Below are 114,524 nucleotides of genomic sequence, written 5' to 3'. Positions count from 1 at the left end.
GTCTGACGTACGGACCTGCGCGGCGCGGGCCGGCGAGCAGGGTCGGGGACGGTCAATAATTCCAAAAACTCATCACGTGTCAATTTAATCTCGCTTTACGCCCGGCTGCAACCATTTGAATAATGCTCCCCACGCAAGGTCAGGCGCCCGCAGGGCTGCCGGCCGACGAGTTGCCGGCACGTTTGCCGGCGGTCCCCCGAGACGAGAATCCTGATGCGCAATCCGAATATCGAGAGCTTGCTGACGAAGCTGCTGGGACAGGCGAAGACCGACGCCCTGTTCTCGACCCTGAACATGCCGGCCATCCTCGAAGAATGGGAGGACGGTATCGTGACGCGCGCGGAGATCGCGCAGGCGATGAACATGGCGCTGTTCGAAGGGCTGCTCGAGCGTTCGGCGAACGGCCGCGCGTACACGGCCGACGCGATCGAAAACGGCGGCTCGGTCTACTTCGACCACGGCGCGCTGCGCACGGTGCGCTGGCCGCACACGGGCGCGCTGCCGCCGGGCGAGGCCGCGTTCACGCGCATCCTGCGTCCGCTCGGCTTCCGCCTGAACGGCCGTTACCCGCTCGACAAGCTCGGCATGACCGGCCGCGCGTATGCGCACGAGGACGCACCGGACGAGATCGCGCAGTTCTTCGTCAGCGAACTGCATCCGGAGTGCTTCTCGAAGGAATTCCAGCAGGCCGTGACGAACGTCGTGAGCTCGTCGCGCGATCCGCTGTCGCCGGCGGCCGTCGCGCTGCTGTGGGAAGTCGAACGCGAAGGCTGGCTGTCGCTCGATGCCGCGCACGCGCTGCTGCCGGAGATCGTCGGCGCGTTCGCGCGCCAGCACGACCTGCCGAACGAACTCGACTACGAAACGCTGCTGATGGAATCGGCGGAAATGGCGTGGATCTCGACCGAAGGCAACGCGTTCAACCATGCGACCGACCGCGTCGCCGACGTGTTCACGCTGTCCGACGACGAGAAGGCGAAGGGCCGGCCGATGAAGCCGGAAGTCGAGCGCTCGCGCTCGGGCCGCGTGTTCCAGACCGCGTATCGCGCGGATACCGTCGAGCGCGAGTTCCGCACGCGCGACGGCGGCACGGTGAAGCGCAACGTACCGGGCTCGTTCTACGAGTTCATCACGCGCAAGCGCACGTTCGACCAGGCGGCGCGCCGTTGGGTGACCGACCTGCGTTTCGATGCCGGCAACGCGCAGGGCATCTTCAAGATGACGGCGAACGCGGCGAAGTGATGGCGTGAAGCGGGCGGTGATGCGGCGGCGGCATGATTGTCGCGTGCATATCGACTCGTAGCGTCGAATGCCGTGAATCGATCGGGCGGGGCGTGCAAGCGCCTCGCCCGATTGCGTTTGGCGGCGGCCGAGGTACGGCGGGTCGCCGGCCCGCCGACGCACGGGCCGCGCGTTTTACGCGCACCGGAACTTGATGACAAATCCTCACAACATAGTTCCGATAATTCGTTTGCTGCACGGGTATTGGCTACCCACAATCCTTTCACCTCTTTCGCGGTGAAAGGCTCTACGGAGAAGGAGCCGCGGTGATCGGCCGGTCGGTTCGGCGCCTTCGTCGAATGGCGCCCCGGCGGCGGACGACATCACCGGCACGCGAGAGGTCGCCGACGCGCGGCGGTCGCGCGTTGCATCCCGACCCACAGAACAAGGACTGTCATGACGTTCCGCATTCGTTCGCTTTCCGGCGTTGCATTGACCGCCGCGATCCTCGCGTTCCAGACGGGCGCGGCTCATGCGCAGGAGACGGTCGTCAAGGTCGGCGTGGCCGGCCCGCTGACGGGCGGCGGCGCCGCGTACGGCAAGGACATCGAGAACGGCGTGCGCATGGCCGTCGACGAAGCGAATGCCGCGGGTACGACGGTGGGCGGCAAGCCCGTGAAGTTCGTCGTCGCGTCGCAGGACGACCAGAGCGATCCGCGCACCGGCGTGCAGGCCGCGCAGCAGCTCGCCGACGCGCAGGTGGCGGTCGTGATCGGCCATTTCAATTCGGGCACGACGCTGCCCGCATCGAAGATTTACGCGAAGGCGGGCATTCCGATGATCACGCCGTCGGCGACCAATCCCGACATCACGCGCGCCGGGCTCGGCACCGTGTACCGCGTGATTGCGACCGACACGCAGAACGCCGGCAACGCAGGCGCGTATGCGGCGAGCGTGACCAAGGCGAAGCGCATCGCGATCATCGACGATCGCACCGCGTTCGGCCAGGGCGAAGCCGACGAATTCGAGAAGGCCGTGAAGGCGAACGGCGGCACGATCGTCGCGCGCGAATTCACGAACGACAAGGCCGTCGACTTCAGCGCGCAGCTCACGAAGATCAAGAGCACGAATGCCGATCTCGTGTTCTTCGGCGGCCTCGACGCGCAGGCCGCGATGCTGGTCAAGCGCATGCGCCAGCTCGGCATCCGCGCGCAGTTCCTCGCGGGCGGCGGCGTGATGAACGCGAACTTCATCAAGCTGGCCGGCAATGCGGCGGAAGGCGCGGCCGTGTGGGAATACGGGCAGCCGCTGTCGCGCCTGGCGAAGGGCAAGCTGTTCGAAACGAAATTCAAGCAGAAGTACGGCGTCGACATGCTCGCGTATGCGCCGTTCGCGTACGACGCGACGTGGATCGCGATCAACGCGATGCAGAAGGCGAATTCGACCAAGCCGGCCGATTTCAACGGCGCGCTGAAGGGCACGCGCTACGACGGCATCACCGGCACGATCGCGTTCACGAACACGGGCGACTTGAAGAACCCGAGCTCGACGCTGTATGAAGTGAAGAACGCCGCGTGGCAGCCCGTCACGACGAAATCGGCGGATTGAACGCAAGCGCGCGCGGACTTTCGCGGCGATGCCGGACGTGCTGAAATACCGAGAGCGATCGGTTGCGATCGCGGCGCACGCCGGGGCGATCGCCCGGGAAGCCTGCAGGCGCGGCGCCGCGCGCGACGCGGCACGAACAACCAACGGGCGCGGCCGGCTGGCCGCGTCTATTACGTGCAACTGGAGTCAGTCGTGAGTTCTCAAGTCGTCATCGTCGGCGGTGGTGTGATCGGCAGCTCGATCGCCTATTTCCTGCGCGCCACCGATCCGACGGTCGCCGTGACCGTCATCGAACGCGACCCCACCTATGCGCGATCGTCGTCGGCGCTGTCGGCCGCGTCGATCCGCCAGCAGTTCTCGACGCCGCTGTCGATCGAGATGTCGCTGTTCGGCATCGACTTCCTGCGCACGATCGGCGAGCGGCTCGAAGTGGACGGCAACCGGCCGTCGATCGATCTGCACGAAGGCGGCTACCTGTTCCTCGCGACGCCGGCCGGCGATGCGACGCTGCGCGAGAACCATGCGCTGCAGATCAGCCTCGGCGCCGATATCCGGTTGATGGATCGCGATGCGCTGCGCGCGAAGTTTCCGTGGCTGAACGTCGACGATCTCGTGTCGGGCGCGTACGGCGTGAGCGGCGAAGGCTGGTTCGACGGCTACGGGCTCGTGCAGGCGCTGCGCAAGAAAGCGCAGGCGCTCGGGGCGCGGTATGTGGCGGCCGACGTGAAGTCGGTCGAACGCGATGGACGGAAGATCACGCATGTCGTGACGGGCGACGGCGAGCGTTATGCGTGCGACACGCTGGTCAACGCGGCCGGTGCGTGGACGCGCACGCTGTCGTCGATGATGGGCATCGACATTCCCGTGTATGCGCGGCGCCGCAGCATCTTCAACGTGTCGTCGCCGGCGAAGCTCGCCGATTGTCCGCTGCTGATCGATCCGACGGGCGTGTATTTCCGGCCGGAAGGGCGCACGTATATCTGCGGCACGTCGCCGAGCCCGGATCGCGACCCGGACGATCTGCCGCTGGACGAGGTCGACCACGACCTGTTCGACGACGTGATCTGGCCGACGCTCGCGAATCGCGTGCCGGAATTCGAGGCGCTGCGCGTGGAGAACTGCTGGTCCGGGTACTACGAGTACAACGTGTTCGACCACAACGCGATCATCGGGTATCACCCGGAACTCGACAACGTCGTGTTCGCGAACGGCTATAGCGGCCACGGGCTGCAGCAAGGGCCGGCAACGGGGCGCGGCGTCAGTGAACTCATTCTGGGCGGGCGTTACGAAACGCTCGACCTGTCGTCGCTCGGCTGGGCGCGAGTGCTGGAAAACCGGCCGATCGTCGAAAAGAACGTCGTGTAGCGCGGCGTGACCGCCCGGTGTAGGCTGGGCGGTATTCTCCTTGTGTCTCAAACCTATTGGCCCGACTTTGTCGGGCTTTTTTTCGTTTATCGTGGATTTCGGTGGAGGGGAGCTTGGCGACTCGTTGCTGCCGGTCGCCCGTTCGGACATTCGAGGCCAGCTAACTGTCCATCGGACCGGAATGAGCGTGATGACTGTTCGCAGGCAGGTTTTTGGCATCCACCGTGCGCTGCCTGATCATCCGTTTCGATCGATGACGGGTCCTCCAGCGGCAGCACGGGTTGAATCCGCATCTGATACCCGCCCTTGGGATTATGATGACGCGATCGGCAGCGGTGGCTTAAGGCACGATTGCGCGGCCTGTTCCGTCAATTGGCCGGTGCTCGCTTGCCGGCGCTTTCCCGATGCATTTTCCGTAACACGAGGCGGCGATCTTTAAAGCCGCGAGTGGGGCGAACCATGGATCAAGGCGGAGACTTTATCGTGCGCACCATGTCGGCCGACGAGCTAGCCATGTCGGTCGAATGGGCGGCTGCGGAAGGGTGGAACCCTGGCTGGCATGACTCGCACTGTTTCAGGGAAGCGGACCCGGCCGGGTTCTTCGTCGGTGTTTGGCGCGGCGAGCCGGTTGCGTGCCTTTCCGCCGTCGCCTATGACGAACACTTTGGCTTCATCGGCCTCTACATCGTGAAGCCCGGGTTTCGCGGCAAAGGCTTCGGCATGCGAATCTGGCAGCACGGCATGCGTTATCTTGGCGACCGCAACATCGGTCTCGATGGTGTCGTCGCCCAGCAGGCGAACTACAGGAAGTCCGGGTTCCGGCTCGCGTACCGCAACATCCGCTATCAGGGCCGCGTGGGCGGCATCGGGTGCGCGCATGTCGCGGCAGCGGCCGATGTGCCGTTCGAGCAGTTGCTTGCCTACGATCGCCAGTGTTTCCCCGCGGCGCGCGAGCGTTTCGTCTCCGCGTGGATCGCGCAGCCGGATGCCGTTGCGCTCGCAACGGTCGACGCCGGCCGTGTCGCCGGCTACGGTGTCGTGCGCCGCTGCAACGAGGGTTGCAAGATCGGCCCGCTCTTCGCCGATGACGCAGGCGTCGCCACCGGGCTGTTTCGCGCGCTGGCGGCGAGCGTGCCCGGCGAGGTCATCGTGCTCGACGTGCCGGAAACGAATCCTGCGGCTGTCGCACTGGCGGAGCGGCACGGCATGACGAGCGTCTTCGAAACCGCGCGGATGTATACGAAAGACGCGCCCGCGATCGCGATCGATCGCGTGTTCGGGGTGACGTCGTTCGAGCTGGGGTGATGGGGCGGACGGGGCTGCCGTCGATGGCTGCATGTGGCAACATCGCGGTGATCCGTACTTCACGTCAGGGCGCGGGTAGGCCCAACTTTCCGAGAGGGAACTCATGTTTGACCACGTCAAATTCGGAGTCAGCGATTTCGCAGCGAGCAAGGCGTTTTTCCTCAAGGCACTCGAGCCGCTTGGCGTAGTGGTTGCGGGGGAGGGGGAGCCTTCGTACGGCGTCGAGCTTTGTCCGCCGGGGCCGTGGCAGCCTTCGTTGTGCCTGTTCCAGACTTCGGAGAAGCCCGCGCATCTTCACATCGCATTCAAGGCCGAGAATCGGCGGCAAGTCGACGAGTTCTATCGCGCGGCGCTGGAGGCGGGCGGGAAAGACAATGGCGCGCCGGGGTTGAGGCCGCGTTATAGCGCGAATTACTATGCGGCGTTCGTCATCGGGCCGGATGGGCACAATATCGAGGTGGTTTGTCAGCGGGCTGAGGGGTGAATTTCTGTCGAGCCGCGTTGGGCGGCGGGACTGTCTCTCGCGTCACGCTTTTATCGATAGCGGTTGACGGATGTCTTCGAAGCCACGAGTGGACATTGGCGTGACTGAGAGTGTGCGTGCGCGAATATGAGAAGCAGCCAAGATTGACCGCTCGCACTGCGAGTATGAAGTGTTCATGGCCGTGCGGCAGGTCCCTTGCCTGGGACAAACCTCATCGCCGCGCTTCCCCATAAGTCTCTTTACACACCTCGCGTAGCGCGTCGACGAGCAAATCACGCGCCGGCGAGCGCGAGTCGGCGGAGCGGGTAAACAGCGCAATCGGCGGAAGCGTCCACACCAGCGAGTAAGGCACGATCGCCACGCCGGCAATCCGCACCAGTTCCTCCGCGATATCGGCCGGCACGATCGATACGGCCTCGTCGCTCGACGCGATCATTTCGCCGATCAGCTTGGACGAGTAACTTTCGACGATCGGAACAGGTGGCGGGATGCCGGCCGACAGAAACAGGTCGGTCACCTGTTCCCGCATCGGCGTATGCGGCGCGCCGAGAATCCAGTCGAGTGCGTGCAGCTTGTTCCAGTCCAGCGTCGTGCGGGCCAGTTTCGCAGCAAGACGCCGGCTCGCGATCATGCGCGGCTGCTGCTGGTACAGCACCTCGAAGGACACCTGGCCCAGATCGATCGCCGAGGAAGCCCGCCCGATCACGATATCGACGCTGTGATCCTTGAGCTGCAGCAGCAGTTGATCGCTGGTGCCTTCGTGGATCGTCACGGTCAGGCGCCGCTCCATCCTTGCTTGCAGCCGCTTCAGCGCCGCCGACAGCATCTGGCCGGAGATGAACGGAATCACGCCGATGTGCAGGTGGGCCGCATGCCCGGCGGCGACGGCCTCCATCTCGCGGGCGAGGTGATCGAGATCCTTGATCATCGCCTTCGCCCGTTCGAGCACGACCGCGCCGAGCGCGGTCGGCCGCATGCCGCGCGACGAGCGCTCGAACAGCGGCGTGCCGAACATGCTCTCCAGCTCGGACAGCGCGTTCGTCACGGCGGGCTGGCTGCTGGCCATGTGCTCCGCGACGCGCGTCAGCGACCCGTGCTGCTGGATCTGCAGCAACAGCACCAGATGCCGAATCTTCAGACGTGCGCCCAGCCGCCTGACCACGTCGTTTGCGTCAAAAGTCATTGACTGGTCATGCATTCATCATGAAAAAGTGATGGACCGATATTAAAACAGAATCATCTCCTTATGGCGGATCCCTAGAATCACCTCCAAGGATCGCGCCGGGACTGGCCTGGCGCCCGTGCCCGGACCGAAAACATGAAACAGACAGAGACACAACAGCAGGCGGCGTTCGACTATCACGAGTTTCCGACCCCGGGGAAGATCTCGGTCGTCGCCAGCAAGCCGCTCGTGACCCAGCGCGATCTCGCGCTCGCTTACACCCCGGGCGTGGCAGGCGTGTGCGAGTCGATCGCGGCCGATCCGCTGCAGGCGCACCGCTTCACGAGCCGCGGCAACCTGGTGGGCGTGATCACGAACGGCACCGCGGTGCTCGGTCTGGGCAACATCGGCCCGCTCGCATCGAAGCCGGTCATGGAAGGCAAGGCCGTCCTGTTCAAGAAGTTCGCCGGGATCGACGTCTTCGACATCGAGATCAACGAGACCGATCCGGACAAGCTGGTCGACATCATCGCCGGCCTCGAACCCACGTTCGGCGGCATCAATCTCGAGGACATCAAGGCGCCGGAGTGCTTCACGGTCGAGCAGAAACTGCGCGAACGCATGAAGATTCCCGTCTTCCATGACGATCAGCACGGCACCGCCATCACCGTATCGGCTGCGTTCATCAACGGGCTGAAGGTCGTCGGGAAGTCGATCAAGGAGGTGAAGGTCGTGACGTCGGGCGCCGGTGCGGCCGCGCTGGCTTGCCTGGACCTGCTGGTCGACCTCGGGCTGCCGGTTGAAAACATCTGGGTGACCGACATCGAGGGCGTCGTCTATCGCGGCCGCACTACGCTGATGGACCCGGCAAAGTCGCGCTTTGCGCAGGAAACCGATGCGCGCAAGCTGTCCGAAGTCATCGGCGGCGCGGATGTATTCCTGGGCCTGTCGGTCGGCGGCATTCTGAGCGCGGAGATGCTGAAGGAGATGGCGGCGCGTCCGCTGATTCTCGCGCTGGCCAACCCGACGCCGGAAATCTTCCCGGAACTGGCGCATGCGACGCGCGACGATGTCGTCATCGCGACGGGCCGCTCCGATTACCCGAACCAGGTCAACAACGTTCTCTGCTTCCCGTACATTTTCCGCGGCGCACTGGACGTGGGCGCGACGACGATCACCCGCGAAATGGAAATCGCCGCTGTTCACGCGATCGCGGGTCTTGCCGAGGAAGAGCAGAACGAAGTCGTGGCGGCGGCCTATGGCGCGTACGACGTGGCGTTCGGTCCGCAATACCTGATTCCGAAGCCGTTCGACCCGCGCCTGATCGTGCGTATCGCGCCGGCCGTGGCCAAGGCGGCGATGGAAGGCGGCGTGGCGACGCGCCCGCTGACGGATCTCGCGGCGTATGTCGAGCAACTGCAGCAGTTCGTCTACCACTCCGGCGCGTTCATGAAGCCGCTGTTCGCGACGGCGCGTCAGCTTGTGCGTGACGGCGGCAAGGCGCGGATCGTCTTCACCGAAGGCGAGGACGAGCGCGTGCTTCGCGCCGTGCAGGTGATCGTCGACGAGAAACTGGCGCGTCCGATCCTGGTTGGGCGTCCGGAGGTGCTGCTGGCGCGGATCGAGCGGTTCGGTCTGCGTATTCGACTCGGTCAGGATGTCGAAGTGACCAATCCGGAATACGACGAGCGGTTCCCGCAGTACTGGACGACGTATTGGGAACTGCGGTGCCGGGACGGTATTTCGAAGGAGATGGCGCGCGTCGAAATGCGGCGTCGCCTGACCTTGATCGGCGCGATGATGGTGCGGCTCGGCGATGCGGACGGGATGATCTGCGGGACGGTCGGCGAATATCACAATCACCTGCGGTTCGTCGACGAAGTGATCGGCAAGAAGCCCGGTGCTTCTACGTACGCGGCGATGAATATTCTGTTGCTCGATCAGCGGACGGTGGCGCTGGTAGATACGCACGTCAACGATAATCCCGATGCCGAGCAGATCGCGGAATTCACGATTGCGGCGGCTCGGCAGATGGAGTGGTTGAATCTGACGCCGAAGGCTGCGTTGCTTTCACGGTCGAATTTTGGGTCGGGGAGTGCGGCTTCCGGGGTGAAGATGCGCCGGGCGCTGGAGATCGTCAGGGAGCAGGCGCCCGATATCGAGGCGGATGGCGAGATGCATGGCGACTGTGCGCTCGATGAAGGGCTGCGGTCGCGGCTGCTTCCGATGTCGCCGCTTAAGGGGGCTGCGAATCTGCTCGTTTGTCCGAACGTGGATGCGGGGAATATTGCGTATAACCTGCTCAAGACCGAGGCGGGCAGCAATGTGGCGGTGGGGCCGTTCCTGCTTGGTGTTAATGCGCCGGTGAACATTCTCACGTCGAGTTCGACGGTGCGGCGGATCGTGAATATGGCGGCGTTGACGGTGATTGAGGCTAATCGGGGTGTGGCTGGCTGATTGATAGAGTCTTGTAGGGGGGGGGCGCGGCCCCCCACGTTTGTCCGCACCCAGCCGAGCTGAAGCGTCATGAGTTCACGCAGGAGCGGAAAGTCTCGAAGCCATGTATCGAGTGGCTTGCCGTAAGCAGAATCGATCGTGTTCGGGTCAGGCTGCGGAAGCGGATGCATTGGGAGACGAAACAGCATCGAGCACCGGCGGATGTGTGACCATGGACTTCAGGTCGACGTCCGATGCATGCAGCTTCGCGGCATCGGGAATCGGGCGGCGTGTTTCGTCGGACGACGCGAAGAGCGTTTCGAACGCGCGGGCCGCATCGAGCAGTGCGAGATCGCCACGGAAAGCGCCGATCATCTGCAGCCCAAACGGCATGCCCCGATGATCGACTCCGCACGGCAGCGACAACGCCGGATTCGTCGCGAGCGTGACGACGTACGTGAGCGACAGCCAGCGATAGTAGTTCTCCAGTTCGACGCCATTCACCGATTTCAAATACGGCTGCGTCCACGGGAACGGCGAGACAGGTGTCGTTGGCGCAAGAATCACGTCGTAACGGTCGAACAGCGTCTGGAAGCGGCGAAACAAACGCGTCTGGTCGCCGTGCGCACGCACGCAATCCGCAAGACCCAGGCCGATACCCATTTCATAGTTCGCGCGCGGATTCGGGCCAAGCGAATCGGGGTTGGTCTCATACGCCTCTTGAAGGCCGGCGACGAAGGCCTCCGCGCGAAGTACATCGAAGCAGCGATGCGCACCCTCGAAACCCACTTCGATCGGCTCGCATACGGCCACCTCGCGACGGATAAACTCGATCTTGCGTCGGAATGTGGCACGGATGTCATCGTCCACTTCGCACACGCCGAAGTCTTCCGTGTAACCGATCCGCAGTTTCGACACGTCGGTGAGCGCGCGGCCGTCCATCGTCGGATTCATTGCGAACGGATAGCCGAGCGGATCGCTACCCGACAGGCCGACCGTCGCCGCGAGTTGCAGCCACGTGTCGTCGACGGTGCGCCCCATCGGCCCAACCACCGCAATCGGCGTCCAGCCGAGCGGCTTTCGATCGCTCGGCACGAGTCCCGGCGACGTGCGCATTCCGACCACGCCGCACTTTGCCGCGGGAATGCGCAGCGAGCCGCCGGTGTCGGAACCGCTGGCTAGCGGCACCATGTCGAGCGCGAGCGCCACCGCCGAGCCACCCGACGAACCGCCCGCATTCAGGCGCGGATCGAACGGATTGCCCGTCGCGCCCCACACGGGATTGAAGCTGTTCGCGCCCGCGCCCATTTCCGGCACGTTGGTCTTGCCGACGACAATCGCACCCGCCGCGCGTAGCCGACGCACCAGCGTGTTGTCGTGGGCGGGTACGTTCGCGCGGTAGAGCGGCGAGCCATAAGTGGTCAGAAGACCTTCGGTCTCTTCGAGATCCTTGATACCGATCGGCAAGCCGTGCAAGGAATCGACGGCATCGCCGCGTGCGAGCGCGATATCGGCCGCACCGGCTTCGATGCGCGCGCGTTCGAAGCTCGTCGCCGTGATGGCGTTGACATACGGGTTGAGCCTTTCGATTCGCGCGATGCAGGCTTCGAGCAATTCGGCGGCGGAGATTTCGCGTGCCTGCAATAGCGCGCGCAGCGCAACGGCACTATGACGTGTGAGTTCGTAACGGTCGTTCACCGGACAGTCCTTCAAGCGACAATGCATGAGTCCGCTCAATGTAGACGACGTGAAAAACGATCGCTAGTGATGTTTATCGAACGGTCAGTTCACTTTTGCTCAACGCGTGGGGGCGGAGACAGTTCGCCGCTGAGCCGCTCGATAAACGATTGCAGCAGAGGCGGCAACGCGCGCCGCGCGAGGGTTTGAATTTCGATCGCGCGTTCGCCGGTGGCGAGTTCCGGAACGGGCAACGCAACGAGTTCTCCGGACGCCAGGCGCGGGCGCACGAAGAGTTCGCCGCTGAACGTAATGGCGTCGCTCGCGAGCGTGAACCCCAGGAGCGTTTCGAGCGTCGCGCTGCGGAGCACGCTCGGGCATGCGACGCCTTCGCGGCTGCAATAGATATCGATCAGCTTGTGCAGCGTCGAATGCACACCCGGCAATGCGAGCGGATACGCAAGCAACTCACGAAACGAAACCTGTGCAGACCGCGCGAGCGGATGAGATGACGCGACGATCGCGAACACGGGAGAGGGCGCTGAAAACGCGACCTGAATATCTTTCGCCGGGCCGAAGCTGAACGTGAGGCCGACATCGCATTCGGCTTCGCGCACGCGCTGCGTGACGTCGGCGGCCGCATCGACGACGACTTCGAACGATGCGGGCGCGACTGTGCGACGGAAGTCCGCCATCGCGCGCGGCAGGAAGGTGGAGGCGAATCCTTCCGTGCAGGCGATGCGGATCGTGCGTTCGGTTTCGCCGCGAAGCGCGTCGATTTCCAGCGAAATCTGTTCGGCGTCGAGTTGCGAGCGACGCGCGTAGGCGGCGAGCATTTCACCCGCTTTGCTCGGGACCATGCCGCGCGATTGCCGTACAAAAAGCTGCGCGCCGAGTTCGCTTTCGAGCCGCGCGATCTGGCGGCTCACGGCGGATGGCACGACGTTCAGCCGGTTGGCGGCATCGGCGATGGAGCCGGTGTTGACGACTTCGAGGAAGTAACGGACGGCGGCTTCCTGAAGAATGCGGGCGCTCATGATGGATCGACTGGACGCGGAGTTTCCCATGATAGCGCCTGTCCGGCCGGCAAAGCGATCAGGCCTCCTCGGCGGTGACAAGGCGTGCACCGGCTTCGGGCGACAGTCGTATCGACAGACTGGTGATGACCGCGAACGCCGTCGCCACGATCAGGAAGCCGAATACCGTGTCGTAGTTGCCCGTGATCGAAACCAGCAGGCCAATGACGGCGGGCGCGACGAATCCTGCCACCTGTCCGCCGAAATTGACCATGCCCGCACCTGTACCGATGAGCCGTTGCGGCAGAAATTTGACCGGAAGCGCGAAGACACCCGCGAACACGAACGACTTGAAGAAGTAAACGATCGACTGATATGCGATCACGCCCGTCACCGTTTCCGCGGTGTACATCTCGTAGAGAAAGAAGCCGGAGATCGCGCAGCACGCGGCCATCAGCCACTTCTCGCGGCCGTCGAACCAGCGTGTGAGAATCCAGCCGCCCAGCGCCGTCGATACGCTCGCTGCGACGAAGGGCAGCGGCGTGAGCATGCCGACTGCCTTGAGGTCGAGATGGCGCTCGGTCAGAAGATACGCGGGCATCCATGCATCGAGTCCCTTGTTGACGATGCCCATGCAGAACCATGTGAGCAGAATCTTCCACATGAGCGGCATCTTGAGGAGCGTGCGCGTTGCCGCGCCGTCGATGCGTGCGGAACGGCCAGCCGAATCGCGTTTCCGATGCGTGTCCTTCACCGCGATCAGATAGAAGAGCGCGAACACGAGACCCGCGCCGCCAGCGACGAAGAACGCATGACGCCAGCCGAGATAGAGGATGAGCGGCGCGATAGTCAGTGGTGCGATGAAGCTGCCGACATAGTTGGACGACATCAGGAGCGCCGACATCTTCGGGCGATCCTCCCGCGCACACGATTCGGTCACGCCCTTCACTGCAGCTCCGGGATAACCGCCCTCGCCGAGACCGAAGATGAAGCGGATCGCGATCAGCGAAGCAAGCGACCACGCGAGACCGGTCATCAAGGTGAACAAGGACCAGAACGCAACGGACACGACGATGACCTTTTTGCTCCCCCAGCGATCCGCTATCCATCCGCCGGGAATCTGCATGGCCGCGTAGCCGATATAGAACGTGCTCATGACGACACCCTGCACCGCAGTGCCGACATGGAACTCCTTGCCGATGGCCACGAGCGAAAGCGCGATCGCCGAGCGATCGATGTAGGAGATGCAAAAGCCGAGGTAGAGCAGCGCGAATACCGCAAGGCTGGCACGTCTGCCTTTATTGGGGTCGATCATGGTGGACATCTGCCGATAGAGGGAAGATCGGGCCCGCGTCGGTGATGCCGAGCAGTCCCACCGCGACTAGTCGAATTGATCGTAAGTAGCCGCAAATGGGTCGACAAGTGACATATTCAGATCTCTCCGTTCGCGAAAACGCACCTGAGAAGCGCGGCGACGGAGAGCTTCTTTAGCACTCTGAAAACGGAGTGGGTCAATCGAAGCGTCTATCGGACGCGGGACGCGGCACGGGCAGATGTGTTCGATGACATCGAGCGCTTCTACAATCCGCACCGGCGGCATTCAACACTGAACTTCCTTAGCCCGGTTCAGTTCGAGCGGCGCATTACGGGCTAGCGAACCCGCCCGGGAGAACGATTGATGGCCACCAGGAAGATCGCGATCTCGCCGGACTACAGCCAGTGTGCGCCGAGAGAGCAGCCGTACCACGACCCTGAACCGTAAGACATGACAAACAGGGGCCGCTCGATGCGGCTCTTGCCGGTGGGCGCAAGCTTTGAGCGAACGCGACTGACCGCCGGGGGGCTACCGCCCCGGCCATCGCCGCGGGAGTCGCGATGCGTGTCGACGGGCACCTTCGACAACTGTCACGCCCGCACGGGGTTGGTCGACGAAGTGATCCGCAAGAAGCTTGGTGTTTCCACCTATCCGGCAATGAGCATTCTGTTGCTCGACCAGCGGACGGTGGCGTTGGCGAATACTCACATCAACGCTGATCCCAGCGCCGAACAGGCTGCGGAATTCACGGCTGCCGCGCTCGCGCCTTCTTCCGATGTCGCCACTCGAGAGCGCTGCCAACCCGCTCGTCTCTCCGAACGTCGACGCAAAAAAAAACGCGGACAACCAGCTCAAGACCAGAGCGGGCAGCAATGTGCCAATGGAGCCGTTCCTGCCGAGCGTAAACGCGCAAGTGATTACCCTCTCCTTGAGCTTGCCGGTGCGACGGATTGTGACTATGGCCGCGTTGACGGCGATTGAATCCAACCGCAATACGTCCGCCTGACCGACCGTCGAAAGCACCGCGTCGACGGCTCCGCAACGCATCGCGCAGCCGGCTCCCGATGGTGACGGGTTTCACTATTCGACCGCGTTGTGACGCAATGTTGCCGGATAGTCGTTTAGGGATGCTGGACATATCTCCCTGCGGCATCGCGTCGCAACTTCCCCTGCGCGATGCGCCGTCCCACAATGTTCCGGAGCCATTTCTGTCGATATCGTCCGATAATTATGTTTTATTTTCGTCTAAAATCGCGCTTCTTCTTACTTTAGGACGGAAGGACGTTTTGAAAAAACTGACGAAAAACATCTCGCGCACGGCCGTTGCCGCGTGCTTTGCCTATGCAGGGCTCTTGCCCTTGTCCCAGTCGGCCCAAGCCCAGGTCGAACCCCTGAAGAATCCGGTCTACGGCGTCACGCTCGACGATCTGACGAAGCTCGATGCCATCATCGCGTCGCTGCAGAACCTGCCGTACCGGCCGACCGTGCGCGTCGTGTTCGATCCGGGTACGTCGGCCGCGGACTACTACGCACCGCTGCTGCGCCTGCACTCGGTCGCGTACGTGATGGGCGAGGTCTACGATTCTTACTATTTCCCGACGGATCTCGCCACGTATAAAGCGAGAACGCAGGAATTGGTGTCGCAACTGAAGAACACCGTCGACGTGTGGGAGATCGCCAACGAAATCAACGGCGAATGGCTGCGCAACGACCCGAGCGGTACGAACTCGGTGGTCAATTCGGAAGAACAGCAGATCGGCCAGATGGTCGCCGCGGCCAACACGATCGTGAAATCGAACGGCGGCAAGACTGCGATCACGCTGTACTACAACGACGACAGCAAGGGTACCAACTGCTGGGAGAAACCCCAGGATTACTGGAAGACCTGGCCGACGACGTTCCTGTCCTCGACGGTTCGCCAGCAGGCCGACTACGCGCTGTTCAGCTACTACCCGTACCAGGATTGCCCGGGGCTGAGCCCGTCGTGGAAGAACGATTTCGCGGCGCTGGAAAGCATCTTCCCGAACGCGAAGGTCGGCTTCGGCGAAATCGGTACGTCGGATATCTCCGCGCCGGCGTCGGTACAGCAGAACCTGATCAAAACCTACTACCCGATGGTCAACAGCATGACCGACCCGCGTTTCATCGGCGGTTTCTTCTGGTGGAACTACGTCGAACAAATGCTCCCGTACTCGACGAGCTCCTACTTCCAGTTGCTGCGTCAGACGATCATCAACCTTAAATCACCCAACTGATTGCGCGATCCGCGCGTAAGCGTCAGCGTCGAAGGTTAGAACCACAATGTTGCGCGTACCACGAGACCACGTGCGCGTACCGCTGACGTCAACGGAAACCTGTATTGCACGGTGACATCCAGATAGCTTGCCGGCGCGCTATACCTGCCTTCGCGAAACCAGTATCGAAACTGGATGCCGGGCCCCACACCGATTGCAGTCTTGTCCGGCTGGCGGTTGTCGTGATCGCCGGCCACCGCGGCATGCGGGTAGACGGTCAGCCGATCGCTGAGCGCCGTCAAACGCCAGGTGTGCCCGTAACGCAACTCCGAATAGATGATGTATCGGCCTGCCTTGATGAAGTACGCACCTTCGACATAGGCCTGCCAGCTGCGCCAGCTCGGTTCGGTGACCCGCAGGTCGGTACCCGCTTCCGACGAATAGCCCAGGCGCATCAGCCAATCCGTCATCGACAGGCTGCCGACGTGGAACAGCCGCTCGGCGGTCATCACGACGTTCTGGTCGGGTATCGGCTTGTAGCGCACCCCCACCGAACCCTGCACGGTCGGCATGCCGGTCACGTTGCCGCTTCCGTCGTATGCCGTGCCGTATCCGCGCACGAAGAACTGGAGAATGCGCCCGTTCTGGTAGCCGATCTTCGGTGGCTGCCAGTACGCCTCGATACCCGGCTGCAACACGCTGATGGTGCCTTGCGGGCCGAACGCGGCCGACTGGTAGGGCGCGCTCAGCACGAAGCCCCAGGTGCGCTGAAGTTGCTCGACTTCTCGCCGATAGCCGAACTTGTGCTGCGCATCGAACTTGTGTTCGTTTTCATCGGCGTCGAGACTGTGCTCGAACAACTCGACAGACTGCTCGTTCAGGCCGATACGCTTGGCGGCATAGCCTGCGTCCGCGTAGTTCATCGCGTTGCCGGCTCCGCCGTCGAAACCCTCCTGGAACGCGTCGAGCGCCTCGCGATCCTTGTGTTCCCGCAGGAGGTCATAGGCCTCCTGCAACTTCTGTGTCGCGGTATTGTCCACCGGTACCTGCGGCGCCTGCTCGGGTTGCTGAGCCTGCGTCACGATCGCCGCGGCCATCTTCCGCTCGGCGTCCGTCGACGCGTCGCGGGCTGCGAGGTCCGCCACGCGGATGGCGCTTTCGCGATCGCCCGACCTCAAGCTCAACTGCGCGATACGCAACTGAATCACGGCTGATTTTTCATCCGCCAGCGGCGCCAGCGCAACGCCGGCTTCATGCAGGCGATTCGCCGCGAGCGCACTGTCGAACCACGCAAGACGCAGGTTGCGCTGCTGCTCCTTGCTCCATTTTCCCGTCTCGACGGCGGCCGAGAAATCGCTGCACGCCACGTCGTAGCGCTCCTGGCGCTGCGCCAGGTAGCCATGCTCCGCCCGTACCGCGGCACTTTTCGGAAAACGAACGCTTAACGATTCCATCATGGCGTCCGCTTCGTCGATTTTTCCCTCTCGTTTGAATACGTCGAGGAGCAGCAACCCGAGCTGTTCGCTTCCGGGCTGAATCTTGAGGGCGCGCTGCGCATACTCTTCCGCGCGGGGCAGGTCGCCGGCACTGATCGCCTTGTATGCGCCATCGGCGAGCCGATAGGCTTTGGGCACGAGCGGCTGCGTGGCGTACGCCGGGGCCTGCCAGGCCAGCGACACGGCGATCGCCAGTGCGCTCAACCGGGCGCAGCGCTTGATGCCAGCCGCGATCGGGATTCTGGAGCGTTTCATGCCTGTTCTCCTGACGGCTTTTGCACCGGAGAAACCTGCGGCGTTGCGCCGTCGCCGTCGCGCGCTCGCGCGAGTTCGACGAAGCGCGAGTGCCGGGCGAGTTCGGCTGCAATCTCCGTATCGCAGGCGATGAAATACGCAACGTTCGTCTTGGCGCCGCGCCGCACGACATCCTGTTCGTCTTGCGTGAGCGGCCGCCCGACCGCCACGTTCAACGTTCCGTCGTCTGCGGTCGAAAACGGGATAGCCAGATACGCATACTGCAGCTCGAATGCCAGCGAGTCCGCGAAGTGGCCCACCGCCACGTTGCCCAGGCTGACCCGGGGGAGATCCGCTTGCTCCGCGATCGCATCCGCCAGCGATTCGGTGGATATCGCGCTGCCTTCGATCAACAGTTCGCCCAGCCGCCTGCCGCATGTCAGTTGTTTTTCCAGGCTTGCCTGCAATTGCTCCAGTGAAACCACGCCCCAGCCGACCAGGATCTCGCCAATCTTGAGGCGTGCTTTCCCGAGCTCCGCGTTCGACAGGTAGGTATGGCTGGTTTTGTCCCACGCGATGGGCTTGCCGCTTACGAGGTGGCCGAGATAGATGCGCCATGCCCGGCAAACCGCGTAGAAATTGATCAGGTTATTGACGAACATCCTCGGAATCGAGAGCAGCCCCTGGACCGGACCGTTCAGCTTGCTGACGAAGTAGTAGCGCTGCGCGGCGCGGGCAAACAGCATGACGGTGTTCACCCAGAGCAGCGGCGCCATCCAGGCGCTCGCCGTGACGAGAGGGGCGCTGACGGGAATGACATGACCGAATTTCTGAAGGGCCGCAATTGTCACGAAATTGATTAGTACAACGTAAGCAATCACTGAAAAAAGTGAGGTGACGATGCCCTTGCGGTCGTGGAAGAACATGTAGCGGGTGAGGAGATTGCCCTTCCAGCCGAGCTGCTCCCAGCCCTGAAAGGCGATGCCGAGGATCCAGCGCGCACGCTGCCGATATGCGGTACGAAATGTCTTTGGAAAATACTCGCGCGTGGCCAATATGTTTCGATTGGCGGCACCGCTATTTGCACGCTTGGCCCCGGCATTCTGCGTGATATCCGAAAGCGGAAAGCGGGCAAAGGTTTCCTTCATCCCGAGGTCTCTCAACCGAAAGCTGAAATCGTAGTCCTCGGTCAGCGAGCTGGTATTGAACGGACAGCCGTCGCGTTCCTTCATCGCCGCTTCGATGGCGCGCCTGCTGTAGCACGATGCGACGCCCGCGCCGGGGACGACGCCGGTGAGACGGGCGCGCGCCGGCACGTCCTTCTGGTGCGTTTCGCTGAAGTCGTCCATATAGCATCCGGCCACGAACTCGTTCCATTTCCGCGGCAATGACAGAACGGGAAGCTGGACCAGGTCGCTATCCGCAACTGCATGGCTGAGGTATTTGAGTTCGACCGGATGAATGACATCTTCGCAGTCGTGCATCACGACGCCCGCGAACTGAATATGATGCGTTTCTTCGTAGCGCAGGATCGCTTCGATGATCCAGTTCAGGCAGTCCGCCTTGCAGGTCGGCCCATCGTTCATGACCGTTGCGCGCGTCACCCTGCCCGGGTAACGGCGGACCATCCGTTCGACCTCCGCCGTGGTTTCGGCGTCGTTGTGATAGGTGCCGACGAAGATCACATATCGCTCGTATTCCATGGTCGCCAATGTGTTTTCGATCATTTTGGCGATCACGTCATACTCTTTCCATGCCGGCACCATGAGCGCCAGATAGCGCTCTTCCTCGGCGCGCAGCATGGCAATATCGATAGTCTGCGTTTTTTCGTGACGCAGCATCCGCCAGATTTCGAATGACCAATAATAGGCGTCGAGCATAAGGTCATCCAGTGTGCTTACCAGGATGACGATCGCGGTCAAAATGGCGATAATGTTAAGTGCATATAAATATGCAATCCATATTGTGTTATCCATCATTTTCCCGAGATTTTATCTTGTTTGTAATTCTTCTCCCTTGCACCAACGAAAGACGAATATCCGTCCGTCCTCGTCGACCCCGTCACTCCCACTTCGCGGCTTGCGCCGCAAAAACTCCTGTCACTCGAAAAAGGCTCTGTCAGCCTGGAGCTTTCTCGATGCGATCACGTAATATCCTCAAAGATGAAACGTGTTCAGTGGGTGACTTTTGAAAGTTGGTATTGCCTCGCTCACTTCCGTCTCCCGCCGGGGTGGATCCTGCACCATTAATGATTGCAGCCGCTCTCGATCCAGCTTCCCGCAGCGCTCCCTGCGCACCGTCGTTTCAATACGCAGTTCATAAAGCAAGTCGCGCGCCATTGCCGTGCCACCCTTGACCGTCCGGGGGCCTGCGGGCGCCGCGCAAGATCGACCCACCGAATCCGAGCCAAACGTTTCAGTGCTGAAACGCAGGGTCGATTGATCAGATGAAAAGAAGTCTGCAGGCTCGTTACCGCCCGCCGGCTGCCGCCATCGGGAAATCGTCACGTGATTCCAGCGATCGCCGGCCGGAGAGATTGGCGGCGAACCCGAAAATCAACCTTTCCAGTCGCCATGACCTGTGCGAGTTAACCGAGTCGATTGCCGGGTCACGATCCGCGAAGCGCTGGGGGAGCTGGTTTTCCCTGAATCGTCCGAACAGGCTTCAATTGTTTGTCAGATGACAGCTTCAACAGGGGTTACGTTGCATGCCTGAAACGTTTTTTTGCAACAATTTTGGATTGTCATGACGCACCGATTTCGGTGTCTTGATCCCGTGCCCATTTGCGACCGATGGTACGGTTCTAGCTTTAAAACAAAAACATCCGGTCCTGGATTTTCGTATGAAATCAAGTGCGCAGGAAAAAATAAAGACATAACGCCCTGATTATCAATGGCACGCCGCCGTGCTCGTTTCGTTAACGAGATGAATTTATTTTGCATATCAAAGGATGAAAATCATGCTTTCTCATCGCAATCGATATTTTCGGAACGGATTGAGCACCGTTGGATCACTCGTCACATTAATCTCCGCGCTCGCCTTCGCCGTCGCTGTTCAGGATACGAGTGCGCAGCAGACAAGCAATTCATCTGCCGTGAAGATCAAGCCGCCTCCGCTGCCGAACGGGTCCGCCCAGGTCAAGGTGAAGCCGGGTATGTCCGACGAGGATTGGGAGAAGGCGTACAAGGAGACGGGGCGCCCCAAGTTCAGCAGGAATTCCGTCAAGAAAGCCGGCGGCAACGTGCAACGTGACTAGGGAGAAACCGCCATGAAAAAGATCTTGCTTGTCATAGCTCTGCTTGCCGGACTCGCGCAAATGACGTTGCCGAGCACGGCGCACGCGCAGACCACCACCGCACATACGCTCGTGCTTTACGACAACCCGGCCAACGATCCGTATTCGAAGCTCGGCCTGATGTACAGCATCATGCTGAGGAACCTGCTTGGCCATTTCAACGCGACGGTCGACCTGGTTCCGATACAGAACTACACGTCCGGGATGGTCGCGAACCACGACGTCACGTTCTACATCGGCGACTACTACAACAACCCGATTCCGACGGCGTTCATGAGCGACGTGATGACCGCCACGAAGACCGTGGTCTGGTTCAAATACAACTTGTGGCAGCTTGCATGGAACACGGCGTTTACCTTCAACCAGACCTTCGGGTTCAGCTTTCTCGGCATAGCCGGGTTGAATGCGCCACCTTCATCGAGCAATCCGAACCCCGGCTTCTACGACACGGTCACGTACAAGAACCTGCCGATGGTCAAGTACTACGCGTATGACGCGTCGACCGGCTCCATCAACGCGGACCCGGATGTCGGGCTGACCCAGATCGTCGATGCGACCAAGGCGCAGGCGCTCGTCACCATCAAGAACAGCAAGAGTGGGGCGACCACGCCATACATCATGCGCTCGGGCAAGTTCTGGTATTTCGCGGACATGCCGTTTTCGTACATCGGCCCGATGGATCGATACCTGGTGATATGCGACATCCTGCACGACATCCTGCAGACCAATGCACCGGTGAATCACCGCGCTCTCGTCCGTCTGGAAGACCTCGATGCGTATACAACGACGAGCTCGATGAAAAAGCTGACGGACTTCCTGTACTTCAAGAGGATTCCGTTCACGATGGCCACCATTCCCCTGTATACGGATCCGAACGGCTTTTACAACGGCGGTGTGCCGGAGACGATCCATCTTGCGCAGGCAACGGGCCTCAAGAGTGCGCTGAACTATGCGTTACCGCGCGGCGGCTCGATCGTGATGCACGGCTATACGCACCAGTACGATTCGACGCCGAATCTTCTGACTGCGGTCAGCGGCAGCGACTATGAGTTCTGGTATGCGGTCCAGAACCGTCCCGTCGATGAGGACTCCATTCAATGGGCGGAAGGCAGGATGGCCGATGGCCTCCTCGAGTTCACGACCAACGGCTACAAGATCGTCGGCTGGGCCGCGCCGCAGTACCAGATGTCGCCGAATGCAGCGGCGGCCACCGCCATCACGTTCCCGACGACGTTCCAGCGGGCCGTCTACTACACCGCAAACAACCCGCAAATCGGAACGGGTGCACCGAACCAGGACTTCTCGGCCGGTCAGTTCTTCCCGTACATCATCAACGCCGATTACTACGGGCAGCGGATCATTCCGGAGAACCTGGGCAGTGTCCAGTACAACATCTGCAATATCGACCCGTTCTCGTGCATCACCTACACATGGCAGCAAATCGTGACCAATGCTCAATACGGTCTGGCGGTGCGGGACGGTTTCGCGTCCTTCTTCTTCCATCCGTACTGGCTTGAACCCGATCTCGGATTGCCGGCCTACCAGGACTTCCAGAGTATGGTGAACGGCATCACGAATCTCGGCTACAAGTGGGTAGACGGCACGACCGCCAAGTGAGGCGAGCGTGACGGCAGCCCCGTGCGACCCGCATCGGAAATGCGGGTCGCACGTTTGCGTTTGATGGGCTACGATGACGCGCGAGAATGCTTCGGGGGAGCCATGACCACGTCCGCCATCCCGGCCGTGCGCAAATTTCAACAGCGTATGGGCCGGCTTCGACCGGCAGGCCGACCGCGCCGGCGCGCTGGCGAGCCGCGTTCGCACCGGGCGGCGACGCTCGCGGCGATCGGCGCATCGCTCGTCGTGGCCGCATGCAGCTGGACGGCGCACGACGTTCACGCCGACGGAATCGTCTGGCAGGTGGACAACACGACGACGAATCCCGTCGGAAACTGGCAGATGCTCGGCGTACACGATCTGTTGATCCAATGGACCGTCGTGGACGATACCGCGTTCGTTGCCAACACCCACATCCCTACCGCGGCGCACCTTCCCGACTGGGAACGCATCGGTCGTGCGCCGTGGGCCAGAAACGTGATCCTGGGCCTGGCCGGCTACCAGGACGAAAAACGTGCGCGCACCCACCTGTCGACGCTCGCGGACCAGTCCGTGGAGGTGGCGCGCGTGCATCTGCCGCTGCATGTCGCCGGCTACTACTTCCCGGTCGAAATCGATCCGACCTGGCAGGAGGCGCCCAAGCTTGCCGAGATCCTGCAGCGACTGCCTCGTCCGCTTTGGGTGAGCGTCTACGACCAGACCAATATCGGCGGAAAGACGCTGGCGGACTGGCTCGCAACGTGGCTGCCGTCGGACGTCGGGGTGTTCTTCCAGGACGGCTGCGGCGTCTATGCCCGCGAGCCGCAGGTTGCGCGCACCTACCTCGATGAGCTGGCCTCACGCCTGGGCAAACGACGCGTGCGGGTCATCGCCGAGGCCTTCCGGCCAGCCGAGCACGGCGGATTCCGTTCGGCCAGCGCCGAGGAATTGAGCAGGCAGCTCCAGGTTTATCGCGGCTATCCGGTCTATCTGTTCGATGGTCCCCACTATGTGTCGGACGACCTCATGCGCGAACTCAACAACCGGACGGCCAAGCCGCACCCGGTCGGGCCTGGCGGTACGGAGCGCTGAGTCTGCTTCACCCCGGTAAACAGCGGCAGGCGAGAGGCGCGCGCGGCGAAACAATCGGCCGGACTGGATCGCCGCGACAACTCCATTTGATGACCAAACCGCAAGACGTAGTGCATAGATATCGTTTGCCGCGGCCTTAATGACTATCGACAATCGTGGCTCGAATTCGCCGCCGTGGCGCCAGAAGCGCCCCGGTGGCCGGCACTTGGCGGCTATCCCGGCCGTCCGCGCCATCCTGCTCACGACGACATGTACGCGTTCACTCCCTCATTCCAGAATCCCGCCGGCTCGCCGATTCGCGAGTTGTTCAAGTACCTGTCCGAACCGGGCATGATTTCCTTCGCGGGCGGTTATCCGGCCAGCGACTTGTTCGACGTCGACGGCCTGAACACGGCTGCCGAACGCGCATACGCGCAGCCCGTGCGCTGCCTGCAATACGGCCCGACCGACGGCCTCGCCGAACTGAAGCAGCAACTGATCGCGCTGATGGCGCGTCGCGGCGTTGCGTGCACGCCGGCCGAACTGCTCGTCACGACCGGCTCGCAGCAGGGCCTCGACCTGCTGCTGCGCGTGATGGTGTCGCCCGGCGACGTCGTGCTGACCGAACAGCCGGCTTACCCGGCAACGCTGCAGGCGATGCGTCTGCAGCAGGCGCGCATCGTCACGATTCCGGTCGATGGCGAGGGCCTCGACGTCGATCGTCTCGCGACCCGGCTCGCATCGGGAGAGATCGCCCAGCCGAAGCTGCTCTACACCGTCCCGACCTTCGCGAACCCGACGGGCGCGACGCTCACGCGCGAACGCCGGCTGAAGCTGCTGCGTCTCGCGGTGCAATACCGTTTCCTGATCGTCGAGGACGATCCGTACGGCGACCTGCGCTTCGCGGGCGAAGCCGTGCCGTCGATGCTCGCGCTCGCCGGTGAAGTGGACGGCGCGCGCGACTGGATCGTGCATTTCGCGAGCCTGTCGAAGATCGTCGCGCCGGGGCTGCGCGTGGGCTGGACGATCGCGCCGGCCGAAATCGCGCGGCGCTGCGTGATCGCGAAGCAGACGGTCGATCTGTGCAGCTCGCCATGGACGCAGGCGGCCGCCGCCGAATATCTGGCCGACGGCGCGCTCGAACGCCATCTGCCGCGCATCACGGCCGCGTACCAGCGCAAATGCGACGCGATGTGCGACGCGCTGCGCGACGGTTTCGGCGATGCGATCGAATTCCATCGCCCCGAAGGCGGGATGTTCGTGTGGGCGCGGATCGGCGCGGTGTCGTCGGACGTGCTGCTGCAACACGCAATCGCAAACAAGATCGTGTTCGTACCCGGCAAGGCGTTCTTCGCGGACAACGTCGACGCGGCATCGCTGCGCCTGTCGTTCGCCGCGCCGGACGTCGACGCGATCCGGGAAGGCGTCGCGCGCCTCGTGCGCGCGTATGGTGCGGCGCTGGCCGCGTGAGGAGACATGAACGTGACTATCACCGTCAACGACACAGCATCGATGGGCGCGGCGCCAGGTGCTGGCGATAACCGATCGGCAAAGCATCGCTCGTCGCAGATCAGCGCGGGGCCGCAGTACGTGGCCGACGTGCTCGGCCGGTTCGGCGCGGAGCCGACGACCGATGCCGGCGATGCGGCGCCGGTCGTTCTCGGCTACAACTGAACGGCACGAAGGCGGCGGCCGCATCGCACGCGAGCCGTCACCGGAGCAAACGGTTAAGCTTGCGCGATCGAAACACGTGCGATCGCCGCCGCCCCTCATGTCCGACTCAACTTCCGAATCGCTCACGCAAACGTACGACCGCCTGTGGTCCTGCCTCGAATCCGGCGTCGGCGTGCAGCGCTCGCCGTTCACGATGCTGCAGGCGGCCACGCTCGGCCTCGACGGCGCACCGAAGGTGCGCACGATCGTATTGCGCCAGGCGAGCCGCGCCGGTCGCGTGCTGTCGTTTCATACCGATGTGCGTTCGGAGAAAGTCGCGGAGCTGCGCCGCGATCCGCGCATCGCGATCGTCGCGAGCGATCTCGATGCGCTCGTGCAGATTCGCGCGGAAGGCGTCGCATCGATCTGCGACGACGAAGCGCAGCGGCGCGCGATCTGGCAATCGAGCCGTCCGCATACGCTGCTGCTCTATCGCGCGCCGTTGCCGCCCGGCACGCCGGTCGAGTCGCCAGAAGCAGCGCATGTCTCGGCGAGGCAAGACACCGTGCCTTCCGGCGACGGCTACGAAAACTTCTGCGTGATCCACATGACGGTCACGCGCATCGACTGGCTCGAGCTCGCACGCGCGGGCCATCGTCGAGCGGTGTTCGATCTGAACGAAAGCGGCTGCGAAGGCCGCTGGATTGCCCCCTGATCCGGACGCAGGCCGCTCAAGGCCGCTCGTCCACCACCGCCTGCCCGATCATCCAGTCGCGCATCATCGCGATCGCATCGTCGTCGCTACGCTCGGCCGGATACACGAGATAGAACCCCACCGACAGCGGAAACGCGAAATCGAACGGCTTGCACAGCCGGCCTGCCGCGATATCGCGCTCGACCAAAGGATCGGTCGCGAGCGCGATGCCCTGGCCGGCAACGGCCGCATCGATCGCGAGCGACGTCTGGTTGAAGCGCAGCCCCTTGTGCGGATCGATATCGACAGGCTCGGGCATCGCTTCAAGGAACTCGGGCCACAGGTCGTGCGCATCGTGCAGCAGCACGTGGCCGGCGAGGGCGCGCGGCGACGCGGGCGCGGCCAGCAGCGCGGGGCTGCACACGGCGCACACATCGAGCGGGAACAGCGCATGCGCGGCGAGATGCTTGCCGAACGGCGGCTTGCCGTAGCGGATCGCGAGATCGACGCCGTCGTGGCGGAACGTCGCGAGCTGCTGGTCGGCGATCACGCGCACGTCGTAGTCGGGATACGCGTCGGTGAATTGAGCGAGCCGCGGGATCAGCCACTTCGACGCGAACGACGGCGTCGTGCTGATCGTCAACGCGGCGCGCCGTTTCACGAGCTTGTCGGTTGCGTCGGCGATCGCGTGCAGCGCGCGCTGCACGTCGGAGAAATACGCGGCGCCGTCGTGGGTCAGCGCGAGGCCGCGCGGCAGGCGCTCGAACAGCTTCAGGCCGAGCACGTCCTCGAGGTGGCGCACCTGCTGCGCGACCGCGCCCTGCGTGACGCCGATCTCGTCGGCCGCGGCGCGGAAATTGAGGTGCCGCGCGGACACTTCGAACGCACGAAGCGCATTCAGCGGCGGCAGGCGGGAAGGGCGAGGCGGCATCGTCAGGCTGTAGAAAAACTATCGGCTGGAGGCAGAAATACTGGTTCGACAGTCGTGTGCGATACGCCTACATTACCACCATGGCGCGCCGAATGGCGGCTGCGCGGCGGCAGGTTTCGAACGAGGAGCAGATCGTGACTGTAGAAAAAGTGGCGTTGATCACGGCGGCGGGCAAGGGCATGGGGGCGGCGATCGCGCGCGAACTGGCGGCGACGGGTTACCGCGTCGCGCTGATGTCGCCGTCGGGCAGCGCGGTGGCGCTCGGCGAGGAACTGGGCGGGTTCGGCATCCAGGGTTCGGTCACGGAAGAAGCCGATATCGACCGGCTCGTGAAGGAGACGGTCGCGCGCTACGGCAGGATCGACGCGGTCGTGAACAACACCGGGCATCCGCCGAAGGGCGAACTGCTGGCGATCACCGACGACAACTGGCACGCGGGGCTCGACCTGATCCTGCTGAACGTGGTGCGCGTGATGCGCCGCGTGACGCCGATCTTCCAGCAGCAGGGCGGCGGCGCGGTGGTCAACATCTCGAGCTTCGCGGCGGACGCGCCCGAGCAGCCGATGCCGGTATCGTCGGCGCTGCGCGCGGCGCTGAGCGCATGGACGCGCCTCTACGCGGAACGCTATGCGGCCGAGCGCATCCGGATGAACGCGGTGCTGCCGGGTTTCATCGACAGCTGGCCGGAAACGCCTGAGATCGTCGCGCGCATTCCGGCCGGCCGCTTCGGCAAGACCGGCGAGATCGCGAAGACGGTCGCGTTCCTGCTGTCCGACGGCGCGGGCTACATCACCGGGCAGAACATTCGCGTCGACGGCGCGATCGTCAACGCGCTCTGAGCGTCAGGCCGGCGAGCGGCCGCGCGGGCCGCTCGCCGCGCCGCAAATACAAACGCGTACAAATCAGACAAATCCCGGATACATCAGACCTTTCAAATGGGCGACGCCGCGTGGCCGGGGCGCGCCGGATTGAAAGCCAGGGCGCGAGCGGGCGCGCGGCATGTTCACTTTCCACTTCACGAAAGGAGATGCCGAACGATGTCTTCCACACCGTTTTCCCCGATGCGTCGCCACCTGCTGGCCACTTCCGTGGCCGCCGGGGTATCGGCGATGCTGCCCACCGCGCTGCATGCGGCGACCGGCGCCAGCGGCATACGCCCGTTCACCGCGCACATTCCCGATGAAGCCGTGGCCGACCTGCGCCGCCGCATTGCTGCGACGCGCTGGCCGGGCCGCGAGACCGTCGCCGACGAATCGCAGGGCGTGCGGCTCGCGCGCATGCAGGCGCTGCTGCGCTACTGGGGTACCGACTACGACTGGCGCAAGGGCGAGGCGCGCCTGAACGGTTTCCCGATGTTCATCACGGAAATCGACGGGCTCGACATTCATTTCATCCACGTGCGCTCGCGGCACGCGAACGCGATGCCGATGATCATGACGCACGGCTGGCCCGGTTCGATCTTCGAGCTGCTGAAGGCGATCGGCCCGCTGACCGACCCGACCGCGCACGGCGCGAGCGCGGACGACGCGTTTCACGTGGTCGTGCCGTCGTTGCCGGGTTTCGGTTTTTCCGGCCGGCCGACGCAGACGGGCTGGGGTTCCGACCACATCGCGCGAGCGTGGGGCGAGCTGATGGCGCGGCTCGGCTATACGCGCTTCGTGTCGCAGGGCGGCGACTGCGGGTCGGTGATCTCGCACCGGATGGCGATGCAGCGCGTGCAGGGCCTGGCCGGGATTCACGTGAACATGCCGGCGACGGTGCCGCCGGATATCGCTGCGCTGCTCGCGACCGATTCGCCCGCGCCGACTTCGCTGTCGCAGAAGGAGAAGGCCGCGTACGAGAAGCTCGGGACGTTCTATCGCGACAACTGCGGTTACTCGGCGATGATGGTCACGCGTCCGCAGACGGTCGGTTATGCGCTCGCCGATTCGCCGTCCGGTCAGGCCGCATGGATGTACGACAAGATTTCGCAGTGGACGTACAGCGGCGGCGTGCCCGAACGCTCGATTCCGCGCGACGAGATTCTCGACGACATCTCGCTGTACTGGCTGACGAACACCGCGACGTCGGCCGCGCAGATCTACTGGGAGGATCACTCGAACAACTTCAACGCGGTGGATATTTCGCTGCCGGCAGCGATCACGGTGTTCCCGGGCGAGATCTACCAGGCGCCGCGCAGCTGGGCCGAGCGCAGTTATCACAACCTGATCTATTTCAACGAAGTCGACAAGGGCGGGCATTTCGCGGCATGGGAGGAGCCGGAGCTGTTCGCACGCGAAGTGCGTGCCGGGTTCCGGCCGCTGCGTCGCGGGTAAGCGTGGGTTGAGCGGCGGGCGCGGGCTGGCTTGCGTGCGGCTCGCGTTTGTTTTCGTTCTGTCGACTGTGTCGAGCTGGGCCGATCAGCCGCGCGGCCCGCCCGAAAACCGCCGTTCCGCGCACGATTTTTGAATCGCTGTGTGTCGTGTTCGCACACAGATACGTTGGGATACAAAGCCTCCGGATGGTTCGGATATAAAACCGGTGAAGCGATTCACACGGCCGCGCGGCGTCATGCGCCGCCGCTGCGAACGGCGATACCGGAGCGCCTGCACGTGCCGCGGGCCCCTTCCTTAGCGATCGACAATGGAGAACGAGTCATGCCTGATACCGTGAACACCCGCCGCCGCCTGATCCTGGGCACGACGCTGGCGAGCCTGAGCCTCGCCGACCTCGGGTTCGGCAACCTGGCGCGCGCGCAGTCGGCGCCCGATGCATCGACTGCGAAGCGCGCGGCCGGCGTTGCGTCGCTGGGCACGATCCACCAGATCGACGCGGGCGTGCTCAACGTCGGGTATGCGGACCTCGGGCCGAAGAAGGGCCCCGTCGTGTTCCTGCTGCACGGCTGGCCGTACGACATCTACAGCTATGCGGAAGTCGCGCCGCTGCTGGTCGCGGCCGGCTATCGCGTGATCGTGCCGTACCTGCGCGGCTACGGGTCGACGACGTTCCGCTCGGTCGACACGGTGCGCAACGGCCAGCAGGCGGTGACGGCCGTCGACATCGTCGCGCTGATGGATGCGCTGAAGATCGACCGCGCGGTGTTCGGCGGCTACGACTGGGGCGCGCGCACGGCCGACATCATCGCGGCGCTGTGGCCGCAGCGCGTGAAGGCGCTGGTGTCGGTGAGCGGCTACCTGATCGGCAGCCAGGAGGCGAACCGCAAGCCGCTGCCGCCGCAGGCCGAATTCCAGTGGTGGTATCAGTTCTACTTCACGACCGAGCGCGGCGCGCTCGGCTACGCGGCGAACCGCGATGCGTTCAACAAGCTGATCTGGCAGCTCGCGTCGCCGAAGTGGCAGTTCTCCGACGAAACCTATGCGCGCTCAGCCGCATCGTTCCAGAACCCCGACCACGTGGCCGTCGTGATCCACAACTATCGCTGGCGCCTCGGGCTCGCGAAGGGCGAGGCGCAATACGACGACATCGAGCGGCGTCTTGCCGCCGGGCCGGCGATCACCGTGCCGACGATCACGATGGAAGGCGACGCGAACGGCGCGCCGCATCCGGACCCGGCCGCGTACGCGAAGAAGTTTACGGGCAAGTACCAGCACCGGACGATCACCGGCGGCATCGGCCACAACTTGCCGCAGGAAGCGCCGCAGGCGTTTGCCGATGCGATCCTGCAAGTGGAGCATCTGTGATGCGGGCACGCAGTGGCATCCGGCGTCGCGGCATGGGCCGCGCGCTCGTCGCGGGTGCATTGCTGGCCGGCTCGCTGTCGGCCAGCGGCCCGGCCGCGTTCGCGGAACAGCCGAAACCGGCCGCGTCGCCGATCTACGGCGTGACGATCCCGCCCGGCTACCGGAAGTGGGAAATGGTCGCGCCGGCCGAAGAGGCCGCGCCGCTCGACGAGCTGCGCGTGGTGCTCGGCAACCCGGTCGCGATCCGCGCGCTCGAGCAGGCGACGCTGCCGTTTCCGGACGGCACGATCCTCGTGAAGCTCGCGTACAAGCGCAAGCAGTCCGAAGAGTTCGCGTCGGCAACTGTGCCGGGCCAGGCGACGACCGTGCAGGTGATGGTGAAGGACTCGCGCCGTTATGCGTCGACGGGCGGCTGGGGTTTCGGGCGCTTCATCAACGGCGTGCCGGCCGATATCGGCCAGCATCAGACGTGTTTCGCGTGTCACCAGGCGCTGGTGAAGAACCATGACTACGTGTTCACGCGGCTTGCGCCATGACGTGACACGAAGCGACGGGTTTGACGAAAAGGCGTGCCGCGAGGCACGCCTTTTCTCGTGGTGCATGTGTGGTGCGTGTGTGTCGGGGACCACGTCGGCAGGCGAGTTTGTATCGCACTGTATCTGCGGCCGTTCCGGAAAAAATGGCATGCAGAAAGCACCGGTTTCGGAAACATGCCGGATACGTGAGCGGGTTCTACTGTCGACATGCAGGAAACGTTCGATGCCAGGCGTTTGCATCGGATGCCAAGTGATCGACACCCCAACTTCCGTCAAGGAGCATGTTCATGAAAACCGCCCGAATCCTCGCTGTTGCCGTCCTCGCCGGCATCCCCGCATTGTCGTTCGCCGATACCGGCCACGGCCTGACGCGTGCCGACGTGCGCGCCGAACTCATCCGGCTGGAACAAGCCGGCTACAACCCGGCCCGCAGCGATCCGCATTACCCGGAAGATGTCGCCGCCGCGCTGCAGGTCGCGCGTTCCGACCAGAACGGCCCGTCGAAGTCGCAGGACGACAACGTGGCCGACGCGTCGGCACCGGCAAGCCATCGCGACGCGGCACCGGCGCGCGCCGCGCGGAACGCTGCCGACGATTTGTACGCACATTCGTGATCCGTTGCCGCGCCTGCCGCATGCAGGCGCGGCCGTCACTGCAGCACTTCACTTCATGTCACAACACAACAGAGAAAGGAGCATGACGATGGCCGGTTCGATGAAACGGGTTCTGGTATCCGCCGCGGTGATCGGCGGACTGTTCGGTGCGGTCGCGGCGCAGGCCGCGCCGAAGGACGACCTGAAGGGCACGAATGTCGTGCTCGTGCACGGCGCGTTTGCCGACGGTTCGAGCTGGAACCGCGTGATTCCGCTGCTCGAGGCACGTGGGCTGCACGTGGTGTCGGTGCAGAATCCGCTGAGCTCGCTCGCCGACGATGCGGCCGCGACGAAGCGCACGATCGACGAGCAGAAGGGGCCGGTCGTGCTGGTCGGTCATTCGTGGGCCGGTGTCGTGATCAGCGATGCGGGTAACGACGACAAGGTGAAGTCGCTCGTCTACGTCGCGGCATTCGCGCCCGACAACGGCCAGTCGATCGCCGACGTTACGCAAGGGCTGCCGGCACCGGCATGGGCCGGTGAACTGCGCAAGGACTCAGGCGGCTTCGCGCGGCTGTCGGACAAGGCGATCGCGCAGGATTTCGCGCCGGACCTGCCGCCCGCGCAGCAGCGCATCGTTGCGGCGACCCAGGGGCCGTGGTATGGCGGCTGCATCTCGGAGAAGGTCGCGCAGGCCGCATGGCATGCGAAGCCGTCGTCGTTCGTCGTCGCGACGCAGGACCGGATGATCGATCCGAAGCTGCAGGAAACGATGGCGAAGCGGATCGGCGCGACGGTCACGCGCGTGAACGGCAGCCATGTCGCGATGCTGAGCCAGCCGAAGGCCGTGGCCGACGCGATCATCGCGGCCGCGGAACGTGCAAAGCACGACGCACAGTAAGCGGATGAGGCGCCAACGTTATCGTTGAAGCGTGGCGCCGCGAGTGATTGTGATGTCCTTCCACGAGGAGAAATCATGACGCAACTCTGCCAACTGTCCGCAACCGAACTCGCGAAACTTGTTCGGCAGCGCGAAGTGTCCGCGCGCGAAGTGGCGAGCGCCGCGCTCGATCGTCTCGACGCGGTGAATCCGGCGATCAACGCGGTGATCGAACACCGGCCCGACGACGTGCGACGGCAGGCCGACGAAGTCGACCGAGCGATCGCACGCGGCGACGATCCGGGCCCGCTCGCAGGCGTGCCCGTGACCGTGAAGATCAACATCGACCAGGCGGATTTCGCGACGACCAACGGTACGCGCCTGCAGGAGAACCTGATCGCGCGTGCCGACAGCCCGGTGGTCGGCAACATCAGGAAGGCCGGCGCGATCCTGCTCGGCCGCACCAATTCGCCGACGTTCGCGTTGCGCTGGTTCACGTCGAATCTCGTACACGGCCACACGCGCAATCCGCGCAATCCGTCGCTGACGCCGGGTGGGTCGAGCGGCGGCGCGGCAGCGGCCGTCGCCGCCGGGATCGGCCCGCTCGCACTCGGCACCGACATCGGCGGTTCGGTCCGTTACCCCGCCTATGCGTGCGGCGTGCACGGAATCCGGCCGTCGCTCGGGCGCGTGCCGGCGTTCAACGCATCGTCGCCCGAACGTGCGATCGGCGCGCAACTGATGTCATCGGCGGGGCCGATCGCACGCACGATCGACGATCTCGCGCTCGCGCTGCGTGCGTGCGCCGCGCCGGACCCGCGCGATCCGTGGCACGTACACGTGCCGTTCGACGGCCGCGAAGTGCCGAAGCGCGCGGCGCTGTGCGTGCGTCCGGGCGGCTTGCAGGTCGTGCCCGAAGTCGAGGCCGCGTTGCGCGATGCCGCGCGCCGGCTCGTCGATGCGGGCTGGACCGTCGACGAGATCGACGATACGCCGCCGATGCGCGAGGCTGCGCTGTTGCAGGAACAGCTTTGGCTCGGCGACGGTTTCGATGCATTGTCGAACGCGGCCGCGAACGACGGCGATCCGGTGCAGTGATGGACTGACGGGCAAGCGAGTGCATCGGCGATGCCGTTCGGCATCACGCCGATGCCTGTCGCCTGCCGATTGCCTTTCTTCGAATCATCCACGCATGCGCGGCGACGCATGCGTTCCATTTCGGATTCCATGACAACGCGCTGAACGCCGCATTGCTCGCTTCCCGCCGTTCCTTTCAAAGTCCTTCGATGCGTGACATCGAACGGTCGTCGTTCCGCATATCGTTCCGCATTTCCCGACCGCAAGCGAGCTCGAGCCGATAGCGCGCGTCTGCTATTGCATTTCGCGCGCCGCTGATTAGGAAATGAATTTTTATTGGTTCTGCTTGCCCGGCCGCGCTCGCATAGTGGCGCTGACGGCTATAGACAGCAAGCAAGCTGCAACGGCCGCATTCCCGGTGTTTTTGATCATACGAATCTGCGAAAACGAGGAAGTGTCATGACGGTTGCATTGGAAGAACGAACCGCTGCGCAGCAGGCGCTCGAAGACGCCCGTGCGGCGGCCGCGGCGGCCGGCACGCCTTACGCGGGTGGCGTCGCGCCGCAGGCCGCATGGGCACTGTTCTCGGCCGGCGATGCGTTGCTGGTGGACGTGCGCACCGCCGAAGAACGGAAATTCGTCGGCCACGTGCCGGAGTCGCTGCATGTGCCGTGGGCGACCGGCACGAGCCTGACGCGCAACCCGCGTTTCGTGCGCGAACTGGAAGCGAAGACCGGCAAGGACGCGGTGGTGCTGCTCCTGTGCCGCAGCGGCAACCGGTCCGCGCAGGCGGCCGAGGCTGCGACGAAGGGCGGCTTCGCGCAGGTATTCAACGTGCTCGAAGGGTTCGAAGGCGACCTCGACGAAGGGCAGCATCGCGGCGGCCGCAACGGCTGGCGTTTTCGCGGCTTGCCGTGGGCGCAGGACTGATTCACGGCCGACAAGGGGAGAAGTCAGCATGGCCGCATTCGACATCGACGATATCGTTCAATCGCTGCAGACCGTCCGCCGCGCATGGCGCGAGAAGCAGCGTCGCTCGCTCGAACCGGGCGGGCGCGACCTGCCGGCGCGCGAGGCGCTCGCGCAGATCGTTGGCGCGCTGAAGGGCGTGCTGTTCCCGATGCGGCTCGGGCCGCCCGACCTGCGCCAGGAGAGCGAGAACTTCCATGTGGCCCACGCGCTCGACGCGGCGCTGAACGCGCTGCTCGCGCAGGTAACGCTCGAATTGCGCTACGCGGCGCGGCAGCGCAACTCCGACGGGCCGGTCGACAACGTCGAAGGAGTAGCTTCGACGGCCGTGCAGGCGTTCGCGGCGCGGCTGCCCGAGATTCGCCGGCTGCTCGACAGCGACGTGCTTGCTGCCTTTCACGGCGATCCGGCGGCCGGCAGCGTCGACGAAGTGCTGCTGTGCTACCCGGGCATCCTCGCGATGATTCACCATCGGCTCGCGCATGAGCTGTGCGGGCTCGGCCTGCCGCTGCTCGCACGGATCATCGCCGAGCAGGCGCATGCGGAAACGGGCATCGACATTCATCCGGGCGCGCGCATCGGCGCGGGTTTCTTCATCGACCACGGCACGGGTGTCGTGATCGGCGAGACGGCAATCATCGGCGAGCGCGTACGCGTGTACCAGGCCGTCACGCTCGGCGCGAAGCGTTTCCCGCGCGATGCGGCCGGCCATCTGGAGAAAGGGCTCGCGCGCCATCCGATCGTCGAGGACGACGTGGTGATCTACGCGGGTGCGACGATCCTCGGCCGCGTGACGATCGGGCGCGGCGCGGTGATCGGCGGCAACGTGTGGCTCACGCAGGACGTGCCGGCAGGCGAGAACGTCACGCAGGCCGTGCTGCGCAGCGAAGCGAACGCCGCGCCGCGCGCGGCGGCGCGTGTCGCCTAGGAGGCGCGATGAGCGACCTCATCCATCACTTCGGCGCCAACGTGCGCAAGCTGCGCGAAGCGCGCACGTGGTCGCAGGAGCAGCTTGCCGAGCATGCGGGGCTGAACCGCTCGTATGTCGGCGAGATCGAGCGCGGCGAGGCGATCGCGTCGATCGTCACGGCCGACAAGATCGCGCGCGCGTTCGACGTGTCGATCTCGATGCTGCTGCCGGGCGCGTACGTCACCTGAGGCCGCCCCGTTTCGTTTCCCTTTCGGTTGCACGACATGACGGCTATAGCATGTTGAGCCGGCAGGGGCGTGCTTCCGATAATCCCCTCGCGTCATAAGCAATCCCGTTTTTCATCTTAAGAACCCGGAGCCACACATGTCGACCGTTGCAAGCGGCACGGCCGCGCTGAGCGATCACGCCGCCCGCCAACTAGCGAACGCTACCAAGACCGTCCCCCAGCTTTCCACGATCACGCCGCGCTGGCTGACCCATCTGCTGCAGTGGGTGCCGGTCGAGGCCGGCATCTACCGCCTGAACCAGGTGAAGAACCCGGAAGCCGTGCGTGCCGCATGCACGCAGCTCGAGGACGAAAGCGTGCTGCCGCAGACCTTCGTGCCTTACGAAGAGCAACCGCGCGAATACTTCCTGAACGCGGTGAGCACGGTGCTCGACGTGCATACGCGGATCTCCGATCTTTACAGCAGTCCTCACGACCAGATCAAGGAACAGCTGCGCCTGACGATCGAGACGATCAAGGAGCTGCAGGAAAGCCAGCTGATCAACAACCCCGACTACGGGCTGCTCGCGAACGTGACCGACGAACAGCGGATCTTCCCGCTGACGGGCGCGCCGACGCCGGACGATCTCGACGAACTGCTGACGAAGGTGTGGAAGGAGCCCGCGTTTTTCCTCACGCACCCGCTCGCGATCGCCGCGTTCGGCCGCGAATGCACGCGGCGCGGCGTGCCGCCGCCGACGGTCAGCCTGTTCGGCTCGCAGTTCCTCACGTGGCGCGGTATTCCGCTGATTCCGTCGGACAAGGTGCCCGTTGCGGACGGCAAGACCAAGATCCTGCTGCTGCGCGTCGGCGACAAGCGCCAGGGCGTGGTCGGCCTCTATCAGCCGGGCGTCGCGGGCGAACAGGGCCCGGGCCTGTCGGTGCGCTTCATGGGGATCAACAACCAGGCGATCGCGTCGTACCTGATCTCGCTGTACTGCTCGCTCGCGGTCCATTCGCCGGATGCGCTGGCTGTCCTCGATGACGTCGAAATCGCCAAGTTCCATGACTATCCCGACACCTACCGTTAATCCCGGCCTGGCCGGCGGCGACGCGCATGCGTTGCCGCACGCGCCGCTGCCGGCGGGCTTGCCCGACCCCGCGACGCTCGCGCGGCTCGCTTCCGAGTTCTTCGCGACGCCGCCCGGGCAGGCTACCGCGCCCGGGCTGTCGGCGGGCAGCGGCGCGGTCGGCGGCGTGCCGTCGGCGTTGCCGGCTGCCGCGCCGATCCTCGCGTCGGTGAGCAACCCGGCGCCCGGCGGCTCGCCGCTCGCGGGGCCGGGCGGCACCGGCACCGGCGTGCCGGGTCTTGCGTTGCCGCAGGGCAAGGCGCCCGGCACGAACCTCGCGCCGTCGGCGCCGACGCACGTGCTGTCGCTCGGCAATCGCGCGCCCGCGCTCGCGCCGCATGCGGCCGCGCAGAACGGGCTGCCCGACAACGTCGTGTCGATCGCGCCCGCGCTCGAGCCGCGCATCGGCGGCGCGGCGCTCGGTGTGCCGCAGGGGAATGCGGCTGCATCGGAAGGCGCGGTGAAGGCGGCGCCGGCTGCGTCGCCGTACTACTTCACCGACGGTTCGCTGCAGGGCTGGCAGGCGACACCGCAGGACATTGTCGTGCCGTCGAACGGTCTCGCGTCGCCGGAAGCGTTCGGGCTGCCGGGCGACGATGCGCTGCGCGATCTGCTCGCCGTGCATCGCGACGTGCCGGTGTCGCGCGCATCGGGCACGGAGGTGCCTCGCTACTTCATCGACGATACGCACGCAGCCGAGCCTCAAGGCCAGTTGCATCGCGGTGCACATCCGCCGTTCGACGTGAACGCGATCCGCCGCGATTTCCCGATCCTGCAGGAGCGCGTGAATGGCAAGCAGTTGATCTGGTTCGACAACGCGGCGACCACGCACAAGCCGCAGGCCGTGATCGACCGCCTCGCGTATTTCTACGCACACGAGAACTCGAACATCCACCGTGCCGCGCATGCGCTGGCAGGCCGCGCGACGGATGCGTACGAGCATGCGAGGGACACCGTGCGGCGCTTCATCGGCGCATCGTCGCCCGACGAGATCGTGTTCGTGCGCGGCACGACCGAGGCGATCAACCTGATCGCGAAGACTTGGGGCGTGCAGAACGTCGGCGAAGGCGACGAGATCGTCGTGTCGCATCTCGAGCATCACGCGAACATCGTGCCGTGGCAGCAGCTTGCCGCGCAAAAGGGCGCGAAACTGCGCGTGATTCCGGTGGACGATTCGGGGCAGGTGCTGCTCGACGAATACCGGAAGCTGCTCAACGACCGCACGAAGATCGTGTCCGTCACGCAGGTGTCGAATGCGCTCGGCACGGTCGTGCCGGTGAAGGAGATCGTCGAGCTCGCGCATCGCGCGGGCGCGAAGGCGCTCGTCGACGGTGCGCAGTCGATCTCGCACATGCGCGTCGACGTGCAGGCGCTCGATGCGGATTTCTTCGTGTTCTCCGGGCACAAGATCTACGGGCCGACCGGGATCGGCGTCGTGTACGGCAAGCGCGCGATCCTCGACGACATGCCGCCGTGGCAGGGCGGCGGCAACATGATCGCGGACGTGACGTTCGAGCGTACGGTGTTCCAGCCGCCGCCGAACCGCTTCGAGGCCGGCACCGGCAACATCGCGGATGCGGTCGGGCTCGGCGCGGCGCTCGACTACGTGAACCGTGTCGGCATCGAGAACATCGCTCGCTACGAGCACGACCTGCTCGCGTATGCGACGAGCGTGCTCGCGCCGGTGCCGGGCGTGCGGCTCGTCGGCACCGCGCGCGACAAGGCGAGCGTGCTGTCGTTCGTGCTGAAGGGCTATGAGACCGAGGAAGTCGGGCAGGCGCTGAACGAAGAGGGCATCGCGGTGCGCTCGGGACATCACTGCGCACAGCCGATCCTGCGGCGTTTCGGGCTCGAGGCAACGGTGCGGCCGTCGCTCGCGTTCTACAACACGTGCGACGAGGTTGACGCGCTCGTTCGTGTGGTGCGGCGGCTTGCGACGCGGCGTTGACCGCTGACGCTGCTCGCTTGCGGCGGCCCTCGCGGGTTGCCGCAAGCGATTTCCTGATACCCGATCAGAACCGCACGACCTGCTTCTGCTCGACGCTGAAGCCGTCGCGCAGCACGCACGCGGAATCCGCGAAGTAGCGGCGCGTTTCCGACAGCAGGTCGGTATTGCCGCGACGGCAGAACACCACGCCCGACCCTTCCTCGGTCAGCAGTTCGTCGATCAGCGATTCGGGTTGCCCGATATCGGCGAGATGGACGTTCTGCACGCCATGTGCGAGCGCGTCGAGCGCTTCCCGCACGCAGGGCGCGACATCGGCGGCCGGATGCTCGGCGAGTCATTGCTCGAGTTCCGTGATGCCGTACAGCCCCGCGAGTTCGCCGAGTTCGCGCAGCAGCGCGCTTTCGACCATCATCACCAGCGTGACGGCGCCGGTGCGTTGCGCGAAGAGGCTGCCGACCCGTTCGGGGCGCAGCAGGCGATCCTGGCCTGCGTCGTCCGGCGCGACGGGCATCACGACGGGCACCAGCCCGTTCCCGAGAAGCGCGTTCAACGCGGTGCCGTCGAATTGCGCGACCGGGTTCGTGTTCGCGCGATCGGATTCGGCGCCGGCGACCAGCAGGCCGCCGTCGTGACCGTCGATGCCGATCGCCTTGACGCCGTGGCTGCCGATCGCGCGCACCAGCTCGTGGTTGATGTCGGCCATCGCGGCACGTGCGGCCTGGACGGACTGCGCGCCGGACGCGGCCGGGCCGCCCTGGACGACGACCGGACGAATGCCGGTGAGCGCGAGCAGCGCGACGTCCTGAGCGAACGCGTGGCGAGCGTGTGTATCGCTCGCGGCGCCGTTATCGACGATGACGACGGTCTGCCCGTGCAGGGCCTGCATGAACGGCAGCGAGCGAGCCAGTCCGGCCACGCGCCGTGACGTAAGAGTGGGACTTTCAGGGTCTGGGAACATGGGAATCCGAAAGAATGAGGGAAGTGCCTGTCGCCGCACGACGCGGCGTCAGTGCGTGCGCTGCATGAGCCGGTGAATCTCGTCGGGCGTTTGCGCATCGCGCGACGCCTGCCGGAACGAGCGTTCGCTGAAGCACCGCGCCGCGTCGGCGAGCAATTCGAGGTGCGCGCGGTCGTCCTCTTTCGGCAGGGCCAGCACGACGAATTCGCGCACGGGCTTGCGGTCCGGCGCGTTGAACGCGAACGGGTAGAGCGCGCGAACGAACAGCGCGACGGCCGAGCCGAGCCCGTCGACACGCGCATGCGGAATCGCGACGCCCTGGCCGAGGCCGGTCGAACCGAGCTGTTCGCGCGTCGCCAGTTCGTTCGCGATCCGTTCCGCGCAAACCCCGCTGCTGCGCGCGATGAATCGCGCGGCGAGGTCGAACAACTGGATCGCGCTGTCGACCGGTACGTCGAGCAGGATGTTGTCAGGCGGACAGGCATCCGCCAGCCGGGTCGCGAGCGGCAAGCCGCCGCGTCGGTGGGGAAGGTCGGGTTGGCCGCCGATAGCGGCCTGCTGCGTTTGCATGCGGATCTCTCCGTGTCGTGATGACACGGAAATCCTAGACACATCCGCGTAAAGACGGTGTCAGATACGCGGGGGCCCGGTATTAAAATTTCGTATCGATTGCGGCGCGGCGCTCATCGCGCGCCCGATACGGATGTCTTCACGTGCCCGACAGCACGAACGGCAGCGTCGTCAACAGAAAGACCGAAATGCCGACGACGGGTGCGCCGAACGCGATCGCCGCGAAGGCCACGGCGGCGCTGGTCAGCACGAGCGTTCTCGACCGGCGGCGGTGCCGGTCGTGCGCCGTTGCCTTGTCTTCGCGGATGGCATCGGCCTGCGCGCCGATCACGTGTTTCCAGAACGTCAAGCCAAGCATGATTGCTCCTGTATGAAAGACGACCGAGACACGGCGCGCGATGCGCCGTGCACGCGTGTCAGCAGCGCTTGAGCTTCAGCACGCGCGAGATCTGCCCGGACGTGAAGCCGCTGTAGCGCACGTAAGGCGCGCAGTCGAGCGGCGCCGTGAGCGATTCGCCGACGACGTACTGGCCGACGAAGCGGAACGCATCCGTTTCCATCTTGATGAACACCGGAATCGCATCGCGTTGCGCGGCGAGCGTCCTGCCGGCCGCACGCGCGGATGCGCTGCCGTCGCAGAGGATCACGTCGGGCGCGTGCGGGTTGAGGTCCGTGCGCAGGCACGCGGCCACGACCTTGCCGTTCTTCGTCGGCAGGAATGCCTGTTTGCTGCCGCCGCATGCGGTGTGGATGAATTCGCGGGTGTAATGCTTGTCGATCTCGAACATGGCCGGGCTCCGGTATCGGAAATTTGCGTGAATGAAATCAGGTATGCACAGCAATCTGACCGGATCGGCATGCGGGATGCGGGCAAGCGATCGATCATTGCCGGTACGGCGGATCGATGGCGCGTCGTTGCACGGGATTTGCAGCGCGCACACGCTTGACAACACGATGCGCGATTACCGCATCGACGTCGTATTCAAGCGTGCACGGGTGTGACTACGGCGCGCACCGTCCGCCTGTCGGCAGGACGGTGGCTCGGGAAAGAGAGACGCAGGCGTCCTGCCTGTCAGGCAGAAAAGCAACTCGGGGGACGAGGACTTCGGATGCGCATGTCGCGTGCTCGGTGGTGGATTGCGAACACATTCTAGTGAACGCACGCGCGGCCGCAAGTAAAAAGGTCGTAAAGGCGCCCTCTGCGTGCATTGCCGGAGGTGCGCACCGGTGCGGCACGGCGCACACCGGAACGTGTCGATCGCGCCGCCGCCGCCCCACAGCCATTCGCCGCCGTCCGCTTGCGGCAGGCCGGAATCGAGCTGCATCACGAAGCGTATCTTGCAGCCGCAATCCGATGCGGACTCAACCGGTCGATGCAACACGATGGAAGCCGCGCGGCCGCGACCGCCATTGTTGACGATATTGGAAAGGTCCAATCCAGAACCGGCAATAGGTTCCGGGAAAATGACCGATTATTCTCCCGATCGCGGTGCCGGCCTCCGGATGCGAGTGCTATCGGACTGCTTACAAAATCAATCGCTCAGGGGAGGCCTTTCATGAAACGCATCGTCGTATCCGGTGGTATCGGCGCGGTGTTCGCCGTAACAGCAACGTCGTCGGCATTTGCCCAGAGTTCCGTCACTTTGTATGGCCTCGTCGATACGGCGATCCGGTATCAGACCAATGCCGGCCCGGACGGCGAGGACCTGATCGGGATGACGGTCGGCCCGGAAACGCACAGCCGCTGGGGCTTGCGCGGCAGCGAGGATCTCGGCGGCGGGCTGTCGGCGATCTTCCGCCTCGAGAACGGCTTCGAGCTAGGCGACGGCAAGCTGCACGTCGCGAACACGCTGTTCAGCCGCCAGGCGTACGTCGGCCTGTCGAGCAACCGCTACGGCTCGCTGACGTTCGGCAACCAGTACGCGCCGCTGTACGACACGATGGGCGACATCTTCGACCCGATGACCGTCGGCGACTACTGGCAGGACAGCTGGGCGTACAACGGCATCGGCAACTACCTGACGGTGCCGAACTCGGTGAAGTACCAGTTCTCGTACAACGGGCTGAGCGTCGACGCGATCTACGGCTTCGGCAACCATGCCGGTGCGATGGGCCTCGACAGCACATACGGCGTGGAACTGACCTATGCACGGGGGCCGGCGTCGATCAACGCGGGCTATCAGCAGACTTCCGTGTCGTCCGTGAACGGCAGTTCGGTCAACGGCGCGAAGGTGAGCTTCGTGCACGTGAGCGGCGCGTATCAGGTCACGCCGACCGTGCGGCTGCTGGCCGGCTGGCTGCACGGCCAGGACAAGACAGGCACGACGGACTTCAACATGCAGCAGGCCGGTGCGCCGACGCTGGGCGGCGGCAGCCCGAACCGCATCGACGATACGTTCTACGTCGGCGCGAACTGGCAGGCCACCGCGCCGCTGCTGATCACGGTGGCAGGCTACTACGGCCACGCGCGCAACGCGGCGCGGCTCGACGGCACGCTCGGCTCGGGGATCAACTACTCGGCGACCGTGCTGGCCGAATATGCGCTGTCGAAGCACACCGAGGTTTACGGCACGGTGGACTTCGCGCGCGGCAACGGCGCGTTCGCTGCCGACTATCCGGGCGCCACCAACCGACTCACGGGCAAGGTCGACCAGATCGGCCGGACCAACAACGTCGGCGCGGCGATCGGCCTGCGCCAGATGTTCTGAAGAAGGTTCGCACGTTGCGGCGCGGCCGGAGGCGGCGTCGCGTCCGCAACCGCGGTGCGCAAAAAAAACGCGTGGCGACCGAGGTCGCCACGCGTTGCATGCCCGAGCGTATTGCCGCCCGGTTCGGGCGGCACGCCGCGTCTATCGTCAGAAGTCGAACCCCGGCCCGCCCGCGCCCGGGCCGCCCGGCACCGCGGCCGGCACCGCATCCTTCGGTGCTTCGAACACGGTTGCATCGGTCGTCAGCAGCAGCCCGGCGACCGACGCCGCGTTCTGCAGCGCCGTGCGCGTGACCTTGGTCGGATCGAGCACGCCCGATTCGACGAGATCGCCGTACTCGCCCGTCTGCGCGTTGTACCCGAAGTTGCCCGAGCCTTCCGCGACCTTCGCGACGACGACGCTCGCTTCCTCGCCCGCGTTCGCGACGATCTGGCGCAGCGGTTCCTCGAGCGCGCGCAGCACGATCTTGATGCCCGCATCCTGGTCGGCGTTCCCGCCCTTCAGCTCGCGGATCGCCTGACGCACGCGGATCAGCGCGACACCGCCGCCGGGCACGATGCCTTCCTCGACGGCCGCACGCGTCGCGTGCAGCGCGTCGTCGACGCGATCCTTCTTCTCCTTCACCTCGATCTCGGTCGCACCGCCGACCTTGATTACCGCAACCCCGCCCGCGAGCTTCGCGACCCGTTCTTGCAGCTTCTCGCGGTCGTAGTCCGACGTCGCTTCTTCGATCTGCACGCGGATCTGCTTCACGCGCGCTTCGATGTTCTTCGCATCGCCCGCACCGTCGATCACGGTCGTGTTTTCCTTGCCGACCTCGATGCGCTTTGCCTGGCCGAGTTCGGCGAGCGTCGCCTTCTCGAGCGTCAGGCCCGTTTCCTCGGCGATGACCTGCCCGCCGGTAAGGATCGCGATGTCCTCGAGCAGCGCCTTGCGGCGATCGCCGAAGCCCGGCGCCTTGACCGCGACCGTCTTCAGGATCCCGCGGATGTTGTTCACGACGAGCGTCGCAAGCGCTTCGCCTTCGACGTCCTCCGCGATGATCAGCAGCGGCCGGCCCGATTTCGCGACCTGTTCGAGCACCGGCAGCAGGTCGCGGATGTTCGAGATCTTCTTGTCGTGCAGCAGGATGTACGGGTTCTCGATCTCGGCGATCTGCTTGTCGGGATTGTTGATGAAGTACGGCGACAGGTAGCCTCGATCGAACTGCAGCCCTTCAACGACGTCGAGCTCGTCGGCGAGCGACTTGCCGTCCTCGACGGTGATCACGCCTTCCTTGCCGACGCGGTCGATCGCCTCGGCGATGCGCTGGCCGATCGATTCCTCGCCGTTCGCCGAGATCGTCGCGACCTGCGCGATTTCCTTGCTCGTGGTGGTCGGCCTGCTGATCTTCTTCAGCTCATCGACGGCCGATGCGACGGCCTTGTCGATGCCGCGCTTCAGGTCGAGCGGGTTGAGCCCGGCCGCGACGTATTTCTGGCCTTCGCGCACGATCGCCTGCGCGAGCACGGTGGCGGTTGTCGTGCCGTCGCCGGCCGCGTCGCTGGTGCGCGACGCGACTTCCTTCACGAGCTGCGCGCCGATGTTCTGCAGCTTGTCCGCGAGTTCGATTTCCTTCGCGACCGACACGCCGTCCTTCGTGACGACGGGCGCGCCGAAGCTGCGTTCGAGCACGACGTTGCGGCCTTTCGGCCCGAGCGTGACCTTCACAGCGTTCGCGAGAATGTTCACGCCTTCGGTTAGCTTCGACCGTGCGACGTCGCTGAAAATGATTTCCTTGGCTGCCATGATTGCGCTCCGTTATTGATTGACGACCGCGACGATGTCTTCCTCGCGCAGCACGAGAAACTCGTTGCCGCCCACCTTGACGGCTTGCCCCGCGTACTTGCCGAACAGCACGCGTTCGCCCACCTGCAGGTCGGGCACGATGCGCTGGCCGTCCGTGTCCTTGCGGCCGGGGCCGACGGCGATCACTTCGCCCTGGTCGGGCTTCTCCGCGGCGCTGTCGGGGATCACGATGCCCGACGCGGTGGTGGTTTCCTGATCGAGTCGCTTCACGATCACGCGATCGTGCAAGGGGCGTAGGCTCATTTTTTCGTCCTGTGCTGTTCTGTCGAAATTGGTCGGCACTCTTCATCAGAGAGTGCTGACGAGTATAGAAACGCACGACGACGCGATCCAATAACGGATTCGGAAAAGCATTTGCGCGGATGCGCTATGGACGGGAGACGGGCAGGGCGGAGGTCAGATCAGCAGCGATACCGTCCTGAACAGCGCAAGATCTTCCTTGCGCGCGGATCGCGCATGCTTGCGGATCACGTACAGCAGGCAGTCGATGAAGCAGCGTGCGGCGGCGCTCAGCGTGCTGCTGCGGCGCGTGACGATCCCGAGGTCGCGCGGCTCGAACGTCTCCTTCAGCGGCAACGGCCGCATCCGTTCGCCGAACGGCGGCACGGCCGCGAGTATCGTCGGGCACCACGTGCACATGTCGGCCTGCTCGAGCATCGTCTGCAGCATCGCGACCGACTGCGCCCGCACGATGCGCCGTTCGTCGATCCGTGCGCCGTGGCGCGTGAACAGGTAGTCGACGAGCGCGGCCTGGCCGTCGGCCGCGAAATTCAGCACCCAGTCGGTGTCGAGCAGGTCGTGGATCGATCGTGCGCGTTCGCGTGGATGGCCGGCGCGCACCATGACCGAGGTCTCGTAGCGCAGCATCGGTTCGAACGCGAATTCCTGCGTGCCGCCTGGTTGCACGTGTCCGAGCGCGAAGTCCATGCTGCCGTCGCGCAGCAGCGGCTGCGCGACGGCCATCAGCGCTTCGTAGAGTTCGAGGCGCACGTCGGGCATCCGCTCGCGAAAACGCAGCACGGCTTCCGCGAGGAACGTCATCGTGAGCCACGGCGTGACGCCGATGCTCAGCCGGCCCTCGACGCGGCCGCGCATGCGTTCGAGATCGCTCTGCGCGTGCTCGAGCTGCTTCAGCACGAGCTTCGCGTGCGTGAGCAGCGTCTTGCCGTATTCGGTGAAACCGATGCCTTCCGGCGCACGCACGAGCAACGGCAGGCGCTCGCTCGCCTCCAGCTCGCGCAGCGCGCGCGTGACGGCCGCCTGCGACAGACCGAGCGTGCGCGCCGCGCCGCGGATGCTGCCGGCCTCCGCGCTCGCGACGAGCGCCTGCAACTGATGCAGCTTGATGTTGCTCATGGTGCGATACCCGACAACGAAAGGTTGTCATCATAACGAAACAGCGGCTGGTCGCAGGGATTTTCGCTGCATACGATTCGGCCACGATCGGTCATCCGGGCGATCGACAACCGGAACGTATCCAGGAGAATCGGGGTTGGACCAGAAACATATTCATCCGGAAATAGCGGCCATCGAGACGGAGATGATTGCGCTGCGCCACCGGTTGCACGCGCATCCCGAACTCGGCTTCGAGGAACACGCGACCAGTGATCTCGTCGCCGACTGCCTGACAACGTGGGGTTATCGGGTGACGCGCGGGCTCGGCGGCACGGGCGTGGTCGGCACGCTGACGCGCGGCGCCGGGAAACGGCTCGGGTTGCGCGCGGACATGGATGCTCTGCCGATCCGCGAGACGACCGGGCTGCCGCATGCGAGCCGGCGCGACGGCGTGATGCACGCGTGCGGCCACGATGGCCACACGGCAATGCTGCTTGCGGCGGCGCGCTGTCTTGCCGGGCGTGCGCGCTTCGCAGGTACGTTGAACCTGATTTTCCAGCCGGCCGAGGAAGGGCTCGGCGGCGCGAAGCGGATGCTCGACGACGGCTTGTTCACGCAGTTTCCGTGCGATGCGGTGTTCGCGATGCATAACGTGCCGGGCCTGCCGGCCGGCGTGCTCGGCTTCTGCGACGGCGCGGCGATGGCGTCGGCCGACGAGGTGCGCGTGCGCGTGATCGGGCGCGGCGGGCACGGCGCCGCGCCGCACACGACGATCGATCCGGTGGTCGTGTGCGCGTCGATCGTGATGGCGCTGCAGACGGTCGTGTCGCGCAACGTGAATCCGCAGGAACTGGCGATCGTCACGGCCGGCTCGATTCATGCGGGCACCGCATCGAACGTGATCCCGCCGCATGCGGACCTCGAGCTCAGCGTGCGCGCACTGTCGCCGGACGTGCGCGCGCTGCTGGAGCGACGCATCCGCGAGATCGTGGATGGGCAGGCCGCGAGTTTTGGCGCGACGGCCGAGATCGACTATCGATACGGCTATCCGGTGCTCGTCAATCACGCGGCGGAAACGGCGTTCGCGCGCGACGTGGCCCGCGAATGGGGTGGTGACGCGGCGCTGATTCCGAATCTGCCGCCGATCGCGGCGAGCGAGGATTTTGCATTCATGCTCGAGGCGTGTCCGGGCAGCTACCTGTCGATCGGCAACGGCGACGGTGCGGCCGGATGCGGGCTGCACAACCCCGGCTACGACTTCAACGATGCTTGCCTGGCGACGGGGGCGAGCTACTGGACCGCACTCGCGGAGCGTTACCTCGCGTGACGGGGCGGCACGATTTCGATTCACGATTTACACAAGGAGACTGTCAATGAAACAGTGGATGGCGGCGCTCGCGGTAGCGCTGGCGGCAGGATCGGCGCATGCCGGCGACTGGACGGGCAAGGAGATCCGGCTCGCGGTCGATCCGACTTACCCGCCGCTCGAATACAAGCTTCCCGACGGCACGTTGACGGGCTTCGGGATCGACATCACGAACGCGTTGTGCGCGGAGCTGCACGCGCGCTGCGTGTGGGTCGAGTCGAGCTTCGACGGGATGATTCCGGGGCTGCTTGCGCGCAAGTTCGACGTGATTGCGTCGTCGATGACGATCACGCCGAAGCGGATGCAGCAGATCGCATTCACGAACCGCATCTCGAACGCGCCGGCTCGGCTGATCGCGCACAAGGGCTCGCCGCTACTGCCGACGCCTGAATCGCTGAGGGGAAAACGCGTGGGCGTCGAGCAGGGCTCCGCGCAGGCCGACTACGCAGTTGCGAACTGGCAGCCGGCCGGCGTGCAGATCGTGTCGTACCAGAACCAGGATCAGGTGTACGCCGATCTCGTGACGGGGCGGCTAGACGCGGCGTTCCAGGCTTCGATCGCGGCCAGCGACGGTTTCCTGAAGAAACCGCAGGGCAAGGACTTCATGTTCGCCGGCGCGCCGATCGACGACGCGAAGTACTTCGGGCAGGGCGACGGCCTCGGGTTGCGCAAGCAGGACAACGACCTGCGCGACGCGTTCAACCGCGCGCTCACAGCGATTCTCGCGAACGGCACGTATCAGCGGATCAACCGCAAGTATTTCGACTTCGACATCTACGGCGCGAAGTAAGCGGCAGCGCACGGAACGTGCGCGATCGACCATAAATAAATAAGGATTACGGATGAACTGGAGATCGATTCTTGTCGCGATTCCGGCGCTGTGCGCAGCGCCCGCGTTCGCGCAAGGCAGCGTGACGTTATATGGCCTCGTCGACGCGGGCATCGACTATACGAACAACGTCGGCGGCCATGGTGCGTGGCAGATGGCGAGCGGCTTCGCGCAGGGCAGCCGCTGGGGGCTGAAGGGCACGGAGGATCTCGGCGGCGGCTACAGCGCGCTGTTCCAGATCGAGAGCGGCTTCAACGTGAACAGCGGCACGCTTGCGCAGGGTGGCCGCATGTTCGGGCGTCAGGCCTACGTTGGGCTCGGCAGCACGCGCTTCGGCACGCTGACGCTCGGCCGGCAATACGATTCGGTCGTCGACTATCTCGCGCCGACGACCGCGAACGGGAGCTGGGGCGTCTATCCGTTCTCGCACCCGCTCGATAACGACAACACCGGCAACACGTTCCGCACGAACAATACCGTGAAGTACGCGAGCCCGGATTTCTCCGGCTTCTCGTTCGGCGGCACCTACAGCTTCAGCAACGACACGGGTTTCGCGAACAACCGGGTATGGAGCGTCGGCGCGCAGTACGAGCTGGGCGGCTTGCTCGTCGGCGCGGCATTCCTGAACGCGGACAACTCGGGCGCGACGTCGGGCGGCGCGATCGCGGGTTCGGGGTCGGTCGGCGCCGATGCGAACTTCGCATCCGCACGGCAGCGAATCTTCGGGGCGGGCATCAACTACACAGCAGGGCCCGCGACGGTCGGATTCGCATACACGAACAGCAACGTCACGCGGCCGACCGCGAACGTCGGTTACCTGTTCGGCGACGAGACGATCGAGCCCGTGACGGGGCCGCTTGCGGGCGGCGCGGTGACGTCGATCAAGTATCGGAACTTCGAAGTGAACGGCAAGTACCAGTTCACGCCGGCGTTGTTCGTCGGCGCGCAATACGTGTACACGACGGTGCGCTACGACGCGACGACGGGCGCCGCGAAGCCGAAGATCCATTCGATCGGGCTGATGGCCGACTACAATCTGTCGAAGCGCACGGATGTGTATCTGATGGGTGCGTACCAGCGGATCGCAGGAGACGCGACCGGCTCGTCGCTCGATCAGGCGTATATCCCGGGCGCGGCCGATCTGTCGTCGACGTCGAAGCAGTTGATGGTGCACGCGGGGATCCGGCACAGGTTCTGATGGAACCTGCCGGAAAGAAGGCGGCGGCTCGCCGCCTTCATCCATCACGAAGCGACGCGAATCACGACCTTGCCGAAATGCTGCCCCGACTGCAGGTACGCATACGCTTGCGGCGCTTCGTCGAAGCCGAACACGCGATCGACTACCGGCTTGATCCGCTTCGCATCGACGAACCGCACGACGTCGTCGAGCACCGCGCGGCTGCCGACCATGATCCCGTGCAGCCGGCGGATCCCTCCGATCAGCGACAACGGCGCGAGCTTCGGCCCGTCGAAGCCGCTGACGCCGCCGATCACCGACACGAGCCCGCCCAGCTTCGTCGCGGCGACCGAGCGCGGCAGCGTGTCGTGTCCGCCGACTTCCAGGACGAGATCCGCGCCCGCGCCGCCGGTGAGCCGCAGCACTTCGTGCTCCCACTCGGGCGTCGCGCGATAGTTGATCGTTGCGTCCGCACCGAGTGCGCGGGCGCGTTCGAGCTTCGCGTCGCTCGACGACGTGACGATCGTGCGCAGCCCGGCGGCCTGCGCGAGTTGCAGCGCGATGATCGATACGCCGCCCGTGCCGAGCAGCACGACGGTCGCGCCCGGCCCCAGTCCGCCATCGACGAACAGCGCGTTCCACGCTGTGACGCCCGCGCACGACAGCGTCGCCGCTTCGTCGTAGTCGAGATGCGCGGGAATCGCGACCAGCGCGGCTTCGTCGGACACGAAGTGTTCGGCCAGCACGCCGTCGAATTGTGCGCCGGGCGAACCCGAGACTTTGTGCGGCGTCGGCGGCCCGTCGATCCAGCGCGGGAAATACGTGTTGATCACGCGATCGCCCGGCTTGAAGCGCGTGACGTCGCGGCCGGTTTCGACCACTTCGCCGGCGCCGTCGGCGACCGGGATCAGCGCGTCGGTGCCGATACCGAGATAGTCGCCGCGCGCGAACATCAGGTCGCGATAGTTCAGCGCGGCCGAATGGATCTTGACGACGACATCGGTCGGCCCGACCGGCCGCAGCGTCGCGTCGATGCGCCGGAGCCCGGCAATGCCGTCGCCCGGTTTGATTTGCCATGCATGCATGTCGACTCCTTTTTCGAGATGGTCCGGACTATCATAGTGTTGCGCGGGCGGACGCATTGGCGAGAATTCGGCCAACGATTGTCGCCAGCACGGACACAACCCTGTCATCGCATCGGAGCGGAACGGCATGGATGAACGGTTGAGAGGCGTCGCCGAATTTGTCGACGTGGTGGAATCGGGCAGCTTCGCGGCAGCGGCGCTACGCCTCGGCATGACGCGCTCGGCCGTCGCGAAGATCGTCGCGCGGCTCGAACTCCGTCTCGGCGCGCGGCTGCTGCAGCGCACGACTCGCCAGCTCGGCCTGACCGACGAAGGGCTCGTCTATTACGAGCAATGCAGGCGGCTGCTCGCCGAACTCGGCGAGACGGAGGCCGCGCTCGACGCGGGCCGCCGCGAACCGGCCGGGCGCGTGCGCGTCAGCGTGCCCGTGCTGTTCGGGCGGCAGTGCGTGGCGCCCGTCGTGCGGCGCCTCGTCGAGCGCCACCCGCGGCTCGAAATCGACATGTCGTTCAGCGATCGCGTGGCCGACCTCGTCAACGACGGTTTCGACCTGGCGGTGCGCATCGGCGAGCTGGCCGATACGAACGCGCTGGTCGGCCGGAAGCTCGGCGTGCAGCGCATGGGCATCTGCGCGTCGCCCGCGTATCTCGCGCGGCATGGCTGGCCGTCAGGGCTCGACGAGCTTGCGTCGCACGTTGGCATCGCGTATTCGCGCGGCGGACAGCCGACGCCGTGGCGGATCATCGGCGCCGACGGCGCGGTGCACGACCATCGCGCGGCCGGCCGGCTGCGGTTAGACGACCTGCAGGCGATCGCCGACGCGGCTGCCGCCGGCGCGGGCCTTGCGTGGCTGCCGTGCTGGCTGATGGCGCCGTACGTGCGTGACGGCCGCCTCGCGCTCGTGATGGACAGCAACAGCGTGTCGGGCGCCGAGGTGTTCGCGGTGCGGCCGGCGGCGCGTCACGTGCCGTCGAAGGTGCGCGTCGTCGTCGATGCGCTGGTCGACGAGATTCCGCACATGCTGGCGTCCGACGACGCGAACGGCGAGCACGGATGACGGCGACCGATCGTCCGACGGCGACCGCACGCATTTCTCATTGCTGCTGCACAATCGGCCGGAGCACGCGCACGCCGGGTGACCACAGGCGTGTCGCGCCGTTTCCTCCGGATTCCTCGTCAAGGGCACACCCCATGTCATCCCGCACTTATCTCGTCACCGGCGCGTCGCGCGGCATCGGCCTCGCGATCAGCACCATGCTCGTCCGGCGCGGCCATCGCGTCGTCGGCCTCGCACGGCATGTGCAGGGCATCGACTTTCCCGGCGAATTGCTGGCGTGCGATCTCGCCGATATCGACCAGACCGCCGCGACGCTCGCGCGGATCGGCGAGCGCCACGACGTCGACGGCATCGTCAACAATGCGGGCATCGCACTGCCGCAACCGCTCGGAAAGATCGATTTCCAGTCGCTGCAAACCGTGTTCGATCTCAACGTGCGGGCCGCGATCCAGGTCACGCAGCACTTTGCCGACGCGATGAAGGCGCGCGGCCACGGACGCATCGTCAACATCTGCAGCCGCGCGATTTTCGGCAGCCTCGACCGCACCGCGTATTCCGCCGCGAAGAGTGCGCTCGTCGGCTGCACGCGTACGTGGGCGCTCGAACTGGCCGAACACGGCGTGACCGTCAACGCGGTGGCGCCCGGCCCGATCGAGACGGAACTGTTCCGCCAGACGCGGCCGGTCGGCAGCGAAGCCGAGCGCAAGGTGCTCGCGACGATTCCGGCGCGACGGCTCGGCACGGCCGACGATGTCGCGGCCGCGACCGTGTTCTTTCTATCCGACGAAGCCGGTTTCGTCACCGGGCAGGTGCTGTCGGTGGACGGCGGCGGCAGCCTCGGCGGGCGCAGTTGACACATCGCGGCGCGGCCCGCGCCAAACGGCCTGCATCGGGCCCGCATCGCATATTCCCGCACCCCGTTAGCATGTGACGAATCCGACTTTGGGCGCCGCGCGCGCGACGCTAAGATCGCCGATCCCGTAGATCGAGCGTCAACAAGAATGAAAAAGTCCGCGTCGCCGTTGCATGCTTTCCGTTTCCGTGTCGTCTGCGCCGCGATCGCCGGCGCGTTGTCGCTCGCATCGTGCGGCGGCGTCGACAGCGCTTCGCCGCCTCCGCAGGCCAATACAACACCGCCGCAGGCCGCGAAACGCCCGAACATCCTGTACATCATGGCCGACGATCTCGGCTATTCCGACATCCATGCATTCGGCGGCGAGATCAACACGCCGAACCTCGACGCGCTCGTCGCGTCGGGCCGCATCCTGTCGAACCATCACACCGGCACCGTCTGCGCGATCACGCGTGCGATGCTGGTGTCCGGCACCGATCACCATCTCGTCGGCGAAGGCACGATGGGCGTGCCGACCGACGAGCGGCGCGGACTGCCCGGCTACGAGGGCTACCTGAACGACCGCGCGCTGTCGTTCGCACAACTGCTGAAAGACGCCGGCTACCACACGTATATCGCGGGCAAATGGCACATCGGCTCGGGGATCGTCGGCAGTGCGACGGGCAGCGGGCAGACGCCCGACCAGTGGGGCTTCGAGCGCAGCTACGTGCTGCTCGGCGGCGCGGCGACCAACCACTTCGCGCACGAGGCGGCCGGCTCGTCGAACTACACGGAGGACGGCCGCTACGTGCAGCCTGGCCAGCCCGGGCAGCCGGGCGGCACGGGCGGCAGCCCGGCCGTGTTCTATTCGACCGATTTCTATACGCAGAAGCTGATCTCGTACATCGATGCGAACAAGCAGGACGGCAAGCCGTTCTTCGCGTACGCAGCCTACACGTCGCCGCACTGGCCGCTGCAGGTGCCCGAACCGTGGCTGCACAAGTACGCGGGCGTCTACGACGCCGGCTACGACGCGATCCGCAACGCGCGGATCGCGCGGCAGAAAGCGCTCGGCCTGATTCCCGCCGACTTCAAGCCGTTCGACGGCGTGCCTGAAACGACGGCGGCGTCGCCCGCGACCGCGAACAACGGCACCGCGAGCGCGAAATACATCAGCGCGGTGCATTCGGCCGCGGACGGCTACAGCGACTACGGCACCGGCAAGGTCGACAAGCTGTGGTCGAGCCTGTCGCCGGCCGAGCGCCGTGCGCAGGCGCGCTACATGGAGATCTACGCGGGGATGGTCGAGAACCTCGACTACAACATCGGCCTGCTGATCCAGCACTTGAAGGACATCGGCGAATACGACAACACGTTCATCATGTTCCAGTCGGACAACGGCGCGGAAGGCTGGCCGATCGATTCCGGGGCGGACCCGACGGCGACCGACACCGCGAATGCGCAGGAGCCGACCTATTCGGCGCTCGGCACCGACAACGGCAAGCAGAACGCGCAGCGCCTGCAGTACGGGCTGCGCTGGGCCGAAGTGAGCGCGTCGCCGTTCCGGCTCACGAAGGGCTATTCGGCCGAAGGCGGCGTATCGACGCCGACGATCGTGCGCCTGCCCGGCCAGTCGCAGCAGTTGCCGACGCTGCGCGCGTTCACGCACGTGACCGACAACACGGCGACCTTCCTCGCGATCGCGGGCGTCACGCCGCCGTCGCAGCCGGCGCCGCCGCTCGTCAACACGCTGACGGGCGTCGACCAGAACAAGGACAAGGTGATCTACAACAACCGCTACGTGTATCCGGTCACGGGCCGGTCGCTGCTGCCGGTGCTCACCGGCTCGGCGACGGGCGAGGTGCATACGGCGCCGTTCGGCGACGAAGCGTACGGCCGCGCGTACCTGCGCAGCGCCGACGGTCGCTGGAAGGCGCTGTGGACCGAGCCGCCGCTCGGGCCGCTCGACGGTCACTGGCAGCTGTACGACCTCGCGTCGGATCGAGGCGAGACGACCGACGTGTCGGCGCAGAACCCGTCGGTGATCGGCACGCTCGTCGAGCAGTGGAAGACCTACATGAGCAACGTCGGCGGCGTCGAGCCGCTGCGTCCGCGCGGTTATTACTGAGCGGCCCAGACCTGTCGCTTCGTTCCAGGCCCGCCAGCAGATTTCCTTCGGCGCGGAAAACCTGGAGCGGGCGGGCGTTTTCTTGAAAGGACGACACGATGCGGTTCCGGTTTCGGTTCTGGACGATCGGCACGGCGCTCGTCGCCACACTGTTCGCCACTGCATTCGCGGCGGGCTATGCGAATCCGGTAGCACCGGCAGGCGGCGCATTCGACGACGCGAATCGCGGCCGCGCGCTCGCGCCGCTCGGCTCGGAGCGACAGTGCGAGCGCTATTCGGGGCTGCCGGCCAAGTGGCGCGACGACCCCAAGGCCGGGATGGTGCATCTGCGCGGCGGCGCGTTCGTGTTCGGCAGCACGCGCGGTTATGCGGACGAGCGTCCGGCCGGCGATGGCCGCACGCGCGTCGGCGGCTTCTGGATCGACCAGACCGACGTGACGATCGCGCAGTTCGCCGCCTTCGTGCGGGCGACCGGCTACGTGACCGAGGCCGAGCAGCAGGGCGGCGCGGCGGTGTTCCATGTGCCGACGCGCGACGAGATGAATGCGCGCGACCTCGCATGGTGGTCGTGGGTGAAGGGTGCGTCGTGGCGTCATCCGCGCGGGCCCGGCAGCGGCGTCGACGGGCTCGGCAACCTGCCCGTCACGCTCGTCACGCAGCGCGATGCGCTCGCCTATGCGCGCTGGCTCGGCCGCGATCTGCCGACCGAGGCCGAATGGGAATACGCGGGCAAGGCCGGCCGTGACGACGCGTCGCTCGACGCGTCGCCGCGCGATGCGCAGGGCAAGCCGGCCGCGAACTACTGGCAGGGCGCGTTCCCGGTGCTCGATACGGCCGAGGACGGTCACGCGGGTCTCGCGCCCGTCGGTTGTTATGCGGCGAACGGCTTCCGCCTCTACGACATGATCGGCAACGCCTGGGAATGGACGAAGGACGCGTACACGGGCCCGCACCAGCCGCACACCAACGGCGACACGGCGGCCGTCGCGCCGTCGACGCGCCGGCACGATACGCCGATGGTCATCAAGGGCGGGTCGTTCCTGTGTTCGCGCGATTACTGCGTGCGCTATCGCGCGTCGTCGCGCGAACAGCAGGAAGCCGATCTCGGTGCGTCGCACATCGGCTTTCGCACGATCCTGAGGGATGCGTCATGAGGAAGGCTATCGTGCGATCCGCCTCCGTATGGCTGCTGGCCGCGTGCGGTCTCGTGCATCAGGGATCGGCCGTCGCGGCCGAATCGGCTGCCCCGGCCGTGCGCGTCGGCGTGACGCGCGGCGTGCATGCGCAGATCCTGGACGAAGTGAAGCGGGTCGCCGCTGCACGTGGGTTGGGCGTCGACGTCGTCGAATTCGACGACGCGTCGCGCATCGACGTGGCGCTCGCCGACGGCCGGATCGACGCGGCCAGCTTCGAGGATGCGCAACAGCTTGCCGCGACACGCGCGCGGAAACGCTACGCGCTGACCGAAGTCGCGCCGACCGTCACGCTGCCGATGGCGCTTTATTCGCGCAAGCTGCAAAACCTGAACGAATTGCAGCCCGGCGCGACGGTCGCGATTCCCGCCGATCCGCGCGGGATGGCGCGCGCGCTCGTGCTGCTGCAGAACGACACGCTGGTGACGCTGCGCGAGCAGGCCGGCCTGCATGCGACGCTGCGCGACGTGACCGGTAACCGGCTCGGTCTGAAACTCGTCGCGCTGCGCCGCGATCGCCTTTACGCCGCGCTCGACACGGCCGCGTTCGTTGCAATCGACAGCGACGATGCCGCCCGCGTCGGGCTGCAGCCCGCACGCGACAGCATCAGCCTCGAGGATGCGCGTTCGCCGTATGCGAACGTGCTGACGGTGCGCAACGCGGATCGCGCGAAACCGTGGGTCGCGCAACTCGTTGCCGCGTATCACTCGGACGACGTGGCGCGCTTCATCCTCACGCGCTATCAGGATTCGGTGCGGCGGCCGTGGTAGACACGTACCTGCTCGCGTGCAATGCATGCGGACGCTGCTGCAACAGCGCGCCGACGCTGTCGCTGCGCGAACTGTTCCGGCATCGGCACCGCTTCGTCGGCGCGCTGACGATCCGTCGCGTGCCTAAGCCGCGAATCGGCGAGCGCTGGCGTGCGGGCGGGCGCGAGCATGCATTCGACGCGGACGATGTTGCGGCCTCCGAAGTGCTGGCGGAGCGGTTGTTCCATCGCATCGGCGGTGCGAATGGCGAATGGGTCGTGCTGACGCTGCAGGGTTACGACTATCCGTCGCTTGGCCGCTGCGCGGCGCTCGCCGACGACGGCCGCTGCGGCGTGCACGCGGAGAAGCCGTCGATCTGCGGCGCGGTACCGCTCGATCCGATGTTGCCTGACCGGTTGCAGTCGCGCGTGCTTGCTGCACGGCGCGACGATACGGCATGGCTTGGCGCGAACTGCATTGTCGAGGCGGGCGACGAACGGCCTGCCGTCGAACCCTTGTTTCCGGTTCCACTGGTGACGGCCGGGCAAGTCGCGGATCGCGTGGCCCTCGACGCATATCGCGACGCACTCGCGTTCGAGCGTGCGGTGTGGCGCGATGCCGTGTTCACGTCGCTGGTCGGTGGCGGGCAGCACGTACGCGATGCGTTGTCGCGGGTCGCGACGGGCGGCTACCTGACCGTGTCGATCGTGCCCGTCCTGTTGGCCGTCGCGTCGGTCTCCGCGCATTGCCGCGCGCTGTGCCTCGACTTCATCGACGCGCAACTCGCATTGATCGGCGCGAACGTCGAAGCGGCGCTCGCGCGCCGGCGTGCCGACGACCGGCCCGCGACACGCGAGTTGCGCGGCTTTGCACAGGCGCTGGAACGTGCGCGGCATGCGCTTGCGGCGATGCCGGAGCCCGCGGCCGGAACGCGTGAAGACGCGCCACGCATCGACGCATGGCTCGACGACCGGCTCGACGCCGATCCGCTCGCCGCGTAACGATCGCGGCGCCGCCGCGCGCGCCTTACACTTGGCGCTCTTTCAATCGTTTCCGACGGAGCGGGCATGTACGCGTCGACCTTCATTTTTCGTGCCGGGCAATACGACGACGAATTCCACCGGCTCGACCGGCAGATCGCCGACATGGCGCGCGCGACACCCGGCTATCTCGGCGAGGAGGCGTGGGAGAACACCGAAGCGGGGCTGATCCAGAACGTCTACTACTGGGAATCGGAAGCGGCGCTGCAGCAATTGATGCAGCATCCGGCGCATCTCGAAGCGAAGGCGAAGCAGGCGCGCTGGCTCGACGGCTATCGCGTCGTGATCTCGAAGGTGCTCCGCGAGTACGGCGACGGCAAGCTGACGCAGCCGCATGCGGGGCAATCCGCGTGACTGGCCGCCAGATCAATTTATTTCGTATTAGGAATAAATAACAAAGAAGCCGCGCGCGGCGGCCTGCATGCGCGTGCGGGCTTCCGCGGCATCGCGTGCTATCAATTCTTCATCAAGCATGGCCGAGATGGCGGGGCTTCGCGTCGTCAGTCTGTCCACAAAGGAGGCGCGATCGCCAGGTTCGGCGGCCATGCCTTCGAACGTTGCCGCGGCACACGTTCAGTCGGTTCGTTGCGTTTCGCCGCCTTTCGGCGCAGCTTGCGCCGAGCGTTTCCGGATCGGGAACATTGCATTCCGGATCGACGCCTGCGCGTCGATGACCTCGCGGCGACCGGCCGTGCCGGTCCGCACCGCCTAAAGCGCCTCAACCAACCGCCGCGTACTCTTCTCGCAGTACTCATGACACGCAGCCCGCGCTGCAATCGACGCGCCGTGCACGAACCGCGGCGCGTCCGCGCGCCGCGACATCGACACGACGATCGACGGCGGCGACGGCTGCAGCGGCAGCTCGACAACCTCACCACTCTCGATCAACGCATCCACGAACAGTACCGGAATCGCGGCGACGCCGAAGCCGTCGCGCACGAGCTGCACGATCACCGAGATCGACGGCGACCCGGTGATGCGCGTGTCCGACAGCGGCACGCCATGCGCATGCGCAAGGGTACGGACAATGTCCTCGAGCGCGCGGTGGGGCGCGGTGCCGCGCCCGTAGGTCAGGATCGGCTGGCGCAGCACCTGCCGCGCGAGGCCCGTGCGCGTGTTCGGCAACAGCCCGGCGCGCGCGATCCAGCGCACCGGATAGTTCGCGAGCGCGTCGCAGACGACCGACGCCTCGTCGCTGCCCTCGACGCGGATGATCAGGTCGAGCTCGCCGGCCATCAGCCGGCGCTGCAGCACGACGCTCACGTCGACGGTCAGGTCGATCTCGAGCTGCGGATAGTCGGCCGCGAGGCGGCGCATATAGTGCGGCAGCCAGCTATGCACGACCGTCTCGATCACGCCGAGCCGCAGCTTGCCGCGCAGCGCGCTCTCGCCGGACGCGGCGGCCTGCAGCTCCTGCGTCGCCTCGACCACGGCTTTCGCATAGCCGAGCAGGTACTCGCCGTTCGGCGTGAGCCGGAATTCGCGGCTGTCGCGGTCGACGAGCACGGTCTGCAATTCGTCCTCGAGCGCCTTCAGGCGCTGCGAGATCGCGGCCGGCGTCGCGTGCAGCGCGGCGGCGGTCGTGCGGAAGTTGCGCAGCTTCGCGAGCGTGACGAAGGTTTCGAGAAAACGCGTGTTCATGGCGGTCGGCAAGACATTGGGCGCGCAGCTTGCCCCGCTGAAAAAATGAACGGGACCGGGGGAAACCCGAAGATACGTTAAGAAATTCTATACACGCGGCGCAAAAAAACTCGTTGGCGACAAAATTTTTTCTTTCCTATTCTTCGCCGTATCCGATGACGCGACACCGTCATCCCGACGACATCCCGATCTGCCATTGAATCTCATGACGCCTTCCGAATTTCGCCAGTCCGTACGCCGCGGCGCGTTCCGCGGCCCGACCGCAGGCCACTGCGGCCCGTTCGCGCAAGCCAATCTCGCGATCCTGCCCGATGCGTACGCGCACGATTTCCTGCGCTTTTGTCAGGCGAACCCGAAAGCGTGCCCGCTGCTCGGCGTCGGCGAACCGGGCGCGTTCCGGCTCGACGCGCTCGGCGAGGATCTCGACATCCGCACCGACGTGCCGAGCTACAACGTGTATCGCGACGGCCGCCTGACCGAACGCGTCGAGTCGCTGGAAGCGCTGTGGCGCGACGATTTCGTCGTGTTCGCGATCGGCTGCTCGTTCTCGTTCGAGGAGATGCTCGCCCGCGAAGGGATCGGGCTGCGCCACGTCGAGGAGGGCCGCAACGTGCCGATGTACCGCACGTCGATTCCGAACCGGCGCGCAGGCATCTTCGGCGGCCGGCTCGTCGTGTCGATGCGGCCGATGCGCGGCGCCGACGCGATCCGCGCGGTGCAGATCACGAGCCGGTTCCCGGGCGTGCACGGCGCGCCGATCCATATCGGCCACCCGCAGGAACTGGGCATCGCGGATCTGAACGCACCCGAATTCGGCGACGCGGTGACGATCCGCGACGGCGAGCTGCCGGTGTTCTGGGCGTGCGGCGTGACGCCGCAAACCGCGCTGATGGACGCGAAGCTGCCGATCGCGATCGCGCATACGCCCGGTCACATGCTGATGACCGACATCACGAACGCGTCGCTGGCCGTGTTCTGATCCGGCATCGCGGCGACGTGCCCGAAACCCGCACGAAACGCGGCACACGACACACGCACACACGCACACATTTGACGGCGCATAACGACAGGAGCACCACCATGGAAAGCAAGACCCTCGCGGCACCCGCCGCCGAGCCCGCGAGCCACGAGCGCAGCGGCCTGTTATCGTGGTACGCGGACGCACAGCCGCGCGAGCGCCGCGCTTTCTGGAGCTGCAAGGTCGGCTACATGCTCGACGGGATGGACACGCAGATGCTGTCGTTCGTGATCCCGACGCTCGTCGCGACCTGGGGCATCTCGCTCGCGGATGCCGGTTTCATCGGCACGGTCACGCTGCTCGCGTCGGCACTCGGCGGCTGGATCGCGGGCATCCTGTCCGACCGGATCGGCCGCGTGCGCACGCTGCAGCTCACGGTGCTGTGGTTCGCGGTGTTCACCGCGCTGTGCGGGCTCGCGCAGAACTATCACCAGTTGCTCGCGGCGCGCGCGCTGATGGGTTTCGGCTTCGGCGGCGAATGGACGGCCGGCGCGGTGCTGATCGGCGAGGTGATCCGTGCGCGCGATCGCGGCAAGGCGGTCGGCCTCGTGCAGTCGGGCTGGGCGATCGGCTGGGGGCTGTGCGCGCTGCTGTATGCGCTGCTGTTCTCGGTGCTGCCGGCCGAGCAGGCGTGGCGCGCGCTGTTCCTCGTCGGGCTGGCGCCCGCGCTGCTGGTCGTCGCGATCCGCCGTTACGTGAAGGAGCCGGAAGTCTACGAGAAGGAGAAGGCCGCGCAGGCGACGGTGGCCGATGCGCCGCGCCTTACCGAGATCTTCGCGCCGAAGCTGATCACCACGACGCTGCGCGCGGCGCTGCTGACGACCGGCGCGCAGGGCGGCTACTACGCGATCACGACGTGGCTGCCGACCTTCCTGAAGACGGAGCGGCACCTGACGGTGATGGGCACCGGCGGTTATCTCGCGATGATCATCTTCGGCTCGTGGGTCGGCTACCTGACGAGCGCATACCTGACCGACCGCCTCGGCCGCAAGCCGAACTTCATCCTGTTCGCGGTCGGCTCGATGGTGATCGCGTTCGCGTACACGTCGCTGAACCTGACCAACGCGTCGATGCTGTGGCTCGGCTTCCCGCTCGGTTTCTTCGCATCGGGCATCTTCTCGGGGATGGGCGCGTTCCTCACCGAACTGTTTCCGACTCGCGTGCGCGGCTCGGGCCAAGGCTTCTGCTACAACGTGGGCCGCGCGATCGGCGCATTGTTCCCGTTCCTGATCGGCGCGCTGTCGAAGCAGTACGGGCTCGGCACGAGCATCGGTATCTTTGCGGTCGCCGCGTACGGCGTGGTGATCGTCGCCGCGCTGACGCTGCCCGAGACGCGCGGCCGCGAACTCGACGCCGCGTAAGCGGCAGCGGCCCGCGCGGCTCTTTCACCCCTTTTCCCCTTTTTAGCGGCACCACCACGCGGCGCGCGACGCGCGCCGTGCGGCGGCGCTCGTCCCGAGATTTCACGACGCATCGACCATCATGACCGACCGACACCTTTCTCCCGTTCCCTCCGACGCCGCACGCTGGCAATTCTGGATCGACCGCGGCGGCACGTTCACCGATATCGTCGCGCGCCGGCCCGACGGCACGCTCGTCACGCACAAGCTGCTGTCGGAGAACCCCGAGCAATACCGCGACGCGGCCGTGGCCGGCATCCGCCACCTGCTAGGCCTCGCCGACGGCGAGCCGATCACGCCCGAGCGCGTCGACATGGTGAAGATGGGCACGACGGTCGCGACCAACGCGCTGCTCGAACGCAAGGGAGAACGCACCGCGCTCGCGACGACGCGCGGCTTTCGCGACGTGCTGCGTATCGCGTACCAGAACCGGCCGCGGCTGTTCGATCTCGACATCGTGCTGCCCGATGCGCTGTACGAGAGCGTCGTCGAGATCGACGAGCGCATCGGCGCGCATGGCGACGTCGTCGTGCCGCTCGATGCACAGGATGCCGAAGCGTCGCTGCGCCGCGTGTTCGACTCGGGCGTGCGCGCGCTCGCGATCGTGCTGATCCACGGCTACCGCCACACCGCGCATGAACGCACGCTCGCGGAACTCGCGCGCCGCATCGGCTTCACGCAGGTATCGGTGTCGCACGAGGTGTCGCCGCTGATGAAGATGGTGTCGCGCGGCGATACGACCGTCGTCGACGCATACCTGTCGCCGATCCTGCGTCGCTACGTCGAGCAGGTCGCGCGCGAGATGCCGGGCGTGAACCTGCAGTTCATGCAAAGCAGCGGCGGGCTGACGCGCGCCGATGCGTTCCAGGGCAAGGACGCGATCCTGTCGGGCCCGGCGGGCGGCATCGTCGGGATGGTGCGCGCAGCGCGCGCGGCCGGCTTCGGCCAGGTGATCGGCTTCGACATGGGCGGCACGTCGACCGATGTGTCGCACTACAACGGCGAATTCGAGCGCGTGTTCGAGACGCAGGTGGCCGGCGTGCGGATGCGCGCGCCGATGATGAGTATCCACACGGTCGCCGCGGGCGGCGGCTCGGTGCTCGGCTTCGACGGCGCGCGGCTGCGCGTCGGGCCCGAATCGGCCGGCGCGAACCCGGGGCCGGCCGCGTACCGGCGCGGCGGCCCGCTGACGGTGACCGACTGCAACGTGATGCTCGGCAAGATCCAGCCCGATCATTTCCCGCGCGTGTTCGGCCCGCACGCGGACGAGCCGCTCGACCGCGACGGTGTGGTCGCGAAGTTCGAAGCGCTCGCCGATGAAATCCATGCGGCGACGGGGCGGCGCGAAACGCCGGAGGCGCTCGCCGAAGGTTTCCTGGAAATCGCGATCGGCAGCATGGCGAACGCGATCAAGAAGATCTCCGTGCAGCGCGGCCACGACGTGTCGTGCTACGTGCTGACGACGTTCGGCGGCGCGGGCGGCCAGCACGCGTGCGGCGTGGCCGATGCGCTCGGGATGACGCAGGTGTTCGCGCATCCGCTCGCGGGCGTGCTGTCCGCATACGGGATGGGCTTGGCCGACCAGACCGCGATGCGCGAGCGCGCGGTCGAGGCCGTGCTGTCCGATGCGTCGCTGCCGGCCTTGAACGCCGCGCTCGACCGGCTGGCCGACGAGGCCGTCGGCGCGCTGCTCGAACAGGGCGTGCCGCCGGAGCGGATCGCAACCGAGCGGCGCGTGCACCTGCGCTACCAGGGCACCGATTCGGCGCTCGACGTGCCGGCCGGCAGCGTCGACGCGATGCGGCAGGCGTTCGAGGCCGCGTACCGGCAGCGCTACGCGTTCCTGATGCCCGGCACGCCGCTCGTCGCCGAGCTGGCGTCGGTGGAAGCGATCGGCCGCTCCGACGCGCCGGTGGACATCGCGCCGCTGGCGCCGCGCGGGGAAGGCGCTGCGCCGCGTGCCGATTCCGCCGTGCGCTTCTATTCCGGCGGCAAGTGGCACGACGCGTCGCTGTACGTGCGCGACACGCTGCTCGCTGGCGACGCGATCGACGGCCCCGCGATCGTTGCGGAGAAGAACGGCACCACCGTCGTCGAGCCCGGCTGGCGCGCGCGGATGACCGCGCAGGGCAACCTCGTGCTGACGCGCACGACGCCGCTGCCGACGCGCCGCTCGCTCGGCACCGATGCCGATCCGGTGCGGCTCGAGATCTTCAACAACCTGTTCATGTCGATCGCCGAGCAGATGGGGCTGCGGCTGCAGAACACCGCGTACTCGGTGAACATCAAGGAGCGGCTCGACTTCTCGTGCGCGATCTTCGACGGCGACGGCAACCTGATCGCGAACGCGCCGCACATGCCCGTGCATCTCGGCTCGATGGGCGAGAGCATCCGCACGGTGATCGAGCGCAACCGCGGCCGCATGCACGACGGCGACGTGTTCATGCTGAACGACCCGTATCACGGCGGCACGCACCTGCCGGACGTGACGGTCATCACGCCGGTGTTCGCGGACGGCTCGGACGCGCCGCTGTTCTATGTCGGCTCGCGCGGCCACCATGCGGACATCGGCGGCACGACACCTGGCTCGATGCCGCCCGATTCGACGCATATCGACGAGGAAGGCGTGCTGATCGACAACTGGCAGCTCGTGTCGGCCGGCGTGCTGCGCGACGCCGACACGCGCGCGCTGCTCGCATCGGGCCGCTACCCGGCGCGCAACGTCGAGCAGAACATGGCCGACCTGCGCGCGCAGGTCGCCGCGAACCAGAAGGGTGTCGACGAGTTGCGCCGGATGGTCGCGCAGTTCGGCCGCGACGTCGTGCTCGCGTTCATGGGGCACGTGCAGGACAACGCGGAAGAGGCGGTGCGGCGCGTGATCGGCGCGCTGCAGGACGGCGCGTACCGTTACCCGCTCGACAACGGCGCGGAGATTCGCGTCGCGATCCGCGTCGACCGCGCGGCGCGGTGCGCGGAGATCGATTTCACCGGCACGTCCGCGCAGCTCGACAACAACTTCAACGCGCCGAAGGCGGTGTGCATGGCCGCCGTGCTATACGTATTCCGCACGCTGGTCGGCGACGACATCCCGCTGAACGCCGGCTGCCTGAAGCCGCTCACGGTAATCGTGCCGGCGCGCTCGATGCTGAACCCCGAGTATCCGGCGGCGGTCGTGTCGGGCAACGTCGAGACGTCGTCGGCGATCACCAACGCGCTGTACGGCGCGCTCGGCTGCGTCGCGTCGAGCCAGGGGACGATGAATAACTTCACATTCGGCAACGATCGCTACCAGTACTACGAGACGATCGCGGGCGGCAGCGGCGCGGGCGACGGCTTCGCGGGCGTCGGCGCGGTGCAGACCCACATGACGAACTCGCGGCTCACCGATCCGGAGGTGCTCGAATGGCGCTACCCGGTGCGGCTCGATTCGCACCGGATTCGCGCCGGCTCGGGCGGCGGCGGGCGCTGGCGTGGCGGCGACGGCGCGGTGCGGCGGATCTGTTTCCTCGAGCCGATGACCGCATCGATCCTGTCGAACAACCGGATCCACGCGCCGTTCGGCGCGGCGGGCGGCGCGGCCGGCGCGCTCGGCCGCAATACGATCGAGCGCGCGGACGGCACGGTCGAGACGCTCGACCATATCGGCCGCGCGCAGATGGCGCCGGGCGACGTGTTCGTCGTCGAAACGCCGGGCGGCGGCGGATACGGCGTGGCCGGCTGAGCCGCGACCCACGCGCGACAGCGGCGACGGCGGGCGTTCGTGCGCAACGACGGACGCCCGCCGCGCGCCTCGCGCGCCGGTCGGGACGGCGGCCGTACCGGTTCCACCCGCGCTGCCGTCCGGCTGCGGGATTCGACGACGCTACTGGATCAGATAAAACACGTCGCATCGGCAGCGTCGCGATATTGCAACCGACTGTGGAATAAAGCGGCGCATTCACACCGGAACAGAAACAAATTGGCCGGATTTCGCGTCGCCGGAACACGATCCGACCCTGCCGCCGTGGTGCTGAATTTTATCGGTCCCCATATTTTTATATTTCAATAAATCCCTTGTGGATCAAGTGGTTATGACCCTCGCGCCGACTCCGCGGCGCATTGCTTCACCCGCTCTTGAGCATGCCGCCAATCATGAAAAATCCGGCTTGCCAATCGAGTCCCGATTCCTTGACACTCAGCTCTAAATGTGAGTGCCAATCCTCTTCGTCATTTGATAAGATGGCTCTCATCATTCGTTAGGCAGAACCTGCGCGCTTCACGCGCGAACGCCGGGTCGCATTAGTTGGAAACAAGTACGGATCGAGGGCCATTGTCACGGCATCACGGCTGCCCTGCCGGGAACGCGCGCTGCGCGGCCCGGGAAGGCGGTCGGCCAACTCTCCTCCGTCTACACTGTGCGTTTTTTTCTGGATCGGGGCGTGTCCATGGATGACGAAAACGATAGCGCGGTGCTCGAGGCGCATGTCGGTACGCGCAGCCCCTGCTGGCGTCTCGGCAGCGACAGCAATGCGCTCGAACTGGCCGCCGTCCGCGGCCTGACCAACGTCGCCATTTCGCTGACGGTCGAGCAGGCCGCGCGCATTCGCGAGTTGACGGGCGTCACGTCGCACCTCGTGCTCGACATCGCACTGTTCGGCGAGCCGGTCAGCCTCCATCTCGTCGGCAGGAAGGTCAACACGACCGACTGGGCCGGCACGGCCTCCGCCTATTCCGATGCCGTGTCCGTCGCGGCAGATCTCTCGCACGGGCTCGCGTTCGCCGAGCAGGTCGTGTCCGAAGTGAATTCGCTGGTCGTGATCCTCGACCGCAACGGGATGGTGCAGCGCTTCAACCGCCTGTGCGAGGAAGTGACGGGCAAGCGCGAGGTCGACGTGATCGGTCGCAGCGCGTTCGAACTGTTCATGAGCCCTGAGCAGGGCGCGCAGTCGCGCAGCAACATCACCGGCTTTTTCGCGAGCAACCATTCGTTCGCGGTCGAGCGCTACATCAATACGGTCAACGGGCCGCGCCTGTTCCAGTTCCGCAACAAGTTCGTGCAGAGCGGCAGCGGCGTCGAAGAACAGTTCCTGATCTGCTCGGGCATCGACATCACCGAGGAGCGCAACGCGCAGCATCGGCTCATCGAACTCGCGAACACCGACGTGCTCACCGGGCTGCCGAACCGTCATGCGATCAGCGAGCGCATCCATGTGGCGATCGCCGACGAGAACGCCGCGTCACGCGGCCAGGTCGGCATCCTGTTCCTCGATCTCGACAACTTCAAGCGCGTCAACGATCACTACGGGCACATCACCGGCGACCGCCTGCTGCAGGACGTGTCGAAGGTCATCAGCGGCTGCCTGCCGGCCGGCGCGACGCTCGCGCGGCTCGGCGGCGACGAATTCCTCGTGCTGTTCGAGCACGGCACGCGGCCGCTGCTTGAAGCGACTGCGCAGATCATCCTCGAACGGATGCGCACGCCGATCCACCTCGGGCTGATGGAGGTCTACACGAGCTGCTCGATCGGCATCGCGATGCATCCGCAGCACGGCGATTCCCTCGAGACGCTGGTCCGCAGCGCGGACACCGCGATGTATGTCGCGAAGGAAGAAGGCAAGCATACGTACCGCGTGTTCTCGCTGGAGATGAACCAGAAGGTCGCGAAGTACATGTGGCTCGACACGAACCTGCGCAAGGCGCTCGAGGAAGAGCAGTTCGTGCTGCACTACCAGCCGGTCGTCGATATCGCGACCGGCGAAGTGCATGGCGCCGAGGCGCTGATCCGCTGGCAGTCGCCCGATCGCGGGCTCGTCGCGCCGATCGAGTTCATCCGCTTCGCGGAAGAGTCGGGGCTGATCGCACCGCTCGGGCGCTGGGTGATGCGCACCGCGGCCGCGCAGGCCGCCGCGTGGAAGGCGAAGGGGTTCGGCATCCGGATCGCGGTGAACGTGTCCGCGCGGCAGTTGCAGGACATGAACATCGTGCACCAGTTCTCGTCGATTCTCGACGGCGCGGGGCTCAAGCCCGGCCTGCTCGACATCGAACTGACCGAGAGCTGCTTCATCGAGGACGAGAATTCCGCCATCGGGCTGATGCGGCAGTTCCGCCAGCTCGGCGCGGAGATTCATCTCGACGATTTCGGCACCGGCTATTCGTCGCTGTCGCAGTTGTCGCGCCTGCCGCTCGACGCGATCAAGCTCGATCGCACCTTCATCACGGGCATCGACCGCAATCCGCGCTCGCAGGCGCTGGTGCGCTCGGTCGTGTCGCTCGCGAAGGCGCTGAATTTCGCGGTGGTCGCCGAAGGCGTCGAGACGCATGCGGAAGCCGACTTCCTCAAGCAGCTCGACGTCGATCACGCGCAGGGCTACTACTACGCCCGGCCGATGCCGGCGCAGGCATTCGAGGCGTGGCTCGCCGAGACGAGAAAGCTCAGGCTGATCGCCTGAGCTTCGTTCCGCGAAGCGGGGCGCCGCCGGCAATCGGCGGCGCCCCGCCGCCTTACATGCCTTACACCGTGCGCAGCTTCGACACGCGCCGGTTCTGCAGCATCACCAGGCGTTCCATGTACGCGAGGTCCTTCGGCTCGATCGTGAACGCCGCATGCACCCACGCTTCCGTGATGTCCATCAGCTCCGAGCGCGACAACTGGAACACGCGCTCGCGTGCGCGCAGCATCGCGCGCACGCCGTTCAGCTTCGGCTTCGTCACGTCGATGAAGGTGCGCGTCGCGAGATACGCGTCACCGGCCTCGAACGTCTGGTCGACCAGCCCGCGATCCTCGTACCACTCGGCCGCATGCGTTTCGCCGGTCGAGATCAGCGATTCCGCGATGCCGCGGTCAGCCTTGCGCGCAACGAGCGAATAGCCGCCCATGCCCGGGAACAGGTTGAACGCGATCTCGGGGAACCCGAGCTTCACGCCCTTCTGCGCGAGCACGTAGTGATGCGCGAGCGCCGCTTCGAAGCCGCCGCCGAGCGCGCTGCCCTCGACCATCGCGATCGAGATCGACCGGGTGCCGAAGCCCGTGTAGATCTCGTACACGCCGTCGATGCACGAGCGCGCATAGGCCATCAGCTGGTCGCGCCGGCCGCTGCGGATCGCGTCGACGAAGAAGCTCAGGTCGCCGCCGACGTTGAACAGCTCGGGGACGAGCGAGCCCGTCACCCAGAAGTCGAACGGCAGGCCCGAGTCGCGTGCGACGCGCGCGAGATGGATGATTTCGGTGACGAGTTGTTGGTTGAAGCACGGCCGCGGCTCCGATCGCAGCATCATCCACATGACGTTGCGTCCTTCTTCGTAAAAGGCAGTCAGTTGCGTGAGTTCGCCGGCTTCATAAAACGGGCGGCACGCCGGATGGGATTGGAGTTGCATGGTATGTCCTCGTGAGTTGTGGTTTTCGAAGACCATCGCGCCCGGCGCCATGCGGGAATCGGGTTGCCCGCCTGGCGCCGGGCGCGAGGCATCGCCATTGTTGCGCGCGCACAAATGCCGAATTGCGGGGAACAACGCACGACCGGGACGCGGGCGCGGACGCAGCGGGTGGCGACGGGCGAGGAAAGGGGGAGCGGGTGCGGAAACCTGAGCGCCGGGCGTGGCCGATGCGCGCGGGAAGGTGGGCCGCGACGCGGCCGGAGCAAGGTCGCCGCATCGCGTAATCGCACGCGGGCGACCGCTCCCGCGCACGGGCGCCGGAGTCGGTCGCTTACGCGCTGAAAGCGCCGCCGGGCCGGCGGGCGACCCCTATGGAATATGCGGACTGGCGCCGCGAGCGCGCGTCGATTAGCTTTATGGGATCGCGCCGCCGTGCCGGGTGTGCCGGGAGGGGACCATGACCACATTCCAGAAGATGTGGCAGTTGCTGGTCGGAAAACCGCTGGACCCGCTCGATCCGCGCACGCGGCATGCGATCGCCGTGACGCCGTTGCTGGCCTGGGTCGGGCTCGGCGCCGACGGGTTGTCGTCGTCGTGCTACGGCCCGGAAGAGGCGTTCCTCGCGCTGGCGCACCACACGCCGCTCGCGCTGTTTCTCGCGCTCGCGACCGCGGCCACGGTCTTCATCATCGCGCTCGGCTACAACCAGGTGATCGAACTGTTCCCGACGGGTGGCGGCGGCTACCGCGTCGCGACCGCGCTGCTCGGGGCGAAGCCGGGGCTCGTGTCGGGCGCGGCGCTACTGGTCGACTACGTGCTGACCGTCGCGACCTCGCTCGCGAGCGGCGTCGACGCGTTCTTCAGCCTGCTGCCGGTCAGCGCGCAGGCGTTCAAGCTCACGACCGAGATCGTGCTGATCCTGCTGATGACGGGGCTCAATTTCCGCGGGATGCGCGAATCGATCATGGTGCTGCTGCCGATTTTCATCGGCTTCGTCGTGCTGCACTTCGGGCTGATCGTGTATGGCGTCGCCGTGCACGGCAGCAACCTCGCGATGATCGTGCCCGATGCCGTGCACGAGGCACACGGGATGTCGCAGTCGCTCGGCGTGTTCGTGATGCTCGCGTTGCTGATGCGCGCGTTCTCGCTCGGCGGCGGCACCTATACGGGCCTCGAGGCCGTGTCGAACAACGTGAACATGCTCGCCGATCCGCGCGTGCCGAACGGCAAGGTGACGATGTGGTACATGTCGACGTCGCTTGCGTTCACGGCCGGCGGCATCATCCTGCTGTACATGCTGTGGCACGCGCGGCCCGTCGAAGGCCAGACGCTCAATGCGGTCGTGTTCGGCAGCGTGATCGACCATCTCGGGCTCGGTTCGGCGTTCGCGCGGCATGCCTTGCTCGCGGCCGTGCTCGCGTTCGAGGCCGGGCTGCTGATGGTCGGCGCGCAGACGGGCTTTCTCGACGGCCCGGCCGTGCTGTCGAACATGGCGTCGGATTCGTGGGTGCCGCGCCATTTCCGCGACCTGTCGACGCGCCTCGTGCGGCAGAACGGCATCATCGTCGTCGGCCTGTCGAGCCTGTTGATCCTGCTGTGGACGCACGGGAGCGTCGACGTGCTCGTCGTGCTGTACAGCATCAACGTGTTCCTCACGTTCAGCATGTCGCTGCTCGGGCTGTGCACATACTGGTGGCGCCATCGCAGCGAGCGCGGCTGGTTCAAGCATTTCTTCCTGTCCGCGCTCGGGCTGAGCGTGACGGCGACCGTGCTCGTCATCACGCTGGTCGAGAAGTTCACGGCGGGCGGCTGGCTCACGGTGCTTGTGACGAGCGCGGTGATCGCGCTGTGCTTCATGATCAATCGCCACTACGCGTACACGCGCGCGCAGCTCGCGAAAGAAGACGCGCTGTTCTCCGGCAAGCCGCCTGAAGTCGACGAGGCTACCGCGCCGGGCAAGCCCGATCCATCGCAACCGACGGCCGTGCTGCTGGTCGGCAAGCATCGCGGCGCGAGCATGCACGCGCTGCTGTGGGTCAACCGGCTGTTTCCCGGGCACTTCCGCAACGTGATCTTCCTCGCGGTCGGTGAGGTCGATGCGAAGGCGTACGACGGGCACGAACATCTCGAACGGCTGCGTCACTCGATCACCGAAGCGCTCGACTACTATGTCGCGCACTGCCGCCGCAACGGCATCGCGGCCGACTACCGGATCGCGTTCGGCACGAATCCGGTCGTGGAATTCATGAACCTCGCGTCGTCGACGCTCGACGAGTATCCGAATGCCGTGTGCTTCGCGAGCAAGCTGATCTTCCGGCGCGTGAATTTCCTGACCGCGTGGCTGCACAACCAGACGCCCGTCGAGCTGCAGGCGCGCCTGCATGTCGAGGGCAAGCAGATGGTGCTGCTGCCGATGAACGTCGGTTAGCGGTGGCGGGCAACGGCACCGTGACGGGCGACGTCACGCCGACGCGCTACGACCTGAAGGGGCAATTGCACGGGCAGCATGCGCAGGCCGGCGCGTACACGCTCGCGTGGACGTGGCGCGGCAAGCGCGTGGGCGACTGCCGGTAGCAGCCGTCACGGCTGATGATGCCGATGCGGGCGGTTGGGCCGCCGCAGCGGCGGATGATGGAATTTGGCCCTCAGCCGGTCGCGTCCCGGACGCTTGACGAAGAACAGCACGGCGAGCGCGACAAACGCCAGCAGCACGACGACTTCCACGATTCCGTTTTCCATGGTGCCTCCCGGTCGCGGGCGGACGATCCTTCGCCGGCGTCAGGCATTCGAGCGTATGCCGGCGGCCGCACGCGACGATGCTTCCATGTGTCATTGTAGGCCGGCGTGCATCGGCTTGACGCGTGCGTATGCGTCGCCCACACTGGCCGACACGAGAGCCGCGCGGTTGCCGCTGTCCGCTGCGCGGCCGCGCTTTCCGTGAACCGCGACGAGGTGCGATGTGGTGCGCTTTTCTGTCGGCCTGGCCGGCTGGATGCTGGCATGCGCTGCGGCGTTCGGCGCATCGAACGCCGTCGGTGCGACGCCGGGAACGAGCCCGGGCCCGAGCACGAGCACGAGCACGGCGGCGGACGGCGCGAACGGCGTTGCCGACGAAGCACCCGTCACGCTGGTCAGCGATGTCCACGAATTCGTGATCCGGCACGACGGTTCGCTCGACGAGCACGACGATTCGACGCTGCGCGCGAACAATGCGAACGGCATCGACGCGGTCGCGCAGCGCTACGTGTGGTACGACAAGAATCTCGAGCAGGTCGACCTGCTCGCGGCCGAGACGATCGGCCGCGACGGGCTCGCGCATCCGGTCGGCGCTGACGGCATCCGCGACGTGCAGGAGCCGCGCTCGGCCGGCGCGCCGACGTTCCAGGACGGGCTGTTGCGCACGGTCGTGTTTCCCGGCGTGGAAGCCAGATCGAGCACGCGCGTGGCGTTCCGCAAGACGCGCACGAAGCCCGTCAATCGCGGCTACTTCGGCTACTACGTCGAGCCGTCGCGCGAGCCCGTCGACAATCAGCGGCTGATCTTCGACGTGCCGGCCGACATGCCGCTGTATGCGGACGCGCGCGGCTACGTCGCGCTGCCGCCGGTCACGGCGAACGGCCGCACGCGCTACGAATTCGACTACCGGCACGGCCCGTACGACCGCATCGAGAACGGCGCGGTCGGCTACCCGACCTACGGCGACCGGCTCGTCGTGTCGACGCTGCCCGACTACGCGGCGTTCGCCGCGCGCTACCGCAACGCGGCCGTCGACCCGAGCGTTGGCGATCCGGCCGTCGTACAGCTGGCGCGTGCGCTCACTGCGAATGCCGCCGATCCGCGCGACAAGGCGCGCATCCTGTACGACTGGGTGCAGGCGAACGTGCGCTACGTCGGGTTGTTCCTGGGCGAAACGGCCGCCGCGCCGCATCGCGCAACGGACATCCTGCGCAACCGCTACGGCGACTGCAAGGACCATGTCGCGCTGTTCGGCGCGCTGCTCGCGGCGGTCGGCATCCGCAGCGAGCCGGTGCTGATCAATCTCGGTTCTGTGTACACGCTGCCGTCCGTGCCCGGTTACGGCGGCGGCGCGATCAATCACGCGATCACGTGGCTGCCCGATCTCGCGCTTTACGCCGATACGACGACGGCCGGTATCGCGTTCGGCTACCTGCCGCCGATCGTGATGGATCGCCCCGCGCTGCTGGTCGACACGGGCGTGCTGTCGCGCACGCCGGCCACGCAGCCGCGACGTCGCATCGCACGGCTCGAGATCGATGCCGCGCAGCCCGGCGCCGCGCGCTTTCATGCGTTCATCGACGACGAAGGCTGGACGGCCGAACTCGAACGCAACCTGTTTCGCCGCGCGACGCACGACCGCATCGAGCAGCTCGCGACCGAGCGCCTGCGGCAAAGCGGCTTGCGCGGCCGCGCGCAACTGTCGACCGGCGACCGGCGCGTGACCGACGGGCCGTTCGACGTGGCGGTGTCGGGCGCGCTCGATCATTTCGTATGGCCCGACGGCACGACCGCGTTTCCCGCGCTGTCGAGCCTCACGGGCGGCATCGCGACGCAGGTCGAGAACTGGCTGGCCGAGCCCGTGCGCACGCAGCCGTGGGGTTGCATCGGCGGCACGTTCGACGAGACCGGCCAGATCGCGCTGCCGGCCGATGTCGTCGTGACCGACCTGCCGGCCGATGCGGCCGTGCATGATCGCTTCGTCGACTTCACGTCGCATTACGTGTTCGATGCGGCCGCGCGCGTCGTGCAGGTCACGCGGCGGATGAAGGCGGAGTTCGGCCGGCAGGTGTGCACGCCTGACGAATTCACGGCGCTGCGCGCGTCGCTCGAACGGATCGAGCGTGACACGCAGGCGCAGATCGTCGTGCGCGCGAAAGGGCGTTGAACGGGCACGGGCAATGAGCGCGTCGCCGTCATCGGCCGACGCACAGGAGCGACATCATGACGGAACGGGACTACGAGATCGCCGATCTCTCGAAGGATTTGCTGGGCCGGATCGTGCAGGGCACCATCGCGAACGGTGCGGCCGTGGATGCAGAGCAGTGCGCGGCGCTTGCCGTGCAGTGCGCGACGGCGCTGGTCGACAAGCTTGGCGCGCGTAGCGGCTGAATGAGGAAGGTCGTCACGCGCGGCGGCGGTGGCGTGAGCGGCGCCGGCGAGCGCGCGACGTCGGAGCGGCGCGTAGCGGCCTCCGGTCAGCGTCGCACGTCAAGCTTCGGGCATTACGCTTCGACGCGCACCCTCGCGCGCGGCGGCGGCTTGAGCGACGCTGGCGAGCGTGCGATTTCGGCGTGAAGCGGCGCGTATCGGCCCCCGGCCGGCGTCGCACGTCAAGCGTCAGGCATTACGCTTCGACACGCGCCTCGCCGTCCGCCCGCACGGCGCCCGGCGGCTTCCCGACCACGCGCTTGAACGCGCGGCTGAACGCGGCCAGCGAACCATAGCCGAGCCGGTACGCGACGGCTTCGATCGCCTCGTGGTCGCGCGCGATCCACTGTGCGGCGAGCCGCATCCGCAACTCGGTCAGGTAGCGCACGGGCGTCATCCCGGTCGCCGCGAGAAAGCGTTCGGCGAATACCGAGCGCGACACGCCCGCTTCGGCGGCCAGCTCCGCGACGCTCCAGTTGCGGCCCGGGTCGCGATGCAGCGCGACGATCGCGCGGCCCAGCTTCGGCTCGCGCAGCGCCTGCACCCAGCCCGACGCGTCGCCGCATCCGCACTCGACCCAGCCGCGCACGATGAATGCCGCGACCACGTCCGCGAGCCGCGCGAGGATGCCCGCGAAGCCCGCGCGCGCCGAACAGGATTCGCGCTCCATCGCGTCGAGCATCGGGCGGATTTCCGGGTAGTGCGCGAGCAGCGTGCCGACGTGCATGAACTCGGGCATCGCGCCGACCAGCGGCTGCATGCCGCCGAGATCGAGCTCCATGCACGCGCTGAAGATCAGCGCATCGCCGGCGCCCGGCTCGGTCGTCGCGCAGGCCGCGGGCGAGGTGCCGGCCGACGCCACCGACGCGACCGTATCGCAGATCTTCGCGACTTCGAAGCCGTTGATCTCGCGGCACGGCGCATCCGGATCTGACACCAGTGCATGCATGCGCCCGTGCGGAAGCAGGATCGCATCGCCGGCCTCGAGCCGCATCGTTGCGCCGGACGCATCGCGCAGCAGCACGGGCCCGCGCCCGACGAAATGGAACTGCGCGCGGCCCGGCGCCTGGCCGAAATTCAGCCCGAACGGCCGCGCGACCTGGATGCGGCGGTACTGGACGCCGCTCAGGCGCATCCCCAGCAGCAGCTCGCTGACGAGGTCGTGCACGTCGGGGACGGGAGGAAGCAGCGGCTCGGACATGGCGAGATTCGGACGATCGATCAACAAGAACGGATTGTATGTCATAGACCGTCCTGCCGCCGGTCCTTACGATACGCCGTCATCAGTACTTTCCCTAGACGAAAACGGAACGCCACATGAATCCCGGAATTTCCTCGGCCGCCTCGACGGCGGCCACCCGCGAACCGGCCTGGGGCGCGGTATTCGCGATGACGCTCGGCGTCTTCGGGCTCGTCACGGCCGAATTTCTGCCCGCCAGCCTGCTCACGCCGATGGCCGACAGCCTCGGCGTGACCGAAGGCGTGGCCGGGCAGGCCGTCACGGCCACCGCGACGGTCGCGCTCGTCACGAGCCTGCTGATCTCCGCGCTGACGCGCACGATCGACCGGCGGCGCGTGCTGCTCGCGTTCTCGGTGCTGCTCGTCGCATCGAATCTGGCGGTCGCGTTCGCACCCAACCTGACGACGCTGCTGATCGGCCGCGTCGTGCTGGGCGTCGCGCTCGGCGGCTTCTGGACGATGGCGACGGCCACCGCGATGCGGCTCGTGCCGACGGCGATGGTGCCGCGCGCGCTGTCGATCATCTTCAGCGGCGTGGCGGTCGCGACGATCGCGTCCGCGCCGATGGGCAGCTATTTCGGTCACCTGATCGGCTGGCGCAACGTGTTCCTGATCGCGGCCGGGCTCGGCGGCGTCGCGTTCGTGTCGCAGGTGATGACGCTGCCGTCGATGCCGCCGAGCGGCACGACGCGGCTGCGCACGCTGATCGACGTGCTGCGCCGGCCGACCGTCGGGCTCGGGATGTTCGCGACGATCCTCGTGTTCACCGGGCATTTCGCGTTCTTCACGTATCTGCGGCCGTTCCTCGAACAGGTCGCGGGCGTCGGCGTGAACGGGCTGTCGGCGATCCTGCTCGGCTACGGCATCGCGAACTTCGTCGGCACGTCGCTCGCGGGCCGCGTGCTCGAACACCGGCTGCGGCCGATGCTGATCGGGATGCCCGCGCTGATGGTCGTGCTCGGCATCGCGCTCGTTGCGCTCGGCCGTGCGCCGATGCTCGACGCGGTCCTCGTCGCGTTGTGGGGGATGGCGTTCGGCGGCGTGCCCGTCGCGTGGTCGACGTGGGTCACGCGCACCGTGCCCGACGAGGCCGAGAGCGCGGGCGGGCTGATCGTCGCGGCGATCCAGCTCGCGATCGCGACCGGTGCGGCGGCCGGAGGCGTCGTGTTCGATGCGAACGGCGCGGCTGGCGTGTTCGTCGGCGCGGCGGTCGTGCTGGCCGTCGCGGTCGCGACGATCGTGACCGGCGTGCCGAAGCGGGTGGGTGTGGTGGTGTCCTGACCGGCCGGGCGGCCCGCGTTTCGTGGGCCCGCCCGACGCTCGCCTGTCCGTCAGGCGGCGTTCCCGATGCGGTCGAGTTCCGCGAGCGCATCGTCCGGCAGATCGAGGTCGGCCGCCGCGAGATTCTCGCGCAAATGCGCGACCGACGACGTGCCGGGGATCAGCAGGATGTTCGGCGCGCGGCGCAGCAGCCACGCCAGCGCGACCTGCATCGGCGTCGCGCCGACGCGCGCCGCGACGCCGGACAGCGTCGACGACTGCAGCGGCGAGAAGCCGCCGAGCGGAAAGTACGGCACGTATGCAATGCCGTCGCGGGCCAGCGCGTCGATCAGCGCATCGTCGCCGCGATGCGCGATGTTGTAGTGGTTCTGCACGCAGACGATGTCGCAGATCCGCCGGCCTTGCGCGACCTGCGCGGGCGTCACGTTGCTCAGGCCGACGTGGCGGACGAGCCCGCGCCGCTGCAGTTCGGCGAGTACGCTCAGCGGCGCCTCGATCGATCCTTCGGCCGGCCCGTGCGTGTCGAACATGATGCGCAGGTTGACGACGTCGAGCGCATCGAGCCCGAGGTTGCGCAGGTTGTCGTGCACGGCCCGCTCGAGTTCGTCGGGCGCGAACGCGGGCAGCCACGAGGCGTCGTCGCCGCGTCGCGCGCCGATCTTGGTGACGATCACGAGATCGTCGCGATACGGATGCAACGCCTCGCGGATCAGCCGGTTGGTCACGTGCGGGCCGTAGAAGTCGCTGGTGTCGATATGGTCGACGCCGGACGCGACAGCTTCGCGCAACACGTTCACGGCCGCGTCGCGGTCCTTCGGCGGACCGAATACGCCGGGCCCCGCGAGCTGCATCGCGCCGTAGCCGATCCGTTTGACTTTGCGATCGCCGAGCCTGAAGGCGGCGGTGTGCCGAATGTCGGACATGACTGTGCTCCTGTGGATCTGTCGATGAATGCGCCCAGCATAGGCATTGGCCGCCTGCGCGATAAGCCGTCATAATCCGCACGGGTTGTACGAAAAGGCGAACAATGCAAACCGATCTGGGCGATCTGAATGCGTTCATGGCCGTGGCGCGCGCCAGCGGATTCCGCGACGCCGCACGCATGACGGGCCTCAGCGCGTCGGGGCTGAGCGAGGCCGTGCGGCGGCTGGAGGCGCAGCTTGGCGTGCGGCTGCTGCATCGCACGACGCGCAGCGTCGTGCCCACCGAAGCGGGCGAGCGCCTGCTCGCGCGTCTCGGGCCCGCGTTGACCGAAGTGGCGGCGGCGCTCGACGGTATCGGCGAATTCCGCGACAGACCGGCCGGCACGCTGAAGCTCAACGTGCCGCTCAGCGCGGCCCGGCTCGTGTTGCCCGCGATCGTGCCGCGCTTCCTCGATGCGTACCCGGAAATACGGCTGGAAGTGATCGCCGACGAAAATTTCGTCGACGTGCTGGCGGCCGGATGCGACGCGGGCATCCGCTACGACGAACGGCTCGAACAGGACATGATCGCGGTGCCGATCGGCCCGCGCATTCAGCGGTTTGCGACCGCGGCGGCCCCCGCCTATCTCGACCGTCACGGCCGGCCGCGGCATCCGCGCGAATTGCTCGACCATCGTTGCCTGCGCGGGCGCTTCGCGAGCGGCGCGATGCCGCCGTGGGAGTTCGAGCGCGACGGCGAGGTCGTGCGGGTCGAGCCGGCCCCCGGGCCGCTGCTGGTGCAGATCGGCGGCGCGTCGGACCTGCTGGTCGACGCGGCGATCGCCGGCACGGGCATCGTGCACCTCTTCGAAGAGTGGCTGCGCCCGCAATTCGACAGCGGCGTACTCGAACGCGTGCTCGAACCGTGGTGGCGGCCGTTTTCAGGGCCCTTTCTCTATTACCCCGGGCGCCGTCTCGTGCCGCCGGCACTGCGCGCGTTCATCGATTTCATCAAGGCATCCTGAGCGTTGCGGGCCGGCGACGCGCAGGCCCGCCGCTCAGCGCACCGGCGCGTGCGCGTCGAGCAACTGCCGGTGGCGCGCTTCGGTCGCGTCGTCGGCGGGAAACATGCACTCCATGCGCAGCTCCTGCGCAGCGGCGCTTTGCGGCGTGCCGACCGTCGTGATCAACGAGAAGTAACGCAGCACGACGCCTTCGTGCACGAAGCCGATCGGGATGACCGGCAGCGCAGGCGCGGCGGCCGGCGCGGGTGGCGTTTTCCAGTCGCGCGGTGCATCGGGAAAGGCGAGTAGCTCGTCGAGCAACCGCCGCGTGTCGTCGTCGATCACGCGGCCGACCGATTCGCGATGCACGCGCTGCAGCAGGCTGCGCGACACGCTGTCCCAGTCGGCCAGGAACGGCCGCATGCCGTGCGGATCGAACATCAGGCGCAGCAGGTTGCGCGGGCCTTCGCGCGCGGCCATGTCGATGAAGCAGCCGAAAAAGCGCGGCGCCGCATCGTTGGTCATCAGCACGTTCCAGTGGCGGTCCATCGCGATCGCCGGAAACGGATCGTGCTGGCGCACGACGCGCTCGAGCGCGCGGATCACGCCGTGCATCTCCTGCGCGTCCCACGGCGCTTCCGAATACATCGGCGCATAGCCGGCCGCGAGCAGCAGCGCGTTGCGCTCGCGCAGCGGCACGTCGAGCGTCTGCGCGAGTGTCAGCAGCGTGTCGCGGCCCGGCACGCTGCGTCCGCTTTCGATGAAGCTGATCTGGCGCTGCGAGATGCCGGCGTCGAGCGACAGGCCGAGCTGGCTCGCGCCGCGCACGTCGCGCCAGTAGCGCAACAACTGTCCCAGTTCGCGTGGCGGCGCGTTCGGAGCGCGGCGGCTGGCGTTCATCGGATTTCCCTGATCGTTCCGTGATCGACGCGAACGACTATATCGGACTCACGCGGCGCTCGCATGCCATGCGAACGCGTCGAACGGTGCTTCGAGCGTGGGGTGCGCCACGCTGCCGACGTAATTCGTGATCGTCGATGCGGCGACCACCGCGATCACTTCCAGCAACTGTTCGGCGCTGAATCCGGCTTCGACGAACGACTGCCGGTCGGCTTCGGCAATGCGGCCACGGGTTTCGATCAGCAGGCGCGCGATGTTCGACAGCGCGGCAAGATTCGCGTCGCCGGGCAGGCCGCCGCGACGGATCGCGTCGACGTCGGCGTGGAGCACACCCTGCTTCAGCGCGAGCGCGGTATGGAACGCAACGGGCCATTCGCTCGCGTTCGTGACCGCGTTGGTGAGAAGCAGCGTCTGGATCTGCGGCTCCGTCAGGCTGCCGGCGTGCACGCGCTCGAACAGGCCGATGAAGCCGTTGATCAACACCGGCGACGCGGCCATCGTCGCCGCGATGTTCGGGATCAGGCCGAAGGCTTGCTGAAGCTGCCGGAGTACGGGCTTCGATTCGGCGGGCGCCGAATCGATCGTATGAAGCGGATAGGCGGACATGATGTCTCCCGGGCGACGAGCACCGCCGGAATGGTGGTGCGACACCGGAAGCGTAGGGACGGTCGTGTCACGCGCCAATTACATCGCATGTAATCGTTCGACGCGCGCCGCGGCGCCCGGCCGTCCCGTGAACCCGCTAGCCGCCTTGCTTGACCATTGCCGCAAGCGTCTGCATCGCCTGCAGATACGGATACGGCCCGTGGCTGATGCGGGCCACGCCGTATTCGGCGAGTTCGGCGAGCGTCGGCGTTTCCGCGACGCGCATCACGTTCACGGGCAGCGGCGATGCGGCCGTCAACTTGCGAATGAGCGCAGGCGACCGAAGGCCCGGCACGAAGAGACCGTCGGCGCCGGCCGCCGCATAAGCGCGTGCGCGCGTCAGCGTGGCGTCGAGCAGGCGTTCGTCGTGCGTGTCGGCCGGCGCCGCGAAGAACACGTCGGTGCGCGCATTGATGAAGTAGTCGGCGCCCGCGCGATCGGCCGCCTGCCGTGCCGCCGCGAGACGCGCTGCTGCTGCTTCGACGTCGCGCAATTCGCCTGTCGCCGGAAAACTGTCTTCGAGATTGCAGCCGACCGCACCGGCCTCGATGCTGAGCGCGATCGTCTCGGCGACATCCTCGGGCCGCTCGCCGTAGCCGCTTTCGAGATCGACGGTGACGGGCAGGTCCGTCGCGCGCGCGATCCGCGCTAGCACTTCCATCGCGAGCGCGCGCGGCATCTGCTCGCCATCGCCAAAACCATTGGCCGCGGCTACCGACCAGCTTCCGGTCGCCAGCGCGACGGCGCCCGCGTCGGCCGCAGTGCGCGCGCTGCCGGCGTCCCACACGTTGAACAGCGCCAGCGGCTGGCCCGCGCGGTGAAGCGACCGGAAATACGCGCCTTTCTCATTGCTGCTCATGCTTGTCTCTCCTTGTGAAAACCGGATCGGTGGTCGTGCCGAACGATACTGCCACCGTATCGAGCGCCGCGAGGAAATCGCGCGTGTCGAACAATTCGCCGAGGCTGCGCACGCCGCCTGAAACGACGGCGTTGCCGGTCATCAGGCGCACGGCCGCCTCGACGATGATCGGCGCGCTGACCGCGTAGATGTCGCGTCCCGACGCCGTGACGCGATGCGTCGTGCCGTCCTGCACGACGATCGCGTCCATCGCGAACTGCTGCGCCGAGCGGCCCAGCGCGTCGGTCGGTTCGGGCGGCGGCGTGGCGGCATCGCGCACGTCGCGCAGCGCGAGCGTCGCGAGCCACGACTCGATCGTATCGATGCGCAGATGACGCGACAGTGTCATCACTTCCGAAAACGGCAGCAGCGTCACGCCGACGCTGCCGATCGGCGGCGGGAACGGCCACACGCGTTCGCGTGCCGTCGACGGCACCGGCGTCGGTTTGCCATCCTTATGAACGAGCCGCACCGCGCGATTGCGTTCGCCCGTCACGCGCGTGCCGCGCGTCGGGTGCCAGCTGTCGAGGCCGGTCGCGATATCGACGCGATCGATCGGCTTGCGCTGGTCGACGACGGCCGTGACGAGCAGGTCGGCCAGGCCGCCGTAGAACGCCGCGGCGGGAACGACGGTCACGCCCGCGGCGCGCGCGCGGGCATCGGCATGTTCGGCCAGCGCCAGCACCGACGGCTGTTCGGCCGTCAGGTCGAGATAGGGGATGCCGGCCCGCAGCGCGGCGTCGGCCAGCGGCAGCGCGGTATCGAGGTACGGGCCGGCGCAGTTGATCACGGCATCCGCGTCGCGCAACGCGGCATCGAGCGCGGCCGGATCGTCGATCGCCGCGACGCGCGAACGCGTAGCGTCGCTTGTGCCGCTTTCCGCGAGCCGCGCGGCATCGCGGCCGATGCGGATCGCGCCAACGCCGCGCCGGGCCAGTTCGGCGACGACAAACCGCCCGGTGTGACCCGTGGCGCCATAGACCGCAACCGTCTTTCGATCGTCCATGATCGACTCCGATACAGAACGGTCTGTTTTATAGTACAGACCTGTAGCGTCGTCAACCCCGCGGTGCTATGATCGGCCCACTGTTGCGGTGCGGGCGGCCCTGGACGGCCGAGCTTGGATGAAAAAGGGAATAGACACACAAGGCGGCGCGATCGATACGCGCGAGCGCATTCTGCAAACGGCCAGCGAGCTGTTCTACCGGGAAGGCACGCGGGCAGTCGGCGTGGACCTGATCGTCGCGCAGGCGGGCGTCGCGAAGACGAGCCTCTATCGTCACTTCACGACGAAGGACGACCTGATCGAGGCGTTCCTGCTGCGCGAGGACGCCGATTTCTGGGCGCATTGGGATGCGGTGGCGCAGCAGTACAAACGCACGCCGCGCGAGGAGCTGGACGCGCAGCTTGAATGGATCGGCGAGCGCATTGCGCGCCCCGGTTATCGCGGCTGTCCGCAGATCAACATCGCCGCCGAATATGCGGACGACAACCATCCGGCCCGCAAGGTCGCGGTCGCGCACAAGCAGGAACTGCGGCGCCGGCTGACCGAGCTGGCGAGCGCGATGCGAGTCGACGAACCGGAAACCTTCGCGCTGCGGCTCGCGACCGTCATCGACGGCGCACTGAGCAGCGGGCGTGCGCTGCACGAGCACGGGCCCGTGCATTTCCTGCAGGAATTCGCGCAGTTGCTGCTGCCGAAGAAGGGCAGGAAGTAACGCGGCACGCGCCGCGATCCACGCGCCGGTTCAGCCGCGCGTGGCCGGCTCCGCCGACAGCGCGCGCAACTGGTCGCGCAACAGATCGACTTCCCCCGGCGCGAATTGCCGCTCGATGTCGTCATGCGTCTGCTGCCACAGCGGGAAGGCCTCGGCCAGCAGGTCGTGGCCGGCCGGCGTCAGTTCGAGCAGGCGGCTACGCCCGTCGTCCGGATCCTGCATGATCGTGACGAGCCCGCGCCGCTCGAGCGGCTTGAGCGCGGCCGTCAGCGTGGTGCGGTCCATCGCGAGCAGCGACGCGACCGATTTCATCGGGGCCGGCTGCGGCCGGTTCAGCGACATCAGCAGCGAAAACTGGCCGTTGGTCAGATCCAGCGGACGCAGCACATCGTCGAAGATGCGCGCAAGGTTGCGCGCCGCGCGCTGCATGTGCAGGCACAGGCAGCAATCGCGCACCATTAGCGTCGTTTCGAAAGGGAGCTTTTCTTTTCGTGCCATGTTGCAATTGTGTTGATATCAACCTATCTTGTCAAGGTCGAGGCGCGGCAGCCCGCCGCGCCCGTCACCGGAGGAGAAAGCATGAGTGCTCAACAGCAGTTGTATCTCGCCGTATTCCTCGGCAGCAAGGACGGCCCGCGGATGAAGGCGTGGGTCGCGCTTTCGGACCAGGAGCGGCGCGCGAAAGAGCAGGAAGGCATCGCGGCATGGAAGGCGTGGGTCGACCGCCACCGCGACGCGATCGTCGAGCTGGGCGGGCCGCTCGGCAAGACCAAGACCGTCGACGCCGGCGGCATCAAGGACACGGCCAACGCGCTGAGCGGCTTTACCGTCGTGCGGGCGGCTTCGCACGATGCGGCGGCCGCGCTGTTCGAAGGTCATCCGCATTTCACGATGTTCCCGGGCGAGAAAATCGATGTGATGCCGGTGCTGGCGATTCCCGGCGTGTGAACGATGGCGGTCGCTGCGCGTTGCTTTGCGTTGATGGGCCGTGGCCGCCATGAGGACATTTCCCCGACATTCTGGATGGAGACATGCGATGAAGCTTTACGGATTTGCCGGCACCCGCTCGCAACGCGCGCTGTGGGGGCTGAAGGAACTGGATGCGGATTTCGAATTCGTGTCGGTCAACCTGCTCGCGGGCGAGCACAAGCGGCCCGAATTCCTGCGCATCAATCCGGCCGGCAAGGTGCCCGTGCTGGTGGACGGCGATCGCGTGATTCCCGAGTCGGCCGCGATCGTGCTGTATCTCGCGGACAAGTACCCGGAGAAGGCGTTGCTGCCGGTCGATCCGGCGCTGCGCGCCCAGGCTTATCGGTGGGTCATGTTCGCGGTGACGGAGCTCGAGCAGCCGCTGTGGCGGATCACGCGGCACACGTTCCTCTATCCGCCGGAGAAGCGCTCGCCGGCCGATATCGAACTGGCGCGCGAGGATTTCGCGACGATGGCCGCGATCCTCGACAAGCATCTGGAAGGGCGCGAATTCATCGTCGGCGACACGCTGACGGTGGCTGATTGTGTCACGGCCTACCTGATCGACTGGGCCAGCGAATGCAACCTGATCGAACCGTTCCCGCAACTGCGGGCGTATCTCGAACGGCTGTATGCGCGGCCGAAGGCGCCGCAGCGGATCGCGGAGGCGCGCAAGGCGGCGTGACGGGGCGGTGGTCGGTCATGCGCCGATCGGCATGGCCGACCGCGATGCTTGGGCAACGGACAACCGGCGGTCAGCCGCGTTTTACAGCGGTGCAGCGTACAGCGTGAGCACGGCGCGCGCATGCGGTCACGATACGTTGTCGGGCCCGCCGAGCGCGCGACACAGCATCGACAGGTCGCGGAGGGTGAGGTGCGGCGTCGCGGCATGCTGCGGATCGCGTTCCACTTCCGGCTGATGGTCGCGCACCACCCACGCCGCCTGTAGCCCCGCGTTCAATGCACCGACGATATCGAGATGAAAGTCGTCCCCGACATGCAGCAATTCCGCCGGACGCACGTCGAGAGCCTCCGCCGCCGCATGGAATATTTCGGGTTCCGGCTTCGCGATCCCGAACGCACGCGCGCTGAGCGTTTCCCGAAAGAATTCGCCGCCGCCGGTCAGCCGGAGATCCGCGTTGCCGTTGGTCACTGCGATCAACGGAAACCGCGCGCTCAGCCAGGCCAGCGCCGGCAACGCGTCTTCGTAGAACTCGACCCGATTGCGCGCGGCATAGAAGACTTCGTACGCACGGTCGGTCAGCGTGACATCTTCGTTCGCGCGTTCCAGCGCAAGCCGGATCGAACCGAGTCTCAACGCACGATAGTCGTTGACGAGGTCCGGACACAAACGTTCGTATTCCTCACGTAGCTCGCTCAGCGTTTGTTGCGTGGGCAGCATGCTCGCGGTGGCGGGCGCGTGCTCGATCAGCCACGCGCGAAGCGCCGCTTCGGCGCGTTCGACGGACGGCCCGAACGGCCACAGGGTGTCGTCCAGGTCGAACGAGAGGGCGGATACGTCAGGCAGGCGCATGGCGGATGACGGCGCGGGGTGGAGGGTGTTCACCACGGCCATGGTACTGAGGTTCCTGTGCCGTTTTCAAGGGTACGCTCATACAGGAAACGCGCGACAGTCAAATCCTGGAGCGCGAGTCCGGTCATGTCGAATACGGTGATGTCGCTCGGCGAGCGGTCGATCGACGCCGTTCCGGCGAGCAGGTCGCCGATTTCGGTGCGCGGCAGATCCGGTGTCCACTGACACTCGCCGATGCTGCGCGCCTGATCGTGATCGTCGACGAAAATGCGCGCGCGTTCCAGCATGCCGGCCGGAAGTTCGCGCTTGCCCGCGGTGTCGGCGCCCACGCAAGTCAGATGGGTACCCGGCTGAACCGCATCGGCATCGAACAACGCTCCACCGCCTGGCGTTGCCGTGATGACCACATCGCTATTAGCCACCGCGTCGTTCCGGTCGAGAGCGACGCGGATCGCGCATCGTTCGCGGAATGCCGATTCGAACACCGGGTCCGGCTCGCCGCCGACGTTCACGTACTGCACCGTGCAACGTTGCGGCAGCAGCCTGAGCGCGTATTCGAGCTGGACGCGCGCCTGCACGCCGGTGCCGAACACGCAGATCCGCGTGCTGTCGCGGCGGGCCAGCAGTTGCAGCCCGAGTCCGCCAGCGGCACCGGTCCGCGCGGTGGTGATCGCGTTGCCGTCCATGATGCAGAGCGGGCGGCCCGTGGCCGGATCGAACAGCGCGACGGTTGCCTGATGCGGCTCGCCGCCGCGGGCCCGGTTGCCGGGCCAGAATCCGGCCGCCTTGAACCCGAGCAGATCCTGGCTCGCGACGTCGCCGGACTTGATGCCGAATACGCCGCCGGTGTGCAGCTTCTCGCGGACCACCGGGAACACGCGTCCGGCCCTTTGGCTGTGCAGCACGAAGGCTTCCCGCACCGCGGCCATCACTTGCTCGGCCTGAAGGGCGGGTTCGACGGCATCGCGGTCGAGAAGAAGGAGTCGGGCGTCTGTCGGCATGTCGGGTCGGGCTTTCCGCCGCAAGGCGAATCGGGAAGGTTTAAAGTGTGTCTAGGTTTAGACGAATAGTCAATTCCCGGGCAGGATGGCTTGGATGCGGGACGTCGTTCACCACCCGTAGAAGCGCGGCCATGCGTGTACGGTGCCGTCTTCGCCGATAGCCTGATATTCGGGATGTTGCGCGCCGGTGGCGCATGCGTGATTCGGCAGGATGCGCAGGCGCGTTCCGATCGGAAACCGCTGCGCAATGCCCGTGTCGGGCGAGCCCGCGCGCGACACGATGCCGTGCTCCTGGTTCGCTGCGCTCACGACGTAGTCGCCGAGCACTTCGCCGTCTTCGGTGCAGACCTGCCCGTAGCCGAAATCGCGCGCCTGTCGCTGCGTTCCTCGATCGCGGCTCATCGCCATCCAGCCCGCGTCGACGATCGCCCAGCCTTTTTCTTCCTGATGCCCGATGACGGTCGTCAGCACCGACAACGCGATGTCGGACAGCTCGCACACGCCGACGTTGTGCATGACGAGGTCGAACAGCACATACACGCCGGCGCGAACCTCGGTGACACCGTCGAGGTTTTCCGCCGACAGCGCAGTCGGCGTCGAACCGATACTGACGACCGGGCAGGGGAACCCGGCGCCCCTGAGGCGCGCCGCGGCCCGCACGGTGCGGCTGCGTTCCTGTTCGGCGATCGCCACCAGCGCGTCCCGCGAGTTGTAGTCGTAGCTGGAGCCGGCGTGAGCGAGCACCCCTCCCAGTATCATTCCGCCGTCGACCAGTGCGCGACCCACGTCGATCAGCAGATCGCCTTCGGGCGGGACGCCCGAGCGATGGCCGTCGACGTCGACCTCGATCCAGACTTCGAAGCACTCGCCGTGCTCGCGTCCGAATTCGGCGATTGCGTGCGCGGCCTGCAGGCTGTCGGCGACGATCTTCAGGTCGCAGCCCTGCCGGCGTAGCGCAAGCGCCTGGCTCAGCTTCGCGGGCACCATGCCGACCGCATAGACGATGTCCCGGACACCGCTCGCGAAGAACTGCTCGGCTTCCTTGAGCGTCGACACCGTGATGCCCTGCGCACCCGCCGCGATTTGCGCGTCGACGACTTGCCGGCATTTGGTGGTCTTGACGTGCGGCCGGAACCTGACGCCGAGTGCGTCCAGATGCGCCTGCATGCGGTCGATGTTGCGACGCATGCGGCCGACATCGATCAATGCGGCCGGGGTGTTGAGGGTTTGAATGTCCACGATGCGTTGCCTCGGAGTGTTGCCGACGCGAACACTGTAGGGCAACCGACGGTCACGATGTTTAACGCGTGACTAATCCATCATTAAGCAACGTTTAATTGAGAATGAATCTCCCGGACCGTGGCGCGGTTCATGCCTTGCCGCGCCACGGCGGCGGATCGAGGAACTGCCGCGCGGCTTCGACAAAAACCCGTTGCCGCGCGGATCGGCCGGTGCGCGACGGCAACAGCGCCGTGACAGGCGCGGGCGGCAGGCTCCAGTCGGGCAGCAACCGGACGAGCTTGCCGTTCGCCAGCAGCGGGGCGACGTCCCATTCCGAGCGTTCCACGATCCCGAGCCCGGCCAAGGCCCAATCGGTGATGACGGTGCCGTCATTGGACGACAGCGCACCCGTGACGCGGATCACGGTGGACCGCCGGAACTCGCGTCGACCGTCGCCGCTCGGCGAGAAGCGCCATCGCGGGATGTCCTCGTCGTTTTCGCGCAGGCACAGGCAGTCGTATCGCGCGAGGTCGGACGGATGATTCAGTTCCTTGATGCGACGCGCGTAGCCGGGGCTCGCGCACAGGAAGCGCTCGTTGGGCGCGAGCGGATACCCGATCCATGAAGACGACTTGAGGCGGCCGACGTGCACGACCACATCGGCCGCCGACGCGCTCGTCAACGGGCTCTCCGACAGGTGGAGCGAAATCTCGAGCTTCGGATGCGCGCGTTGCACGTCACGCACGATCCGCGCGACGTACTTGCGCCCGAAGCCGAACGGCGCGACGACGCGCAGCGTGCCTTGCACGTCGCCGTGGTCGCCCGAGATGCTGACCGGCAGCGCCTCCACGCGCTCGAGGATATCGACGGCTTCCTGGTACAGCCGTTGTCCTTCGTCGGTCAACGCGATCCCTTTCGACTGCCGCACGGCGAGCCGCGCGCTCAATCGCGCCTCCATTCGCTGCAGGCGAATCGTGACCGCGGGCGGCGTGAGATCGAGCAGGCGCGCCGCAGCGGCCAATGAGCGCGACGCGCCGATCGCGCGAACGAGTCGAAGGTCGTCGAGATCGAGCATTTCATGTCTCTTAATGCCGGTGTTGCCGAGCATTAAACCGCACATCACGCCGCGAATCCATCGATGCGGCGAAATGCCGGCGCGGATTCGGGCAACGGGGCTCGACGCCGTGATCGCGCCGCTGATGCTCACGAACGTCTATACGATGGCCGGCTCGCCGTCGGCCGCGTTGATCGTGCTGCTTGTGCTCGCGTGCCGGGGCCGGTCGCGCGGCCGGCCGGTGGTGGATCAACGGGCACGAGACGCGGCGGATTTCGCTGGAAGAGTGCAGCACGGAGGGCGGTGCGGAACCGGCAGCGGATGCGGCGGCGCGCGTCTCGTGATCTCCGGCTGCACGCCGCGTCACGCGTGCAGCCCGAAAATCAGCGACCGATGCGCGGCGATCCCCGCCGTCACGCCGGATGCCGACGCGAACGTCGCGTTGGTCATCGGTGTCGACGCGTCGCCGGCCGCGAATACCCCTGCGACGCTCGTCTGCTTCCACGTATCGACTCGGACGACCGGGCCGAGCGGCCCTTCGTCGAACTCGCAACCGAGCTGCTCCGAGAGATCGCTCGCCATCACCGTGCGCGCGCCGACGAACAGCGCATCGATCGGCACGACCTGCCCGTCGGCGAGCCGCAGCGCTTCGATACGCGGTGCGTCGCCAAGAATTTCAACGACCGGCGATCGCTCGATGCGCACGCCGCGCGCGTCGAGCAGCGCGGCTTCTTCGTCATTCGCTTCGACCACGCCTTGCGTGAACCACGTCGTCGGGCCCCAGTCCGGAATCAGGATCGCCTGATGCACGGAAAGCGGATGCGTGGCGAGCACGCCGAGCCGCTGGCCGCTCACCTCGTATCCATGGCAATACGGACAATGCAGCACGCTGACGCCCCAGCGTTCCGCGAGCCCCGGCAGCGCGGGCAGTTCGTCGCGGATGCCGGTCGCGAGAATCAGCCGGTCGGCGCTCGCGCGGCTGCCGTCCGACAGCGTCACGTGGAAGCGGCCGTCCGCATCGCGCTCGGCCGTGCTCACTTCGCCGTCGAGCCGCTGCACGGTCGGATACGCGTCGAGTTGCGCGACGGCTTCGGCAACGATCTGCGCGGGCGGCTTGCCGTCCTGCCCGAAAAAGCCGTGCGCGTGTTCGGCAAAGCGGTTGCGCGGCCGGCCCGCGTCGATCACGAGCACGCGGCGTCGCGCCCGCGCCAGCTGCATCGCGGCCGACAGCCCCGCAAAGCTGCCGCCGACCACGATCACTTCATGATGGTTATGCATGCATCCGCTCCTGTTCCTGGACCTGCGTGAATGACGGACGTGTCCCGATGGCGGCCAACTCATGAAACACGAGAAGTTGCATGATAGGGCGATGGTATCATTCATGCAACTTCAGAAGTTTCGAGAGAGTGGAGCACCGCCCGTGAGAACCGACAGCCGTTTGTCGCGCATGCTGCATGCGCTGATCCACATGGACCAGGCCGACGGCCCGCTGACGTCGGAGGCGATCGCGACGATGCTGTGCACGAATCCGGTCGTCGTGCGGCGCCTGCTCGGCGGCTTGCGCGACTGCGGCTACGTGCAGTCGGAGAAAGGGCACGGCGGCGGCTGGGTGCTGAGCGTCGCGCTCGACGACATCACGCTGCTCGACGTCTATCGCGCGGTGGGCGAGCCGCCGCTGTTCTCCGATCTGGTGCCCGAGGACGAGCCCGAATGCCTGGTCGAACAGGCCGTCAACGCGCACCTGGCGGCGACACTGAAGGACGCCGAAGCGTCGCTGCTGGCGCGCTTCGGCGAAGTCACGCTCGGCATGCTGTCGCGCGATTTCGAAGCGAAGGCCGCGCTGCGGGGCTACACGCGCTGACGCGCCGCAGCATCCCGATCGATCGCGCCTGACATGCAATCCGGCGCGATCCGACGCGGCCCAAGCCGACGTGCCGCGATGTTCTGTCCCCCAACTTCTGCCCGGTTCGCCCGCCACAGGGCAAAATACGGGTTTTCCGCACCCGCGAGGGCGCGTCCGAATCACGCGCCGGGCGGCGGTTGTGCGCATAACGCACGCCGCCACCGGGCGCCCAGGCAAGATTGCTCGCCGTGTCGCGAGCCCACAGGAGTCCAGACCCCATGCCCGAATCCAACCTGTCCTTCTTCGGCCGGCTGTCGCTTGCCGTCGGCACGTTCTTCTCCGTGCTCGGCAACCGCGAGTTCGCGGCCGGCGTGCTGCGCGTGCGCGATGGCGCCCCGGCACCGGTCGCGCCGACCCCGACCCCGGCTGCCGCGCCCGTTGCGCCGGCTCCCGCACCCGTGAAGGCGCCGGCCCCCGAACTGCGCGAAGCGAGCCCGCAGGCCGCGCTGCAACTGCTCGGCCTGCTGCAGCGCGATGCGCGCTTCATCGACTTCGTCGAGGAAGACATCGCCGGCTACGCGGATGCCGACATCGGCGCGGCCGCGCGCCTCGTGCACGACGGCTGCCGTGCGGCGCTGCGTGAGCACTTCACGATCGTGCCGGTGCGCGACGAAGCCGAAGGCAGCCGCGTGACGCTGCCGGCCGGCTTCGACGCGACGGCCGTGCGCGTGACGGGCAACGTGGTCGGCTCGGCGCCGTTCACGGGCACCGTCAGCCATCGCGGCTGGCGCGTCGCCGACGTGCGCCTGCCGAAGCTGACGGGCAGCCACGACGCATCGGTGGTCGCACCGGCGGAGGTGGAACTGTGAGCGATCCGCGCTATTCGATCGGTATCGACCTCGGTACGACCCACTGCGCGCTGTCGTACGTCGACAGCACCGCCAGCGACGGCGAAAAAATCACGCAGCAGGTGCTGCCGATCGCGCAGCTCACCGCGCCCGGCGCGCTGGAGTCGCGCGACCTGCTGCCGTCGTTCCTTTATCTGCCGCATGAAAGCGAACTGACGCAGGGCGACCTGACGCTGCCGTGGACCACGTCGCGCAACTTCGCGGTCGGCGAGATGGCGCGCACGCGCGGCGCGGGCACGCCGATCCGCCTCGTGTCGAGCGCGAAAAGCTGGCTGTGCCACCCGGGCGTCGATCGCCGCGCGGCGATCCTGCCGAGCGATGCGCCGCCCGAGGTATCGCGCGTGTCGCCGCTGGAAAGCTCGATCCGCTACCTGACGCACCTGCGCGAAGCGTGGGACCACGCGCATCCGGATGCACCGTTCGCCGACCAGGACGTGACGGTGACGATCCCCGCATCGTTCGACCCGGCCGCGCGCGAACTGACGGCCGAGGCCGCGCGCGCCGCCGGCTACACGCGGATGACGCTGCTCGAGGAGCCGCAGGCGGCGCTCTATAGCTGGATCCAGAAGAGCGAAGGCGGCTGGCGCAAGCAGGTGCAGGTCGGCGACCTGATCCTGTGCGTCGACGTCGGCGGCGGCACGACCGACCTGTCGCTGATCGCGGTGGTCGAGCGCGACGGCAATCTCGAGCTGCATCGCGTGGCGGTCGGCGAGCACATCCTGCTCGGCGGCGACAACATGGACCTCGCGCTCGCGCACGTGGTCGCGCGCAAGCTCGCGCAGCAGGGCACGCAGGCCGATCCGTGGCAACTGCGCGCGCTCACGTACGCATGCCGCGCCGCGAAGGAAACGCTGCTGTCCGACCCGACGACCGACGCGGTGCCGCTCGTCGTGCCGAGCCGCGGCTCGAAGCTGATCGGCGGTTCGATCCGCACGGAGCTCACGCGTGCGGAACTCACGCAGACGATTCTCGAAGGCTTCTTCCCGCAGGTCGATGCGGCCGCGCGCCCGGTGAGCCGCGCGCGCGTCGGCCTGACGCAGCTCGGCCTGCCGTATGCGCAGGACGCGGGCATCCCGCGCCACCTCGCGGCGTTCCTCGGCCGCCAGGTCGCGGCGCTCGACACGCTCGAAGGCGTGCAGCGCACGCTGCCGCAGGGCGCGACGTTCCTGCATCCGACGGCCGTGCTGTTCAACGGCGGCGTGTTCAAGTCGGCGCTGCTCACGCAGCGCGTGCTCGATACGCTCAACAGCTGGCTGGCCGCCGAAGGCGCGCCGCCCGCGCGCCTGCTCGAAGGCGCCGATCTCGATCTCGCGGTCGCGCGCGGCGCGGCTTATTACGGCTTCGTGAAGCGCGGCCGCGGCGTGCGCATTCGCGGCGGCACGGCGCGTGCGTACTACGTCGCGATCGAATCGGCGATGCCCGCGGTGCCGGGGCTCGAACCGCCGGTGCAGGCGCTGTGCGTCGCGCCGTTCGGGATGGAGGAAGGCTCGGACGCGGCGCTGCCGCCGCAGGAGTTCGGCCTCGTCGTCGGCGAACCGGTGCAGTTCCGCTTCTTCGGTTCGTCGGTGCGCCGCCAGGATCAGGTCGGCACGCTGCTCGACTACTGGTCGCCGGAAGAATTGCAGGAGCTCGAGGAAATCCAGGCGACGCTGCCCGCCGAAGGGCGCACGACCGGCGAGGTCGTGCCGGTGAAGCTGCATGCGCGCGTGACCGAAGCCGGCACGCTCGAACTCGAGGCGATCCCGAGCGGCACGAACGAGCGCTGGAAGGTCGAGTTCGACGTGCGCGGCGCCGCCTGAGCGCGATGAAGCGCTATACGGTCGGCATCGACCTCGGCACGAGCAATACGGTCGTCGCATACGTCGAGGCCGGCTCCGACGCGATCCGCGTGTTCGACGTCGAGCAGCTCGTCGGCCCCGGCGCGGTGGCCGCGCAGCCGCTGCTGCCGTCGGTGCGCTATCACCCGGCGGCCGGTGAACTCGCGGCGGACGCGTTGAGGTTGCCGTGGCAGGCTGCCGGCACGCGCGACGCGGCCGCCCGTTCAGGCGGCGGCGGGGCAGTCGGTCGTGACGGCGGCGCTGGTGACGCGCTGCCGCCCGTGATCGGCCGGTACGCACGCACGCTCGGCGCTCAGGTGCCGGGCCGGCTCGTGACGAGCGCGAAGAGCTGGCTGTCGCACGCATCGGTCGACCGGCTCGCGGCGATCCTGCCGTGGGGCGCGGCCGACGGCGTCGACAAGGTATCGCCGGTCGACGCGAGCGCGAGTTATCTCGCGCATGTGCGCGACGCGTGGGATGCCCGTTTTCCCGATGCGCCGCTCGCGAAGCAGGACGTGATCCTGACGGTGCCCGCGTCGTTCGACGACGGCGCGCGCGCGTTGACGGTCGAGGCCGCGCGGCGCGCGAAGCTGCCGGCGCTGCGGCTGCTGGAAGAGCCGCAGGCCGCGTTCTACGACTGGCTGTACGGCCAGCGCGAGACGTTGCGCGACACCTTCGCCAATGCGCGGCGCGTGCTGATCTGCGACGTCGGCGGCGGCACGACCGACCTCACGCTCGTCGATGTCGCACCGGGCGACGACGGCGAGCCGACCTTTACGCGCGTCGGCGTCGGCAACCACCTGATGCTCGGCGGCGACAACATGGACCTCGCGCTCGCGCGCCTGGTCGAGACGCGGCTGACCGAACCCGGCACGCGGCTGTCCGCTGCAAGCCTGTCGCAGCTCGTCGAGCGCTGCCGTGCCGCGAAGGAGCGGCTGCTCGGCGACGATGCACCGGCGTCCGTCACCGTCACGCTGCTCGGCGCGGGCAGCAAGCTCGTCGGCGGCGCGCGCTCGGCCGAGCTGACGCGGCAGGAAGTCGAACAGATCGTCGTCGACGGTTTCTTTCCGCAGGTCGAGGCCGGCGAACTGCCGCGCCGTGCGCGGGCCGCGATCGTCGAATTCGGGCTGCCGTATGCGAGCGACCCTGCCGTCACGCGGCACGTCGCCGCGTTCCTGAACCGTCATGCGGAAGGCCCGCTGCCCGACACGCTGCTGCTCAACGGCGGCGTGTTCCGCGCGGGCGCGCTTGCCGGTCGTCTCGCGCAGACGCTCGGCGCGTGGCGCGGCGCGCCGCTCGACGTGCTGCACAACGCGCATCCGGACGTGGCTGTCGCGCGCGGCGCGGCGGCCTACGGGCTCGCGCGCGCCGGGCATGCGCCGCGCATCGGCGGCGGCTCCGCGCGCAGCTATTTCCTCGTGCTCGACGACGGCGCCGGCGACGCAGCCGCGCGCGGCGTCTGCCTGCTGCCGCGTGGCGCGGAAGAGGGCCGGGAGATCCGGCTCGAGGATCGTACCTTCGCGCTGCAGCTCGGGCAGCCGGTGCGTTTCCACCTCGTGTCGACGGTGGCCGAGACCGCGTACCGGCCCGGCGATCTCGTCGAACTCGACGGCGGCGATTTCGTGCGGCTGCCGCCGATCGCGACGGTCGTCGAACGGCAGGCGAGCAGCGATGCGCGCGAAACGCCGGTGAAGCTCACCGCGTCGCTGACCGAGGTCGGCACGCTCGAAATGCATTGCATCGCGACCGACGACGCGTCACGCCGCTGGCGGCTCGAATTCCAGTTGCGCGGCGACGCGCCGGTACAAGGCGGCGACGATGCGCCCGCGCGGCATCCGCGTCTCGACCAGGCCATCGAGCTGATCGAGCGCTCGTTCGGCAGCAAGGCCGCGGATGTCACGCCGAAGGACACGCGCCGGCTGCGCGCTCAACTCGAACAGGTGCTCGGCGCGCGCGAGGAATGGGACGTCGCGCTCGCGCGCGAACTGTTCGACGCGTTGCTTGCGCGGGCGCGGCGGCGCCGGCGCTCGGCCGATCACGAACGCGCATGGCTGAACCTCGCCGGGTATTGCCTGCGTCCGGGCTTCGGCCATCCGCTCGACGCGTGGCGCATCGAGCAGCTGTGGCCGCTGTTCGACGACGGGATTCAATACGTGAACGACGGGCAGGTGTGGTCCGAGTGGTGGACGCTGTGGCGGCGCGTGGCCGGCGGCCTCGACGACGATGCGCAGACGCAGGTGCGCGACGCGATCGCGTTCCTCGAACCGTCCGACGACAAGCGGCGCAAGCTGCCGTTCGATCCGGGCAAGGTCGGCCCGGCCGACATGACGCGGCTGTCCGCTTCGCTCGAACGGTTGCCCGTCGAGCGCAAGATCGAGCTGGCCGAGCGCCTGATCGTGCAGTTGCAGAAGCCGGCCGACCGTGCGCTGTCCGCATGGGCGCTCGGGCGCATCGGGGCGCGCCGGCCGTTCTACGGCAGCGCGCACAGCGTCGTGCCGGCCGACGTCGCGAACGGCTGGCTCGACGCGCTGTTCGCGCTCGACTGGAAGCAGGTCGAGCCGGCCGCGTTCGCGGCCGCGCAGATCGCGCGGATGACCGGCGACCGTTCGCGCGACCTGCCGGACGATACGCGCGACGCGGTGATCAAGCGTCTGTCGGCCGCGAATGCGTCGGCCGCATGGATCGACATGGTGCGCGAAGCGATTGCTTTCGACGAAGCCGACACGGTACGCGTGTTCGGCGAAACTCTACCGGCCGGGTTGAAGCTGCTGGCGGGGTAAGCTGCGCGGCGGGTTCCGGTATCGTTCGGATGCCGGAGCATTCCGCGGCGTTGCCGATGCGGGCCGACGCTCGTCGATTCAATGCCCCGTCGAACAAGAAAACGGCTGCCGTTGCATCGCATCGGCTGCCGTTTGCGCTTTGTGAGCCTGCCGGTCAGATTTGCGGCGTCGTCTCGCGCGGCAATGAGGCCGATTCCGCGGCGATCGCATCCGGCGCCGTCGCCCGCCGCGCGAGATGAATCCCCGCGAGCATGCAGCGCACCGACCCGCCCGCCAGTTCGATCGTCGGCACGTCGAGCGGCAGCAGCCGCGCGGAGCGCTCGATCGTCGCGCGCTGGCCAGGTGCGAGGCAATCGAACGCACGCCGCGACAGCGCGAGCACGCGGCCGTTTGTTCCTGACAATTCCAGCGTATTGCCCGCGAAGTTCGCGATCTGCGACTGATCGAGCGCGATCACCGCGCGTCCCGTTTCGGTCAGGCGTTGCGCGATCTCGGCGCGGCGCCGGCTGTCGGCGATCAGGTCGAGGCCGACCATCGCGAACTCCGTCGCGACGCTCATCATCACGTTCGTGTGATAGATCGGGCGCCCGTCGGCATCGGCCGTATCGAAGCAGATCGGCTCGAAATTGAAGTGCGTGCAGAAGCGTTCGAGCGCGACCGGATCGGCGCGGCGCGAACGCGCGGCGTACGCGATCCGCGCGACGTGGTCGAGCACCATCGCGCCCGTGCCTTCCAGGAATACGTCGTCGTATTCGAGACCCGAATAGTCGATCATGTCCTGCACGCGATACTCGGCCTTCAGCATCTCGACGATTTCCGCGCGCCGCTCGCGGCGGCGGTTCGGGCTGTGCATCGGATACAGCGCGACGTGGCCGCCCGGATGCGTCGAGAACCAGTTGTTCGGGAACACGGAATCGGGCGTGTCGCGCTCGCCGCGATCGTCGAACACGTGCACGCGCACGCCCGCATCGGCGAGCGTTTGCGCGGCGGCCGTGACTTCGTCGCGCGCGGCGGCGGACACCGACGACGTGTCGGCCATGCCGCCGGCGGCCATGCGCTGGAACGCGTTGTCGGCCGCGGTCTGCGGGTTCGGCAGGAAGCGATGCGGCCGGATCATCACGACGGCGGCCGGCGCCTGGATCGATACGAGATTCATGGAAGGCAGGAGCGAAAGGCAGGGAACCGGGCAGCGCACAGGCCGCCCGGCGATGACGGTCAGCGCGCGAATGCGGCGACGGCTTCGGTGACGAATGCCGCGTGACCCTGCGCGATCGCAGCCGGGTCGTCGATCAGCGCGAACAGGTTCTTCGGGTCGACGGCCGGCGGAATCAGCGCGATCTCGATACCCGCGTTGTGTTGTTGCGCGAGCGCGTACAGATAGCGCAGCGCCGAGTAATCCTCGAGCGCGAAGCCGACCGAGTCGAACACCGTGACTTCGTCCGCGCGTTCGCGGCCGCTCGTCTCGCGCTGCAGCACGCGCCACAGCTCGGTGACGGGGAAGTCGGCCGGCATCTGCTGGATCTCGCCCTCGATGCGCGACTGCGGCTCGAATTCGACGAACACGCGGCCCGCGTGCAGCACGCCTGCTTCGAGCTCGGTCTTGCCGGGGCAATCGCCGCCGACCGCGTTCACGTGCATGCCGGGCTCGATCATGTCGGCCGTGACGATCGTCGCGTACGCCTTGTCGGCGGTGACGGTCGTCACGATGTCGGCGCCGCGCACGGCGTCGGCGGTCGACGCGGCGCGCACCACGCGCAATTCAGGGTATGCGGCGAGGTTCTGCACGAGCTTGTCGGTTGCGAGCGGATCGATGTCGAACACGCGGATTTCGTCGATGCCGAGCAGCGTATGGAACGCGATCGCCTGGAATTCGCTTTGCGCGCCGTTGCCGATCAGCGCCATCGTGCGCGCGTCGGGCCGTGCGAGTACCTGCGCGGCGAGCACCGACGTGGCGGCCGTGCGCAGCGCGGTCGTCAGCGTGAGTTCGGCGAGCAGCAGCGGGTAGCCGGTATCGACTTCGGCGAGCGCGCCGAATGCCATCACCGTGTGCATTCCGCGCGCCGCGTTGACGGGGTGGCCGTTTACGTACTTGAACGCGAACAGCGACGCGTTCGCGACGGGCATCAGCTCGATCACGCCGTCGCGCGAGTGGCACGCGACGCGCGGCGACTTGTCGAAATCGGCCCAGTGCAGGTAATCGGCGCGCAGCGTGTCGACGAGTTCGCGCAGGAACGTCGTGACGCCGGTCCTGGCGATCAGGCGGGCGGTGGCGGGAACGTCGAGGAAGCGAGTCATCGGTCTGTCTCCATTGTCTTTGCCGGTACGGGTGTCCTGGCATTCCGGTCGGCCGGGCGGCGCTTAGGCTCGGGCGCGGGCTTGCTGAAAAGCGGCGGCGCGGCGTATTCGGCCGGTCGATGGAGTCATTATTTCCGGGAGTCGAGCCAACAAAAAGACAGCAAAAGTGGCAGATTTATCGGTAGACTTGGCAAAATGCTAGCCATATCTGGCAGTTTGTCGGGTTTGCGCTGATCGGAATGCGCAGCCTCCGGCACGCTGGCGGCCGGCTCACGCTCAACAAGAAGGCCTCTTCATGATCACGCTCGACGACGTCGACCGGCAGCTCATCGCGCTGCTGCGCGACAACGCGCGACTGCCCGTCGTCGCGCTGGCGAAGGAATTGCGCGTCGCGCGCGCGACCGTGCAGAACCGGCTGACGCGGCTGGAGAAAAACGGCGTGATCGTCGGTTATACGGTGCGGCTCAAGCCGGCGGCCGAACGGCACCGGATCCGCGCGCTGATGTCGATCGCGGTGCAGGGCAATCGCGGCGCGGAAGTGGTGAAGGTGCTGCGCGGGCATCCGAACGTCGCGTCGATCCACAGCACCAACGGGCGCTGGGATCTCGTCGCCGAATTGCATGCCGATTCGCTCGAGCATTTCGATCGCGTGCTCGGCGCGATCCGGTTGATCGACGGGATTGCGAGTACCGAGACGAGTATTTTGTTGTCGACGCACAAGGCGTGACACGGGCCGGGCCCGCGACGGGAGGTCGGCATGAAGCGCCCTTGCGAGACTGGCCGGCGCCCGTCGATTCCCGTCAACCGAACGTGTCGACGCGCGCCCGCCAGTCGCTTCGCGAAAACGACTCCGTCAGAAACTCGACGAACGCACGCACCTTCGGTGGCGTGAGGCGCGCGTGCGCGTAGTACACGTAGATCGTGCCGCCCATCGCCGGATAGCGCGTGAGCACGCGCACGAGCCGGCCTTCGTCGAGATGCGGCAGCACATGATGCGCGCCGAGCCGCGCGAGCCCCATGCCTGCCACGGCCGCATCGCAGATGGCGTCGAGATCGGTCAGCACGACGCGTCCGTCGATCGGAACCGTCACCGTTTCGCCATTCACCGTGAACGCCCAGTCGCGCACGCGGCCCGTCGTCGCTGAGCGCAACCGGATGCAATCGTGGCGCGACAGCTCGGCGAGCGTCGCCGGTTCGCCGTGCTTCGCCAGATACGCGGGGGATGCGACCGTCAGCAACCGGATCGGCACCAGCTCGCGCGCGACGACGTTTGCGTCGTCCTCGACACCCGAGCCGATCGCGGCGTCGAAGCCTTCCTTCACCAGATCGACGTGGCGGTTCTCGAGGCTCCAGTCGAGCCGGAGATCCGGAAAGCGTTCGAGAAACGCCGGCATCAGCGGCAACACGTACTGGCGCCCGAACCCGGGCGCGATGCTGATGCGCAGCGTGCCGGCGGGGCGCGCGTCGCGCTCGGTCAGGGTCGCCATCGCCTGGCTCAGCGCGTTGGCCGCCGCCGACGTTTCGGCGTACAGCCGTTCGCCGGCCTCCGTCAGCGTGAGGCTGCGCGTCGTGCGGCGGAACAGCCGCGCGCCGAGGCTGCGCTCCAGTTTCGCGACATGCTTGCTGACGGCCGCAGGCGTGACGCCCAGCCGGCTGGCCGCCGCGGAGAAGCTGCCGGCTTCCACGGTCCGGAGAAAGCTTTCCAGCACACGCAGATCGTTCATGACGATTCGATCGAAAGCGTTGAAATTAATTCGACAGATTATGGACTATTCGGCATGAATGGGCGCGACTAGGATGATGTTCGTCGGGTCGTGTTCCGCGGACAGGCGGCGCATGTTCAGCTACCCGCGACGAACGCGAACGGGCGCGGAGCTGCTTGCGCGCCAGCACGGCAGCCATGGCGGCTTCGCATGTCGAGGCGGTCGTCGCGGTCCGGCAATACGGCGCGAATTCCATTTGCGATCAGGAGATACATCATGTCCCAGACCATTCTCGTGACCGGCGCGACCGGGAACATCGGGCGCGAACTCGTCGTGCAACTGAAGGCGGCCGGCGCGCATGTGATCGCCAGCTCGAACAGCGGCAGGGCGGTCGAAGGTGTCGAAACGCGCCGCGCGGATCTCGCCGACGCCGCGAGCCTGGCGCATGCGTTCCAGGGCATCGACACGCTGTTCCTGTTGCTGCCGCTGCAGGCCGACATGGTGACGCTGGCCGGCAATGCGGTTGCGGCGGCCAAGGCGGCCGGCGTCACGCATATCGTCCGCTCGTCCGGCGCGGGCGCCGATGCCGCGTCGCCGGTCGCGATCGGGCGCGTGCAAGGCGAGATCGACCGGCTCGTGATGGAGTCGGGCATCGCATACACGATCACGCGGCCCAACTGCTTCATGCAGAACTTCGTGACGTACTACGCGGGCATGATTCGCGACGGCGCGCTGTATCTGCCGCAGGGCGACGGGAAGGTGTCGTTCGTCGACGTGCGCGACATCGCCGCCGTCAATGCGACGATCCTGCGGCACCCGGCCGATCATGCCGGCCGGATCTACGAGCTGACGGGCGGCGAAGCATTGTCGAACGCCGATGTGGCAGCACGGATCGGCACGGTGCTCGGGCGCAAGGTCGAGTATGTGCCGGTGACGGACGATGCGGCGATCGCGTCGATGCGCGCCGCAGGTGCCGACGCGTGGTCGATCGATGTGCTGATGAGCCTGAACCGGATGATCGCGGCCGGCGAGGCGGCTGCCGTCAGCGCCGACGTGCAGGCGCTGCTCGGACGGGCGCCGATCGCGTTCGAGCGGTTCGTTGCGGATTACGCAGGAAGCTGGCGCTGAGCGGAGTCGACGCCGCGCAGGTGCGGCGGCCTCCGCGCCGGCACGCGCGATGCACGTCGGGTTCGTGCGTTGGGCGTCGTCGACGCATCGCATGATCGATGTGTCGGGCGACACCCGGGCAGCGTATGCGGTCGGGTGCGCATCGCCGTATCAGGCGTCGATTGCCGATTCCGGAAACACCGGCTCCCCCAGCGTCAGCATCAACCGGTTCGCCCACGCGAAGATCGTGATCGCGTGCGACAGATCGAGAATGTCCTCATGCGTCAGCCCTTCGGCTTCGAGCGCGGCGATGTCGTCCGCGTCGACCGTGTCGGGCCGTTCGGTCAGCGCGATCGTGTAACGCACGATCGCGCGTTCGCGTGCCGTCGTGCCGGCCGTCGCCGGATCGTCGAACACCTGCTCGATCGCATCGGTGCGTTTCGCGAGCTGTGCGAAGCGCTGCGCATGCACCGACGCGCAATACACGCAGCCGTTCACGCGCGACACGGCCGTGCTGGCGAGTTCGCGCTCCGCGCGCGACAGCCCGCCGGGGCCGTACATGATCGCGTTGAACACGCCCGAACGCTGCCGCAGGATTTCGGGCAGGTGGACGAGCAGCAGGTAGTAGTCGGACGTTTTCGCGTGCGGGTGGCTCGCTTCGAGCACCGCAAGCTGATCGGGCGTCGCGGTATCGAGCGATACCGTATCGAGCCAGGCGCGCCAGCCGAGTGTGGCGGACGTGAAGCCGTGCGCGGTTGCCGTCATGCAGCCTCCTTTGCGACGCGTGCCTGAAGCGCTTGCACGGCAACCGCGACGCGCAACTGATACGCGACGAACGCAACGAGCTGCGACAGCGCGACGATCGCGGGCGTCGTGAGTCCGGCCGACTTCAGCGCATCGAGGTCGGCAGGGCGCGCATCGGCGGGCGCGTGTGTCAGAAGCCGCGCATGAGCGAGGATCGCGCGAAGGCGCGGGGCAAGCGCATCGAACGCATCGGCGTCGGCGCGCGCGATGTCCTCGGCGGTGCCGCCCGCATCGAGCAGCCGCGTGCGATACGTCGAGGCCAGCACCTGCACGTTCGATTTCTGCGCGACGTATCGTGCCGCATGCAGTCTTTCGACCAACGAAAGATCGGGCAACGCCGGATCGAACAGCGCGGCTTCGCTCAGCCGCGTATGGAGCAGCACCTTGTCGCGCGCGCGGCGCAGTGCGGTCACGGCATCGCCGTCGCGCAGGCCGGCCACCGCGTCGATCGTATCCGGCGCAGCGGCCGGCGTGATGGATTCAGTCATCGTTTCGGGTTCCCTTCGTCGTTCATGTGATCGATGAATGCGCGCTCATGCGTCGTCGTCGCGCCATTCGTCGCCTTGCAGCTCGGCATTCGCATACGCGACGAGTGCGTCGTAGTGCCGGTCGCGGTCGGTGTCGAACAGCCGGCTTGCGATGCCGCACGCCAGCCGTTTGGCGCCCGCGCTGATGGCCGGGATATCGCCGGACAGCTTGCCGTGGCTAAGGCTCGCCGCGTGGTTGAAGCAATGGATTTGCGTGACGGCCGGGCATGCGCCGCGTTCGCGTTCCTGGAACGCGAACGCGGGGCCGAGATCGGGCGATTCGGCGAGCTCGTCGAGCCATGCACCCGGTTCCGGTCGATAGCGATCCTTCCAGCGCCGCACGTGCTGCCCGAACGACGCGAATTCCGCGCGCGTCGTCCAGTCCGAATGAAAGCCCGTCGCGAAGATCAGGAAGTCGACGGTGTAGCGCCCGCGCGGCGTCGTCACGTCGAGGCCGTCCTCACGTTCGGCGAGCGTCTCGATCGGGCTGCCCGCATGAAAATGCGCGTGCTCGTGGCGCGACACGCGCAGCACGCTGTCGCGCGGCGGCGGCGTCTGCGACGTCAATGCGTAGTGCATGAAGCGCCACTTCGTCTCGTCGTCGAGATCGGCATAGCCGTGCACGAGTCCCGGGCTGCCGATGCCCGTCAGCTTGTTGATGCGCGGAATGTCCGCGCGGCGGAAGAACAGATCGACGCGCGCGGCGCCGGCTTCGAGCGCGGTGCCCGCATTGTCGAACGCGGACGCACCCGCGCCGACCACGCCGACGCGCTTGCCCGCGAGCGCCGCGAAATCGATCGGCTCGGACGAGTGCGCCCAGCGCGTGCGCGGTGCACGTTGCGCGACGGGCGGCACGTACGGGCCGCCGAGGCCGTCGCGGCCGGTCGCGAGCACGACGTGCCGCGCGAGCAGCGTCTGCGCTTCGCCGTTGCCGTGCACGTCGAGCGCGAGCAGCCCGTCGTCGCGCGGGCGCAGCGCGACGAGCGTCGTGTCGTTGCGCACCTGCAGGTCGAGCACGCGCCGATACCAGCGCAGGTAATCCATCCATTGCGCGCGTGGAATCTTGTAGAGCGCGTCCCACGCGTCGCGGCCGTATTGCGCCTCGAACCACGCGCGGAACGTCAGCGCGGGCAGGCCGAGCGCGGGGCCCGCGAGCTGTTTCGGCGAGCGCAGCGTGTCCATCCGCGCGAACGTGACCCATGGTCCTTCGTAGCCGGCCGGTGCGCGGTCGATCACGCACTGGTTGTCGATGCCGAGCAGGCGCAGTTCGGCGGATGCCGCGAGCCCCGCCATGCCGCCGCCGACGATCGCGACGTCGAGCACGCGCGTGCCGTCGGCCTCGCGCGGCGGCACCCACGACGGCGCGGGCAGGTCGAGCCAGCGAAGGTCTTGCGCGAGCCGCGCTTCGAGTGCGTCGAGCTGCGTCGTCATGCGGCCTCCGGGCGGGTGCGGCGTGCACGTGTCGAGCGAGGCGGGTTTGGTGCGCGCTCGCTGCGCAGCCGGTCGCCCCGCAGCAGCGCGTCGTGCGCGGCGGCGTCGTGAAAGGTCACGTCGTCGAGCAGCGCGCGCGTCGTGCGGTGCAGCGCGTCGAGCAACGCATCGACGGCCGCGGTGCGCGCCTTGCCGGCCGGCGTCGCGACACCGAACGCGAACGGGATGTCGACGTCGAGCGGGCGCGCGACGACGCCGTCCACCGGCAGCGCGACGCCCGTGGCCGGATCGACGATGCCGATCCCGATGCCCGCGCGCGCGGCCATCACCGCATTCAGCGACGCATTGGTTTCGATGAACACGCGCGCATCGACGCGCGCGGCCGCGAATGCCGCATCGATCCGCTGGCGCAGCCGGTGCCGGTTCGCGACTGTCACGATGCGGCGGCGCGCGAGATCGCGCAGCGCAATGCGCGGCTTCACCGCGAGCGGATCGCCGGCGGGCAGCACGGCGACGCATGGCGTCTGCGCGATCCAGTGCACGTCGAGCCCCGCGTGCGCCATCGGCAGCGTGACGACGCCGATATCCGCCGTGCCGGCCAGCACTTCATGCACGACGTGCTCGGCCGATTCGCTGCGCAACTGGTAGTGCGGTGCATGCGCGCCGTCGGGCAGCGCGGCGAGCGCGGCCGGCACGAGCGTGGCCGCGAGCGACGGCGTCGCCGCGATGCGCACGGGCTCGGCCGTTTCGTTTCCGAGCGCGCGTGCCCGCGCCTCGATCGCGCGCAGGCCGACCAGCGAGCGCTCGACTTCCTCGTACAGCAGGAACGCGCGCCGCGTCGGCGTGACGCGCGGGCCGTGCCGGTCGAACAGCGCGTAGCCGAGATCGGCTTCGAGCTCCTGGATCTGCCGCGTGACGGCCGGCTGCGAGCGGCCGAGCAGTTCGCCCGCGCCGGTCACGCTGCCGGCCGACATGACCGCGGAAAAGGCTTCGAGTTGATGCAGCTCCATGACGCGTTCCGATGATGCGATTTGCGCATTGTAGGAGTACGAGCATGCGCGATTCATATAATGATTTTTGCTATCGACAGCGCGAAAACTGCGAAGCGTGCGATCGATGCAGCGGCCGGCTGTGCGTGCATGCGCATCGGTTGCAAACTGTGCCGCGCGGGAAACCGCAATCGAATCAACGCGATGCGATGCACGCAGATGCACAGCACGATGCGCCGCATGCGAATGGCCGCCCGCGCGTGTCATCCGCTTCGCGCCGCGCGCGATATCGATATGCGCAAAACTTCGTTGGATCGCCCTGAGCCGGATGGTTACATGCCCTCACTCTTTTCGACTGACTGAAGGTGGGGGCGGCATGAACGTTTCGGGGAACGACGCACGCGGCGCATGGCGGCGCGTGCTGGGCACGGTGGCGACGCTCGCTGCCGCATGGGGCTTGTCGACATGCGGTGCGCTCGCGGCGGGCGTGTCGGGCGAGCCGGTCGTGGTCGGCGTGAGCGGGCCGCTTACGGGCCAGGACGCGCAATACGGCGAGCAATGGAAGCGCGGCTTCGATCTCGCGCTCGACGAGATCAACGGCAGCGGCGGCATTCACGGCCGGCCGCTCGCGATCGACTTCCAGGACAGCCGCAGCGATCCGCGCCAGGCAGTGGCGATCGCGCAGAAGTTCGTCGCCGATCCGCGCATCGCGATCGAGCTCGGCGATTTCTCCAGCGCGACGTCGATGGCCGCGTCGCCGATCTACCAGCGCGGGCAACTGATCCAGTTCGGCTTCACGAACTCGCACCCGGATTTCACGAAGGGCGGCGACTACCTGTGGAGCACCGCGCTGAGCCAGGCCGAGGAGCAGCCGCTGCTCGCGCGCTACGCGGTGAAGGAGCTCGGCTTCAAGCGGATCGCGGTGCTGTACCTGAACACCGACTGGGGCCGCACCAGCAAGGACATCTTCGCGAAGGCAGTGGCCGGGCTCGGTGCGCAGGTCGTCGCGGCCGAGGGCTACCAGCCGGCGGAGAAGGATTTCCGCTCGACGCTCGTGCGGATCGGCGCATCGAAGCCCGATTCGATCGTGCTGATCTCGTACTACGCGGACGGCGCGCAGATCGTGCGGCAGGCGCGCACGTCGGGCGTCACGCTGCCGATCGCGGCGGTCGGCTCCGTGTATTCGCCGAAATTCCTCGAACTGGGCGGCGCGGCCGTCGAGGGCGTCTATACGGAATCGAACTTCTTCCCGGCCGAACCGCGCCCCGAGGTGCAGGCGTTCGTGCAGCGCTATCGCGCGAAATTCCATGCCGATCCCGATTCGTTCGTTGCGCGCGCATACGACGCGCTGATCCTGTCGGCCGAGGTGCTGCGCCGCTACGGCACGACGCGCCAGGCCGCGCACGACGGTTTCGCGAAAGTGAGCGACGTGCCGAGCGTGATCTTCGGCAAGGTGCGCTTCGATCCGCAGACGCGCCGCGTCGCGGGCGCGCGCACCGTGTATCTCGTCGTGAAGCAGGGGCAGTGGGCGCTGTGGGACGGCGCGAAGCCGCAGCTCGCCGCGCGCTGATTCCGAATCAACCGCATGCAAGTGACGGACGCATCGTGATGGCTTCCTGGCTCGACTACACGCTCAACGGCCTCATCGTCGGCAATATCTACGCGCTGCTCGCGGTCGGGCTCGCGCTGATCTTCGGCGTGTCGCACTTGATCAACTTCGCGCACGGCTCGGTCTACATGGTCGGCGCGTTCATCGGCTGGCTGTGCCTGACGCGCTTCGGGCTGCCGCTGCCGGTCGCGCTCGCGGCGGTCGTCGTCGGCTGCGGCGCGCTCGGCATCGCGATCGAGCGGATCGGGCTGCGGCCGCTGCGCCATGCGGCGCGGATCGCGCCGCTGCTCGCGACGATCGGCATCAGCTTCATTCTCGACCAGCTCGCGCAGCTCGCATTCGGCGCGGACCCGCGCGCGGTGCCGACGCCGCTGCCCGACTGGCACCTGCGGATCGCCGGCGCGACGCTCGGCTCGCTCGACCTGCTGATCGCGGGCATCGGCATCGCGGCGGCCGCGCTCGGCAGCGTGAGCGGGCTGCTGGTCGGCATGTACTACAACAGCATCGATCCGGCGATGGGCTTCCAGGCGACGCTGAAGGGCGTGGTCGCGCTGCTGATCGGCGGGCTCGGCAACGTGCCGGGCGCGATCGCGGGCAGCCTGCTGCTCGGTCTCGTCGAAAGCTACGGCGTCGCGCTGTTCGGCACGAGCTATCGCGACCTGTTCGCGTTCGGACTGCTGATCGTGTTCCTCGTCTGGCGCCCGAACGGCTTGTTCAGCGCGAACCGCGCGCTGCCGCCCGAACCGATGACGGGCACCTTCCTCGCGGCCGCGAAGGCCGTGCGCGTGCCGCGCCCGGTGCTCGTCGTGCTGATCGCGCTGGCGGCCGTGCTGCCGTGGCTCGGCGCGTCGCCGTACGTGCTGCAGACGCTGACCAACGCCTGGTTGTACGGCCTGCTTGCGCTGAGCCTCACGCTCGTCGCGGGCACGGTCGGGCAGATCTCGCTCGGCCACGCGGCGCTGCTCGTGATCGGCGCGTATGCGTCGGCGCTGCTTTCGTCGGATCTCGGCTGGTCGCCGGCCGTGACGATTCCGTGCGCGGGCGCGATCACGGCCGTGCTCGGCACGCTGCTCGTCTATCCGGCGTTCCGGCTGCGCGGGCACTACGTGTCGATCGCGACGCTCGGCATCGGCGAAGTGGTGAGTCTCGTGATCCTGAACTGGGACGGCCTCACGCGCGGCCCGCTCGGCATCACCGGCATCGCGCCGCTGCCGTGGGCAACGACCGCGCGCGCCGCGTACTGGTTCACGTTCGCGGTGCTCGTCTTGTTCGCGCTCGTGCAGGTGCGGCTGCTGCGCTCGCATCTCGGCCGCACGCTGCGCGCGGTGCGCGAGGACGACATTGCGGCACGCGCGCACGGCATCGCGCCGAATCGCTACAAGGCGATCGCGTTCGCGGTCGGCGGCGTCGCGGCAGGCGTGAGCGGCGGCATCGCCGCGCACCTGTACAGCTACATCAATCACCAGACCTTCGATTCGCAGGTGTCGATCCTCGCGCTGACGATGGTGATCCTCGGCGGGCTCGGCAACGTGCTCGGCGGCATCGCCGGCGCGGTTGCGCTGATCGGGCTGCCCGAGCTGTTCCGCTGGGCGGCCGACTACCGGATGCTGATCTACGGCGTCGTGCTGCTGCTGCTCGTCCGGTTCCGGCCGCAGGGCCTGCTCGGCACGGTGTGAGGAGGAATGCGATGACCACCACCCGACCCTTGCTCGACGTGCAGGGTTTGACGCGCCGCTTCGATGGCGTGACCGCGCTCGACGGCGCAAGCCTGACGCTTGCCGACGGCGAACTGCTGAGCGTGATCGGGCCGAACGGTGCCGGCAAGTCCACGCTGTTCAACCTGATCGCGGGCGCCGACCGGCCCGATGCCGGGCGCGTGACGTTCGACGGCCGCGACATCACGGGCACGGCGCCCGAGCGGCTCGCGGCGCTCGGCATCGCGCGCACGTTCCAGCACGGCCGCGTGTTCGGCAACCTGAGCGTGCTCGACAACGTGTTGATCGGCGCGCATGCGCGGCTGCGCGCGGCACGGCCCGGCTGGCCCGCGCTCGGCGCGGCGGCCGAAGTGCTGCGCGCGCTCGTGCGGCCCGCGTCGGTGCGGCGCGAGGAAGCGGCGCTGCGCGAAGAAGCGCGCGCGATCGTCGCCGGGTTCGGCGAACGGCTCACGCCGCGCATCGATCATCCGGCGCACAGCCTGTCGTACGCGAACCGGCGGCGCGTGGAGATCGGCCGCGCGCTCGCGCTGCATCCGCGCCTGCTGCTGCTCGACGAACCGACGGCGGGGATGAACGAGACGGAAACGGCCGAGATGCTGCAATTGATCCAGTCGCTGAAGGCGCGCGGCCTGACGATCCTGCTGATCGAGCACAAGCTCGAACTCGTGATGCGCGTGTCCGATCGCGTGATGGTGCTCGACAACGGCGTGAAGATCGCCGAAGGCGCGCCGCGCGACGTGCGGCACGATCCGCGCGTGATCGAGGCGTACCTCGGCCGGCGTCATGCGGGCGGTGCTGCCGCGGAGCGCACGACGCAGGCGGCCGCATGAACACGCTTTCCTCCGGACCGGATACGACCATGACCGACGCGCTGCTGAAACTGGAACACCTCGACACGTTCTACGGGCCGGTGCAGGTGCATTTCGACGTGAACTTCGAAGTCGGCCGCGGGCAGATCGTCAGCCTGCTCGGCGGCAATGCGAGCGGCAAGTCGACGACGATGAAGCTGATTCTCGGGCTGATGCGGCCGCGCCGCGGTGTCGTGCGTTTCGACGGCGACGACGTGACGGCGCTCGCGACGCCGCAGCGCGTGCGGCGAGGGATCGCGGCCGTGCCCGAGGCGCGGCGGCTGTTCGGCGACATGAGCGTGCGCGAGAACCTGCTGATGGGGGCGTATACGCGCGGCGACCGCACGGCGGTGGCGGAGGATTACGTGCGCGTGCTCGACCTGTTTCCGCGCGTGAGGGAGCGGCTCGCGCAGCGCGCGGGCACGCTGTCGGGCGGCGAGCAGCAGATGCTCGCGATGGCGCGTGCGCTGATGGCGCGGCCGAAACTGATCTGCATGGACGAACCGACGATGGGGCTGTCGCCGCTTTACGTCGACAAGGTGCTCGAACTGATCGACGCGATCAACCGGCAGGGCGTGACGGTGTTCATGGTCGAGCAGAACGCGAGCCTCGCACTGGAGATCGCGCATTACGGGTATGTGCTGCAGACCGGGCGCGTCGTGCTCGAAGGGCCCGCGAAGGCGCTGCTCGACGATGAGCGCGTGCGCGATGCGTATCTGGGCGGCGAGGCGGTGGCGATGTAGTCGACGTGGCTCATGGCGCCACCGGTGTGCATCGCTAAAAATTGCGATGCATTCCGAAATGTCGGGCAGATTGTCGCTCAGTCGCCATCACCGCGATGGAAGCGCAGCGCCGCTGATGCCGCCGACGATAGCGACGATTGACGGCTGCGGCTCACCCGCATTTGATTGACCACACGCCCGATTCCACTGGCCTACGCTTCATCCGCACCCCTCCCCGCCGCCCGCGGAAACGTCAGCACCACCGCGAACCCGCCCGCGTCGGGAAACGCGAACCCGACGCGCCCGCCGTGCGCCTTCATCACTTCCTGCACGATCGCGAGCCCGAGGCCCGACCCGGTGCGCCGCTCGCTGCCGTCCGGTGCGATTCGCACGAACGGCTGCAAGGCGGCGTCCCAGTGCTCGCGCGGAATTCCGCGGCCGTTGTCGGTGACGGTCAGCGTGACCGCGCCGTCGACGTTGCCCGTGGTCGCGACCGATACGACGATGTCGTCCGCATGACCGTGCAGCAGCGCGTTGTGCAGCACGTTCGACAGCGCTTCCTGCAGGCTGATCGCATCGCCGTCGATCCAAGCGAGCGGCGCGTCGCTCGCGAACGCGACGGCCACGTCGCGCTCGCCCGCGAGCGGAATCGCGCGGCCGAGCACGCCCTTCGCGAGCGCGACGAGTTCGACGGGTTGCAGCGGCACGGCCTCGGTGCGATGGATCACCATCGCGTGATTGAGCAGCTGGCCGGTCAGGCGGCCGACATCCGCGGAAGTCGCGCGCAGCGCGTCGAGGCGTGCCGCGTGGCGCGCGGGATCGGCTTCGCCGTCGAGCAGTTCGATCTGCGCATCGAGCCGCGCGAGCGGCGTGCGCATCTGGTGCGCGGCATCGGCGATGAAGCGCTGCATCGCGTTGATGCGTTCGGCGAGGCGGCGTATCAACCCGTTGATCGACCCGATGATCGCGTCGATTTCGCTCGGCGTGTCGACGGCCACCGGCCGCAGGTCGGCCGGGTCGCGCGCGGCGATGATCGTGCCGATCTGCGCGAGCGGGCGCAGGCCGCGCCGGATCGCGAGGCCGCTCGCGCCGATCGCGAGCACGCTCATCAGCAGGATCAGCGTCCACACCTTGATGCTCATGTCGTTCGCGAGCTGCTGGCGCGCGTTGGTGGTTTGCGCAACGGTCACGAGCGCCCAGCCCGGCGTGCTTTCCTCGGGCATGTAGCGCGCAATGGTCGCGGTGCGGATCCGGTGCCCCTGGTAGACGGCATTCGCGAACGCGGGGCCCTGTTTCGCGGCGGCGAGTGTCGCGGGGCTCGCGAGATCGTTGTAGCCGGCCACGACGATGCCGCGCGAATCGACGACCTTGTAGTAGACGAGGTCGTAGCGCGACAGCGTCGACAGCGCAGCCACCGGCGGATTCAGTGCAAGCACGCCGCCTTGCACGTAGAGGTTCTCAGCGACCTGGATCGACGCGCCGGCGAGCAACTGGTCGTACGCGCGTTCGGCCGCGACACCCGCGTAGTAGCGCGCGATCGCCGCGAGTGCGAGTGCGCCGGTCGCGACGACGAGCGCGATGAACAGCAGCGTGCGTCCGAACAGCGTCTTCGGGAACCAGTCAATGCGCGGCAATCTGATACCCCATCCCGCGCGCGGTGCGAATCTCGACCGAGCTGCCCTGCAGCTTCCTGCGCACCCGCGTCACGTACTGCTCGACCGCGTTCGCGGTCGGCTCGTTGCCGAAGCTGAACAACTGGTTCAGCAGTTCTTCCTTCGAGAAGATGCGCTGCGGTCGGCTCGCGAGGATTTCGAGCAGCGCGAATTCCTGGCGCGACAGCGACAGCGGCTGGCCGTCGAGTTCCGCGAGGCGGCTGCTGCGATCGATCACGAGGCCGCCGAGCGTCAGCACGTCGTTCGCATGGCCGCTGTTGCGGCGCAGGAGCGCCTGCACGCGCGCATCGAGTTCGCGGTAGTCGAACGGCTTCACCAGATAGTCGTCGGCGCCGAGGCCGAGGCCGCTCACGCGGTCGTCGATCGCCGAGCGCGCGGTGACGAGCAGCACGGGCGTCGTGCTGCCCGACGCGCGCAGGTGGCGCAATACCGCGAAACCGTCCATGCCGGGCAGGTTCGCGTCGAGCACGACGAGGTCGAAGCGCTCGACGCGCAGCAGCCCGTTCGCGGTCGCGCCGTCGGTTTCGAGATCGACCGCGTGGCCGAGCCGCGCCAGGCGGCTGTGGATCGCCGCGCCGATTTCGGCATCGTCCTCCACGACGAGAATGCGCATGGTGCCGTTTTGCAGGTGGATGGATTAGGGGTTTTCCCGAGGCCGGGATGTCAGCATTTTCTCAGACTCGGTCGATAACCTGTGTCGAGCCGGAAGAAGCACGCAAGGACGGCATTAATACCAGAAATATTCAAGGAGACGGCAACATGCAGCAAGTCACGGGCACGACGCACGCGCGGCGCAGCGCGCCGCCGACCCTCGCGTGGCCGTTTGCCGACCGTCGCACGGCGGCGCGCGCATGACCACGTCGCCGCGCCGCCGCGCATTGATCGCCGCCGGGCTCGGCGTGCTCGCCGCGCCGTCGCTCGTGCGCGCGAAGCCGCGCACCGTGCGGATCTCGAAAGGTTATGGCGTGCTGTACCTGCCGCTGCTCGTGATGGAGAAGCAGCGGTTGTTCGAGCGGCACGCGGCACGGCACGGCGTGCGCGACGTCGCGGTCGACTGGGTGCTGCTCGACGGCGGCAATTCCGTCAACGACGCGATGATGGCCGGCACGCTCGATTTCGCGGGCGCCGGCGCGCCGGGCTTCATCGAGCTGTGGGCGCGGGCGCGCGGCATTCCGAACGTCGAGGTGATCGGCATCAGCGGGCTGTCGACCACGTCGCTGTCGCTGAACGCGAACCGTCCGGGCCTCATGTCGCTGCGCGACTTCACGTCGTCCGACCGCATTGCGGTGCCCGGCATCCGCACGTCGTTGTCGGCCGTCGTGCTGCAGATGGTCGCGAGCCGGCAGCTCGGTCCGAAGCATTTCGCGCAGCTCGATTCGATCACCGTGAACTTGCCGCATCCGCAGGCGATGCAGGCGCTGATCCGCCGCGAGAACGGCGTCACCGCGCACTTCACGTCGCCGCCGTTCTCGACGCTCGAGTTGCGGCAGGCGGGCATCCACTGCGTCGTGAGCTCGGTCGACGTGCTCGGCCCGCTGACGCTCGACGTCGTGTTCGCGCCGAAGCGGCTCGTCGATACGGAGCCCGCGCTGGCCGTCGCGTTTATCGGCGCGCTCGACGAGGCGAACCGCCTGATCGCGCAGGACCCGCGCGCCGCGGCCGCGCTTTATGCGGCGTCGTCGGGCGTCGGCGTGTCGCACGACGACGTGATGCGGATGCTCGCCGCGCCGGACACGCGCTTCTCGGTGCGACCGAACCAGCTGATGGACTACGTCGAATTCCTGTACCTGGCCGGCACGATCAAGGCGAAGCCGCGCGCATGGCACGAGATGTTCGCGCCGATGCTCGACGACTACCGGTCGGGCTGAGCGCCGGCGACGGCCGACAGGCGACATACACCGAAACACCCCCGCGCCCGCGCCGTCGTTGCGCGCGGCGCCGATTCAACCGACACGCAACCGATTCACGCAAGGAGCCCGTAGTGAACGCTACCGAAACCCTGGACCCCGCGTCCGCCGAAGAACAGCGCATCATGTCGAAGGTGGCGCGGCGCCTGCTGCCCATCCTCGTCGTGATGTTCCTGATCGCGTTCATCGACCGGCAGAACGTCGGCTTCGCGAAACTGCAGATGGTGCACAGCCTCGGGATGACGGAGGCCGCGTTCGGGCTCGCGTCGTCGCTGTTCTTCATCGGCTACCTGCTGTTCGAGGTGCCGAGCACGCTCGCGCTGCATCGCTACGGCGCACGCGTATGGCTCGCGCGGATCATGCTGACGTGGGGCCTCATCACCGTGCTGATGGGCTTCACGACGTCGATGCCCGCATTCTGCTCGCTGCGCTTCCTGCTCGGCATCGCCGAGGCCGGTTTCTATCCGGGCGTGATCTACTACCTGACGCTGTGGTTTCCGCAGAGCTACCGCGCGAAGGTGCTCGGCATCTTCACGCTCGGCAGCGCGCTCGCGAACATGCTCGGCTCGCTGGTCGGCGGCGTGCTGCTGAGCCTGAACGGCGTGTGGGGGCTGGCGGGCTGGCAGTGGGTGTTCGTTGCAACCGGCATTCCGGCCGTGATCGTCGCGATCGTCGTGTTCCGCGTGCTGCCCGCGTCGTTCCGCGAGGCGCCGTTCCTCGACGAGCGCGAGAAGCAGATCGTCGCGGCCGCGCTGGAGCGCGAGAAACCCGCGCAGGCCGAGCACGGCCAGCCGTGGAAGGCGCTGCTCGATCCGCGCGTGATGCTGTTCGCGGCGACCTACATGCTGATGTCGACGTCGCTGTACGGCGTCACGTACTGGCTGCCGACGCTCGTGAAATCGTTCGGCGTGTCGAGCACTACGAACGGTTTCCTGAGCATGCTGCCGTGGGCGCTCGCGGTGGTGCTGCTGGTGTGGCTGCCGGCGAAGCTGCGCCGCGCGAAGAGCATCCTGCGCACGATCGCGATCGTCGCGGCGCTCGGCGCACTCGGCTTCCTGCTGAGCCTCGTGCTGCCGTCGACGCCGTTGCGCTTCATCGCGCTCGTGCTCGGCGGCGCATGCATCCCGCTGCTGTATCCGTGCTTCTGGTCGATGCCGCCGCGTTATTTCACCGGCGCGCGGGCGGCGGCGAGCGTCGCGGCGATCAACTCGATCGGCAACCTCGGCGGCTTCTTCAGCCAGAACCTGATGCCGTTCGCGGGCAAGGTGACGGGCACCGCGTTCGG

General features: G+C 66.9%; 103 protein-coding genes and 3 pseudogenes (1 of these 106 only partly in view). 64 read left to right on the top strand and 42 right to left on the bottom strand.

Annotated elements, in window-relative coordinates:
• Positions 1-213: 213 nt before the first annotated feature.
• From GD429_RS09780 to GD429_RS09760, 5 genes are all read left to right on the top strand, one after another.
• A complete protein-coding gene (locus GD429_RS09780) occupies positions 214-1,242 on the top strand; it encodes a DUF1338 domain-containing protein (RefSeq protein WP_152856742.1) in 1,029 nt (342 codons plus the stop codon).
• Positions 1,243-1,677: 435 nt separating this feature from the next.
• On the top strand, positions 1,678-2,829 hold the full coding sequence (locus GD429_RS09775) for a branched-chain amino acid ABC transporter substrate-binding protein (RefSeq protein WP_152856741.1): 1,152 nt from the start codon (positions 1,678-1,680) through the stop codon (positions 2,827-2,829).
• Positions 2,830-3,021: 192 nt separating this feature from the next.
• On the top strand, positions 3,022-4,194 hold the full coding sequence (locus tag GD429_RS09770) for an FAD-binding oxidoreductase (protein ID WP_321574502.1): 1,173 nt from the start codon (positions 3,022-3,024) through the stop codon (positions 4,192-4,194).
• Between the two features lie 459 nt (positions 4,195-4,653).
• The gene (locus GD429_RS09765; RefSeq protein WP_152856762.1) at positions 4,654-5,499 is read left to right on the top strand and encodes a GNAT family N-acetyltransferase; all 846 of its coding nucleotides are present in this window, start codon (positions 4,654-4,656) and stop codon (positions 5,497-5,499) included.
• 103 nt (positions 5,500-5,602) lie between these two features.
• Entirely contained in the window at positions 5,603-5,983 is a 381-nt protein-coding gene (locus GD429_RS09760; RefSeq protein ID WP_152856740.1) for a VOC family protein, read from the top strand.
• 211 nt (positions 5,984-6,194) lie between these two features.
• On the opposite strand, the gene GD429_RS09755 is transcribed toward GD429_RS09760, so the two are convergent.
• A complete protein-coding gene (locus GD429_RS09755) occupies positions 6,195-7,166 on the bottom strand; it encodes a LysR substrate-binding domain-containing protein (protein WP_152856739.1) in 972 nt (323 codons plus the stop codon).
• Between the two features lie 135 nt (positions 7,167-7,301).
• Between GD429_RS09755 and GD429_RS09750 the strand changes: the two genes are divergently transcribed.
• Positions 7,302-9,602, top strand: a complete 2,301-nt coding sequence (locus tag GD429_RS09750) for an NADP-dependent malic enzyme (RefSeq protein WP_152856738.1) — start codon at positions 7,302-7,304, stop codon at positions 9,600-9,602.
• 147 nt (positions 9,603-9,749) lie between these two features.
• Here GD429_RS09750 and GD429_RS09745 read toward each other — a convergent pair whose 3' ends face one another.
• The 3 genes from GD429_RS09745 to GD429_RS09735 form a co-directional block, all read right to left on the bottom strand.
• The gene (locus tag GD429_RS09745; protein ID WP_321574501.1) at positions 9,750-11,279 is read right to left on the bottom strand and encodes an amidase; all 1,530 of its coding nucleotides are present in this window, start codon (positions 11,277-11,279) and stop codon (positions 9,750-9,752) included.
• 89 nt (positions 11,280-11,368) lie between these two features.
• The gene (locus tag GD429_RS09740) at positions 11,369-12,295 is read right to left on the bottom strand and encodes a LysR family transcriptional regulator (RefSeq protein WP_152856736.1); all 927 of its coding nucleotides are present in this window, start codon (positions 12,293-12,295) and stop codon (positions 11,369-11,371) included.
• 58 nt (positions 12,296-12,353) lie between these two features.
• Positions 12,354-13,589: an MFS transporter gene (locus GD429_RS09735; protein WP_152856735.1), complete on the bottom strand. Its 1,236-nt coding sequence runs from the start codon at positions 13,587-13,589 to the stop codon at positions 12,354-12,356.
• 150 nt (positions 13,590-13,739) lie between these two features.
• On the opposite strand from GD429_RS09735, the pseudogene GD429_RS09730 reads away from it, so the two are divergent.
• From GD429_RS09730 to GD429_RS09720, 3 genes and pseudogenes are all read left to right on the top strand, one after another.
• Positions 13,740-13,928 (top strand): annotated as a pseudogene (locus GD429_RS09730) (IS3 family transposase); the annotation flags it as partial.
• Positions 13,929-14,162: 234 nt separating this feature from the next.
• Positions 14,163-14,595, top strand: a pseudogene (locus GD429_RS09725) (NADP-dependent malic enzyme); the annotation flags it as partial.
• Between the two features lie 280 nt (positions 14,596-14,875).
• Positions 14,876-15,844: a hypothetical protein gene (locus tag GD429_RS09720; protein ID WP_152856734.1), complete on the top strand. Its 969-nt coding sequence runs from the start codon at positions 14,876-14,878 to the stop codon at positions 15,842-15,844.
• Between the two features lie 35 nt (positions 15,845-15,879).
• Here GD429_RS09720 and GD429_RS09715 read toward each other — a convergent pair whose 3' ends face one another.
• The 3 genes from GD429_RS09715 to GD429_RS09705 all read right to left on the bottom strand — a co-directional run bounded on the left by GD429_RS09715 (position 15,880) and on the right by GD429_RS09705 (position 20,060).
• The gene (locus tag GD429_RS09715; RefSeq protein ID WP_152856733.1) at positions 15,880-17,574 is read right to left on the bottom strand and encodes a bacteriophage N4 adsorption protein A; all 1,695 of its coding nucleotides are present in this window, start codon (positions 17,572-17,574) and stop codon (positions 15,880-15,882) included.
• Complete coding sequence (locus tag GD429_RS09710; protein WP_152856761.1) at positions 17,571-19,529, bottom strand: glycosyl transferase family protein; 1,959 nt, start codon at positions 19,527-19,529, stop codon at positions 17,571-17,573. Before GD429_RS09710 ends, GD429_RS09715 begins: the two co-directional genes overlap by 4 nt.
• 180 nt (positions 19,530-19,709) lie before the next feature.
• Complete coding sequence (locus GD429_RS09705; protein ID WP_152856732.1) at positions 19,710-20,060, bottom strand: hypothetical protein; 351 nt, start codon at positions 20,058-20,060, stop codon at positions 19,710-19,712.
• Positions 20,061-20,503: 443 nt separating this feature from the next.
• Here GD429_RS09705 and GD429_RS09700 point away from each other — a divergent pair, with 443 nt between their 5' ends.
• From GD429_RS09700 to GD429_RS09675, 6 genes are all read left to right on the top strand, one after another.
• Complete coding sequence (locus GD429_RS09700; protein WP_227791602.1) at positions 20,504-20,809, top strand: hypothetical protein; 306 nt, start codon at positions 20,504-20,506, stop codon at positions 20,807-20,809.
• A gap of 12 nt (positions 20,810-20,821) precedes the next feature.
• Positions 20,822-22,465, top strand: coding sequence for a DUF2334 domain-containing protein (locus GD429_RS09695; RefSeq protein ID WP_152856731.1), 1,644 nt, complete (start codon positions 20,822-20,824; stop codon positions 22,463-22,465).
• 102 nt (positions 22,466-22,567) lie between these two features.
• A complete protein-coding gene (locus tag GD429_RS09690; protein ID WP_152856730.1) occupies positions 22,568-23,536 on the top strand; it encodes a hypothetical protein in 969 nt (322 codons plus the stop codon).
• A 249-nt stretch (positions 23,537-23,785) separates the two neighbouring features.
• On the top strand, positions 23,786-24,985 hold the full coding sequence (locus tag GD429_RS09685; RefSeq protein WP_152856729.1) for a PLP-dependent aminotransferase family protein: 1,200 nt from the start codon (positions 23,786-23,788) through the stop codon (positions 24,983-24,985).
• Between the two features lie 12 nt (positions 24,986-24,997).
• Positions 24,998-25,189, top strand: a complete 192-nt coding sequence (locus GD429_RS09680) for a hypothetical protein (RefSeq protein ID WP_321574503.1) — start codon at positions 24,998-25,000, stop codon at positions 25,187-25,189.
• Positions 25,190-25,286: 97 nt separating this feature from the next.
• Positions 25,287-25,883, top strand: coding sequence for a pyridoxamine 5'-phosphate oxidase family protein (locus GD429_RS09675; RefSeq protein WP_152856727.1), 597 nt, complete (start codon positions 25,287-25,289; stop codon positions 25,881-25,883).
• Positions 25,884-25,899: 16 nt separating this feature from the next.
• On the opposite strand, the gene gcvA is transcribed toward GD429_RS09675, so the two are convergent.
• The gene (gene gcvA / locus GD429_RS09670; RefSeq protein WP_152856726.1) at positions 25,900-26,793 is read right to left on the bottom strand and encodes a transcriptional regulator GcvA; all 894 of its coding nucleotides are present in this window, start codon (positions 26,791-26,793) and stop codon (positions 25,900-25,902) included.
• A gap of 134 nt (positions 26,794-26,927) precedes the next feature.
• Between gcvA and GD429_RS09665 the strand changes: the two genes are divergently transcribed.
• From GD429_RS09665 to GD429_RS09605, 12 genes and pseudogenes are all read left to right on the top strand, one after another.
• Positions 26,928-27,632 (top strand): SDR family oxidoreductase, encoded by a 705-nt coding sequence (locus GD429_RS09665; RefSeq protein ID WP_321574500.1) that lies wholly within the window; start codon positions 26,928-26,930, stop codon positions 27,630-27,632.
• A 198-nt stretch (positions 27,633-27,830) separates the two neighbouring features.
• A complete protein-coding gene (locus GD429_RS09655; RefSeq protein ID WP_152856723.1) occupies positions 27,831-29,108 on the top strand; it encodes an epoxide hydrolase family protein in 1,278 nt (425 codons plus the stop codon).
• Positions 29,109-29,429: 321 nt separating this feature from the next.
• Complete coding sequence (locus GD429_RS09650; RefSeq protein WP_152856722.1) at positions 29,430-30,473, top strand: alpha/beta fold hydrolase; 1,044 nt, start codon at positions 29,430-29,432, stop codon at positions 30,471-30,473.
• Entirely contained in the window at positions 30,473-31,009 is a 537-nt protein-coding gene (locus GD429_RS09645; protein ID WP_152856721.1) for a cytochrome P460 family protein, read from the top strand. Before GD429_RS09650 ends, GD429_RS09645 begins: the two co-directional genes overlap by 1 nt.
• A 287-nt stretch (positions 31,010-31,296) precedes the next feature.
• A complete protein-coding gene (locus tag GD429_RS09640; RefSeq protein ID WP_152856720.1) occupies positions 31,297-31,623 on the top strand; it encodes a DUF4148 domain-containing protein in 327 nt (108 codons plus the stop codon).
• Between the two features lie 88 nt (positions 31,624-31,711).
• Positions 31,712-32,503, top strand: coding sequence for an alpha/beta fold hydrolase (locus GD429_RS09635; protein ID WP_152856719.1), 792 nt, complete (start codon positions 31,712-31,714; stop codon positions 32,501-32,503).
• A gap of 75 nt (positions 32,504-32,578) precedes the next feature.
• A pseudogene (locus GD429_RS09630) lies at positions 32,579-33,571 on the top strand (amidase); the annotation flags it as partial.
• A gap of 447 nt (positions 33,572-34,018) precedes the next feature.
• A complete protein-coding gene (locus tag GD429_RS09625; RefSeq protein ID WP_152856718.1) occupies positions 34,019-34,489 on the top strand; it encodes a rhodanese-like domain-containing protein in 471 nt (156 codons plus the stop codon).
• Positions 34,490-34,517: 28 nt separating this feature from the next.
• Complete coding sequence (gene epsC, locus GD429_RS09620; RefSeq protein WP_152856717.1) at positions 34,518-35,456, top strand: serine O-acetyltransferase EpsC; 939 nt, start codon at positions 34,518-34,520, stop codon at positions 35,454-35,456.
• Between the two features lie 8 nt (positions 35,457-35,464).
• The gene (locus tag GD429_RS09615; protein WP_152856716.1) at positions 35,465-35,686 is read left to right on the top strand and encodes a helix-turn-helix domain-containing protein; all 222 of its coding nucleotides are present in this window, start codon (positions 35,465-35,467) and stop codon (positions 35,684-35,686) included.
• A gap of 136 nt (positions 35,687-35,822) precedes the next feature.
• The gene (locus tag GD429_RS09610; RefSeq protein WP_006479760.1) at positions 35,823-36,755 is read left to right on the top strand and encodes a family 2A encapsulin nanocompartment shell protein; all 933 of its coding nucleotides are present in this window, start codon (positions 35,823-35,825) and stop codon (positions 36,753-36,755) included.
• A complete protein-coding gene (locus tag GD429_RS09605) occupies positions 36,730-38,742 on the top strand; it encodes a family 2A encapsulin nanocompartment cargo protein cysteine desulfurase (protein ID WP_152856715.1) in 2,013 nt (670 codons plus the stop codon). The genes GD429_RS09610 and GD429_RS09605 overlap by 26 nt, the downstream gene beginning before the upstream one ends.
• Before the next feature lie 64 nt (positions 38,743-38,806).
• Here GD429_RS09605 and GD429_RS40995 read toward each other — a convergent pair whose 3' ends face one another.
• The 5 genes from GD429_RS40995 to GD429_RS09585 all read right to left on the bottom strand — a co-directional run bounded on the left by GD429_RS40995 (position 38,807) and on the right by GD429_RS09585 (position 41,058).
• Positions 38,807-39,040, bottom strand: coding sequence for a hypothetical protein (locus GD429_RS40995; RefSeq protein ID WP_227791601.1), 234 nt, complete (start codon positions 39,038-39,040; stop codon positions 38,807-38,809).
• 36 nt (positions 39,041-39,076) lie between these two features.
• Positions 39,077-39,658 carry a hypothetical protein gene (locus GD429_RS40990; RefSeq protein WP_321574499.1) on the bottom strand — a complete coding sequence of 194 codons (582 nt, stop codon included), beginning with the start codon at positions 39,656-39,658 and terminating at the stop codon, positions 39,077-39,079.
• Positions 39,659-39,748: 90 nt separating this feature from the next.
• A complete protein-coding gene (locus tag GD429_RS09595; protein ID WP_152856714.1) occupies positions 39,749-40,270 on the bottom strand; it encodes a PTS sugar transporter subunit IIA in 522 nt (173 codons plus the stop codon).
• A 139-nt stretch (positions 40,271-40,409) separates the two neighbouring features.
• The gene (locus GD429_RS09590) at positions 40,410-40,601 is read right to left on the bottom strand and encodes a hypothetical protein (protein WP_321574498.1); all 192 of its coding nucleotides are present in this window, start codon (positions 40,599-40,601) and stop codon (positions 40,410-40,412) included.
• A gap of 85 nt (positions 40,602-40,686) precedes the next feature.
• A complete protein-coding gene (locus GD429_RS09585) occupies positions 40,687-41,058 on the bottom strand; it encodes a DUF6697 family protein (RefSeq protein WP_152856712.1) in 372 nt (123 codons plus the stop codon).
• Between the two features lie 768 nt (positions 41,059-41,826).
• Here GD429_RS09585 and GD429_RS09575 point away from each other — a divergent pair.
• Positions 41,827-42,978 carry a porin gene (locus tag GD429_RS09575; RefSeq protein ID WP_152856710.1) on the top strand — a complete coding sequence of 384 codons (1,152 nt, stop codon included), beginning with the start codon at positions 41,827-41,829 and terminating at the stop codon, positions 42,976-42,978.
• Positions 42,979-43,125: 147 nt separating this feature from the next.
• On the opposite strand, the gene groL is transcribed toward GD429_RS09575, so the two are convergent.
• The 3 genes from groL to GD429_RS09560 form a co-directional block, all read right to left on the bottom strand.
• On the bottom strand, positions 43,126-44,766 hold the full coding sequence (groL, locus tag GD429_RS09570; RefSeq protein ID WP_152856709.1) for a chaperonin GroEL: 1,641 nt from the start codon (positions 44,764-44,766) through the stop codon (positions 43,126-43,128).
• A gap of 12 nt (positions 44,767-44,778) precedes the next feature.
• On the bottom strand, positions 44,779-45,069 hold the full coding sequence (locus GD429_RS09565) for a co-chaperone GroES (RefSeq protein WP_152856708.1): 291 nt from the start codon (positions 45,067-45,069) through the stop codon (positions 44,779-44,781).
• A gap of 153 nt (positions 45,070-45,222) precedes the next feature.
• Complete coding sequence (locus GD429_RS09560) at positions 45,223-46,182, bottom strand: LysR substrate-binding domain-containing protein (protein ID WP_152856707.1); 960 nt, start codon at positions 46,180-46,182, stop codon at positions 45,223-45,225.
• 184 nt (positions 46,183-46,366) lie between these two features.
• Here GD429_RS09560 and GD429_RS09555 point away from each other — a divergent pair, with 184 nt between their 5' ends.
• Genes GD429_RS09555 through GD429_RS09545 form a run of 3 tightly spaced genes read left to right on the top strand, consistent with a single transcriptional unit; the run spans position 46,367 to position 49,554 of the window.
• The gene (locus GD429_RS09555; RefSeq protein WP_152856759.1) at positions 46,367-47,488 is read left to right on the top strand and encodes a M20 aminoacylase family protein; all 1,122 of its coding nucleotides are present in this window, start codon (positions 46,367-46,369) and stop codon (positions 47,486-47,488) included.
• Between the two features lie 46 nt (positions 47,489-47,534).
• Positions 47,535-48,317, top strand: coding sequence for an ABC transporter substrate-binding protein (locus GD429_RS09550; protein WP_152856706.1), 783 nt, complete (start codon positions 47,535-47,537; stop codon positions 48,315-48,317).
• 52 nt (positions 48,318-48,369) lie between these two features.
• Positions 48,370-49,554, top strand: coding sequence for a porin (locus GD429_RS09545; RefSeq protein ID WP_152856705.1), 1,185 nt, complete (start codon positions 48,370-48,372; stop codon positions 49,552-49,554).
• 44 nt (positions 49,555-49,598) lie between these two features.
• On the opposite strand, the gene GD429_RS09540 is transcribed toward GD429_RS09545, so the two are convergent.
• Positions 49,599-50,618, bottom strand: a complete 1,020-nt coding sequence (locus GD429_RS09540) for a zinc-dependent alcohol dehydrogenase family protein (protein WP_152856704.1) — start codon at positions 50,616-50,618, stop codon at positions 49,599-49,601.
• A 127-nt stretch (positions 50,619-50,745) separates the two neighbouring features.
• Here GD429_RS09540 and GD429_RS09535 point away from each other — a divergent pair, with 127 nt between their 5' ends.
• From GD429_RS09535 to GD429_RS09505, 7 genes are all read left to right on the top strand, one after another.
• Positions 50,746-51,675 (top strand): LysR substrate-binding domain-containing protein, encoded by a 930-nt coding sequence (locus tag GD429_RS09535; protein WP_152856703.1) that lies wholly within the window; start codon positions 50,746-50,748, stop codon positions 51,673-51,675.
• A 134-nt stretch (positions 51,676-51,809) separates the two neighbouring features.
• Positions 51,810-52,529, top strand: coding sequence for an SDR family oxidoreductase (locus GD429_RS09530; protein ID WP_152856702.1), 720 nt, complete (start codon positions 51,810-51,812; stop codon positions 52,527-52,529).
• A gap of 147 nt (positions 52,530-52,676) precedes the next feature.
• Positions 52,677-54,635 (top strand): arylsulfatase, encoded by a 1,959-nt coding sequence (locus GD429_RS09525; protein WP_152856701.1) that lies wholly within the window; start codon positions 52,677-52,679, stop codon positions 54,633-54,635.
• Positions 54,636-54,733: 98 nt separating this feature from the next.
• The gene (locus GD429_RS09520) at positions 54,734-55,789 is read left to right on the top strand and encodes a formylglycine-generating enzyme family protein (protein ID WP_152856700.1); all 1,056 of its coding nucleotides are present in this window, start codon (positions 54,734-54,736) and stop codon (positions 55,787-55,789) included.
• Entirely contained in the window at positions 55,786-56,598 is an 813-nt protein-coding gene (locus GD429_RS09515; protein WP_152856699.1) for a MetQ/NlpA family lipoprotein, read from the top strand. Before GD429_RS09520 ends, GD429_RS09515 begins: the two co-directional genes overlap by 4 nt.
• A complete protein-coding gene (locus GD429_RS09510; RefSeq protein WP_321574495.1) occupies positions 56,592-57,578 on the top strand; it encodes a YkgJ family cysteine cluster protein in 987 nt (328 codons plus the stop codon). The genes GD429_RS09515 and GD429_RS09510 overlap by 7 nt, the downstream gene beginning before the upstream one ends.
• A gap of 66 nt (positions 57,579-57,644) precedes the next feature.
• On the top strand, positions 57,645-57,971 hold the full coding sequence (locus tag GD429_RS09505) for an antibiotic biosynthesis monooxygenase family protein (protein ID WP_152856698.1): 327 nt from the start codon (positions 57,645-57,647) through the stop codon (positions 57,969-57,971).
• Between the two features lie 27 nt (positions 57,972-57,998).
• Here the strand turns inward: GD429_RS09505 and GD429_RS40375 are convergent, their stop codons facing one another.
• Positions 57,999-58,163, bottom strand: a complete 165-nt coding sequence (locus GD429_RS40375; protein WP_193727085.1) for a hypothetical protein — start codon at positions 58,161-58,163, stop codon at positions 57,999-58,001.
• A gap of 162 nt (positions 58,164-58,325) precedes the next feature.
• Positions 58,326-59,258: a LysR family transcriptional regulator gene (locus GD429_RS09500; protein WP_065502871.1), complete on the bottom strand. Its 933-nt coding sequence runs from the start codon at positions 59,256-59,258 to the stop codon at positions 58,326-58,328.
• Between the two features lie 205 nt (positions 59,259-59,463).
• Here GD429_RS09500 and GD429_RS09495 point away from each other — a divergent pair, with 205 nt between their 5' ends.
• From GD429_RS09495 to pdeR, 4 genes are all read left to right on the top strand, one after another.
• Positions 59,464-60,237, top strand: coding sequence for a putative hydro-lyase (locus tag GD429_RS09495; RefSeq protein ID WP_152856697.1), 774 nt, complete (start codon positions 59,464-59,466; stop codon positions 60,235-60,237).
• 101 nt (positions 60,238-60,338) lie between these two features.
• Positions 60,339-61,637: an MFS transporter gene (locus tag GD429_RS09490; RefSeq protein ID WP_152856696.1), complete on the top strand. Its 1,299-nt coding sequence runs from the start codon at positions 60,339-60,341 to the stop codon at positions 61,635-61,637.
• Between the two features lie 121 nt (positions 61,638-61,758).
• Positions 61,759-65,397: a hydantoinase B/oxoprolinase family protein gene (locus GD429_RS09485; RefSeq protein WP_152856695.1), complete on the top strand. Its 3,639-nt coding sequence runs from the start codon at positions 61,759-61,761 to the stop codon at positions 65,395-65,397.
• 703 nt (positions 65,398-66,100) lie between these two features.
• Positions 66,101-68,104, top strand: coding sequence for a cyclic di-GMP phosphodiesterase (pdeR, locus tag GD429_RS09480; protein ID WP_152856694.1), 2,004 nt, complete (start codon positions 66,101-66,103; stop codon positions 68,102-68,104).
• A 61-nt stretch (positions 68,105-68,165) separates the two neighbouring features.
• Here the strand turns inward: pdeR and GD429_RS09475 are convergent, their stop codons facing one another.
• Positions 68,166-69,029, bottom strand: coding sequence for a crotonase/enoyl-CoA hydratase family protein (locus GD429_RS09475; protein WP_152856693.1), 864 nt, complete (start codon positions 69,027-69,029; stop codon positions 68,166-68,168).
• 457 nt (positions 69,030-69,486) lie between these two features.
• On the opposite strand from GD429_RS09475, the gene GD429_RS09470 reads away from it, so the two are divergent.
• Both GD429_RS09470 and GD429_RS40370 read left to right on the top strand, forming a co-directional pair.
• Positions 69,487-71,457 (top strand): APC family permease, encoded by a 1,971-nt coding sequence (locus GD429_RS09470; protein ID WP_152856692.1) that lies wholly within the window; start codon positions 69,487-69,489, stop codon positions 71,455-71,457.
• Positions 71,458-71,459: 2 nt separating this feature from the next.
• Positions 71,460-71,603, top strand: a complete 144-nt coding sequence (locus GD429_RS40370) for a hypothetical protein (protein WP_193727088.1) — start codon at positions 71,460-71,462, stop codon at positions 71,601-71,603.
• Between the two features lie 6 nt (positions 71,604-71,609).
• Here GD429_RS40370 and GD429_RS40365 read toward each other — a convergent pair whose 3' ends face one another.
• Positions 71,610-71,768: a hypothetical protein gene (locus GD429_RS40365; RefSeq protein ID WP_177318407.1), complete on the bottom strand. Its 159-nt coding sequence runs from the start codon at positions 71,766-71,768 to the stop codon at positions 71,610-71,612.
• Positions 71,769-72,021: 253 nt separating this feature from the next.
• On the opposite strand from GD429_RS40365, the gene GD429_RS09465 reads away from it, so the two are divergent.
• Complete coding sequence (locus tag GD429_RS09465) at positions 72,022-73,932, top strand: DUF3857 and transglutaminase domain-containing protein (protein ID WP_152856757.1); 1,911 nt, start codon at positions 72,022-72,024, stop codon at positions 73,930-73,932.
• Between the two features lie 56 nt (positions 73,933-73,988).
• A complete protein-coding gene (locus tag GD429_RS40360) occupies positions 73,989-74,156 on the top strand; it encodes a hypothetical protein (protein WP_193727084.1) in 168 nt (55 codons plus the stop codon).
• A 235-nt stretch (positions 74,157-74,391) separates the two neighbouring features.
• Here GD429_RS40360 and GD429_RS09460 read toward each other — a convergent pair whose 3' ends face one another.
• The gene (locus GD429_RS09460) at positions 74,392-75,441 is read right to left on the bottom strand and encodes an AraC family transcriptional regulator (protein ID WP_152856691.1); all 1,050 of its coding nucleotides are present in this window, start codon (positions 75,439-75,441) and stop codon (positions 74,392-74,394) included.
• A 71-nt stretch (positions 75,442-75,512) separates the two neighbouring features.
• On the opposite strand from GD429_RS09460, the gene GD429_RS09455 reads away from it, so the two are divergent.
• A complete protein-coding gene (locus tag GD429_RS09455; RefSeq protein WP_152856690.1) occupies positions 75,513-76,715 on the top strand; it encodes an MFS transporter in 1,203 nt (400 codons plus the stop codon).
• A gap of 50 nt (positions 76,716-76,765) precedes the next feature.
• Here GD429_RS09455 and GD429_RS09450 read toward each other — a convergent pair whose 3' ends face one another.
• Positions 76,766-77,638 carry an aldo/keto reductase family oxidoreductase gene (locus GD429_RS09450; RefSeq protein ID WP_152856689.1) on the bottom strand — a complete coding sequence of 291 codons (873 nt, stop codon included), beginning with the start codon at positions 77,636-77,638 and terminating at the stop codon, positions 76,766-76,768.
• Positions 77,639-77,742: 104 nt separating this feature from the next.
• Here GD429_RS09450 and GD429_RS09445 point away from each other — a divergent pair, with 104 nt between their 5' ends.
• Positions 77,743-78,642 (top strand): LysR family transcriptional regulator, encoded by a 900-nt coding sequence (locus tag GD429_RS09445; protein WP_152856688.1) that lies wholly within the window; start codon positions 77,743-77,745, stop codon positions 78,640-78,642.
• Between the two features lie 33 nt (positions 78,643-78,675).
• Here the strand turns inward: GD429_RS09445 and GD429_RS09440 are convergent, their stop codons facing one another.
• From GD429_RS09440 to GD429_RS09425, 4 genes are all read right to left on the bottom strand, one after another.
• Positions 78,676-79,521: a helix-turn-helix domain-containing protein gene (locus tag GD429_RS09440; protein ID WP_152856687.1), complete on the bottom strand. Its 846-nt coding sequence runs from the start codon at positions 79,519-79,521 to the stop codon at positions 78,676-78,678.
• A 48-nt stretch (positions 79,522-79,569) separates the two neighbouring features.
• On the bottom strand, positions 79,570-80,127 hold the full coding sequence (locus GD429_RS09435; protein WP_152856686.1) for a carboxymuconolactone decarboxylase family protein: 558 nt from the start codon (positions 80,125-80,127) through the stop codon (positions 79,570-79,572).
• Positions 80,128-80,263: 136 nt separating this feature from the next.
• On the bottom strand, positions 80,264-81,025 hold the full coding sequence (locus GD429_RS09430; RefSeq protein WP_152856685.1) for an isocitrate lyase/PEP mutase family protein: 762 nt from the start codon (positions 81,023-81,025) through the stop codon (positions 80,264-80,266).
• The gene (locus GD429_RS09425; protein ID WP_152856684.1) at positions 81,012-82,070 is read right to left on the bottom strand and encodes a saccharopine dehydrogenase family protein; all 1,059 of its coding nucleotides are present in this window, start codon (positions 82,068-82,070) and stop codon (positions 81,012-81,014) included. The genes GD429_RS09430 and GD429_RS09425 overlap by 14 nt, the downstream gene beginning before the upstream one ends.
• A gap of 118 nt (positions 82,071-82,188) precedes the next feature.
• Between GD429_RS09425 and GD429_RS09420 the strand changes: the two genes are divergently transcribed.
• Positions 82,189-82,782, top strand: coding sequence for a TetR/AcrR family transcriptional regulator (locus tag GD429_RS09420; RefSeq protein ID WP_152856683.1), 594 nt, complete (start codon positions 82,189-82,191; stop codon positions 82,780-82,782).
• A 30-nt stretch (positions 82,783-82,812) separates the two neighbouring features.
• Here GD429_RS09420 and GD429_RS09415 read toward each other — a convergent pair whose 3' ends face one another.
• Positions 82,813-83,280 (bottom strand): MarR family winged helix-turn-helix transcriptional regulator, encoded by a 468-nt coding sequence (locus tag GD429_RS09415; protein WP_152856682.1) that lies wholly within the window; start codon positions 83,278-83,280, stop codon positions 82,813-82,815.
• A gap of 81 nt (positions 83,281-83,361) precedes the next feature.
• Here GD429_RS09415 and GD429_RS09410 point away from each other — a divergent pair, with 81 nt between their 5' ends.
• Both GD429_RS09410 and GD429_RS09405 read left to right on the top strand, forming a co-directional pair.
• Positions 83,362-83,730 (top strand): YciI family protein, encoded by a 369-nt coding sequence (locus GD429_RS09410; RefSeq protein ID WP_152856681.1) that lies wholly within the window; start codon positions 83,362-83,364, stop codon positions 83,728-83,730.
• 88 nt (positions 83,731-83,818) lie between these two features.
• The gene (locus tag GD429_RS09405; RefSeq protein WP_152856680.1) at positions 83,819-84,436 is read left to right on the top strand and encodes a glutathione S-transferase family protein; all 618 of its coding nucleotides are present in this window, start codon (positions 83,819-83,821) and stop codon (positions 84,434-84,436) included.
• 126 nt (positions 84,437-84,562) lie between these two features.
• Here the strand turns inward: GD429_RS09405 and GD429_RS09400 are convergent, their stop codons facing one another.
• The 5 genes from GD429_RS09400 to GD429_RS09375 form a co-directional block, all read right to left on the bottom strand.
• Positions 84,563-85,285 (bottom strand): HAD family hydrolase, encoded by a 723-nt coding sequence (locus tag GD429_RS09400; protein WP_152856756.1) that lies wholly within the window; start codon positions 85,283-85,285, stop codon positions 84,563-84,565.
• A 29-nt stretch (positions 85,286-85,314) separates the two neighbouring features.
• Positions 85,315-86,286: an ornithine cyclodeaminase family protein gene (locus GD429_RS09395; protein ID WP_152856679.1), complete on the bottom strand. Its 972-nt coding sequence runs from the start codon at positions 86,284-86,286 to the stop codon at positions 85,315-85,317.
• A 108-nt stretch (positions 86,287-86,394) separates the two neighbouring features.
• Positions 86,395-87,525 (bottom strand): DSD1 family PLP-dependent enzyme, encoded by a 1,131-nt coding sequence (locus GD429_RS09390; RefSeq protein ID WP_321574493.1) that lies wholly within the window; start codon positions 87,523-87,525, stop codon positions 86,395-86,397.
• Between the two features lie 130 nt (positions 87,526-87,655).
• Complete coding sequence (locus GD429_RS09385) at positions 87,656-88,615, bottom strand: LysR substrate-binding domain-containing protein (protein WP_152856678.1); 960 nt, start codon at positions 88,613-88,615, stop codon at positions 87,656-87,658.
• A gap of 309 nt (positions 88,616-88,924) precedes the next feature.
• Positions 88,925-89,839, bottom strand: a complete 915-nt coding sequence (locus GD429_RS09375) for an NAD(P)/FAD-dependent oxidoreductase (protein ID WP_152856677.1) — start codon at positions 89,837-89,839, stop codon at positions 88,925-88,927.
• Positions 89,840-89,981: 142 nt separating this feature from the next.
• On the opposite strand from GD429_RS09375, the gene GD429_RS09370 reads away from it, so the two are divergent.
• The 4 genes from GD429_RS09370 (at position 89,982) to GD429_RS09355 (ending at position 95,909) form a co-directional block, all read left to right on the top strand.
• Entirely contained in the window at positions 89,982-90,422 is a 441-nt protein-coding gene (locus tag GD429_RS09370; protein ID WP_321574492.1) for an Rrf2 family transcriptional regulator, read from the top strand.
• Positions 90,423-90,682: 260 nt separating this feature from the next.
• A complete protein-coding gene (locus GD429_RS09365; RefSeq protein ID WP_152856675.1) occupies positions 90,683-91,273 on the top strand; it encodes a DUF2760 domain-containing protein in 591 nt (196 codons plus the stop codon).
• Entirely contained in the window at positions 91,270-93,111 is a 1,842-nt protein-coding gene (locus tag GD429_RS09360; RefSeq protein ID WP_321574491.1) for an Hsp70 family protein, read from the top strand. Before GD429_RS09365 ends, GD429_RS09360 begins: the two co-directional genes overlap by 4 nt.
• 5 nt (positions 93,112-93,116) lie before the next feature.
• Positions 93,117-95,909, top strand: coding sequence for an Hsp70 family protein (locus GD429_RS09355; RefSeq protein WP_152856674.1), 2,793 nt, complete (start codon positions 93,117-93,119; stop codon positions 95,907-95,909).
• Positions 95,910-96,063: 154 nt separating this feature from the next.
• Here GD429_RS09355 and ctlX read toward each other — a convergent pair whose 3' ends face one another.
• Both ctlX and GD429_RS09345 read right to left on the bottom strand, forming a co-directional pair.
• On the bottom strand, positions 96,064-97,065 hold the full coding sequence (gene ctlX / locus GD429_RS09350; RefSeq protein ID WP_227791600.1) for a citrulline utilization hydrolase CtlX: 1,002 nt from the start codon (positions 97,063-97,065) through the stop codon (positions 96,064-96,066).
• Between the two features lie 59 nt (positions 97,066-97,124).
• Entirely contained in the window at positions 97,125-98,204 is a 1,080-nt protein-coding gene (locus GD429_RS09345) for an ornithine cyclodeaminase (RefSeq protein ID WP_152856673.1), read from the bottom strand.
• Between the two features lie 295 nt (positions 98,205-98,499).
• On the opposite strand from GD429_RS09345, the gene GD429_RS09340 reads away from it, so the two are divergent.
• Positions 98,500-98,931 (top strand): Lrp/AsnC family transcriptional regulator, encoded by a 432-nt coding sequence (locus GD429_RS09340; protein WP_006753967.1) that lies wholly within the window; start codon positions 98,500-98,502, stop codon positions 98,929-98,931.
• 73 nt (positions 98,932-99,004) lie between these two features.
• Here the strand turns inward: GD429_RS09340 and GD429_RS09335 are convergent, their stop codons facing one another.
• Complete coding sequence (locus GD429_RS09335; protein ID WP_152856672.1) at positions 99,005-99,928, bottom strand: LysR family transcriptional regulator; 924 nt, start codon at positions 99,926-99,928, stop codon at positions 99,005-99,007.
• A gap of 255 nt (positions 99,929-100,183) precedes the next feature.
• Here GD429_RS09335 and GD429_RS09330 point away from each other — a divergent pair, with 255 nt between their 5' ends.
• Positions 100,184-101,035: an NmrA family NAD(P)-binding protein gene (locus GD429_RS09330; RefSeq protein ID WP_152856671.1), complete on the top strand. Its 852-nt coding sequence runs from the start codon at positions 100,184-100,186 to the stop codon at positions 101,033-101,035.
• 150 nt (positions 101,036-101,185) lie between these two features.
• Here GD429_RS09330 and GD429_RS09325 read toward each other — a convergent pair whose 3' ends face one another.
• Genes GD429_RS09325 through GD429_RS09310 form a run of 4 tightly spaced genes read right to left on the bottom strand, consistent with a single transcriptional unit; the run spans position 101,186 to position 104,786 of the window.
• Positions 101,186-101,779, bottom strand: coding sequence for a peroxidase-related enzyme (locus GD429_RS09325; protein ID WP_152856670.1), 594 nt, complete (start codon positions 101,777-101,779; stop codon positions 101,186-101,188).
• Positions 101,776-102,306: a CMD domain-containing protein gene (locus tag GD429_RS09320; protein WP_152856669.1), complete on the bottom strand. Its 531-nt coding sequence runs from the start codon at positions 102,304-102,306 to the stop codon at positions 101,776-101,778. Before GD429_RS09320 ends, GD429_RS09325 begins: the two co-directional genes overlap by 4 nt.
• Positions 102,307-102,351: 45 nt before the next feature.
• Positions 102,352-103,776 carry an NAD(P)-binding domain-containing protein gene (locus tag GD429_RS09315; RefSeq protein ID WP_152856668.1) on the bottom strand — a complete coding sequence of 475 codons (1,425 nt, stop codon included), beginning with the start codon at positions 103,774-103,776 and terminating at the stop codon, positions 102,352-102,354.
• On the bottom strand, positions 103,773-104,786 hold the full coding sequence (locus tag GD429_RS09310; protein WP_152856667.1) for a LysR family transcriptional regulator: 1,014 nt from the start codon (positions 104,784-104,786) through the stop codon (positions 103,773-103,775). The genes GD429_RS09315 and GD429_RS09310 overlap by 4 nt, the downstream gene beginning before the upstream one ends.
• A gap of 60 nt (positions 104,787-104,846) precedes the next feature.
• Between GD429_RS09310 and GD429_RS40355 the strand changes: the two genes are divergently transcribed.
• The 5 genes from GD429_RS40355 to GD429_RS09290 are packed head-to-tail and all read left to right on the top strand — an operon-like array spanning position 104,847 to position 109,680.
• Complete coding sequence (locus tag GD429_RS40355) at positions 104,847-105,128, top strand: hypothetical protein (RefSeq protein ID WP_193727083.1); 282 nt, start codon at positions 104,847-104,849, stop codon at positions 105,126-105,128.
• A 13-nt stretch (positions 105,129-105,141) separates the two neighbouring features.
• Positions 105,142-106,335, top strand: coding sequence for an ABC transporter substrate-binding protein (locus tag GD429_RS09305; protein ID WP_152856666.1), 1,194 nt, complete (start codon positions 105,142-105,144; stop codon positions 106,333-106,335).
• A gap of 38 nt (positions 106,336-106,373) precedes the next feature.
• On the top strand, positions 106,374-108,050 hold the full coding sequence (locus GD429_RS09300; protein ID WP_152856753.1) for an ABC transporter permease: 1,677 nt from the start codon (positions 106,374-106,376) through the stop codon (positions 108,048-108,050).
• Positions 108,051-108,061: 11 nt separating this feature from the next.
• A complete protein-coding gene (locus GD429_RS09295) occupies positions 108,062-108,919 on the top strand; it encodes an ABC transporter ATP-binding protein (protein ID WP_096475072.1) in 858 nt (285 codons plus the stop codon).
• Positions 108,916-109,680: an ABC transporter ATP-binding protein gene (locus GD429_RS09290; RefSeq protein ID WP_152856665.1), complete on the top strand. Its 765-nt coding sequence runs from the start codon at positions 108,916-108,918 to the stop codon at positions 109,678-109,680. The genes GD429_RS09295 and GD429_RS09290 overlap by 4 nt, the downstream gene beginning before the upstream one ends.
• Positions 109,681-109,871: 191 nt before the next feature.
• Here the strand turns inward: GD429_RS09290 and GD429_RS09285 are convergent, their stop codons facing one another.
• On the bottom strand, positions 109,872-111,293 hold the full coding sequence (locus GD429_RS09285; RefSeq protein WP_152856664.1) for a sensor histidine kinase: 1,422 nt from the start codon (positions 111,291-111,293) through the stop codon (positions 109,872-109,874).
• A complete protein-coding gene (locus GD429_RS09280; protein ID WP_152856663.1) occupies positions 111,280-111,945 on the bottom strand; it encodes a response regulator transcription factor in 666 nt (221 codons plus the stop codon). The genes GD429_RS09285 and GD429_RS09280 overlap by 14 nt, the downstream gene beginning before the upstream one ends.
• 238 nt (positions 111,946-112,183) lie before the next feature.
• On the opposite strand from GD429_RS09280, the gene GD429_RS09275 reads away from it, so the two are divergent.
• Positions 112,184-113,200, top strand: a complete 1,017-nt coding sequence (locus GD429_RS09275; protein ID WP_152856662.1) for an ABC transporter substrate-binding protein — start codon at positions 112,184-112,186, stop codon at positions 113,198-113,200.
• A gap of 113 nt (positions 113,201-113,313) precedes the next feature.
• A protein-coding gene (locus GD429_RS09270) for an MFS transporter (protein ID WP_321574490.1) crosses the window boundary here: on the top strand, positions 113,314-114,524 show its 5' portion. It continues 100 nt past the right edge of the window; the window shows 1,211 of its 1,311 coding nt (coding positions 1-1,211); its start codon is at positions 113,314-113,316; the stop codon falls past the right edge of the window.

This window comes from Burkholderia sp. BE17 (assembly GCF_009362305.1).
GTDB lineage: Bacteria > Pseudomonadota > Gammaproteobacteria > Burkholderiales > Burkholderiaceae > Burkholderia > Burkholderia pyrrocinia_C.
The sequence above is the reverse complement of the archived record's forward strand: the minus strand, read 5'-3'. Positions and strand labels throughout refer to the sequence as shown.

Excerpts from the sequence above, each read along its gene's own strand:
- GD429_RS09780 (WP_152856742.1), top strand. The coding sequence starts at position 214 with ATGCGCAATCCGAATATCGAGAGCTTGCTGACGAAGCTGCTGGGACAG.
- GD429_RS09775 (WP_152856741.1), top strand. The coding sequence starts at position 1,678 with ATGACGTTCCGCATTCGTTCGCTTTCCGGCGTTGCATTGACCGCCGCG.
- GD429_RS09765 (WP_152856762.1), top strand. The coding sequence starts at position 4,654 with ATGGATCAAGGCGGAGACTTTATCGTGCGCACCATGTCGGCCGACGAG.
- GD429_RS09760 (WP_152856740.1), top strand. The coding sequence starts at position 5,603 with ATGTTTGACCACGTCAAATTCGGAGTCAGCGATTTCGCAGCGAGCAAG.
- GD429_RS09755 (WP_152856739.1), bottom strand. The coding sequence starts at position 7,166 with ATGACTTTTGACGCAAACGACGTGGTCAGGCGGCTGGGCGCACGTCTG.
- GD429_RS09750 (WP_152856738.1), top strand. The coding sequence starts at position 7,302 with ATGAAACAGACAGAGACACAACAGCAGGCGGCGTTCGACTATCACGAG.
- GD429_RS09740 (WP_152856736.1), bottom strand. The coding sequence starts at position 12,295 with ATGAGCGCCCGCATTCTTCAGGAAGCCGCCGTCCGTTACTTCCTCGAA.
- GD429_RS09735 (WP_152856735.1), bottom strand. The coding sequence starts at position 13,589 with ATGATCGACCCCAATAAAGGCAGACGTGCCAGCCTTGCGGTATTCGCG.
- GD429_RS09715 (WP_152856733.1), bottom strand. The coding sequence starts at position 17,574 with ATGAAACGCTCCAGAATCCCGATCGCGGCTGGCATCAAGCGCTGCGCC.
- GD429_RS09710 (WP_152856761.1), bottom strand. The coding sequence starts at position 19,529 with ATGGATAACACAATATGGATTGCATATTTATATGCACTTAACATTATC.
- GD429_RS09700 (WP_227791602.1), top strand. The coding sequence starts at position 20,504 with ATGAAAATCATGCTTTCTCATCGCAATCGATATTTTCGGAACGGATTG.
- GD429_RS09695 (WP_152856731.1), top strand. The coding sequence starts at position 20,822 with ATGAAAAAGATCTTGCTTGTCATAGCTCTGCTTGCCGGACTCGCGCAA.
- GD429_RS09690 (WP_152856730.1), top strand. The coding sequence starts at position 22,568 with ATGACCACGTCCGCCATCCCGGCCGTGCGCAAATTTCAACAGCGTATG.
- GD429_RS09685 (WP_152856729.1), top strand. The coding sequence starts at position 23,786 with ATGTACGCGTTCACTCCCTCATTCCAGAATCCCGCCGGCTCGCCGATT.
- GD429_RS09675 (WP_152856727.1), top strand. The coding sequence starts at position 25,287 with ATGTCCGACTCAACTTCCGAATCGCTCACGCAAACGTACGACCGCCTG.
- gcvA (WP_152856726.1), bottom strand. The coding sequence starts at position 26,793 with ATGCCGCCTCGCCCTTCCCGCCTGCCGCCGCTGAATGCGCTTCGTGCG.
- GD429_RS09655 (WP_152856723.1), top strand. The coding sequence starts at position 27,831 with ATGTCTTCCACACCGTTTTCCCCGATGCGTCGCCACCTGCTGGCCACT.
- GD429_RS09650 (WP_152856722.1), top strand. The coding sequence starts at position 29,430 with ATGCCTGATACCGTGAACACCCGCCGCCGCCTGATCCTGGGCACGACG.
- GD429_RS09645 (WP_152856721.1), top strand. The coding sequence starts at position 30,473 with ATGCGGGCACGCAGTGGCATCCGGCGTCGCGGCATGGGCCGCGCGCTC.
- GD429_RS09640 (WP_152856720.1), top strand. The coding sequence starts at position 31,297 with ATGAAAACCGCCCGAATCCTCGCTGTTGCCGTCCTCGCCGGCATCCCC.
- GD429_RS09635 (WP_152856719.1), top strand. The coding sequence starts at position 31,712 with ATGGCCGGTTCGATGAAACGGGTTCTGGTATCCGCCGCGGTGATCGGC.
- GD429_RS09625 (WP_152856718.1), top strand. The coding sequence starts at position 34,019 with ATGACGGTTGCATTGGAAGAACGAACCGCTGCGCAGCAGGCGCTCGAA.
- epsC (WP_152856717.1), top strand. The coding sequence starts at position 34,518 with ATGGCCGCATTCGACATCGACGATATCGTTCAATCGCTGCAGACCGTC.
- GD429_RS09615 (WP_152856716.1), top strand. The coding sequence starts at position 35,465 with ATGAGCGACCTCATCCATCACTTCGGCGCCAACGTGCGCAAGCTGCGC.
- GD429_RS09610 (WP_006479760.1), top strand. The coding sequence starts at position 35,823 with ATGTCGACCGTTGCAAGCGGCACGGCCGCGCTGAGCGATCACGCCGCC.
- GD429_RS09605 (WP_152856715.1), top strand. The coding sequence starts at position 36,730 with ATGACTATCCCGACACCTACCGTTAATCCCGGCCTGGCCGGCGGCGAC.
- GD429_RS09595 (WP_152856714.1), bottom strand. The coding sequence starts at position 40,270 with ATGCAAACGCAGCAGGCCGCTATCGGCGGCCAACCCGACCTTCCCCAC.
- GD429_RS09585 (WP_152856712.1), bottom strand. The coding sequence starts at position 41,058 with ATGTTCGAGATCGACAAGCATTACACCCGCGAATTCATCCACACCGCA.
- GD429_RS09575 (WP_152856710.1), top strand. The coding sequence starts at position 41,827 with ATGAAACGCATCGTCGTATCCGGTGGTATCGGCGCGGTGTTCGCCGTA.
- groL (WP_152856709.1), bottom strand. The coding sequence starts at position 44,766 with ATGGCAGCCAAGGAAATCATTTTCAGCGACGTCGCACGGTCGAAGCTA.
- GD429_RS09565 (WP_152856708.1), bottom strand. The coding sequence starts at position 45,069 with ATGAGCCTACGCCCCTTGCACGATCGCGTGATCGTGAAGCGACTCGAT.
- GD429_RS09560 (WP_152856707.1), bottom strand. The coding sequence starts at position 46,182 with ATGAGCAACATCAAGCTGCATCAGTTGCAGGCGCTCGTCGCGAGCGCG.
- GD429_RS09555 (WP_152856759.1), top strand. The coding sequence starts at position 46,367 with ATGATTGCGCTGCGCCACCGGTTGCACGCGCATCCCGAACTCGGCTTC.
- GD429_RS09550 (WP_152856706.1), top strand. The coding sequence starts at position 47,535 with ATGAAACAGTGGATGGCGGCGCTCGCGGTAGCGCTGGCGGCAGGATCG.
- GD429_RS09545 (WP_152856705.1), top strand. The coding sequence starts at position 48,370 with ATGAACTGGAGATCGATTCTTGTCGCGATTCCGGCGCTGTGCGCAGCG.
- GD429_RS09540 (WP_152856704.1), bottom strand. The coding sequence starts at position 50,618 with ATGCATGCATGGCAAATCAAACCGGGCGACGGCATTGCCGGGCTCCGG.
- GD429_RS09535 (WP_152856703.1), top strand. The coding sequence starts at position 50,746 with ATGGATGAACGGTTGAGAGGCGTCGCCGAATTTGTCGACGTGGTGGAA.
- GD429_RS09530 (WP_152856702.1), top strand. The coding sequence starts at position 51,810 with ATGTCATCCCGCACTTATCTCGTCACCGGCGCGTCGCGCGGCATCGGC.
- GD429_RS09525 (WP_152856701.1), top strand. The coding sequence starts at position 52,677 with ATGAAAAAGTCCGCGTCGCCGTTGCATGCTTTCCGTTTCCGTGTCGTC.
- GD429_RS09520 (WP_152856700.1), top strand. The coding sequence starts at position 54,734 with ATGCGGTTCCGGTTTCGGTTCTGGACGATCGGCACGGCGCTCGTCGCC.
- GD429_RS09515 (WP_152856699.1), top strand. The coding sequence starts at position 55,786 with ATGAGGAAGGCTATCGTGCGATCCGCCTCCGTATGGCTGCTGGCCGCG.
- GD429_RS09505 (WP_152856698.1), top strand. The coding sequence starts at position 57,645 with ATGTACGCGTCGACCTTCATTTTTCGTGCCGGGCAATACGACGACGAA.
- GD429_RS40375 (WP_193727085.1), bottom strand. The coding sequence starts at position 58,163 with ATGGCCGCCGAACCTGGCGATCGCGCCTCCTTTGTGGACAGACTGACG.
- GD429_RS09500 (WP_065502871.1), bottom strand. The coding sequence starts at position 59,258 with ATGAACACGCGTTTTCTCGAAACCTTCGTCACGCTCGCGAAGCTGCGC.
- GD429_RS09495 (WP_152856697.1), top strand. The coding sequence starts at position 59,464 with ATGACGCCTTCCGAATTTCGCCAGTCCGTACGCCGCGGCGCGTTCCGC.
- GD429_RS09490 (WP_152856696.1), top strand. The coding sequence starts at position 60,339 with ATGGAAAGCAAGACCCTCGCGGCACCCGCCGCCGAGCCCGCGAGCCAC.
- GD429_RS09485 (WP_152856695.1), top strand. The coding sequence starts at position 61,759 with ATGACCGACCGACACCTTTCTCCCGTTCCCTCCGACGCCGCACGCTGG.
- pdeR (WP_152856694.1), top strand. The coding sequence starts at position 66,101 with ATGGATGACGAAAACGATAGCGCGGTGCTCGAGGCGCATGTCGGTACG.
- GD429_RS09475 (WP_152856693.1), bottom strand. The coding sequence starts at position 69,029 with ATGCAACTCCAATCCCATCCGGCGTGCCGCCCGTTTTATGAAGCCGGC.
- GD429_RS09470 (WP_152856692.1), top strand. The coding sequence starts at position 69,487 with ATGACCACATTCCAGAAGATGTGGCAGTTGCTGGTCGGAAAACCGCTG.
- GD429_RS40365 (WP_177318407.1), bottom strand. The coding sequence starts at position 71,768 with ATGGAAAACGGAATCGTGGAAGTCGTCGTGCTGCTGGCGTTTGTCGCG.
- GD429_RS09465 (WP_152856757.1), top strand. The coding sequence starts at position 72,022 with ATGCTGGCATGCGCTGCGGCGTTCGGCGCATCGAACGCCGTCGGTGCG.
- GD429_RS40360 (WP_193727084.1), top strand. The coding sequence starts at position 73,989 with ATGACGGAACGGGACTACGAGATCGCCGATCTCTCGAAGGATTTGCTG.
- GD429_RS09460 (WP_152856691.1), bottom strand. The coding sequence starts at position 75,441 with ATGACATACAATCCGTTCTTGTTGATCGATCGTCCGAATCTCGCCATG.
- GD429_RS09455 (WP_152856690.1), top strand. The coding sequence starts at position 75,513 with ATGAATCCCGGAATTTCCTCGGCCGCCTCGACGGCGGCCACCCGCGAA.
- GD429_RS09450 (WP_152856689.1), bottom strand. The coding sequence starts at position 77,638 with ATGTCCGACATTCGGCACACCGCCGCCTTCAGGCTCGGCGATCGCAAA.
- GD429_RS09445 (WP_152856688.1), top strand. The coding sequence starts at position 77,743 with ATGCAAACCGATCTGGGCGATCTGAATGCGTTCATGGCCGTGGCGCGC.
- GD429_RS09440 (WP_152856687.1), bottom strand. The coding sequence starts at position 79,521 with ATGAACGCCAGCCGCCGCGCTCCGAACGCGCCGCCACGCGAACTGGGA.
- GD429_RS09435 (WP_152856686.1), bottom strand. The coding sequence starts at position 80,127 with ATGTCCGCCTATCCGCTTCATACGATCGATTCGGCGCCCGCCGAATCG.
- GD429_RS09430 (WP_152856685.1), bottom strand. The coding sequence starts at position 81,025 with ATGAGCAGCAATGAGAAAGGCGCGTATTTCCGGTCGCTTCACCGCGCG.
- GD429_RS09425 (WP_152856684.1), bottom strand. The coding sequence starts at position 82,070 with ATGGACGATCGAAAGACGGTTGCGGTCTATGGCGCCACGGGTCACACC.
- GD429_RS09420 (WP_152856683.1), top strand. The coding sequence starts at position 82,189 with ATGAAAAAGGGAATAGACACACAAGGCGGCGCGATCGATACGCGCGAG.
- GD429_RS09415 (WP_152856682.1), bottom strand. The coding sequence starts at position 83,280 with ATGGCACGAAAAGAAAAGCTCCCTTTCGAAACGACGCTAATGGTGCGC.
- GD429_RS09410 (WP_152856681.1), top strand. The coding sequence starts at position 83,362 with ATGAGTGCTCAACAGCAGTTGTATCTCGCCGTATTCCTCGGCAGCAAG.
- GD429_RS09405 (WP_152856680.1), top strand. The coding sequence starts at position 83,819 with ATGAAGCTTTACGGATTTGCCGGCACCCGCTCGCAACGCGCGCTGTGG.
- GD429_RS09400 (WP_152856756.1), bottom strand. The coding sequence starts at position 85,285 with ATGCGCCTGCCTGACGTATCCGCCCTCTCGTTCGACCTGGACGACACC.
- GD429_RS09395 (WP_152856679.1), bottom strand. The coding sequence starts at position 86,286 with ATGCCGACAGACGCCCGACTCCTTCTTCTCGACCGCGATGCCGTCGAA.
- GD429_RS09385 (WP_152856678.1), bottom strand. The coding sequence starts at position 88,615 with ATGCTCGGCAACACCGGCATTAAGAGACATGAAATGCTCGATCTCGAC.
- GD429_RS09375 (WP_152856677.1), bottom strand. The coding sequence starts at position 89,839 with ATGCATAACCATCATGAAGTGATCGTGGTCGGCGGCAGCTTTGCGGGG.
- GD429_RS09365 (WP_152856675.1), top strand. The coding sequence starts at position 90,683 with ATGCCCGAATCCAACCTGTCCTTCTTCGGCCGGCTGTCGCTTGCCGTC.
- GD429_RS09355 (WP_152856674.1), top strand. The coding sequence starts at position 93,117 with ATGAAGCGCTATACGGTCGGCATCGACCTCGGCACGAGCAATACGGTC.
- ctlX (WP_227791600.1), bottom strand. The coding sequence starts at position 97,065 with ATGAATCTCGTATCGATCCAGGCGCCGGCCGCCGTCGTGATGATCCGG.
- GD429_RS09345 (WP_152856673.1), bottom strand. The coding sequence starts at position 98,204 with ATGACTCGCTTCCTCGACGTTCCCGCCACCGCCCGCCTGATCGCCAGG.
- GD429_RS09340 (WP_006753967.1), top strand. The coding sequence starts at position 98,500 with ATGATCACGCTCGACGACGTCGACCGGCAGCTCATCGCGCTGCTGCGC.
- GD429_RS09335 (WP_152856672.1), bottom strand. The coding sequence starts at position 99,928 with ATGAACGATCTGCGTGTGCTGGAAAGCTTTCTCCGGACCGTGGAAGCC.
- GD429_RS09330 (WP_152856671.1), top strand. The coding sequence starts at position 100,184 with ATGTCCCAGACCATTCTCGTGACCGGCGCGACCGGGAACATCGGGCGC.
- GD429_RS09325 (WP_152856670.1), bottom strand. The coding sequence starts at position 101,779 with ATGACGGCAACCGCGCACGGCTTCACGTCCGCCACACTCGGCTGGCGC.
- GD429_RS09320 (WP_152856669.1), bottom strand. The coding sequence starts at position 102,306 with ATGACTGAATCCATCACGCCGGCCGCTGCGCCGGATACGATCGACGCG.
- GD429_RS09315 (WP_152856668.1), bottom strand. The coding sequence starts at position 103,776 with ATGACGACGCAGCTCGACGCACTCGAAGCGCGGCTCGCGCAAGACCTT.
- GD429_RS09310 (WP_152856667.1), bottom strand. The coding sequence starts at position 104,786 with ATGGAGCTGCATCAACTCGAAGCCTTTTCCGCGGTCATGTCGGCCGGC.
- GD429_RS40355 (WP_193727083.1), top strand. The coding sequence starts at position 104,847 with ATGATTTTTGCTATCGACAGCGCGAAAACTGCGAAGCGTGCGATCGAT.
- GD429_RS09305 (WP_152856666.1), top strand. The coding sequence starts at position 105,142 with ATGAACGTTTCGGGGAACGACGCACGCGGCGCATGGCGGCGCGTGCTG.
- GD429_RS09300 (WP_152856753.1), top strand. The coding sequence starts at position 106,374 with ATGGCTTCCTGGCTCGACTACACGCTCAACGGCCTCATCGTCGGCAAT.
- GD429_RS09295 (WP_096475072.1), top strand. The coding sequence starts at position 108,062 with ATGACCACCACCCGACCCTTGCTCGACGTGCAGGGTTTGACGCGCCGC.
- GD429_RS09290 (WP_152856665.1), top strand. The coding sequence starts at position 108,916 with ATGAACACGCTTTCCTCCGGACCGGATACGACCATGACCGACGCGCTG.
- GD429_RS09280 (WP_152856663.1), bottom strand. The coding sequence starts at position 111,945 with ATGCGCATTCTCGTCGTGGAGGACGATGCCGAAATCGGCGCGGCGATC.
- GD429_RS09275 (WP_152856662.1), top strand. The coding sequence starts at position 112,184 with ATGACCACGTCGCCGCGCCGCCGCGCATTGATCGCCGCCGGGCTCGGC.